The 113,976-nt window shown below is 68.6% G+C and carries 111 protein-coding genes, 2 tRNA genes, 1 pseudogene and 1 other annotated feature; of the genes and pseudogenes, 46 read left to right on the forward strand and 68 right to left on the reverse strand.

Going from position 1 to position 113,976, the window contains the following annotated elements:
* A partial coding sequence (locus FNM00_RS06485; protein WP_143912614.1) for a relaxase domain-containing protein occupies positions 1–407 on the reverse strand: 407 nt, incomplete at its 3' end.
* A gap of 1,076 nt (positions 408–1,483) precedes the next feature.
* On the opposite strand from FNM00_RS06485, the gene FNM00_RS19525 reads away from it, so the two are divergent.
* Together FNM00_RS19525 and FNM00_RS18805 are read left to right on the forward strand one after the other, a co-directional pair.
* Positions 1,484–1,786 carry an arsenate-mycothiol transferase ArsC gene (locus FNM00_RS19525; protein ID WP_143912616.1) on the forward strand — a complete coding sequence of 101 codons (303 nt, stop codon included), beginning with the start codon at positions 1,484–1,486 and terminating at the stop codon, positions 1,784–1,786.
* On the forward strand, positions 1,759–1,923 hold the full coding sequence (locus tag FNM00_RS18805; RefSeq protein WP_185973019.1) for a hypothetical protein: 165 nt from the start codon (positions 1,759–1,761) through the stop codon (positions 1,921–1,923). The genes FNM00_RS19525 and FNM00_RS18805 overlap by 28 nt, the downstream gene beginning before the upstream one ends.
* 112 nt (positions 1,924–2,035) lie before the next feature.
* Here FNM00_RS18805 and FNM00_RS06495 read toward each other — a convergent pair whose 3' ends face one another.
* The 7 genes from FNM00_RS06495 to FNM00_RS06525 all read right to left on the reverse strand — a co-directional run bounded on the left by FNM00_RS06495 (position 2,036) and on the right by FNM00_RS06525 (position 8,297).
* Positions 2,036–2,332, reverse strand: a complete 297-nt coding sequence (locus FNM00_RS06495; protein ID WP_143912618.1) for a hypothetical protein — start codon at positions 2,330–2,332, stop codon at positions 2,036–2,038.
* On the reverse strand, positions 2,320–2,604 hold the full coding sequence (locus FNM00_RS06500; protein ID WP_143912620.1) for a hypothetical protein: 285 nt from the start codon (positions 2,602–2,604) through the stop codon (positions 2,320–2,322). Before FNM00_RS06500 ends, FNM00_RS06495 begins: the two co-directional genes overlap by 13 nt.
* Positions 2,601–3,107, reverse strand: a complete 507-nt coding sequence (locus FNM00_RS06505) for a hypothetical protein (protein WP_143912622.1) — start codon at positions 3,105–3,107, stop codon at positions 2,601–2,603. Before FNM00_RS06505 ends, FNM00_RS06500 begins: the two co-directional genes overlap by 4 nt.
* A gap of 130 nt (positions 3,108–3,237) precedes the next feature.
* Positions 3,238–4,605 carry an amidohydrolase family protein gene (locus FNM00_RS06510; protein ID WP_143912624.1) on the reverse strand — a complete coding sequence of 456 codons (1,368 nt, stop codon included), beginning with the start codon at positions 4,603–4,605 and terminating at the stop codon, positions 3,238–3,240.
* 10 nt (positions 4,606–4,615) lie between these two features.
* On the reverse strand, positions 4,616–6,952 hold the full coding sequence (locus FNM00_RS06515; protein ID WP_143912626.1) for a xanthine dehydrogenase family protein molybdopterin-binding subunit: 2,337 nt from the start codon (positions 6,950–6,952) through the stop codon (positions 4,616–4,618).
* Positions 6,949–7,428, reverse strand: coding sequence for a (2Fe-2S)-binding protein (locus FNM00_RS06520; protein ID WP_143912628.1), 480 nt, complete (start codon positions 7,426–7,428; stop codon positions 6,949–6,951). The genes FNM00_RS06515 and FNM00_RS06520 overlap by 4 nt, the downstream gene beginning before the upstream one ends.
* Positions 7,425–8,297 (reverse strand): FAD binding domain-containing protein, encoded by an 873-nt coding sequence (locus FNM00_RS06525; RefSeq protein WP_143912630.1) that lies wholly within the window; start codon positions 8,295–8,297, stop codon positions 7,425–7,427. The genes FNM00_RS06520 and FNM00_RS06525 overlap by 4 nt, the downstream gene beginning before the upstream one ends.
* 100 nt (positions 8,298–8,397) lie before the next feature.
* Here FNM00_RS06525 and FNM00_RS06530 point away from each other — a divergent pair, with 100 nt between their 5' ends.
* The gene (locus tag FNM00_RS06530) at positions 8,398–9,591 is read left to right on the forward strand and encodes a PucR family transcriptional regulator (RefSeq protein WP_143912633.1); all 1,194 of its coding nucleotides are present in this window, start codon (positions 8,398–8,400) and stop codon (positions 9,589–9,591) included.
* Between the two features lie 191 nt (positions 9,592–9,782).
* A protein-coding gene (locus tag FNM00_RS06535; protein ID WP_143912635.1) for an IS3 family transposase occupies positions 9,783–11,062 on the forward strand; the annotation gives its coding sequence in 2 pieces (ribosomal slippage) (positions 9,783–10,056 and positions 10,056–11,062; 1,281 coding nt in all).
* Positions 10,052–10,186 (forward strand) — a sequence feature (AL1L pseudoknot). It overlaps the preceding gene by 135 nt.
* On the opposite strand, the gene FNM00_RS06540 is transcribed toward FNM00_RS06535, so the two are convergent.
* The 3 genes from FNM00_RS06540 to FNM00_RS06550 all read right to left on the reverse strand — a co-directional run bounded on the left by FNM00_RS06540 (position 11,026) and on the right by FNM00_RS06550 (position 12,276).
* Positions 11,026–11,769 (reverse strand): site-specific integrase, encoded by a 744-nt coding sequence (locus tag FNM00_RS06540; protein ID WP_143912637.1) that lies wholly within the window; start codon positions 11,767–11,769, stop codon positions 11,026–11,028. The two genes, FNM00_RS06535 and FNM00_RS06540, sit on opposite strands and share 37 nt — an antisense overlap.
* Positions 11,766–12,005, reverse strand: coding sequence for a helix-turn-helix transcriptional regulator (locus FNM00_RS06545; RefSeq protein ID WP_143912639.1), 240 nt, complete (start codon positions 12,003–12,005; stop codon positions 11,766–11,768). The genes FNM00_RS06540 and FNM00_RS06545 overlap by 4 nt, the downstream gene beginning before the upstream one ends.
* Positions 12,006–12,200: 195 nt before the next feature.
* Positions 12,201–12,276 (reverse strand) — tRNA-Thr (locus FNM00_RS06550).
* 92 nt (positions 12,277–12,368) lie between these two features.
* Here FNM00_RS06550 and FNM00_RS06555 point away from each other — a divergent pair.
* Positions 12,369–12,668 (forward strand): chorismate mutase, encoded by a 300-nt coding sequence (locus tag FNM00_RS06555; RefSeq protein ID WP_143912641.1) that lies wholly within the window; start codon positions 12,369–12,371, stop codon positions 12,666–12,668.
* A 124-nt stretch (positions 12,669–12,792) separates the two neighbouring features.
* Here FNM00_RS06555 and FNM00_RS06560 read toward each other — a convergent pair whose 3' ends face one another.
* The 4 genes from FNM00_RS06560 to topA all read right to left on the reverse strand — a co-directional run bounded on the left by FNM00_RS06560 (position 12,793) and on the right by topA (position 19,089).
* Complete coding sequence (locus tag FNM00_RS06560; protein ID WP_185973020.1) at positions 12,793–14,337, reverse strand: alpha/beta hydrolase; 1,545 nt, start codon at positions 14,335–14,337, stop codon at positions 12,793–12,795.
* The gene (locus FNM00_RS06565; protein ID WP_143912645.1) at positions 14,334–15,506 is read right to left on the reverse strand and encodes a DNA polymerase III subunit delta'; all 1,173 of its coding nucleotides are present in this window, start codon (positions 15,504–15,506) and stop codon (positions 14,334–14,336) included. Before FNM00_RS06565 ends, FNM00_RS06560 begins: the two co-directional genes overlap by 4 nt.
* Positions 15,503–16,159 (reverse strand): dTMP kinase, encoded by a 657-nt coding sequence (gene tmk / locus FNM00_RS06570; RefSeq protein ID WP_143912647.1) that lies wholly within the window; start codon positions 16,157–16,159, stop codon positions 15,503–15,505. Before tmk ends, FNM00_RS06565 begins: the two co-directional genes overlap by 4 nt.
* 203 nt (positions 16,160–16,362) lie before the next feature.
* Positions 16,363–19,089 (reverse strand): type I DNA topoisomerase, encoded by a 2,727-nt coding sequence (gene topA, locus FNM00_RS06575; RefSeq protein ID WP_143912649.1) that lies wholly within the window; start codon positions 19,087–19,089, stop codon positions 16,363–16,365.
* A gap of 132 nt (positions 19,090–19,221) precedes the next feature.
* Between topA and FNM00_RS06580 the strand changes: the two genes are divergently transcribed.
* On the forward strand, positions 19,222–20,403 hold the full coding sequence (locus FNM00_RS06580) for an MFS transporter (RefSeq protein ID WP_143912651.1): 1,182 nt from the start codon (positions 19,222–19,224) through the stop codon (positions 20,401–20,403).
* Positions 20,404–20,594: 191 nt separating this feature from the next.
* Here FNM00_RS06580 and FNM00_RS06585 read toward each other — a convergent pair whose 3' ends face one another.
* Entirely contained in the window at positions 20,595–22,079 is a 1,485-nt protein-coding gene (locus FNM00_RS06585; RefSeq protein ID WP_246065097.1) for a DUF7059 domain-containing protein, read from the reverse strand.
* Positions 22,076–22,420, reverse strand: coding sequence for an STAS domain-containing protein (locus FNM00_RS06590; RefSeq protein ID WP_087624060.1), 345 nt, complete (start codon positions 22,418–22,420; stop codon positions 22,076–22,078). Before FNM00_RS06590 ends, FNM00_RS06585 begins: the two co-directional genes overlap by 4 nt.
* Before the next feature lie 130 nt (positions 22,421–22,550).
* Here FNM00_RS06590 and FNM00_RS06595 point away from each other — a divergent pair, with 130 nt between their 5' ends.
* Positions 22,551–24,875, forward strand: a complete 2,325-nt coding sequence (locus FNM00_RS06595) for a DEAD/DEAH box helicase (RefSeq protein ID WP_246065098.1) — start codon at positions 22,551–22,553, stop codon at positions 24,873–24,875.
* Here the strand turns inward: FNM00_RS06595 and FNM00_RS06600 are convergent.
* The 7 genes from FNM00_RS06600 to ssd form a co-directional block, all read right to left on the reverse strand.
* Complete coding sequence (locus FNM00_RS06600) at positions 24,856–25,209, reverse strand: Rv3654c family TadE-like protein (RefSeq protein WP_143912655.1); 354 nt, start codon at positions 25,207–25,209, stop codon at positions 24,856–24,858. The two genes, FNM00_RS06595 and FNM00_RS06600, sit on opposite strands and share 20 nt — an antisense overlap.
* Positions 25,206–25,544: a TadE family type IV pilus minor pilin gene (locus tag FNM00_RS06605; RefSeq protein WP_143912656.1), complete on the reverse strand. Its 339-nt coding sequence runs from the start codon at positions 25,542–25,544 to the stop codon at positions 25,206–25,208. Before FNM00_RS06605 ends, FNM00_RS06600 begins: the two co-directional genes overlap by 4 nt.
* On the reverse strand, positions 25,538–25,774 hold the full coding sequence (locus tag FNM00_RS06610) for a DUF4244 domain-containing protein (RefSeq protein ID WP_143912658.1): 237 nt from the start codon (positions 25,772–25,774) through the stop codon (positions 25,538–25,540). Before FNM00_RS06610 ends, FNM00_RS06605 begins: the two co-directional genes overlap by 7 nt.
* A gap of 120 nt (positions 25,775–25,894) precedes the next feature.
* Positions 25,895–26,584, reverse strand: coding sequence for a type II secretion system F family protein (locus FNM00_RS06615; RefSeq protein ID WP_143912660.1), 690 nt, complete (start codon positions 26,582–26,584; stop codon positions 25,895–25,897).
* Entirely contained in the window at positions 26,581–27,366 is a 786-nt protein-coding gene (locus tag FNM00_RS06620; protein ID WP_143912662.1) for a type II secretion system F family protein, read from the reverse strand. The genes FNM00_RS06615 and FNM00_RS06620 overlap by 4 nt, the downstream gene beginning before the upstream one ends.
* Entirely contained in the window at positions 27,363–28,502 is a 1,140-nt protein-coding gene (locus FNM00_RS06625) for a TadA family conjugal transfer-associated ATPase (RefSeq protein ID WP_143912663.1), read from the reverse strand. Before FNM00_RS06625 ends, FNM00_RS06620 begins: the two co-directional genes overlap by 4 nt.
* On the reverse strand, positions 28,499–29,536 hold the full coding sequence (ssd, locus tag FNM00_RS06630) for a septum site-determining protein Ssd (protein ID WP_143912665.1): 1,038 nt from the start codon (positions 29,534–29,536) through the stop codon (positions 28,499–28,501). Before ssd ends, FNM00_RS06625 begins: the two co-directional genes overlap by 4 nt.
* 102 nt (positions 29,537–29,638) lie before the next feature.
* On the opposite strand from ssd, the gene FNM00_RS06635 reads away from it, so the two are divergent.
* Positions 29,639–30,427 (forward strand): HAD family hydrolase, encoded by a 789-nt coding sequence (locus FNM00_RS06635; RefSeq protein WP_143912667.1) that lies wholly within the window; start codon positions 29,639–29,641, stop codon positions 30,425–30,427.
* 123 nt (positions 30,428–30,550) lie between these two features.
* Here the strand turns inward: FNM00_RS06635 and FNM00_RS06640 are convergent, their stop codons facing one another.
* From FNM00_RS06640 to FNM00_RS06655, 4 genes are all read right to left on the reverse strand, one after another.
* Complete coding sequence (locus tag FNM00_RS06640) at positions 30,551–31,306, reverse strand: iron ABC transporter ATP-binding protein (protein WP_143912668.1); 756 nt, start codon at positions 31,304–31,306, stop codon at positions 30,551–30,553.
* Positions 31,303–32,340, reverse strand: a complete 1,038-nt coding sequence (locus tag FNM00_RS06645) for an iron chelate uptake ABC transporter family permease subunit (RefSeq protein ID WP_143912669.1) — start codon at positions 32,338–32,340, stop codon at positions 31,303–31,305. Before FNM00_RS06645 ends, FNM00_RS06640 begins: the two co-directional genes overlap by 4 nt.
* Positions 32,333–33,340: an ABC transporter permease gene (locus tag FNM00_RS06650; protein ID WP_143912670.1), complete on the reverse strand. Its 1,008-nt coding sequence runs from the start codon at positions 33,338–33,340 to the stop codon at positions 32,333–32,335. The genes FNM00_RS06645 and FNM00_RS06650 overlap by 8 nt, the downstream gene beginning before the upstream one ends.
* 116 nt (positions 33,341–33,456) lie before the next feature.
* A complete protein-coding gene (locus tag FNM00_RS06655) occupies positions 33,457–34,440 on the reverse strand; it encodes a siderophore ABC transporter substrate-binding protein (protein ID WP_143912671.1) in 984 nt (327 codons plus the stop codon).
* A 475-nt stretch (positions 34,441–34,915) separates the two neighbouring features.
* Here FNM00_RS06655 and FNM00_RS06660 point away from each other — a divergent pair, with 475 nt between their 5' ends.
* Positions 34,916–35,467 carry a Uma2 family endonuclease gene (locus tag FNM00_RS06660; protein WP_246065100.1) on the forward strand — a complete coding sequence of 184 codons (552 nt, stop codon included), beginning with the start codon at positions 34,916–34,918 and terminating at the stop codon, positions 35,465–35,467.
* 3 nt (positions 35,468–35,470) lie between these two features.
* On the opposite strand, the gene FNM00_RS06665 is transcribed toward FNM00_RS06660, so the two are convergent.
* Positions 35,471–36,187: a Fic family protein gene (locus tag FNM00_RS06665; protein ID WP_246065101.1), complete on the reverse strand. Its 717-nt coding sequence runs from the start codon at positions 36,185–36,187 to the stop codon at positions 35,471–35,473.
* Positions 36,188–36,316: 129 nt separating this feature from the next.
* Between FNM00_RS06665 and FNM00_RS06670 the strand changes: the two genes are divergently transcribed.
* From FNM00_RS06670 to FNM00_RS06680, 3 genes are all read left to right on the forward strand, one after another.
* Positions 36,317–37,000, forward strand: coding sequence for a class I SAM-dependent methyltransferase (locus FNM00_RS06670; protein ID WP_143912673.1), 684 nt, complete (start codon positions 36,317–36,319; stop codon positions 36,998–37,000).
* A 1-nt stretch (position 37,001) separates the two neighbouring features.
* Entirely contained in the window at positions 37,002–38,132 is a 1,131-nt protein-coding gene (locus FNM00_RS06675) for a sensor histidine kinase (RefSeq protein WP_143912674.1), read from the forward strand.
* A gap of 140 nt (positions 38,133–38,272) precedes the next feature.
* The gene (locus tag FNM00_RS06680; RefSeq protein ID WP_143912675.1) at positions 38,273–39,730 is read left to right on the forward strand and encodes a GuaB1 family IMP dehydrogenase-related protein; all 1,458 of its coding nucleotides are present in this window, start codon (positions 38,273–38,275) and stop codon (positions 39,728–39,730) included.
* 85 nt (positions 39,731–39,815) lie between these two features.
* On the opposite strand, the gene FNM00_RS06685 is transcribed toward FNM00_RS06680, so the two are convergent.
* Positions 39,816–40,742 (reverse strand): hypothetical protein, encoded by a 927-nt coding sequence (locus tag FNM00_RS06685; protein ID WP_143912676.1) that lies wholly within the window; start codon positions 40,740–40,742, stop codon positions 39,816–39,818.
* Between the two features lie 163 nt (positions 40,743–40,905).
* Positions 40,906–41,412 carry a TetR family transcriptional regulator gene (locus FNM00_RS06690; RefSeq protein ID WP_143912677.1) on the reverse strand — a complete coding sequence of 169 codons (507 nt, stop codon included), beginning with the start codon at positions 41,410–41,412 and terminating at the stop codon, positions 40,906–40,908.
* Between the two features lie 69 nt (positions 41,413–41,481).
* Between FNM00_RS06690 and FNM00_RS06695 the strand changes: the two genes are divergently transcribed.
* From FNM00_RS06695 to FNM00_RS06720, 6 genes are all read left to right on the forward strand, one after another.
* Positions 41,482–42,063 (forward strand): biotin transporter BioY, encoded by a 582-nt coding sequence (locus FNM00_RS06695; protein WP_143912678.1) that lies wholly within the window; start codon positions 41,482–41,484, stop codon positions 42,061–42,063.
* A gap of 9 nt (positions 42,064–42,072) precedes the next feature.
* On the forward strand, positions 42,073–42,768 hold the full coding sequence (locus FNM00_RS06700) for an energy-coupling factor ABC transporter ATP-binding protein (RefSeq protein WP_143912679.1): 696 nt from the start codon (positions 42,073–42,075) through the stop codon (positions 42,766–42,768).
* Positions 42,769–42,796: 28 nt separating this feature from the next.
* Positions 42,797–43,402: an energy-coupling factor transporter transmembrane component T family protein gene (locus tag FNM00_RS06705; protein WP_143912680.1), complete on the forward strand. Its 606-nt coding sequence runs from the start codon at positions 42,797–42,799 to the stop codon at positions 43,400–43,402.
* Between the two features lie 112 nt (positions 43,403–43,514).
* Positions 43,515–44,246, forward strand: coding sequence for a LytR/AlgR family response regulator transcription factor (locus FNM00_RS06710; RefSeq protein ID WP_246065102.1), 732 nt, complete (start codon positions 43,515–43,517; stop codon positions 44,244–44,246).
* Positions 44,243–44,629 carry a DUF485 domain-containing protein gene (locus tag FNM00_RS06715; protein ID WP_143912682.1) on the forward strand — a complete coding sequence of 129 codons (387 nt, stop codon included), beginning with the start codon at positions 44,243–44,245 and terminating at the stop codon, positions 44,627–44,629. Before FNM00_RS06710 ends, FNM00_RS06715 begins: the two co-directional genes overlap by 4 nt.
* A complete protein-coding gene (locus tag FNM00_RS06720) occupies positions 44,626–46,128 on the forward strand; it encodes a sodium/solute symporter (protein WP_143912683.1) in 1,503 nt (500 codons plus the stop codon). Before FNM00_RS06715 ends, FNM00_RS06720 begins: the two co-directional genes overlap by 4 nt.
* Before the next feature lie 138 nt (positions 46,129–46,266).
* Here the strand turns inward: FNM00_RS06720 and FNM00_RS06725 are convergent, their stop codons facing one another.
* The 7 genes from FNM00_RS06725 to FNM00_RS06750 are packed head-to-tail and all read right to left on the reverse strand — an operon-like array spanning position 46,267 to position 52,400.
* Positions 46,267–47,001 carry an SDR family NAD(P)-dependent oxidoreductase gene (locus FNM00_RS06725; RefSeq protein ID WP_185973022.1) on the reverse strand — a complete coding sequence of 245 codons (735 nt, stop codon included), beginning with the start codon at positions 46,999–47,001 and terminating at the stop codon, positions 46,267–46,269.
* Positions 46,998–47,516 carry a CoA transferase gene (locus tag FNM00_RS18990; protein WP_425456800.1) on the reverse strand — a complete coding sequence of 173 codons (519 nt, stop codon included), beginning with the start codon at positions 47,514–47,516 and terminating at the stop codon, positions 46,998–47,000. Before FNM00_RS18990 ends, FNM00_RS06725 begins: the two co-directional genes overlap by 4 nt.
* Positions 47,437–48,258, reverse strand: coding sequence for a CoA transferase (locus FNM00_RS19195; protein WP_425456801.1), 822 nt, complete (start codon positions 48,256–48,258; stop codon positions 47,437–47,439). The genes FNM00_RS18990 and FNM00_RS19195 overlap by 80 nt, the downstream gene beginning before the upstream one ends.
* Complete coding sequence (locus FNM00_RS06735) at positions 48,255–49,772, reverse strand: tripartite tricarboxylate transporter permease (protein ID WP_143912685.1); 1,518 nt, start codon at positions 49,770–49,772, stop codon at positions 48,255–48,257. Before FNM00_RS06735 ends, FNM00_RS19195 begins: the two co-directional genes overlap by 4 nt.
* Positions 49,772–50,275 (reverse strand): tripartite tricarboxylate transporter TctB family protein, encoded by a 504-nt coding sequence (locus FNM00_RS06740; protein WP_143912686.1) that lies wholly within the window; start codon positions 50,273–50,275, stop codon positions 49,772–49,774. The genes FNM00_RS06735 and FNM00_RS06740 overlap by 1 nt, the downstream gene beginning before the upstream one ends.
* Positions 50,275–51,270 carry a Bug family tripartite tricarboxylate transporter substrate binding protein gene (locus FNM00_RS06745; protein WP_143912687.1) on the reverse strand — a complete coding sequence of 332 codons (996 nt, stop codon included), beginning with the start codon at positions 51,268–51,270 and terminating at the stop codon, positions 50,275–50,277. The genes FNM00_RS06740 and FNM00_RS06745 overlap by 1 nt, the downstream gene beginning before the upstream one ends.
* 26 nt (positions 51,271–51,296) lie before the next feature.
* Entirely contained in the window at positions 51,297–52,400 is a 1,104-nt protein-coding gene (locus FNM00_RS06750) for a nitronate monooxygenase (protein WP_143912688.1), read from the reverse strand.
* A gap of 96 nt (positions 52,401–52,496) precedes the next feature.
* Between FNM00_RS06750 and FNM00_RS06755 the strand changes: the two genes are divergently transcribed.
* The 6 genes from FNM00_RS06755 to FNM00_RS06780 all read left to right on the forward strand — a co-directional run bounded on the left by FNM00_RS06755 (position 52,497) and on the right by FNM00_RS06780 (position 59,287).
* On the forward strand, positions 52,497–53,366 hold the full coding sequence (locus FNM00_RS06755; RefSeq protein ID WP_143912689.1) for a LysR family transcriptional regulator: 870 nt from the start codon (positions 52,497–52,499) through the stop codon (positions 53,364–53,366).
* Positions 53,363–54,316, forward strand: a complete 954-nt coding sequence (locus FNM00_RS06760; RefSeq protein WP_143912690.1) for a LysR family transcriptional regulator — start codon at positions 53,363–53,365, stop codon at positions 54,314–54,316. Before FNM00_RS06755 ends, FNM00_RS06760 begins: the two co-directional genes overlap by 4 nt.
* Positions 54,317–54,575: 259 nt before the next feature.
* Positions 54,576–54,914 carry a DUF485 domain-containing protein gene (locus FNM00_RS06765; protein WP_143912691.1) on the forward strand — a complete coding sequence of 113 codons (339 nt, stop codon included), beginning with the start codon at positions 54,576–54,578 and terminating at the stop codon, positions 54,912–54,914.
* Positions 54,914–56,563, forward strand: a complete 1,650-nt coding sequence (locus FNM00_RS06770) for a solute symporter family protein (RefSeq protein WP_221933642.1) — start codon at positions 54,914–54,916, stop codon at positions 56,561–56,563. Before FNM00_RS06765 ends, FNM00_RS06770 begins: the two co-directional genes overlap by 1 nt.
* A gap of 76 nt (positions 56,564–56,639) precedes the next feature.
* The gene (gene acs, locus FNM00_RS06775; RefSeq protein ID WP_221933623.1) at positions 56,640–58,634 is read left to right on the forward strand and encodes an acetate--CoA ligase; all 1,995 of its coding nucleotides are present in this window, start codon (positions 56,640–56,642) and stop codon (positions 58,632–58,634) included.
* Positions 58,635–58,885: 251 nt separating this feature from the next.
* Positions 58,886–59,287 carry a phage holin family protein gene (locus FNM00_RS06780; protein ID WP_143912694.1) on the forward strand — a complete coding sequence of 134 codons (402 nt, stop codon included), beginning with the start codon at positions 58,886–58,888 and terminating at the stop codon, positions 59,285–59,287.
* A gap of 76 nt (positions 59,288–59,363) precedes the next feature.
* Here FNM00_RS06780 and FNM00_RS06785 read toward each other — a convergent pair whose 3' ends face one another.
* The 4 genes from FNM00_RS06785 to nth are packed head-to-tail and all read right to left on the reverse strand — an operon-like array spanning position 59,364 to position 62,760.
* Entirely contained in the window at positions 59,364–60,197 is an 834-nt protein-coding gene (locus FNM00_RS06785; protein ID WP_143912695.1) for a hypothetical protein, read from the reverse strand.
* Positions 60,194–61,357 (reverse strand): MarP family serine protease, encoded by a 1,164-nt coding sequence (locus tag FNM00_RS06790; RefSeq protein WP_143912696.1) that lies wholly within the window; start codon positions 61,355–61,357, stop codon positions 60,194–60,196. The genes FNM00_RS06785 and FNM00_RS06790 overlap by 4 nt, the downstream gene beginning before the upstream one ends.
* Before the next feature lie 39 nt (positions 61,358–61,396).
* The gene (locus tag FNM00_RS06795; RefSeq protein ID WP_143912697.1) at positions 61,397–62,041 is read right to left on the reverse strand and encodes an NUDIX hydrolase; all 645 of its coding nucleotides are present in this window, start codon (positions 62,039–62,041) and stop codon (positions 61,397–61,399) included.
* On the reverse strand, positions 62,038–62,760 hold the full coding sequence (gene nth / locus FNM00_RS06800; RefSeq protein WP_246065104.1) for an endonuclease III: 723 nt from the start codon (positions 62,758–62,760) through the stop codon (positions 62,038–62,040). The genes FNM00_RS06795 and nth overlap by 4 nt, the downstream gene beginning before the upstream one ends.
* Positions 62,761–62,939: 179 nt before the next feature.
* On the opposite strand from nth, the gene FNM00_RS06805 reads away from it, so the two are divergent.
* On the forward strand, positions 62,940–63,617 hold the full coding sequence (locus tag FNM00_RS06805; protein WP_087623590.1) for a Crp/Fnr family transcriptional regulator: 678 nt from the start codon (positions 62,940–62,942) through the stop codon (positions 63,615–63,617).
* 156 nt (positions 63,618–63,773) lie between these two features.
* Here the strand turns inward: FNM00_RS06805 and FNM00_RS06810 are convergent, their stop codons facing one another.
* The 4 genes from FNM00_RS06810 to sp36 form a co-directional block, all read right to left on the reverse strand.
* Positions 63,774–64,550 carry an MBL fold metallo-hydrolase gene (locus tag FNM00_RS06810; RefSeq protein WP_185973024.1) on the reverse strand — a complete coding sequence of 259 codons (777 nt, stop codon included), beginning with the start codon at positions 64,548–64,550 and terminating at the stop codon, positions 63,774–63,776.
* Positions 64,551–64,706: 156 nt separating this feature from the next.
* Entirely contained in the window at positions 64,707–65,519 is an 813-nt protein-coding gene (locus tag FNM00_RS06815) for an NUDIX hydrolase (protein ID WP_143912699.1), read from the reverse strand.
* A complete protein-coding gene (locus tag FNM00_RS06820) occupies positions 65,519–65,977 on the reverse strand; it encodes a RidA family protein (protein WP_143912700.1) in 459 nt (152 codons plus the stop codon). Before FNM00_RS06820 ends, FNM00_RS06815 begins: the two co-directional genes overlap by 1 nt.
* A 1-nt stretch (position 65,978) precedes the next feature.
* Positions 65,979–66,134: a Sp36 family protein gene (gene sp36, locus FNM00_RS06825; protein WP_087623594.1), complete on the reverse strand. Its 156-nt coding sequence runs from the start codon at positions 66,132–66,134 to the stop codon at positions 65,979–65,981.
* A gap of 230 nt (positions 66,135–66,364) precedes the next feature.
* On the opposite strand from sp36, the gene bagA reads away from it, so the two are divergent.
* Entirely contained in the window at positions 66,365–67,339 is a 975-nt protein-coding gene (gene bagA / locus FNM00_RS06830; protein WP_185973025.1) for an ATPase BagA, read from the forward strand.
* Entirely contained in the window at positions 67,336–68,523 is a 1,188-nt protein-coding gene (gene bagB, locus FNM00_RS06835) for an ArsA family ATPase (protein ID WP_143912701.1), read from the forward strand. Before bagA ends, bagB begins: the two co-directional genes overlap by 4 nt.
* Before the next feature lie 16 nt (positions 68,524–68,539).
* Here bagB and FNM00_RS06840 read toward each other — a convergent pair whose 3' ends face one another.
* Positions 68,540–68,836: a WhiB family transcriptional regulator gene (locus FNM00_RS06840; RefSeq protein WP_143912702.1), complete on the reverse strand. Its 297-nt coding sequence runs from the start codon at positions 68,834–68,836 to the stop codon at positions 68,540–68,542.
* 224 nt (positions 68,837–69,060) lie between these two features.
* Here FNM00_RS06840 and FNM00_RS06845 point away from each other — a divergent pair, with 224 nt between their 5' ends.
* Complete coding sequence (locus tag FNM00_RS06845; protein ID WP_143912703.1) at positions 69,061–71,208, forward strand: transglycosylase domain-containing protein; 2,148 nt, start codon at positions 69,061–69,063, stop codon at positions 71,206–71,208.
* Positions 71,209–71,441: 233 nt separating this feature from the next.
* Here the strand turns inward: FNM00_RS06845 and FNM00_RS06850 are convergent, their stop codons facing one another.
* The 3 genes from FNM00_RS06850 to FNM00_RS06860 form a co-directional block, all read right to left on the reverse strand.
* Positions 71,442–71,903 (reverse strand): GatB/YqeY domain-containing protein, encoded by a 462-nt coding sequence (locus FNM00_RS06850; RefSeq protein WP_143912704.1) that lies wholly within the window; start codon positions 71,901–71,903, stop codon positions 71,442–71,444.
* A 65-nt stretch (positions 71,904–71,968) separates the two neighbouring features.
* Positions 71,969–72,688 carry an ABC transporter permease gene (locus FNM00_RS06855; RefSeq protein WP_143912705.1) on the reverse strand — a complete coding sequence of 240 codons (720 nt, stop codon included), beginning with the start codon at positions 72,686–72,688 and terminating at the stop codon, positions 71,969–71,971.
* Positions 72,685–73,659, reverse strand: a complete 975-nt coding sequence (locus FNM00_RS06860; RefSeq protein ID WP_143912706.1) for an ABC transporter ATP-binding protein — start codon at positions 73,657–73,659, stop codon at positions 72,685–72,687. Before FNM00_RS06860 ends, FNM00_RS06855 begins: the two co-directional genes overlap by 4 nt.
* A gap of 99 nt (positions 73,660–73,758) precedes the next feature.
* Here FNM00_RS06860 and FNM00_RS06865 point away from each other — a divergent pair, with 99 nt between their 5' ends.
* The 6 genes from FNM00_RS06865 to FNM00_RS06890 all read left to right on the forward strand — a co-directional run bounded on the left by FNM00_RS06865 (position 73,759) and on the right by FNM00_RS06890 (position 79,553).
* A complete protein-coding gene (locus FNM00_RS06865) occupies positions 73,759–74,943 on the forward strand; it encodes a sensor histidine kinase (protein WP_143912707.1) in 1,185 nt (394 codons plus the stop codon).
* The gene (locus tag FNM00_RS06870) at positions 74,940–75,542 is read left to right on the forward strand and encodes a response regulator transcription factor (protein WP_143912708.1); all 603 of its coding nucleotides are present in this window, start codon (positions 74,940–74,942) and stop codon (positions 75,540–75,542) included. The genes FNM00_RS06865 and FNM00_RS06870 overlap by 4 nt, the downstream gene beginning before the upstream one ends.
* A 182-nt stretch (positions 75,543–75,724) precedes the next feature.
* Positions 75,725–76,633, forward strand: a complete 909-nt coding sequence (locus tag FNM00_RS06875) for a metallophosphoesterase (RefSeq protein WP_143912709.1) — start codon at positions 75,725–75,727, stop codon at positions 76,631–76,633.
* Between the two features lie 32 nt (positions 76,634–76,665).
* Positions 76,666–76,739, forward strand: a tRNA-Pro gene (locus tag FNM00_RS06880).
* Between the two features lie 211 nt (positions 76,740–76,950).
* Positions 76,951–77,610 (forward strand): hypothetical protein, encoded by a 660-nt coding sequence (locus FNM00_RS06885; RefSeq protein ID WP_143912710.1) that lies wholly within the window; start codon positions 76,951–76,953, stop codon positions 77,608–77,610.
* Positions 77,607–79,553, forward strand: coding sequence for an acetoacetate--CoA ligase (locus tag FNM00_RS06890; RefSeq protein WP_221933624.1), 1,947 nt, complete (start codon positions 77,607–77,609; stop codon positions 79,551–79,553). The genes FNM00_RS06885 and FNM00_RS06890 overlap by 4 nt, the downstream gene beginning before the upstream one ends.
* 102 nt (positions 79,554–79,655) lie before the next feature.
* Here the strand turns inward: FNM00_RS06890 and FNM00_RS06895 are convergent, their stop codons facing one another.
* From FNM00_RS06895 to recR, 3 genes are all read right to left on the reverse strand, one after another.
* A complete protein-coding gene (locus tag FNM00_RS06895; protein ID WP_143912711.1) occupies positions 79,656–80,693 on the reverse strand; it encodes an aspartate-semialdehyde dehydrogenase in 1,038 nt (345 codons plus the stop codon).
* On the reverse strand, positions 80,690–81,985 hold the full coding sequence (locus FNM00_RS06900; protein WP_185973026.1) for an aspartate kinase: 1,296 nt from the start codon (positions 81,983–81,985) through the stop codon (positions 80,690–80,692). The genes FNM00_RS06895 and FNM00_RS06900 overlap by 4 nt, the downstream gene beginning before the upstream one ends.
* A gap of 273 nt (positions 81,986–82,258) precedes the next feature.
* Entirely contained in the window at positions 82,259–82,858 is a 600-nt protein-coding gene (gene recR / locus FNM00_RS06905; RefSeq protein WP_143912712.1) for a recombination mediator RecR, read from the reverse strand.
* Between the two features lie 111 nt (positions 82,859–82,969).
* On the opposite strand from recR, the gene adhP reads away from it, so the two are divergent.
* Entirely contained in the window at positions 82,970–83,983 is a 1,014-nt protein-coding gene (gene adhP, locus FNM00_RS06910) for an alcohol dehydrogenase AdhP (RefSeq protein WP_143912713.1), read from the forward strand.
* A gap of 4 nt (positions 83,984–83,987) precedes the next feature.
* Here the strand turns inward: adhP and cofC are convergent, their stop codons facing one another.
* The 13 genes and pseudogenes from cofC to FNM00_RS06975 form a co-directional block, all read right to left on the reverse strand.
* Entirely contained in the window at positions 83,988–84,554 is a 567-nt protein-coding gene (gene cofC / locus FNM00_RS06915) for a 2-phospho-L-lactate guanylyltransferase (RefSeq protein WP_185973027.1), read from the reverse strand.
* A gap of 157 nt (positions 84,555–84,711) precedes the next feature.
* Positions 84,712–87,216: pseudogene (locus FNM00_RS06920) on the reverse strand (bifunctional FO biosynthesis protein CofGH); the annotation flags it as partial.
* A gap of 18 nt (positions 87,217–87,234) precedes the next feature.
* Positions 87,235–87,894 (reverse strand): NADPH-dependent F420 reductase, encoded by a 660-nt coding sequence (gene npdG / locus FNM00_RS06925; protein WP_143912716.1) that lies wholly within the window; start codon positions 87,892–87,894, stop codon positions 87,235–87,237.
* 36 nt (positions 87,895–87,930) lie between these two features.
* Positions 87,931–91,335 carry a molybdopterin cofactor-binding domain-containing protein gene (locus FNM00_RS06930; protein ID WP_143912717.1) on the reverse strand — a complete coding sequence of 1,135 codons (3,405 nt, stop codon included), beginning with the start codon at positions 91,333–91,335 and terminating at the stop codon, positions 87,931–87,933.
* Complete coding sequence (locus tag FNM00_RS06935; RefSeq protein ID WP_143912718.1) at positions 91,332–91,832, reverse strand: (2Fe-2S)-binding protein; 501 nt, start codon at positions 91,830–91,832, stop codon at positions 91,332–91,334. The genes FNM00_RS06930 and FNM00_RS06935 overlap by 4 nt, the downstream gene beginning before the upstream one ends.
* On the reverse strand, positions 91,829–92,569 hold the full coding sequence (locus FNM00_RS06940; protein WP_185973028.1) for an ABC transporter permease: 741 nt from the start codon (positions 92,567–92,569) through the stop codon (positions 91,829–91,831). The genes FNM00_RS06935 and FNM00_RS06940 overlap by 4 nt, the downstream gene beginning before the upstream one ends.
* 8 nt (positions 92,570–92,577) lie before the next feature.
* A complete protein-coding gene (locus FNM00_RS06945; RefSeq protein ID WP_143912720.1) occupies positions 92,578–93,420 on the reverse strand; it encodes an ABC transporter permease in 843 nt (280 codons plus the stop codon).
* Between the two features lie 28 nt (positions 93,421–93,448).
* A complete protein-coding gene (locus FNM00_RS06950) occupies positions 93,449–94,429 on the reverse strand; it encodes an ABC transporter substrate-binding protein (RefSeq protein ID WP_185973029.1) in 981 nt (326 codons plus the stop codon).
* A 41-nt stretch (positions 94,430–94,470) separates the two neighbouring features.
* On the reverse strand, positions 94,471–95,325 hold the full coding sequence (locus FNM00_RS06955) for an ABC transporter ATP-binding protein (protein ID WP_143912722.1): 855 nt from the start codon (positions 95,323–95,325) through the stop codon (positions 94,471–94,473).
* A 287-nt stretch (positions 95,326–95,612) separates the two neighbouring features.
* Positions 95,613–96,890: a metal-dependent hydrolase family protein gene (locus FNM00_RS06960; protein WP_143912723.1), complete on the reverse strand. Its 1,278-nt coding sequence runs from the start codon at positions 96,888–96,890 to the stop codon at positions 95,613–95,615.
* Between the two features lie 8 nt (positions 96,891–96,898).
* Complete coding sequence (locus FNM00_RS06965; RefSeq protein WP_143912724.1) at positions 96,899–97,777, reverse strand: ABC transporter permease; 879 nt, start codon at positions 97,775–97,777, stop codon at positions 96,899–96,901.
* Positions 97,774–98,727, reverse strand: a complete 954-nt coding sequence (locus FNM00_RS06970) for an ABC transporter permease (protein ID WP_143912725.1) — start codon at positions 98,725–98,727, stop codon at positions 97,774–97,776. Before FNM00_RS06970 ends, FNM00_RS06965 begins: the two co-directional genes overlap by 4 nt.
* Before the next feature lie 32 nt (positions 98,728–98,759).
* Positions 98,760–100,343 (reverse strand): ABC transporter substrate-binding protein, encoded by a 1,584-nt coding sequence (locus FNM00_RS06975; RefSeq protein ID WP_185973030.1) that lies wholly within the window; start codon positions 100,341–100,343, stop codon positions 98,760–98,762.
* A gap of 149 nt (positions 100,344–100,492) precedes the next feature.
* Between FNM00_RS06975 and FNM00_RS06980 the strand changes: the two genes are divergently transcribed.
* On the forward strand, positions 100,493–101,542 hold the full coding sequence (locus tag FNM00_RS06980) for an AsnC family transcriptional regulator (protein WP_185973031.1): 1,050 nt from the start codon (positions 100,493–100,495) through the stop codon (positions 101,540–101,542).
* Between the two features lie 7 nt (positions 101,543–101,549).
* Here FNM00_RS06980 and FNM00_RS06985 read toward each other — a convergent pair whose 3' ends face one another.
* Both FNM00_RS06985 and FNM00_RS06990 read right to left on the reverse strand, forming a co-directional pair.
* Positions 101,550–102,347 (reverse strand): alpha/beta fold hydrolase, encoded by a 798-nt coding sequence (locus FNM00_RS06985; RefSeq protein WP_143912728.1) that lies wholly within the window; start codon positions 102,345–102,347, stop codon positions 101,550–101,552.
* The gene (locus FNM00_RS06990; RefSeq protein ID WP_342778537.1) at positions 102,344–103,678 is read right to left on the reverse strand and encodes an amidohydrolase; all 1,335 of its coding nucleotides are present in this window, start codon (positions 103,676–103,678) and stop codon (positions 102,344–102,346) included. The genes FNM00_RS06985 and FNM00_RS06990 overlap by 4 nt, the downstream gene beginning before the upstream one ends.
* A gap of 304 nt (positions 103,679–103,982) precedes the next feature.
* Here FNM00_RS06990 and FNM00_RS06995 point away from each other — a divergent pair, with 304 nt between their 5' ends.
* The 10 genes from FNM00_RS06995 to FNM00_RS07035 all read left to right on the forward strand — a co-directional run bounded on the left by FNM00_RS06995 (position 103,983) and on the right by FNM00_RS07035 (position 113,960).
* Positions 103,983–105,674, forward strand: a complete 1,692-nt coding sequence (locus tag FNM00_RS06995) for a dipeptide ABC transporter ATP-binding protein (protein ID WP_221933625.1) — start codon at positions 103,983–103,985, stop codon at positions 105,672–105,674.
* Positions 105,675–105,710: 36 nt separating this feature from the next.
* A complete protein-coding gene (locus tag FNM00_RS07000) occupies positions 105,711–106,457 on the forward strand; it encodes a maleate cis-trans isomerase family protein (protein ID WP_143912730.1) in 747 nt (248 codons plus the stop codon).
* On the forward strand, positions 106,454–107,263 hold the full coding sequence (locus tag FNM00_RS07005; RefSeq protein WP_143912731.1) for an alpha/beta fold hydrolase: 810 nt from the start codon (positions 106,454–106,456) through the stop codon (positions 107,261–107,263). Before FNM00_RS07000 ends, FNM00_RS07005 begins: the two co-directional genes overlap by 4 nt.
* Complete coding sequence (locus tag FNM00_RS07010; protein WP_143912732.1) at positions 107,260–108,234, forward strand: asparaginase; 975 nt, start codon at positions 107,260–107,262, stop codon at positions 108,232–108,234. Before FNM00_RS07005 ends, FNM00_RS07010 begins: the two co-directional genes overlap by 4 nt.
* A 74-nt stretch (positions 108,235–108,308) precedes the next feature.
* Positions 108,309–109,508, forward strand: coding sequence for an MFS transporter (locus FNM00_RS07015; protein WP_143912733.1), 1,200 nt, complete (start codon positions 108,309–108,311; stop codon positions 109,506–109,508).
* Positions 109,505–110,461 (forward strand): PDR/VanB family oxidoreductase, encoded by a 957-nt coding sequence (locus tag FNM00_RS07020; protein ID WP_143912734.1) that lies wholly within the window; start codon positions 109,505–109,507, stop codon positions 110,459–110,461. The genes FNM00_RS07015 and FNM00_RS07020 overlap by 4 nt, the downstream gene beginning before the upstream one ends.
* Before the next feature lie 23 nt (positions 110,462–110,484).
* On the forward strand, positions 110,485–111,720 hold the full coding sequence (locus FNM00_RS07025) for an aromatic ring-hydroxylating dioxygenase subunit alpha (RefSeq protein WP_143912735.1): 1,236 nt from the start codon (positions 110,485–110,487) through the stop codon (positions 111,718–111,720).
* On the forward strand, positions 111,713–112,525 hold the full coding sequence (locus FNM00_RS07030; protein ID WP_143912736.1) for an alpha/beta fold hydrolase: 813 nt from the start codon (positions 111,713–111,715) through the stop codon (positions 112,523–112,525). Before FNM00_RS07025 ends, FNM00_RS07030 begins: the two co-directional genes overlap by 8 nt.
* The gene (locus FNM00_RS19395; protein ID WP_275888656.1) at positions 112,522–112,656 is read left to right on the forward strand and encodes a hypothetical protein; all 135 of its coding nucleotides are present in this window, start codon (positions 112,522–112,524) and stop codon (positions 112,654–112,656) included. The genes FNM00_RS07030 and FNM00_RS19395 overlap by 4 nt, the downstream gene beginning before the upstream one ends.
* Positions 112,653–113,960 carry a M20 family metallopeptidase gene (locus FNM00_RS07035; RefSeq protein WP_143912737.1) on the forward strand — a complete coding sequence of 436 codons (1,308 nt, stop codon included), beginning with the start codon at positions 112,653–112,655 and terminating at the stop codon, positions 113,958–113,960. The genes FNM00_RS19395 and FNM00_RS07035 overlap by 4 nt, the downstream gene beginning before the upstream one ends.
* Positions 113,961–113,976 lie beyond the last annotated feature (16 nt).

Consider the following 113,976-nt stretch of genomic DNA (forward strand, 5'->3'; position numbering starts at 1 on the left):
GCAGATGCTCCAGCACCTGCCGCACGCACCGCTCCTTGACCTTCTGATCGATCTTCTTCGGCATGGTCTGCATCCTTCCAACTCACAAGGATGCGGCGGGAAACCTGGGGCGGTTCATCGATCTCAGCCGTCGTCGCGTCTGGCGGCAGCGCAGCCAGACGTGCATCCGCCAAGGGATGCAATCCGTAGGCGAACAACGACTTCATCTGCTCGGCAGTGACGACATCCCCGGCGCTGAGCCCATCGATTCCACCGAGCCCGGAGCCCACCCACCGGCCGGGGCTCTCGCCCTTCTCCGCATAGTACGTCGCCAGCGAGGTGTGGCCTTTGTCCGTACCGTCGACCGCAGCGACCTGCCGGGTCAGGTAGTCGTACCCTCTCCCAGCCGTGAGCTTGTGCAGCGACATTGTCACAACCCCGTAAGGCGATCCCCCACTTCTGGGAACGCCCGAGACGCTAGATATAACGTCCAAGGACGTTGTTTCGGCAACACGACCTTGGCCCGCTGAGAAGTGAAGACCTCCGGCTGTGAAGTGAAGTTGTTCAAGAACCGCTTCACGAACCAGGAGGCCTTCGTGTCCCATCGTTAACGCTGCCCTCACCCCACACGCTCGTCTGCGCTTGGCGAGTTTGATTGTCGGCGATGGTTGCCCGCCGTCAACAGCGGTCAAGATAGCCCTGCTCGCGGTAGAGCCGCTCGGTCGTACACCTGGCTACGTCGTGGCCCTTTCCACGTAAATGGAGCCGCATCTTGCGTACTTCCGAACCTAGCCCGCAGCTTCTGCCACGCACGCTAGGACTTGACCAACGCGACCAGTTCACTGTCACATACCTGCCGTTTCGAAGGCGGCCGCGATGGGGCGATCTTAATCCCGTGCTCGCCGAGCACGGGACAGACCGGCTCGACCCCGCGCCCCTCGCAGTGATCGTTGATGAAGTCGATCAGAACCTGCCGTGAAAGCTGGGGCGGTCGAGCTCCGCCTCGAAGAAAGCCGAGGCCCCTTCAAGATCTCGTTGGCCCGCCGCAGCTCGGCGACCTTCCCCTTCAGCACCTTGATCTCCGCCATCTCCTCGTTGGTCTTACCGGGCCGGACCCCAACGTCGATGTCAGCCTGCCAGATTCACTTGCGTGACGACTCGGTCGAGGTGATGCCCAGCTTCGCAGCCATCGACCGGATCGTCACAGCCTCGTTCGGATACTCCGCCCGCGGCTCCATCACCATCCGCGCCGCGCTCTCGCGCAGCTCCGGGGTGCACTTCGAGGAACGTGCCGTGAGAGTGATCCTTCCAGAAACCAGCTCTACGGACTCACCGGGACGGCTCAAACTGAGCCCCAACCACCGATTCAAGGCCGAGCCCCACAAAGCCGCGCCAACGCCCGGCCGCCGCGTGTCCCTAAACAGACGAGGCTCCGGCTCCTTCGCCCAAGCTTCGATGAGCGGTTCATTTATCTGGCCCGCCCGACACCGCCAGGTTGAGAGCCATGGGCACCCAGCCAACACTACGAGTGGTGTTCGTCTGCACGGGTAACACTTGTCGCTCGACGATGAGCGCACACGCCTTCGACGCTCAGCCCGCCGCTGCTGGCCTCGCAGACCACCTGGCAGCCTTCGCCAGAGGCACCGATGCCGCCACCGACGGGACGCGTGCTGACCAGCGGGCACGGGAGGCTCTCGGAAGCATCGGGCTAGATGACGGCGGTCATCGCGCTCGCCAGCTCCGGGCGACCGACATGCCAGAGCAGGCCTGTTCGTCGCCATGGAGCGGTACCATTCCGCAAACCTGAGGAGACTCGGGGCGAAGGAGGACCGGCTCGTTCTTCTCGGCGCCTTCGACCCCGAGCCTTCACTGGACGTCGGCCTCATCGATCCGGTGGAGTTCGGGCAGGACACCTATGCCGAGGTCTTCGCCCGGATTGAGTGATGCTGTGCCGCGCTTATCGACAGCCTCCCGGGAGCTCCGTCGAAACGAGCCGTCGAATAGCACGCCGACCGTGTGACCTTCAGCGGTCTAGATCGCGCGTCACGCCGGCGGATCAACATCGCGATCCACAGACACCGACGGGCACGTCAAAGAGTGATCCGTGCGAGAGCGGTCGCCCAGGGCTCCTGACCCGCACGTGTCGCATCGGGATCGCCGGCCACTCGGTCAGCAACCGCTCCGACGAGGCGCTGACCAGCGGGCGGACGAGCCTCGGCGCTGGGGCGAAGGGGACGTCTCCCCCGCCGGCGGCCACTTCGAAGACCGGAGCACCCAGCGTGCGCAGGAAGTCACCAAGCTCCTGCTCGCGCCCGTGATCGTCGTGCTCGGGTGTGATGATCAGCCCCGCCATAGTGGGGCGGTAACAGGCGGGTGTCCCTGGAGGGCGAGTTTCACGCCGATCGCCTCGGACCACAAGAAGGTGCTCTCCTTGTGCTTCAAAGCGATCTCTTCGGCGGTGGCCGTGTCGATACCGCTTCCGGCGATAAGCACTAGTTCGACCCCGGCGAGGCGGTCGGCGACCGATGACGCCCCAGAAAGATCCAACGTCTCCCACATCGCCTGGGGCACCAACGAGAGCGCCTTCTCGAGCTCGTCCGCGCGCGGGCCGCCCAGCGTGATCACGAGCTTACCGAGCATAGCCAGCGCCGTGGTGTAGCTGATGGTGTGCGCACACTCGCCGCGTCGTCTTGGCACGTGCGGAGCACGGTGTCGCCCAACGGCTCATCGACCTTTTCCCCCGTGACCAGAACCGTCGAGGCACCTGCCCGACTCGCCGCCACGATCAGCTCATGGGTGAAGCGTTTGTCTCCCCGGTGGGACACGACGATCAACTGTTCGCCCGCACGAGCACCACCCGCCAGGACCAGTTCGAGCGCGTCAACGACCGCCGGACGCACCCTCCCTTCGGTGATCTCGACCACCCATGCCGCGGCCGTCTGGCAAGCATGCAATGACGAGCCGACACCCGTGAAGACGATCGGGAGATGCGGATCGAGCTCAGGAGCGTCGGTCCGCTCCAGTGCGGCCGAGACGGCTGCCGGCTGACCGATGATCTGGCGGAAGTAGGCTTTGGACCCCATCAAATGATTCTCGTACAGCTGGAGAACTCTGCCTACACCCTGCAAGCCACCCCCGTCACTTGCTAGTTCGGGGAAGCTCTGAGCCCGGCGCGCCCATGCCCCGTGAGCAGCTCCCCTCCGTGGGCACATCCATCTCAACACGTCGGTGAGCCACAGCCCAGCTCGGAGTCCAGGTTCAACGAGCTGTGCCGGCTCGCTCGGCGAGAGCGAGGGCCGCGCGGCTTGAACTCTCACGAATCTTGCCCGCGTCGACAAGGAATGGTGTCCCATCCGAGACCACCTGGCGGCCGGCGACCCAGACATCTCGTACCTCGTCGCCACGATGCGAGTAGACGAGCGAAGAGACGGGATCATGCATGGGCGTGATGCTCAACGTCGAGGGGTCGAGCAAGACGATGTCAGCGGCTTTGCCTGGCTCGAGCGAGCCGATGCGATCGGCCATTCCGAGGGCTTCGGCGCCACCTCGGGTCGCCATCCGCAGAACCTGCCCCGCGGTGATGATCTGAGGATCACGATGGACACCCTTGGGGACGAGAGCGGCGAACTTGAGTGCGTGGAACATGCTCAGGTTATTGCTGCTGGCCGGGCCGTCCGTGGCCAGGCCGACCCGGAGGCCAGCGGTAAGCATGTCGGAGACAGGCGCGACGCCCGAGCCTAGATAAAGATTGCTGCAGGGGTTGTGGGAGACGGCGGCACCGGCATGCGCCAGCTGCCCGAGATCATCGTGATCGCACTGGACACAGTGGACCGCCAGTAGACGTGGACCGAGCACGTCGGTGCGCCGCAGCAGCTCAGTGTCCCGGCAACCGAATCTCCGCAACGATTCCGTGATGTCGAACGGCGACTCCGCGAGGTGCATAGTGATGAGCGCTCCAGTGTCGTCCGCGAGCCTCGCGGTCTCGCGGAGCGTGTCCTCGTCCACGGACCAGCTCATGCAAGGGGCCAAGGCGATCTCCACGAGCGAGCCCGGACGATTGTGCTGGTCGATGAGTCGATGAGCATCGTGAAGCACCGTGTCGAGCGGCTGGATCAGAGCCGGCGGCATTCCGACATCGTCTCCGGCGGTCACGTAGCCGCGCGCGAAGATGCCGCGGATGCCGGTCTCCTCCATGGCTGCGATGACCGCGTCGGAAAGGCCCCGGCGCGGGTGGACGTACATGAAGTCGAGAAGGGTGGTGGTGCCGGTCGTCAACGCCTCGGCACACCCGTGCAGGGCCGCGAGGTAGCAGTCGTCCCAGGTGAGCTCGCTCGCGCTCGGTCCAGTCATCGACGCGAACCACTCCGACAGCACCATGTCGTCGCCGAGTCCCTTCAGGAGGGTCTGGAACAGGTGCGTGTGGGTATTGATCATGCCGGGCATGATGACCGCCCCACGGCATTCGCGGACCGTGGCCCCGGGCCTCCGCGCGATCACCTTCGATGTCGGTCCGACATCCACAATCAATCCCGTCTCGTCATCGAACGCGATCGCGCCGTCTTCGATCACTCGAGATTGCTCATCGAAGGTGAGAATCGTCGCGTGCGTCAGTAGCTGGTCAGTCATCTTCGCGTCATCAACCTTCGTCGATCTGTCCGAGCAAGTTCTCCGGAGTCCACGGCCCGTCGGATTTCAAGGAGACGCCCAGTGGCGACAGGGCATCGGAGATCGCGTTCACGAGTGCACCGGGGGCGCCCGCCGCGCCTCCCTCCCCCGCGCCTTTGAATCCGTACGGGTTCAAAGGCGAAGGCGACTCGAAGTGGTCGGTACGGACCCAAGGCATGTCCGAGACGGTCGGCATCAGATAGTCGTTGAATGTTGGCGAGCACGGTCGGCCCTGCTCGTCGTAAGCGAGTTCCTCAAAGAGAGTACCGCCGATGCCCTGGGCGACGCCGCCAATGACCTGGCCCTCGACGAGCAGGGGGTTGATCACCGTGCCACAGTCATGGACAACCACGTAGTCGACAATGTCGACTACGCCCGTTTCGGCATCGACTTCGACTTTCGCAGCATGGGTGGCGTTGGCGAAGGCGATGCCCGCGGCCTGGTGGCGGTAGTCAGCCGCGAGGTCCCAGTCCATACCGTCGGGAAGCGGAGGATTCCAGGGCGTCGCCGCAGACGAGAGCGCGCCCAGCTCTACGCGCGAGGTGGGCGATCCCTTCACCTGAGCCCCGCCATCGCGCCACTCGAGGTCGTCGACGTCGACTTCCAGAAGGTGGCTGGCGATCCGCAAAGCCTTGTCTCGAACCGCCTCGCTCGCCCGTCGTGCCGCGGCTCCCCCCATCGCCGCGCTCCGGGACGCGAACGTGCCGACACCGTCGCGAACCACGTCAGTATCGCCGTAGAGGACGGTGACATCTTCGATCGGAACCTCCAACTCGTCGGCGACGAGCTGACTGAAGGTCGTCACATGGCCCTGTCCATGCGGGGAAGAGCCGGTCAGCAGGGTGACCTTCCCGGTGGAGTCGACCCTGACGGTCGCCGACTCGTACGGTCCGATGGAGGTCTCTTCGACGAAGCAGCAGAACCCGATGCCGAGATACTTCCCGCGGTTCCGGGCGTCCTGCTGTGCCGCCTTTTTATCGGCATCGCCGATCATCTCGGCAGCGCGCGTCAGAACCCGTGGATAGTCGCCGCTGTCGTACTCCACGTGGCCGGCGAGGATGATGTCGGTCCCGCGGTCGGCCGGGAGCTCCTCGGGGGTCAACATGTTCTTGAGCCTCAGCTCGAGCGGCTCTAGACCCAGATCCGCCGCCATGATGTCGAACATCCTTTCCAGCACGAGGGCCGCCTGCGGGTGTCCAGCGCCGCGATATACGGCCAAGGGCGTCTTATTCGATACCACCGAATGTGCGCGCGCCCGGTAATGAGGTATTCGATAAGGACCCCGGCCCATCGCCGACGAGATGCTCGCCGGCGTGGTCGCGAGGGTACACAGCGCCGCCCCGTTGTTGGTCCACGACTCCACGGTCATGGCCGAGATGACACCGTCGCGGCTGATGGCTATCCGCACGTCGTGGCGCTGTTCTCGCGCCTGGCTGGACGCGACCATGTGCTCGGCCCGGCTCTCGATCCATCGAATCGGCCGACGCAGGCGTCGCGCGAACAGCGGGGCCAGCACCTCTTCTGGATAGAACTCACATTTGCCACCGAATCCACCCCCGACATCGGGGGCCACCACCCGGATCTGACTTTCGGGCAAATCGAGGACGCCGCCGAGGAACTGGCGGACGAGGTGCGGAAATTGCGTTGACGTATAGAGGATTAGCCGGCCGCTGACAGAGTCGACTTGGGCGAGCACACCCCGGGTCTCCATCGGCATGGGACCGTACCTGTGAATGCGGAAGGTCTCTGAAAACACGCGATCCGCGTCCGCGAAAGCCGCCGCACAGTCACCGACGTCCTGCGCGATCGTGTTGACGATGTTCGAAGCGAACTGCGGATAGAGCAGTTCGGCGTTCTCGGACACCGCCTGATCGAGATCGACCACCGGCGGCAGGTCTGCGTACTCGACGCCGATCAGCTGAGCCGCAGCGGAGGCATGCAGGGCAGAGTCCGCGACGACGGCAGCGATCGGCTGACCCACGTATCGCACACGACCTTGGGCGAGCACCGGGTGGGTCGCCGGCTTAGTGTCCGGATACATATCGATACACGGGATGTGCCCCACATCAGGAATGTCGGTGCCCGTCAGGACATCGACGACTCCCGTCGCCTCTCGGGCGGCGGTGGCATCGACGGTCACGAGGTCTGCATGGGCATGCGTCGATCGCAGCACCGCCATATGGAGCGTGCCTCGTACCTTCAGGTCGGCGATATAACTCCCCTCACCGCGCAGCAGACGCGCATCCTCCTTCCGCCTGACCGCGCGCCCGACGTACTTGGGCCGTACCGGGCTGGGGACCGAGGTCATGATCCCTCCCCGTGGCTCAAGGCCTCTCTCCCGGCCTTGAGGATGTTCTGATAACCGGTGCAGCGACAGAGGTGCCCGTCAAGTGTTGCCCTGAGCTGTTCTTCGGTAGCCGCCGGCTCCTGTCGCGTCAGCGCGGTCAAGGAGACCACGAAGCCCGGGGTGCAGAATCCACACTGCATGGCGTGGTTAGCGTTGAACGCCCGCTGAACCTTGCTGAGTTCGCCTGCCTCGCTCAACCCCTCAACAGTGGTGACCTCGCAGCTATCGGCCTGTATAGCAAGCATGAGACAGGACCGGATCGGCTGGCCATCGACCAGGACGGTGCAGGAACCACACGTCCCGTGCTCGCAGCCCACGTGGGTCCCGGTGAGATCGAGCTCATCGCGGAGATAGTCCGCCAAGGTCAGGTTCGGTTTGAGGCTCGCTTCCACGGGCCGGCCGTTCACGGTCAGCTCGATGGGGGTGAATTGTCTCATGCGACGTGCTCCTGCTCTCGTGTCGTCTCCACCGCGGTGACCAGTGCTCGTTCGACCACCACTGGTAGCACTCGTTCCCGATACCGCGCTCCAGCACGAGCCCCGGGATACTCCTCGGCTCCCGTGGCCACGCTCGCCGCGCTCCGCAAGGCGTCCGCATCCGCGGGTTTCCCGCGCAATGCCTGCTCCACCTCGATGAGCTTCCGCGGCCTGCCGGCCAGACCGCAGGCACCGACCCAGGCGTCGTCGATGAATCCGTCGGCGTTGACCCGGACCTGGGCGCCGGCGCCGATGACCGGCCAATCCTTGGCCTTGCGAGCGATCTCATAGAAACCTGCCGCGGCTCCCGAGGGCAGCGGCACTGTGACTCGAGTCAGCAGCTCCGTCTGGTCTCCAGACGTCCTGTACGGTCCGACGATGTAGTCGGCCATCGCCACGTCGCGCTCCCCCTGTTGGCTTCGGAGGGTGGCAGTGGCGCCGAGCGCCACCATGACCGCCGGGAGCTCCGAGCACGGATCGGCCTGGCTGAGGTTTCCACCGAGGGTGGCTCTAGTACGAATCTGCACGTGTGCCACATGCCGCAGCGCCGCGTAGAGGAGCGGGGCTTCGCGTAGGAGCCTCGGTGACTCCCGGAGCTCGGCGAGCCGGACCGTCGCGCCGATGATTATGCGATCGGCAGCGTACGTGACCTCGGTCAGCTCGGGAATCTGGTTGATGTCGACGAGCCGGACGGGCGACTGCCGACCGAGGTTCATCGCCGCTACGAGGCTCTGCCCTCCGGCGAGTACCTGCCCGCGTCCATCGGCGAGCGCGTCAGCGGCGGCGTCGATGGTTTCAGGGCGGGCGTAATCGAAGGGCGCCAATACCACGGGACCTCCTTGAAGAAGCGGATGTGAGACCAGTATGCCCCCCCTGGCGGAGCATGAGGGTTGACACAGTCAACACTCTTGAGCGGTACTATGCGTCAATATGTCAACCCCGCTCACCCTCATCGACCTGCTTGAGCTCGACTCGTTCCGGCGGACCCAGCCAGAGGTGGTGTGCGGGGAGCACCTCCTGGATCGACCGGTCCGCTGGGTCCACACGAGCGAGTTGGCCGAAGCGGCCACCCTGCTCAGGGGCGAGGAGTTGCTGCTGACTTCCGGGCTGGGGCTGAGCGGGCGTGGCGCCCCCGGCTTGCGGATGTACATCGCGGCTCTTGGTGAGCGGCGCGCCGCTCTTGCGATGGAGCTCGGCTGGACGTTCACTCAGATCCCCACGGAGATGCTGCACGCAGCTCGTGAACACGATGTTCCCGTGATCGCCATCCACAACGTCGTGCCTTTCGTGGAACTCGCCGAGACAGCCCAGGAAGCGATCCTCACCCGCCGCCTCAGGGCATCCGCCGTCGGCGCCGCTAGTACCAATTCCGCCAAAGCTCGACTGCTCAACGATCTCGAAACCAGCCAGGTGAGTGGTCCAGCCCTGACTAGGCGCCTCGCCGCCGTAGGCATCACAGCCGTCGGGCAGAGCTTCTGCGGCGTCGTCATCCGTGGATTTCGTCTCGCCATGGCCGCCGCGGTCGAAGAGTCCCTCTCTCGCGTCGTCGAAACGCATTCGGTACTCTCCGCGAGCGGTTCCGGCGAGGTGGTTGCCGTGATGCCCGCCGACGCTCCCCACAACCTCGGCTCCCGGCTGCTAGCCACACTGGATGAGCTCATGCGCTCTCAAGGAGAAGCGGCCACCTGCCGAATCGCTTTGGGCCGAGCGGGACCGATGCTTGAAGCAGCGCCTCGTCTTGCGGAAGCCCGCAATGCCCTCTCGCTAGCAGCCTCCCTCGGCATCGAGGACCGGGTGCTGATGTCTCCACTGATCTCAGGGAGGATGGCGCTCAATCGGTTGGCGGGAGACGTATTGGCCGAACGCCTCGTTCACACGGAGATCGGAAAACTGATCGAGCACGATGCGCGTCACGGCACCCATCTGGTGAGGACGCTCCATACTTACCTGATCCACAGCTCACAGAAGCAAGCGGCGGCAGAAGCCCTCTCCTGTTCCCGCCAGGCGCTCTACAAGCGCCTGGCCACCATCAGCCGGCTCACAGGACCGTTCGAGCTCCCCCATCGCCACGCTGATCTCATCATCGCCCTGGAACTGCATCTTCTCCAACGGAGATCGGACTGAGACCGCCTTGCTCGTATCTGATGAGCGAGAGCGGCTGTGCAACTGACGGACGCCTATGACAGTGGGTCTTGTGCTTTCTGTTTGAGGCCTTCGCAGGGGGTTTGGGAGTCTTGTCGCGCGTCAGACTTAGTGGCAGGATGAACCGCCCCAGGTTTCCCGCCGCATCCTTGTGAGTTGGAAGGATGCAGACCATGCCGAAGAAGATCGATCAGAAGGTCAAGGAGCGGTGCGTGCGGCAGGTGCTGGAGCATCTGCCGGAGTATCCGTCGCTGACCGCAGCTGCCGAGTCCGTCGCGCGTCGCGAGGGGCTCGGGAAGGAGTCGGTGCGTCGCTGGGTTGTCCAGGCCCAGATCGACGGCGGCCAGCGCCAGGGCGCCACGTCCGAGGAGCTGGCTGAGATCAAGGAGCTCAAGGCCAGGGTCCGGCGGCTCGAGGAGGACAACGAGGTCCTGCGCAGGGCCTCGATTTTCTTCGCGGGGGAACTCGACCCCCGCAATCGATGATCGTCGCGTTCATCGACGAGCTGCGGGCCGAGGACCACGCGGTCGAGTCGATCTGCCGGGTCCTGCGTGAGCAGGGCTGCCAGGTCGCCGCGCGGACCTACCGCGACTGGGCGCGCCTCGACCGCCCTGTCGCCGCCCGGACCATCACCGACGCACAGGTCACCAACCAGGTCCGTGACCTGGCCTGGACGATCGACCACGAGGGCGTGCGCAGGATGACGCCCGAAGGGCTCTACGGGCGTCGGAAGATAACCGCGCTCGTGCAGCGCACCAGCCCGGAAGCGTCGCCTGGATCGGTGGACCGGGCGATGAGATCGCTGGGCTTGCAAGGGGTTCGACGCTCCAAGGGGATCCGGACCACGATTCCCGGCAAGGACGGCAAGAGAGCTGGCGACCTGCTCGACCGCAACTTCACGGCCGAGGCCCCGAACCGAACCTGGGTCATGGACTTCACCTATGTCAGGACGTGGGCCGGGTTCGTCTACGTCGCGTTCATCCTCGACGTCTTCGCCCAGAAGATCATCGCCTGGAACATCGGCTCGACCAAGGCCGTCGAGCTGGTCGATGTTCCGCTGCGGATGGCGCTGTGGCAGCGTGGCCGCGAAGGCCACCCCGTCATCCCCGGTGAACTGATCGGCCACGCCGACGCCGGCAGCCAGTACACGTCGATCGCGTTCACCGACCACCTCACCGACGAGGGCATCCTGCCCTCGATCGGGACGGTGGCTGATGCGTATGACAACGCGCTGATGGAGTGCGTGATCGGCCTGTTCAAGACCGAGTGCATCCGCACCACGGTCTTCCACGCCGGCCCCTACCGGACCATCGCCGACGTCGAGTACGCCACCGCCGGATGGGTCGACTGGTACAACACCAGGCGCTTGCACGGCTCTCTTGGGATGATGACACCAACAGAGTTCGAGCAAGCCCACTACGCGGCCCTCAACCGAGAGCCGCAACCCGTATAGGAGCGGCAGCGAACCTGGGGCGGTTCACTGGTGCCCAGCAGAACCTCGATGACATCGCGTACCTGCCCGTCCGGTTTGGGGCCCATCACGCCCGCCCCCGTGCGCCAAACGGACACCGCGTGCCTGACTTGATCCAGCTCCTCTAGGCTCAGTGCCTTCGGCTTCTTGTCGTTCGCTGCGGCAAGCCGCGCGGTACCGGACACCGGATTGCTGCGGATAGCGTCACGACGCAGCGCGAAGTCGAACAGCCTCTTGAGGGCGGACCTGCTGTGGCGTGCGTAGGCATCCGAGACGAGCGCCTGTCGCTTGAGGAATTGGTCGACCCGGCCAACGGTGACCTCATACAACCGGAGCTTCTTGAACGTCGGCAGGACGAGGCTGTTCAGTTCACGGCGGTAGACGTCCTTGGTGCCGTCGGCCAGGTCGGAGCGAGTCCGGACCCCCTCCAGCCAGGCCTCGGCCAGCTCGGCGACCGTGCTCTCGGAGGAGAGCTCCGCGCCGAATCCGCTCGATTCAGCACGCCGAACGAGCTTCTCACGTAGCGCCCTTTTGGCCGCACGTGCGTTACCCGCAGTCGCGGTGACCTTGCGGACTTCTCCGTCCCAGTCGCGGTAACGAGTCAGCGCGCGAACCGTCCCCGCCGAGGTTCGGGTCGTGTGAACATCGCCGTAGGTGCCGATCTGCAGCCGGTCGCGTCCCGCGCTCATCGCCGACTCCCCTCGTGGGGGCGAGCGGCGTCGTCGGACTGCTCAAGCTCGGCCAACCAGGCCTCGACCTCGGACACGCGGTAGCGCAGTTCCCGGCCGATGCGGAAGCCGCGAGGCCCGCGGCCGCCATGGCGCAGGTCGTGGATGGTCTGAACCGGGACACCCAGATGCGCCGCCAGTTCGGACGTGGTGAGCACCGGCTCCAGGCCGATGGTGGGGCGCGATAGGTCGTTCATGGTGACCATAAGGCGGCATGGACGTCTTGAGCCCGACCGCACGAGCCGTTCCAAGCGCCGACGAGGCATCACGAGGCTGTCCAGGGAACGACACCGAGAATCCCAGTGCCGGACACTCACGCGTCCAATTTTCGTCCAGTTCGTCATGTTTCTCTCCCTTATTAGGGACCGAGAACCATGTCTGACCTGCGATGATGGAGCCGCCTGTCGGAATCGAACCGACGACCTTTTCATTACGAGTGAAATGCTCTACCGACTGAGCTAAGGCGGCGCGGTCGACAGGGATCGCCCGTCGAACCACCGCAACTCTACCCGCCACCCCGACTGCACTCCACCGAGGGGGTGACTTCGTAGACTCGGGGCGTGGACGACGACATCCGCGCCGAACTCGACGAGATCCGCGCCAGCATCGACAACATCGACGCCGCCCTGGTGCACCTGCTCGCCGAGCGCTTCAAGTGCACCAAGCGGGTCGGTCGGCTCAAGGCCGCGCACCAGCTCCCGCCGGCCGATCCGGACCGCGAGGCGCGGCAGATCCGGCGCCTGCGCGAGAAGGCCCTCGAGGCCGACCTCGACCCGGCCTTCGCCGAGAAGTTCCTGAACTTCATCATCGACGAGGTCATCCACCACCACGAGGCCGCCGCCCGCGACACCACCGCCTGACCCGTCACGCAGCGATGGCGGACTTCAAGAATGCCGGTGATGATGCACCGGGGTCGCCCTAGCAGCCACAGCGCATCGTCATCGGTCACGGGCCCGTTTGCCCACGATCCTCCGCTGCCGAGGACTATTCGCCGCAGACGAGGCCGTCGTCGGGCACCGTGCCGTCGACCAGGTAGGCGTTGATCGCGTCGTCGACGCAGGCACTGCCCATGCCGTAACCGGTGTGGCCGTCACCCTCGCGCGTCACCAGCACCCCGGAGTCGAGTTCCTCGGCGAGCGACTGCGACCACTCATAGGGTGTCGCGGGATCGCGCGTGGTGCCCACGACCACGATCGGATCAGCGCCCTCGGCAGCGACCGGTTCCTGCGGGTTCGTCGACTCGATCGGCCAGTCGGCGCACGCCATGACACCCCAGCCCAGCGCCCCGCCGAAGACCGGCGACGCCTCGCGGAACTGCGGCAGCCACTCCGACTCGACCTCGTCGACCGTGACGTCGACCGGTCCGTCGAGGCAGTTGACCGCATAGATCACCTGACCGGAGTTGCTCTGGAACTCACCCCGCGCGTTGCGGTCGAAGTAGATATCGGCGAGCTGGAGGAAGACCCCCGGATCGTCGTCGCCGAGCGCCGCCTCGAAGGCCGCCGTCAGATAGCTCCACGACTCCTTCGCATAGAGCGTCACCGCCACGCCGTAGAAGGCCAGGCCCTCGGTCAGCTCACGGCCCCCGCCCGAGACCAGCGGCTCCTGCTCGAGATCGGCCATGAAGCCCGCGACCGTGTCCAGCGCCTCATCCTCGTTCGAGCCCAGCGGGCAGTTGCCATCGGCCACGCAGCTGGCGATATAGGCGTCCAGAGCGCGCTGGAATCCCTCCGCCTGCCCGAGCGAGACCTCGATCGAGCTGAGGGCCGGATCGAGGCCGCCATCGAGCACCATCCGACCCACGTGGTCCGGGAACATCTCGGCGTACTGCGCCCCGAGCTGCGTGCCGTAGGAGGCGCCGAACCAGTTGAAGGCCTCCTCACCCAGCGCGGCCCGGAGGACATCGTGGTCCTGGGCGACCTCCGCGGTGGACACGTGGGCCGCAAGGTCCCCGGAGTTCTCCCGGCACGCGTCGCCCATCGCGACGATGCCGTCGCGCGACTCCTCGATCTCCTCGGGAGTCTCCGGATCCGGATCGAGCCCGATGAAGGCATCGAAGTCAGCATCGTCGAGGCATTGCAGCGGCGTGCTCTCCCCGACACCGCGGGGATCCACGCCGACGATGTCGTAGGCCTCGCGCACCGAGGACGGGAAACGCGTACCCATCATCAGCGCGAAGTCCTGGGCCGAGCCTCCCGGACCACCGGGATTGACGAAGATCGTGCCCTGCCGCTCCCCCGTCGCCTCGACCTTGAGCAGGGCGAGATCGAGGGTCTCGCCGCTCGGGTCGTCGTAGTCGACGGGAACCTCGGCCGTGGCGCAGCGAGCATCGCCGCTGTCGCAGGACGTCCAGTCGATCTGCTGGTCGTAGAAGGCATCGAGACCCTCGGGAGCCTGCTCGCCGGTGGGCGTGGAGGGCTGGGCGGCATCGTCCTCGCCCCAGTCGCCGATGACATAGACCGCCGCGGCGACGATCAGGGCGAGGACGACCCCGGCTGCGCCCAGGGCGATAGCGGCAGAACGATTCACGGCAAGAACCTCGTCATCATGTGCTCGACGGCCAGGAGCGGGGCGGCATTGGCTTCGAGAGCCTCCCGGCACGCGCCCACGGCATCGATCGCCCCGACGATCGACTCTGGAGAACGCTCGCGCGCCATGGACACGACATCGTCGGTGACATCGGCATTGATCAGATACTGCGTCGAGCCGAGCTGCACGGCCATGACATCGCGGAAATAGGAGAGCAGGTCGAGGAGGACCCCGTCGATGCTGTCGCGGGCCATGCGCTTGCGACGCCGCTCCTGCTCCTTGGTGAGGCTCGAGAGCGCGCCCGCGTATCCCGCGGGACGTTTGCCCCGATCTTCGACGCCCCACGACGCCTTCAGATCGGCCTTCTCGCGCTCGTCCGCGGCATCGCAATAGGCATCGGCCCGGGCATTCGCCTCGGCGTCGATACGCTGTGCGGCACGCAGGCAGTCGCCGAGCGTGCGCAGACTGCGCGGAAGCGCGAGGATGTCAGCCCGGCGCTGGCGTGCCTCGGCATTGCGAGCCAGACCGCGGGCGCGTCCGATGTGGCCCTGCGACGCAGCGGCCGCCGCGTGCGCCGCCTCCGCCTCCAGGCCATCGCGCTCCACGAGCAGCCTGGTGATCGCCTCGACCGACGGAGTGCGCAACAGCACGGGCCGGCAGCGCGACCGGATCGTGGTGATGACATCCTCGACCGCCGGCGCACATAGCATCCAGATCGTGCGCGGCGAGGGCTCCTCGACCGATTTGAGCAGGGCATTGGCGGCTTGATCGGTGAGCCGGTCGGCATCCTCGACGATGAGGATCTGCCAGCGGCCGACGGCCGGATGTAGAGCCGCCGTGCGCACGATCTCCCGCGCCTCCGCGACCCCGATAGAGAGGCCGTCGGTGTTGATGACGGTGATGTCCGGGTGGCTGCCGGCGCGCGCGGTCTGGCACGAGCGACACTCGCCGCATCCACCACGATCGCACTGCAGGGCCGCCGCGAAGGCGACCGCAGCCGTGGATCGCCCGGAGCCCGGAGGTCCGGTGAACAGCCAGGCGTGGGTCATGCCGTGCGCGCTCGCGTCCGGATCGGGTGTCGCGACACTCGCCTCGACCGCACCGCGCAGCGACTCCACGACGACGTCCTGGCCCACCAACTCGGACCACACCCCCGTCAGCACCGTCATGCGGACACCTGCGACAGCCACGGGGCGATGGCCTGTTGGACGGCGATGTGCACGGCTTCAGGATCCTGATCCGCCGGCAGGACGACATAGTGTGCCGGGTCCGCACCGGCCAGCTCGAGGAAGTGCTGTCGCACCCGCTGGTGGAACTCCAGCGGCTCGCTCTCGATGCGGTCGGGCGATCCGGCGCGGCCCAGCCCGACCGATGGATCGATGTCGAGCACGATCGTCAGATGGGGACGCAGACCCGAGGTGGCCCAGCGCGCGATCGGCTCGAGCTCGGCAGCCCGTAGGGCCCGCCCGGCACCCTGGTAGGCCAAGGTCGAGTCGACATAGCGATCGGTTACCACGACCTTGCCCTCGGCGAGCGCCGGGAGCACGACATGGTCGACGTGCTCGGCCTTGTCGGCGATGTAGACCAGCGCCTCCGTACGCGGGGACAGCTCGCCGGTGGCGGGGTCCAGGAGGATGCGCCGCAGCTGTTGTCCGACCGCGGTGCCTCCCGGCTCACGGGTGACCTCCACCGAACGCCCGTGCTCGGTCAGCCATCCCGCCAGGAGCCGGGTCTGGGTGGACTTGCCGGACCCCTCACCGCCCTCGAAGGCGACGAAGACACCCGTCTCGGTATAGAGCGCCGGGGCGGTGGAAGAGTCCATGTCAGCGAGCCTAATGGCCGCCGCCCACAACCGGACGAGGCGGGGACATCCGCCGCCCGCTCCTTCGCCGGGCCCTACCCGGACCTCATGGACGGTGGCGGTACCTGGTCAACCTCATGAAAGAGCCTTGGGGTTGACCAGCTACCGCCACACGTCACGGAAGGGTTGATGACGTACCGCCACCAGCCGGGGCGACACGACCGTCAGGACTTCTTGGTGGCCTTCTTCGCCGTGCTCTTCTTGGCTGCCGACTTCTTGGCTGCCGACTTCTTGGCGGTGGTCTTCTTCGCGGCGGACTTCTTGGCGGTCGACTTCTTGGTGGTCTTCTTCGCGCCCTTCTTGGCCGGACCCTTGGCACGGCGCTCCGCGAGCAGCTCGACGGCGCGCTCATGGGTCAACGACTCGATGTCGTCGTCCTTGCGCAGGGTGGCGTTGTACTCGCCGTCGGTGACATAGGTGCCGAAGCGCCCTTCCTTGGCCACGATCGGCTTGCCGCTCGTGGGGTCCTCACCGAGCTCCTTGAGCGGCGGTTTAGCGGCCCGGCGCCCGAAGGTCTTGGGCTGCGCGTAGATCGCGCGGGCCTGCTCCTCGGTGAGGGTGAACAGCTGCTCCTCGGACTCCAACGAGCGCGAGTCCGTGCCCTTCTTCAGATACGGGCCGTACCGGCCGTTCTGCGCCGTGATCTCCGTACCGTCCTCGCCGGTGCCCACGACCCGCGGCAGGGTCAGCAGCTTCACCGCATCATCGAGGCTGATCGTGTCGAGATCCATCGACGCGAACAGGCTCGCCGTGCGCGGCTTGGCAGCCTTCGGAGCGTCCTCGGGCAGCTTCTCGGTGACGAACGGTCCGAAGCGGCCGTTCTTGGCCGTGATCATCAGACCGGTCTCGGGATGCTCACCGAGCTCGCGTTCGGCTCCCGCGGGATTGGCGAGCAACTCCCGGGCCTTCTCGATGGTCAGCTCGTCGGGCGGCAGGTCCTCGGGCACGTTGGCGCGCACCGGCTGCTCCGTGCCGTCCTTGCCGGTGGTCTTCTCCGGGCCCTCCAGATACGGCCCGTACCGGCCGACCCGCAGGTGGATGCCCTCGCCGAGGTCGAAGGTGGCGATCTCGCGCGCGTCGATCTCCGGCAGGTTCTCGACCAGGCGCTTGAGTCCCGTGTTGCCCTCACCCTCACCGGCCCAGAACGAGGTCAGCACCGCGACGCGATCCTCACGGCCGTGCGACACCTCGTCGAGGACGTCCTCCAGCTCGGCGGTGAAGTCATAGGAGATGAGTCGGCCGAAATGGCTCTCCATGAGCCGCACGACGCTGAACGCGATCCACGCGGGCACCAGGGCGGTGCCCTTCTTGTAGACGTATCCGCGGTTCTGGATCGTGTTGACGATCGACGCGTAGGTCGAGGGGCGGCCGATCTCGCGATCCTCGAGCTCCTTGATGAGACTCGCCTCGGTGTAGCGCGCAGGCGGCTTGGTCTGGTGGCCGGCGGCCTCCAGGTCGACGGCCGTCACCCGATCGCCCTCGGCGAGCACCGGCAGCTTGGTCTGCTGGTCGTCGTCGGCCGCATCGGGGTCCTCGCTGGACTCCACATAGGCCTTGAGGAAGCCGTAGAACGTGATGGTGCGGCCCGACGTCGAGAACTCGACGTCGCGACCGTCGGCAGCCTCGGTGCCGATGCGGATCGTCACCGATTCGCCCTTGGCGTCGGCCATTTGCGAGGCGACCGTGCGCTTCCAGATCAGTTCGTACAGGCGGAACTCGTCGCCGGACAGGCCGGTCTGCTTGGGGGTACGGAAGGACTCCCCCGCCGGGCGGATCGCCTCGTGCGCCTCCTGCGCGTTCTTGACCTTGCCGGTGTAGACGCGCGGCTTCTCGGGGAGATAGGAATCCCCGTACAGCTCCTTGACCTGCGCGCGAGCGGCCTTGATCGCGGTCTGCGAGAGCGTCACGGAGTCGGTGCGCATATAGGTGATGTAGCCGCCCTCGTACAGGCGCTGCGCCACCGACATCGTGCGCTGCGCGCCGAAGCCGAACTTGCGCGAGGCCTCCTGCTGGAGCGTGGTGGTGCGGAACGGGGCGTACGGACGACGCGTGTAGGGCTTGGACTCGACCGAGCGGACCGCGAAGTCGCGGCCCTCCAGCGCGGTCGCGAGCACGCCGGCGGCGGCCTCGTCGAGGTGCACCACATCGGCCTTGCCCTTGAGCTGACCGTCGGGGCCGAAGTTCGACCCGCCGGCGACCCGCTTGCCGTCGACCGAGGCGATCTTGGCGCCGAAGCGACGCGGCTCATGTCCCTCGCCGGCGTCGAAGGTGGCCTCCAGGTCCCAATAGGAGGCCGAGACGAAGGCCATCCGCTCACGTTCGCGCTCGACCACGAGGCGGGTCGCCACCGACTGCACGCGCCCGGCCGACAGGCCGCTCATGACCTTCTTCCAGAGCACCGGGCTGACCTCGTAGCCGTAGAGACGATCGAGGATGCGACGCGTCTCCTGGGCATCGACGAGATCCATGTCGACATCGCGAGGCTGGGCGATCGCGCGCTGGATCGCCTCCTTGGTGATCTCATTGAAGACGATGCGCTTGACCGGCACCTTCGGCTTCAGCTCGTCGAGCAGGTGCCAGGCGATGGCCTCTCCCTCGCGGTCCTCATCGGTCGCGAGGACGAGCTCGTCGGCATCCTTGAGCAGCTTCTTGAGCTTGGTGATCTGTGACTTCTTGTCCGCGGACACGACGTAGACGGGCTCGAAGCCATTGTCGATGTCGACGCCGAGACGCGCCCACGCCTTGCCCTTGTACTTCTCGGGCACCTGGTCGGCGCCCCGCGGGAGGTCGCGGATGTGGCCCACTGAGGAGTCCACGACGTAGTCGTCGCCGAGGTACGCCTGGATGCTGCGTACCTTATTCGGCGACTCGACGATGACGAGTTTGGTCACGAGCCACTTCCTGCCTGATCCCACGCGGATAATAGAGGGGGACGCAGCACACCGTAGCGTGCCGTGTCAACCGCCCCCGCGCAGCCTACGCCTCGACTCCGGACTGTCGGCGCCGCGTGGCAGGATCGGTCCGTGAGCCTAGGGGTGTATCGAGAGCTGTTGAGGATCCCCCGGGTGGGCGTCCTCTTCATCGCCTCGTTCTTCGCCCGTATCCCGATGCTGGCGCTGCCGCTCGTCCTCACCCTCTACATCGTCGAGGGGATCGGCGGCACCTATGCCGAGGCCGGGATCGTGGCCGCCGTCGAGACCGTGGGGGCAGCCGTGGGGTCCCCGTGGAGGGGCAAGCTGATCGACCGTTTCGGTGTACGTCGCGCGCTGATCCCCTCGCTCGTCGCGGTGCTCGTCCTCTACCCGATGGTGCCCTTCGTCGGCTTCTGGGGGTTGCTGCCGCTCGCCTTCCTGGCCGGGGTCTTCCTCATCCCGGTGCAGACGATCACCCGGCTCGCGCTGGGGATCCTCACACCGATCACCCAGCGCCGTACGGCGTTCGCGGCCGACAGTGTGGTGGCCGAGGGTGCCTTCATCGTCGGTCCGGCGGTCGGCGGAGTGCTGGTGGTCCAGGCCAGTCCACTCATCGCGCTGTTGGTCGTCGGCGGCTCGACCCTCGTGGCAGGCCTCATCTTCTTCGTCATGGATCCGCCCACCCGCACGCAGGTCGAGACGATCGATGACTCCGCGCCCGCTCCGGTGCGCTGGTTCACCCCCACGGTCGGCTATCTCTTCGCGATCTCGGCGGGCACGATGCTCGCGCTCATGGCGACCGATCTCGGCATCATCGCGGCGCTGCGCGAGTTCGATGCCGTCGGACTCGTCGGGGTGGTCTATGCCGTCTGGGGCGCCGCCTCGCTCGTCGGTGGTCTGCTCTACGGCGCGCAGAACCGTTCCATCCGGCCCACCTATCTCCTGCTCGCGATGGGTCTGCTGACGATGCCGATCGGCCTCGCCGACTCGGTGTGGCTGCTCGCCCTCGCGGCGCTGCCCGCCGGACTGATGTGTGCCCCCTCCCTGGCCGCCGCCACGGAATGGATCACGCATCTGGTCGACGAGCGCCGCCGCGGCGTGGCGATGGGCTGGCAGGGCACGGCCTTCACGATCGGCGGGGCGACCGCGGGCCCGGTCGTCGGCTGGTGCATCGACCACTACGGTGCGCTGGGCGGATTCGCCGTCGGCGGTGGGCTGGCGGCGCTGATCGCGGTCACCGCCCTCATCGGTCAGCGCCTCGGCAGCCAGGACGTCGTCCGCTCCCTCAACTGAGGCCGAGTCGCCCGGGCGGTGAGTAGGCGTCCATATCCTCGCCCGGGTCCCCGCGCCCCGCGAGTGGTGCGCGTTCGCCCCAGAAACGCGATTCAGAGGGCGAATGTGCACCACTCGCGAGGGGACGGGTGGGAGGTGAGTTCCCGGGGCGATCCAGGGGAGAGGGGTGAGTTGGGGCTGGGTGGCGAGGGTCAGTGCGCGGGGTAGAGGAAGCCGTCGGCGATGAGCTCGCGCACGACCGGCGCATAGCTAGCGCGCAACTCGGCGCGGTCCTGGCCGAGCAGTGTGGCCAACGCGTCGAGGATCTGCCCGGCGGTCAGCTCACCGTCGCACGCGCTCAGCAACCCCGCCTCGATGGTGTCGAGGCGGGCCGTGCGCCGCGGCCCGTGCTCGAGTCGCACCGTGATCGCCGCCGGGTCCTCGGCCCCCACCGCTCCGTAGGTGACCTGTGTGGCGTCATCGGCCAGCTGCCAGGGCACGGCCAGGACGTCGTCACTCACGTCGAGGGCATCCACACGGCTGCCCCATTGCACCGTCGCCGGGCCCATCGGCTGACCGACATCGCCGGCCCACTCCTCGATCCGCACGGCGGGGACGTCGCGATCGGCCTTGCGCAACGAGATCCAGCCGAAGCCCATCGCCTCGACGCCCTGATCGGCGAACCAGCGTATCCAGCGCTCGTAGCGGGACACGTAGTCAGGCGCACCCTTGTGACCGCCGTCCGCGAGCCACATCTCGGCATAGGTGGCCAGGTCGGCCCGCTCGCGCTGCACGACCCACGCGTCGAGTCCGGTCGGCTCGATCCAGCGGGCGAGCCGTTCCTCCCACGGCTCGCCTTCGGCATGGATCCACGCCGCCAGGACGTGGCACCAGCCGCCATCGCGCAGATGTGCGGCGGCCCCCTGCACCACATGTCGCACGACATCGTCGCCGGGGAAGGCGGTCTCCCGGTAGACGAGTCGATCCCCGTCCGGTGGTGAGACGACGAAGGGCGGATTGGTGGCGATCAGATCGAACCGCTCCCCCGCCACCGGCTCGAAGAGGCTGCCGTCGCGCACATCGAGTTCGATCTCGTTGAGCCGGGCGGTGAGGCGCGCCATCGCGAGCGCCCGAGGATTGACATCGGTGGCCACGACCCGCGCTGCGTGCGACGAGAGATGGAGGGACTGGACCCCGCATCCCGTGCCCAGGTCGAGGGCGCTGTCGATCTCGCCCCGGCTCGTCAGCTGAGCCAGCGACGAGGAAGCCTCGCTGATGCCCAGGACATAGGCGGGGTCCATAGGCGACAGGCGGCCGTCGAGCCCGGGGGTCAGGTTGCAGACCACCCACCAGTCGTGGTCCTCGTCGCCATAGGGGCGCACGTCCACGGCTGCCCGGATCTCGCCGGCTGAGGCAGTGAGGAGGCCCGCGCCCGTCAACGGTCCGAGCAGCTCGCCGAAGACGGTCTCGGCGGCCGCACGGCCGGTCGGGACCTGCAGTTGGAACAGTCGGATCAGGGTGGAGAGCCGTCCGCCATCGGCGGTGGCCAGCCGGCCGGGGGTCGTCTCACCGCGGGCGAGGGCATACCAGGCGTCGTCGCCCAGCACGGCGTGAACGGCATCGACGGTGAACCCGTCGAGTCGATCGCGCAGCGCAGCGACCTGCGTGTCGGTGAGCTCGTCGCCGGCGAAGGTCACGCGGAGTCGGCTTGGGCGAGCGCCTCATAGGACTCGTGCAGCCCGAAGACCTTGTCCAGGCCCGTGATGCTGAAGATCCGTAGCAGACGATCGCTCGTGCAGATGATGTCCAGCGATCCGTCCTCGGCACGGACGCGCTTGAGGGCACCGACGAGGACGCCCAGGCCGGTCGAATCGAGGAACGCGACATTCTCGATATCGACGACCAGACGTGTATGGCCCGCGTCGATGGCGGCGACCACGGCCTCCCGGAATTTCGGGGCCGTGTAGACGTCAATCTCCCCCTCCACCGCGATGATGTGGTGGGGCGGTGCGGGGCGTTCGGTGAGCGTGAGCTCCATGTCATCCCTTCTCCGACGCGAATCGATGGCTATTCAATCATGCGCCGCCGACCACCGCACCCAAGCGATGCCACGCGCCACCCGTCGGCCTCGGGCCACCGTTCACCGACGATGCGTCAGACTCGATGACGTGGAGACCCTGGCGCCGTCGATCCTGCAACGACGTGCCGACCGCATCCTGCACCGCGTCGACGACCCCGTCCGCGCCGCGGTCATCGAGCCGTGGCCAGAGTGGATCGATCCCTCCGTGCGCGAGCACTTCGTCGCCGAGGGCGCGGAAGTCCTCTGGGCGCATCAGGCCGAGGCCCTGCGCCACCTCGAACAGGGACGGCACGTGGTCGTGTCGACCGGCACCGCCTCGGGCAAGTCGCTGGTGTTCATGGCTCCCGCACTGCAGGCATTGTCCCGGGGGCGTTCCGCCGGCGCCCTCGATGGCGGCAAACGGCCGACCGTGCTGTACCTCGCCCCCACGAAGGCGCTCGCCGCCGACCAGTGGCGTCGCCTTCCCCACGACGCGGAGGGCCTGCGCCCGGCGACGGTCGACGGCGACAACTCGCGAGAGGAACGGGCGTGGGCCCGCGATCATGCGACCTACGTGCTGACCAATCCCGACACCGTGCACCACACCCTCCTGCCCGGTCACGAGCGATGGTCGCGGTTCTGGTCCGGGCTGCAGTACGTGGTGATCGACGAGTGTCACCACTACCGGGGCGTCTTCGGTGCCCACGTAGCCCAGGTGCTGCGCCGGCTGCGACGCGTCTGCGACCGTTACGGGGCATCGCCGCAGTTCATCGCGTCGTCGGCGACGGTCGCCGATCCGGCCGACTCGGCGAGCAGGCTCATCGGTCTCGACCTCAAGGCCGTCGTCGACGATGCGTCTCCTCGCGGCCCTCGTACCACCGTCTTCTGGGAGCCTCCTCTGCTGCCGGGACGCGATGACGGTCCGGCGGCCCGCCGGTCGGCCACCACGGAGGCCGCCGAGCTGGTCACCGATCTGGCGGTCGAGGAGACCCGGACGCTGTGTTTCGTGCGATCGCGGCGAGGGGCCGAGCAGTTGACCTCGATCGCCCGCGACCGGCTCGGCGAGGTCGCCCCGGAGTTGCGTGAGCGGATCGCCACCTATCGCGGCGGTTACCTGCCCGAGGAGCGCCGCGAGCTGGAGGAGCGGCTGAGGTCGGGCCAGTTGCTCGCCCTCACGAGCACCAACGCCCTGGAGATGGGGATCGACATCGCCGGGCTCGACGCGGTCGTCACCGTCGGGTTCCCGGGGACTCGCGCCGGCCTGCTCCAGCAGTTCGGCAGGGCCGGGCGCGGAGGCGTGGACGACCGAAGCCTGCACGTGCTCATCGCCCGCGACGAGCCGATCGACACCTACCTCGTGCACCATCCCGAGGCCGTACTGGGCGCTCCGGTGGAGGCGACCGTCTTCGATCCGGACAATCCGTACGTGCTCGGACCGCATCTCGCCGCGGCAGCGCAAGAGATCGCCCTCACTCCTGAGGACCTGCCGATCTTCGGTCCTCGCGCCGAGGAGGGCGTGGCCGCGTTGGAGGCAGCCGGTCTGCTGCGCCGACGCGCGAACGGCTGGTACTGGACCTCCCGCGATCGCGCCAGCGACCTTGCGGACCTGCGGTCCTCGGGCGGCTCCCCGGTGCAGATCGTCGACGCGGACACCGGCCGCCTCGTAGGCACGGTCGACGCGGCCTCCGCCGACGGCGAGGTGCACGAGGGTGCCGTCTACGTCCATCAGCAGGAGATGTTCACGGTCGAGGAGTACGACGTCGACCACGGCATCGCGGTGGTGCGACGTGGGGATGTGCCCTACTCGACCTCCGCGCGGGCAGCGACGACCGTCACGATCGTGCAGTCCCGTGGGAATCGCCGAGCGGGTGCGGCCACCCTGAGCTTCGGCGATGTGGAGGTGACCCATCAGGTGACCTCCTACGCCGTCCGCGACCGGCAGAGCGGGCGGGTGATCGGTGAAAACCCCCTCGAACTGCCGGAGCGACGGCTCGCCACCACCGCGGTCTGGTGGACCCTGGACGAGGCTGCGGTGGCCGAGGTCCTGGATCCCGAGCAGATCCCCGGTGCCGCTCACGCGGCCGAGCACGCGGCGATCGGGCTGCTGCCGCTCGTCGCGACGTGCGACCGATGGGATCTCGGCGGGCTGTCCACGGCGCTGCATCCGCAGACCGGCACCCTCACCGTCTTCGTCTACGACGGCCATGCCGGCGGGGCCGGATTCGCCGAGCGGGGTTATGCCGCGGCCGAGGAATGGCTGACGATGACGCGCGACGCCATCGCGGCGTGCGGATGCCGTGACGGATGCCCTTCCTGTGTGGTGTCGCCCAAGTGCGGCAATGGCAATCACCCCCTCGACAAGACTGGTGCGGTCCGCCTGCTCGGCGCCCTCCTCGGCGAGCTCGCTGGGGACGTCACGGCGGCAGATAGCTGACGGGCGCCGCACGAGCTCGCTGCTCGACGGCCCACTGTCCGCCCCACCAGCGTGGGCTTTCCGCTCGCGCGGTCACGGTGGCCACATCTGCGTCCATCCGACACCGGACGAGGATCGTGTCGTTGTCGCGGGCGACCTGCTCGGCACGATCACACGGCGCCGTGCCGGCCAGACTCGCCCGGCTGGCCGCCAATGCGGCGAGATCGGCCCCGGCACTCGCCTGATGTCGCAGGCCGACCAATTGCGCGATCTGCCACCCGATCACGGCGACGACCACGATCCCGGTGACGATGAAGGCCGCCCACACGGTGGCGCTCCCGTGTTCTGTCCTCATTCCAGGCTCGCCACCGCTCGTCCCGACACGGTGGTGCCGACCCCACCGAAGAGCGGGAGCCGCGCGGGAGTGGAGACGGTGACCTCCACGGCATCGTGCTGCCGGCTGATCTCGATACGGGAACCGCGAGCAGCCGCATCCGTAGCGTGCCGCTCCGCCACCTCCTGGGAGTCGCCGCGCGCGAGCGATCGGGCTGCCTCACGCGCGGCATCGGTGGCCCGGGCGTGCGTGACGCCCAAGGAGACCAGCCAGATCCCGGCGACCGCGACCGCGACGACGAAGGGCGCGACCATCATCGTCTCGGCCGTCACCATGCCCCGCTCACGGCTCACCATGGCAGGACGTCGCCCACGGCACGCATGATCAGCCGCGGCAAGGTGAGCACATCCTCGACCTCCCCGGCGACCACGATCCGGACTGCCTCGCGGAACACCGTGGTGACGAAATCGCTGATCGGGTTGTTCGACACCAGTAGCCCCGCGATCGAGACCGCGCCGAGCGTGCCGACGGTGTACTCAGCGGTGGACATGCCGCGCTCCTGGGCTCGGCGACGTAGACGGAACATGATCAACCTCCGATGGGTCGTGAACAACTGACACCGGAAGATGACGCCCGCGGCCCGCTGCCTGCGGTGTCGTCGCCGATCTGGGGACGACACTCGGCATCCGCCGAGTTGGGGATAACCTCACCACCAGGAGATCGACGACAGCGCTCCCGCCAGCATCGGCACGATGCCGACCAGGAAGAAAGCCGGCAGGAAACATGCCCCCAATGGCGCGGCCGTGCGCACCGCCACCCGCCGCGCGGCATCACGACGCTCGGCGTACCGTTCGCGGCGCAGCTCGCGGGCGCTGTCCTGCAGTACCGAGCCAGCCGGGACGCCATGACGCTCCGCGCGTATCAGGGAACGAGCGAGCGGTGCGAGCGGCCCCTGAAGGTGTTCCGCCCACACCGCGGTGTCCTCGCCGGCGACGGCGAGCCGGCGGGTGACGGCGATGAGCTGGCCGCGAAGCGGATCGGACACGGCCGCGGCCACCGACTCGAGCGCGCGACGCAGCGGCACCCCCGCGTCCATGGCGGCGACCAGCAGTTCGACGGCCAAGGGCAACTGCTCGGCCACCCGCAAGCGCTCACGACGGCGAGCCGCGGGTTCCAGCCGGGCGATCCATCGGGCCGCCAACGGCGCTGCGATCGCACCGACCACGGCGCCGAGGAGGCCGGCGACCACGAGGCCGAGCAACGGGCAGATCGCCCAGGCCAGGTGTTCGGGGTGCAGCCGTGACACCCGGCGTCCCTGACGCACCCGCGTGCGGTGTCGAGGACGTGCCGGTATGCCGCACCACATCGCCAGCGCCGCGCAGATCGCGGCGATCACGAGGTCTCCGCCCCATCGGCGATCCGATCGATCCACAACACGCCCATGCAGGCCAACCCCGCGCCCACAGCCACCGAGAAGGCCACGACCGGATGTGCTGTGATCACCACCCAGAGGGGATCGCCACCGAATCCCGAGCCGAGCAACAGCCCGAAGACCGGCAGCAATGCCATCAACGCAGCGGTCGCACGCGCCGGAGCGATGCCCGCGGCGACCTCACGACGAAGATCGCGCTCCTGGCGCTCCACCTCGCTCAGCCGGTCGAGCACCCCGGCAAGGGGCGCGCCGGTGCGGTCGGCGACCTGCCAGGCGATCGCCAACCGCTCGAGGCCGTCATCACCCGGGCCGCGACGTGCCGCGCGCAATGCCTGCGGGACATCGGCCGCGCGCTGCGCGGCCGTCGCCGCCGAACGGACGACCGGCTCGTCCTCGGCCGCATGCCCCAGAGCGGCAGGGGCAGGGAGCCCGGCGCGCAGGGACGCGGCCAGCACGAGGATCAGCTCGGTCACCTGCCCGGCCCGCGCCTGGCGTCGAGCCCGCTGGCGATTCTTGCGCCAACGCAGCGCGGCCGTGGCGACGACCGCGGCGCTCCCGACTCCGAGGAGAGCCAGCGCCGGTGTCATCACGATCGCCACCGCCAGGGTCGCCGGAGCACCCGCAAGCAGGACGAGGACCCCGGGGGGCGGCGGTTCGGGCCGCTGAACACGAGCCCGCAACGCCGAGAACCGGCACCAGACGGCTCCGGAGGCGCAGACGGCACTGACGATCGCCATGGTGGTCATCGGGCGAGCACCTGGCCGAGCACGTCCGACCCCACGGAGACACACCCTCGACGGGCGCACCACGCCGTCACGACCTCGACGAGGCCGCCCGGCGAGCGGGTCACCCCCGCTATCTCGGCGATATGACGGCGACCGGCGGCACGGCCCACGTGGACGACAGCATCCAACCCAGCGGCGAGCTGGCTGTGCACAGCATCGCGAGCCAAGCCGGCGGCCACGCCCAGCGCCTCGAACCGAGCGGGGACGACCCCCGGTGCGTTGGCGTGCACGGTGCCGCAGCCGCCCTCGTGACCGGTGTTGAGCGCCGCGAGCAGATCGACCACCTCGCCGCCGCGCACCTCCCCGACCACGAGCCGATCCGGTCGCATGCGCAGCGCCTGTCGCACGAGATCGCGCACGGATACCGCGCCGGCACCCTCGACATTGGGTGGCCTCGCCTCCAGACCCACCACGTGCGGATGGTCGGGACGCAGCTCGCTGGCATCCTCCACCACCACGAGACGCTCGTCCGCCGGGACCTCGCCCAGCAGCGCCGCCAGCACCGTGGTCTTGCCCGAGCCCGTTCCGCCGGTGACGACGAAGGCGGCCCGGGCGGCCACCAGCGCACGCAGCAGGGCGGCGCCCTCCTCGTCGATCGCGCCGGTGCGCACGAGATCGGTCAGGGAGAAGGATCGACGAGCGGGGATCCGCAGCGAGATGGTGGTGCCGGGGCGTGCGAGCGGCGCGAGCACGGCATGGACACGCGTGCCGTCCGGGAGCCGCGCGTCCACCCACGGGCTCGCTTCGTCGAGACGACGCCCGGCGTGCGCGGCCAGACGTTGCGCGAGACGGCGCACCGCCGCATCGTCGGGGAAGCCGATCCGTTGTCGTTCCAGCCCGCGCCCACGGTCGAGGTACACCTCGTCGGGGCCGTTGACCAGCACATCGGTGACACCCTCGAGCCTCAGCAGAGGCTCGAGGGGACCAGCGCCCAGGGCCTCGGCGCGCAGCAGGTCGACCACCGCCAAGAGTTGCTGCGCGCCCACCACACCGTGTCCGGCCGCGACCGCCGCCGCCACCGTGGCCGGTGTGGCCTCCTCGCCCGTGGCGGCCAGCCTGCGCCGGACCGTCTCGACCATCTGCGGGTCGGGCGTCATGACGCGTCCTCGATTCCCACCGCATCGAGGACACGACCCGCCACGCGCCGCAGCGACCGCGATCGCACCGGGCCGCGGCCGGCCTCGACGTCCTCGGCGAGACGGCGATCGCGGCGCAGGCGTGTGAGCACCGGAAGTCCGAGGGATCGCTCGACGTCACCGGGCCCCAGGCCGGCGCGCACGGCACGGGAGACCACCAGACGCCGATCGTTGAGCTCTCGCCAGCGGGCCACCGAACGGCGCGCGGCGCTGACGCCCGTCACGTTCTCGGGGACGAGCAACACGAGGGCCACGGAGCGAGCGATGATGTCGGCCCCCAGCTCCGTCGAGACCGCGTGCCTCGGCACATCGGCGATCACGACATCGAATCCGCGCTCGACCGCGGAGAGCACGGGCCCCGGAGCGACCGGAGGGCGATCCTCCGGTCCGAAGGAGAGCACGGCCGATCCCGCGGCCATCGGGAAAGCCTCCGCGAGCGCCCGCGCGGCCACATGCCCGTCGGCCCGGGCGATGTCGTGCCATCGCAGTCCGGGGGTGTTCTCGTTGCCGGCCGTGGTGTGCAGGCCCGGGCCCTCGGCATCGGCGTCGACGGCCAGGGCCCGCATGCCTCTCTGCCCGGCGAGCTGAGCGCACCCGACCGTGAGAGTGGATGCGCCGATACCTCCGGTGAGGCCGACGACGCTCAGGACACACGCCGCTCCACGACCGTCGAGCGCGGCGGTGAGCGCACCGGTGATGGCATCGTCGTCCTGCGGGGCGAACACCCCCACCGCGCCCACCGCGACCGCATCGCGCCACAGCCGCTCGGCGGGGGCCTCCTCGACGACCAGCACGTGGTCGCGTCGCGCGAGCCCCGCGGTGGCCAACGCCGCGAGCTCGTCGCCGCCGACCACGATCGCACCCGCCGTGCGCCACACCCGGCGGACCGCTGAGGCCTCCGCAACATCGACCACCTCCGCGCCGACGGCCGCGCCCCAGCGACGGCCGCGCTCGATGAGCGACGTGTTCTGGCTGATGACCCCGATGGATGACATGGCCTCAGCGTCACCGCGACCGCCGACATCGGCAAGGCCTCTCGCGCGGGGTTGTGGACAACATCGGCACCGCCGCCCGATCAGACCCCGTACCCTGGTGGCATGGGCCGCACCGCCGCCTTCTTCGACCTGGACAAGACGATCATCGCCCGGTCGAGCACGCTCGCGTTCAGCCGTCCGCTGTTCGCCGAGGGACTGCTCAGCCGCCGTGCGGTGCTGCGCAGCGCCTATGCCCAGTTCGTCTTCGCCGCGAACGGCGCCGACCATGAGCAGATGGAGGCGATGCGCGGCTATCTCACCGAGATGGTCCGCGGCTGGGATGTGCAGACCGTCCGCCAGGTGGTGGCCGAGACGCTGCACGAGACCATCGAGCCGATCGTGTACGCCGAGGCGGTAGACCTGATCGCCGAGCATCACGCCGCCGGCCGCGATGTCGTCATCGTGTCGGCATCGGGCCGCGAGGTGGTCGAGCCCATCGGGGCGATGCTGGGCGTCGACCGGGTCATCGCCACCGACCTCGTCATCGAGGACGGCCGGTACACCGGTGAGATCCTCCACTACGCCTACGGCGACGGCAAGGCGGAGCTCATCGAGGATCTCGCCGAGACCGAGGGCTATGACCTCGCCGACTGCTACGCCTACTCCGACTCCGAGACCGATATCCCGATGCTGCGCATCGTCGGCCATCCCTTCGCCGTCAATCCCGACAAGGTCCTGCGCGAGCAGGCCGAGGCGGAAGGATGGCCCGTCCTGCTCTTCGCTCGGCCCGTCGCGCTGCGCGGCCGGTTGAGCTCCCCGACAGGCAAGGCCGTGGCCGCCTTCGGAGTGGCCGCCGGCGTCTCGCTCGCGGGAGCCGCCGTCGCCTCGCTGCTCCGGCGACGCCTCGTCTGAGCCGGCCGTCGGTGGTTTCGATACGCCCGACCGAGCTCCTCCGTCGCCGGTCGGGCTACTCAACCAACGAACACCGTCCCTCGGTGGCCGAGTAGCGCCTGGGGGTACCTCCGAGGTGGCGCGTCAGTAGTAGACCGCGAGGGGGCCGTTCGGCCCGTCGATCACCCGCACGGGGGTGTCGAAGACGCGGGTGAGGACGTCATCGGTCAGGATCTCCTCGGGCGGGCCGAACTCGGCCACCCGGCCGTCCTTCATCGCGCAGATCCGGTCGGCGTAGTGCCCGGCGAAGTTGATGTCGTGCAGCACGATGACGATGGTGCGGCCGAGCTCCTCGGCCGCACGGTGCAGGTGCTGCATCATCTGCACCGAGTGCCGCATGTCCAGGTTGTTGAGCGGCTCGTCGAGCAGCACATACTCGGTGTCCTGCGACAGCACCATCGCCACATAGGCGCGCTGACGCTGGCCGCCGGACAGCTGGTCGAGATAGCGGTTCTCCAGGGCGTCGAGGTCGAGGAAGTCGATCGCCTCGCTGATGATCTTCTCGTCGGCGACGGTCAGCCGGCCCTTGGAGTACGGGAACCGTCCGAACGCGACGAGCTGACGCACCGTGAGCCGGGTGATGAAGTGGTTCTCCTGCCGCAGGATCGACACGATCTTGGCCAGGTCCTTCGAGGCCGTGCTGGCGACGTCGTAGCCGGCGATCTCGATCGTGCCGGCGTCCATGCCCATCAGCCGGCCGATCATCGTCAACAGCGTCGACTTGCCGGCACCATTGGGCCCGACGAGGGCGGTGATGCCCCCGCGCGGGATCTCCAGGTCGACCGGCCCGATGGCGACCTCGCTGCTGTACTCCTTGAGCACCTCGGCCAGAGTGATCACAGACGGCCCTTTCTGAGGATGACGAAGAGGAACACCGCTCCCCCGACCAGCTCGATGACGATCGAGACGACGCCATGGGCGTAGAAGACATTGCGGATGATGAAGTAGGCCCCGCTGAGCACGACGAAGCAGGTGAGCGCGGCGACCGGGAAGACCAGTCGGTGGTCGTAGCTGTCGGCGAACTGATAGGCCAGCGTCGCCACCAGGAAGCCGAGGAAGGTCATCGGCCCCACGAGGGCTGTTGAGACGGCCATCAGGACCGAGACGAGGAACAGCACCTTCATCAGCTCGGCGCGGTGGTTGAGTCCGAGGCCGATACTCGCTTCGCGGCCCAGCGAGACGATGTTGAGCCGCCTGGCGTTGAGCCACAGCAGCGCCGCGGGGACGAGGCACAGCGGGATCGCGACCGGCAGGTACTCGGTGTGGGCGTTGGAGATATTGCCGAACAGCCGCGCCGCGAGCACGTCGAACTCGCTGGGGGTGAGCAGGCGCTGCATGAAGGTCGCGATGGAGCCGAGGCCGCCGCCGATGATGATGCCGATCAGCAGCATGATCTGCAGATTCGCGTAGCGGCCCGAGAGCAGCCAGCCGTAGAGCGCCAGCGCGAAGGCGACCATGAGCGCGATCTGCAGGAGGAATTGGGGCAGGCCCTGCAAGGCGATGACCCCTGCGGCGCCGAGGAAGTACACCGCCGACGTCTGCACCGCCACGTACAGCGACTCGAATCCCATGATCGAGGGCGTGACGATGCGGTTGTTGGCGACGGTCTGGAAGCTCACGGTGGCCGTCGCCTGGCAGATCGCCACGATGGCCATGACCACGATATTGGTGGCACGCAGCTCGGCGATCCGCCAGAAGCCGGAGGTGCCGAAGGGCATCGGGTTGTCCCACGCGAGCAGCCCGAAGGCGAAGCCGACGGCGAGCAGGATCAGGACGCTCAGGACGGCCCAGTAGCGGCGGCGTGCTCGCCGGGTGCCGAGGGAGCGCGACGAACGATCGTCGACCGGAGGAGGGGCAGCGAGAGTCTCAGCCACGTCGACGCTGCCTCAGCAGGAGCCCGACGAAGACGACCGAGCCGACGATCCCGAGGATCAGCGACACCGGCACTTCGAAGGGCATGATGATCGTCCGACCGATGAGATCGCAGACCGTGACGATGCCGATGCCGAGCAGGCACACCCACGGCAGATTGCTGCGCAGGTCGTCGCCACGGATCATCGAGACGACATTGGGCACGATGAGCCCGAGGAACGGCAGGTTGCCGACCACCACGGTGACGACACCGGTGGCCACGGCGATCAGGGTCGTGCCCAGCAGTACGACGCGCTGGTAGTTGACGCCGATATTCGTCGAGATCTCCTCGCCGAGGCCGGCCACCGTGAACCGGTCGGCGACCACGAACACCGCGACGGCCACGAAGGCCACGATCCACAGCATCTCGTACTGGCCGCGGAGCACGGAGGTGAAGCTGCCCGCGAACCACACACCCAGGCTCTGGAGCATGTCGGTCTCGAGCGCCACGAAGGTGGAGATCGAGCTCACAACCGCACCCAGCATGATGCCGACGATCGGCACGATGAGCGAGGAGCGCAGCGACACCCGGCGCAGGAAGGCGAAGAACACCATCGTCCCGATGAACGCCGCGATGACGGCGCCGATCATCCGGGTGGTGATGCTGGCTCCCGGGATGAGGATCATGACCGCGAGCAGCCCGAGACCGGCCCACTCGGTCGTGCCCGTGGTGGTCGGCTCGACGAACCGATTCTGGGTGAGCAACTGCATCACGAGACCCGACATCGCCATGGCCGCGCCCGCGAGCACGAGGGCGATCGTCCGCGGGATGCGGGTGATCGCGAACATCTGCCCGCCGTCGTCGGCGCCGAAGATGTCATAGACGCCGGTGAACAGCGAGAGCACCAGCAGCAGGCCCACGACGAGGATGCCGACCAGCAGCTTCCAGTCGAAGAGCTTGCCCTTGGAACGAGCGGCCGACGGATCGGCGGCGACCTGCGATGTGCTCTCAGCCCCGCTCATCGTCCCTCCCCGTCACGTATCGAGACCACATCGCGTGATGTGGTCTCGATACGACACTCGTTCCTCCCCCGCAGGCGGGAGGTGCCCCAGTGGCTGCTCGACCACCGAAGAACATGTCAGCTGTTGGCGCCCTCGAGCGCGTCGGCGAAGTCGTTGAGGAACTTCGTGTACGTCTGGATGCCCTCATTGGTGTACGTGTCGGCGGGCATGTAGACGATCTGATCGTTCTGCACGGCGGTGACGCCCGCGAGCGCCTCGGAGTTCTCCAGGATGTCGGCGGCGGGCTCCACATCGCCCTCGCCGACGGCCGCGTCGCGATCCATCACGAGGATCCAGTCGGGATTGGAGTCGGCGATCGCCTCGACGGAGATGTCATCGCCCTGGTGGTCGTCGGACGCTCCTTCGACCTCCAACGCGGGCGTCAGGCCGAGGATGTCGAAGACCGGGCCGAGGGTGCGTCCCACGGTCGGGGCGAGGTAGCCGATCTCGCCCCCGGAGGTGTTGACGGCCATGACGCTCTGCGCGCCCTCGTAGGCGGACTGCGCGCGCTCGACGGCCTCGTCGAAGTCGTCGACGAGCTGCTGGGCCTCGTCCTGCTTGTCGAAGACCTCGCCGAGCACGGTGACCTGGCGCTTGAGTTCCTCGTCGAAGGGCTCGCCGTCGCGGGGATCGAGCTCGAGGATGGTCGCATCGGGCACGAGCCTGGCGATGTCGTCGTGGAACTGGGCGAAGCGCTGGCCGTTGACGACCAGGTCGGGCTCGGCCGCCACGATCTGCTCCAGGTCGGGCTCGTTGTGCGTGCCGATATCGATGATCGAGTCATCGGTGGTGTAGTCGATCGTGTCGGGCATCAACGAGACGGCCGCGGCGTTCAACTCGATTCCCCAGTCCGACAGGGTCTGGAAGGTGCGGTTGTCGAGGGCGACGACCGACTCCGGTGGCGAGGTGACCGTCTGCGCGCCGTTGTTGTCTTCCACCTCGACGGTGCTGCTCTCGTTCGATGCGGTGTCGTCATCGGAGTCGGCCGAGGAGCACCCGGCCAGGACGAGGGCGGACGCCGCGACGAATGAGAGCGTCGCGATCGGACGGCGGAAGGGCATCGATGTCTCCTTGGGTCGAGCTGACGGGCACGGCCGCGATCGAGGATCGATCGCTATAAGAGAGGCTAACCTAACTAGGTCGCCGGCCCGGACACCTCCCCCATTCGTCGAGCACCCACATCGCCTCTTGTGAACTAGATCACAGTGGTGCATGCTGGGCTTAGCAGAACAACTCCACAGCGACCCGGTTCCGGTACCCACGCGGCGATCTCCCGTCCCACAGGGCAGTCGTCTCGGGACATCCGCATAGCGGCCCCGCGGCGATGATTCGACGAAGGCACGCTTGGTAGCCGATCACCGGGTTAATGGCGGCGTCACCCTACGCGGGTGGCGCCGCCGCCTTGTGTGCGCCCGGATATCCACAGCCTGGACGGAGCCGACGACCGTCCACAGATGCCGGCGGAGCCCTGTCGTGGCGGCCTCGACCCTGTTTCGATCATGGTCATGCGCGAGGAGGCGATCTACCATGACGACTATGACCACCGAGATGCGAGGACTCCCCCGTGGGCGCGCGCTGACTCGGGCCGATCTGGCGGAGATGCCCGATGACGGGCACCGCTATGAGCTCCTCGACGGGGTGCTCGTCGTGAGTCCGGCACCGCGTTTCCGACATCAGGACGCGGTGGTGCGCCTCGCCCACCGGCTGTTCTCCGCCTGCCCTCCGGACCTGGCTGTCCTCACCGCGCCCTTCGACGTGGTCCTGGCCGAGGACACCGTGATCCAACCCGATCTGCTCGTCGCCGCGCGCTCCGAGTTCACCGAGCGCGATCTTCCGGGAGCACCGCTGCTCGCTGTCGAGGTGCTCTCACCCTCGACCCGCTCGATCGATCTGCTGCTGAAGAAGGACCGGCTCGAGCGCGCCGGATGCGCCCACTACTGGGTGGTCGACGCAGACGAGCCCTCCATCATCGTCTGGTCCCTCGCCGACGGGGCGTATCGCCAGAGCGCGCACATCGTCGGCGATGAGCTCCACACCTTCGACGCTCCCTTCCCGCTCGCCTTCGCTCCCGCCGACCTCGTCGGCTGAGGGTCAGCGCGAGAGCGGCGATGCCTCGGCGGCGCGGGTGGCGGCGTCGGCCGCGTAGAGCAGCCATTGATGCACCCCGGTGCCGTCACTGGACCGATAGGATTCCAGGGCGGCGAAATAGGCGGGAGCGTCGGCGACATGCCCCGCCTCCGGCACGGTGACCGAGGCCGGATCGATGCCCTTGGCCACCCAGACCAGGCGTTCGGCGGCTCGCGCCACGACGGCATTGTGCGACACGAACGCCCCGGCGTCGGCGATCTCGGCGTGCACCAGCGCGGCCACCACTAGGCCGGGCGCCTCCGTGGCCTGGCCGAGGAGTCTGGCGAGATTGGTCAGCCGGGCGACACCTTCGGGGTTGACCGGGCGACCCAGCTCGGCGTCGTCGACGCTGCCCGCCGCGGCGATCGCGTGGATGCGGGCAAGCGCCTGCACCGGCGAACGCTGCCAGGCGGGCAACAGCCCCAGCAACTCAGTCGACAACCGCACCGCGCCACGGGCGGTCGCATCTCCCGCACCCGCGGCGAGCTCGTCGACGGTGTAGGCCGAGCCCTCCAGGGTCGCGCTCGCCCAGGCGCCGAGCAGCAACGCCTGCGCGGTGTCCTCCGGGGCCGTCTTGCGCAGGCCGCGATCGCGCAGCACAGCGTCGATCCCGTCCCGGGCCGCGGCGACGGCGGACGGAACACCTTCCAACGAGGCGGCGGCGATGAACGGATCGGACACCACGGCAGCGTATCGCCATCTCAGCGGGCAGACGGACGCTGACCCACCGCACCGGAAGGGCACACCGGCGACCGCGACGGCGCGCGGGATCTGACCTGATCGGGTCACGGTGACGGTTACGATCGAAGGGTGAACCCCGTCGCTCCCGCAGCACGCGCCCTCAACTGGCTGGTCGGTGACCACCTGGCGCTCGTGCTGCACATCGGCGACGGCCCTCTCGCCTATGAGCTCGCGGACCAAGGGCACGATGTCACGATCGTCGGCGACGATGTCACCACCGTCCGACACCAGCACATCTCCTACGTCCGCTCCCAGGGCGATCTCCTGCCCTTCCGGTCGCGCAGCTTCGAGGCGGTCGTCGCGCCCGAGATCGACGACGAGGTCACCGCCCTCGGCGAGTACGCCCGGGTCTTGACCGACGACGGCCTGCTGTCGACCATTGCCCGCCGCTACGACGACTCGATCCCCTGGATGCGCAAGCTGCGCACGATCACCGGCGACCGTTCCGGCGCCATCACGCCGGTCGCCACGTTCACCGCCTCGGGGCTCTTCGGCGAGCCCGAGCGCCAGGAGTTCAACGCCTGGGAGGAACTGGACTTCCCCAACCTCATGCGCTTCGCGGAGACGACCAAGCATCCCTCGGTGCCCGGGTCCGCGCTCGGCGCGGTGCGCGATCTCTGGCGCGAGTACGGCGAGCAGACCGGATCCTTGAGACTGCGTCACGAGACGATCTGCCTGCGCGCGCGCGTCGACAAGTCGCAGCTCGCGGCCGAGCCCGACCCTCCCGACACCGTTCTCATCGACTTCCGGTGACATGACCGACCTGGCGCTCGCCGCCGTGCTCCTGGTCGCCGGGCTCGGAGCGGCTCTGCTGATCCGCTGGCGCTATCTCGGCCGGCGACGGGGGCTCGGGTCCCCGGAGGAGAGAGCCACCTACGCGACCCTCCACACGGCGTCCCTCGCGGCGCCGGCGCTGCGCGGTGGGCTCACCGCCGACAGCGCCAGCCGGGCGGTGCCACATCTGCGCGCCCTCATCGGTGCCCGGACCGCCGGCCTCACCGACGCGCAGGGGCCTCTGGCCTGGGCGGGCGAACCGGCCTGGGCCGAGACCGCACAGGCCGTCCACGACGTGCTCGACAGTGGACGGCCTCAGGCCGCCGGTGATGCCTTCGCCGCGCCGCTGACGGTGGAGGGGCGGGTCGTGGGCACCCTCGTCGTGGCCGACGACTCCCCCTCGGCCGGGCTGGCGCGGACGGTGACCGAGGTCGCTCGGTGGGTCTCGAGCCAACTCGAGCTCGCCGAGTTCGACGCCTCCCGCACAGCGCTCATGGAAGCGGAGCTGCGTGCGCTGCGGGCTCAGATCTCACCACATTTCATCTACAACTCGCTCGGAGCGATCGCCTCCTTCGTCCGGACCGATCCCGAACGAGCCCGCGAGCTGCTGCTGGAGTTCGCGGACTTCACGCGCTACTCCTTCCGCCAGCACGGCGAGTTCACGACCCTCGCCGAGGAGCTGCGCTCCATCGAGCGCTATCTCGTCCTGGAGAAGGCGCGGTTCGGCGATCGGCTACGGGTCGTGACCCGGGTGGCCCCGGAGGTGCTGAACGTGACGGTGCCCTTTCTGTCCGTGCAGCCGCTCGTGGAGAACGCGGTGCGGCACGGCTTGGAGAAGAAGGACGGCGTGGGGACGATCACGGTCGTCGCGGAGGACGCCGGGGCCGAGTGCCTCATCTGGATCGAGGACGACGGCGTGGGCGCCGAACCCGAGGTGGTCCGTAGCGTCCTCTCCGGGCACGGCGACTCCACGTCCGTCGGCCTCGCCAATGTGGACGAGCGACTGCGCACCGTCTACGGCAACGACCACGGCATCGTGGTCGAGACCGGTCCCGGGCTCGGCACCAAGGTCACGATGCGCGTGCCGAAGTTCGCACCGGGCGTCGACTGAGCCCGGTAGCCGGTCAACCTCACCGTCGCCCGATGAGGTTGACCACGTACCGCCCCGGGCCGGGAGAGGTTGACAGCGCACCGCCAAGCGCTGGGACGAGAGGACGGTCCCCATCAGCCGCCTGGCCGTAGACTCGCTGGGTGAAGTTCCTCAACGGGCAGCAGCCGACGCACGATCTGACGTACAACGACGTCTTCATGGTGCCGAGCCGATCGGACGTGACCAGCCGCTTCGATGTCGATCTCTCGGCGACCGACGGAACCGGCACGACTCTCCCGCTGGTGGTCTCGAACATGACGGCCATCTCCGGGCGCCGCATGGCCGAGACCGTCGCGCGCCGCGGTGGCATCGCGATCATCCCGCAGGACATTCCCGTCGACGTCGTCGCCGCGACCGTTCGCCGCGTCAAGGGCGCCCATACGGTCTTCGACACCCCCGTCACGCTGTCCCCGTCGATGACGATCGGCGAGGCGTTGAGCCTGATCCCCAAGCGCTCGCACGGCGGAGCCGTGGTCGTCGACGAGGGCAAGCTGGTCGGCGTCCTCACCCCCCGCGACGGCGCCGAGATCGACCGCTTCGCACAGGTGCGCGAGGTCATGCGCACCGACACGTTCACGGTCGCCGCCGGCCTCGACCCGCGTGAGTACTTCAACGAGCTCTCCGCCCAGCATGTGCCCTTCGCGCCGGTGCTCGACGGCGGGGACCTGCTCGGCGTCATCACTCGCAAGGGCGCTCTGCGATCGACGATCTACACCCCGGCCGTCGACGCCGAGGGACGGCTCCTCATCGGCGCCGCGGTCGGCATCAACGGTGACGTGCGCGGCAAGGCCGATGCGCTGCTGGACCTGGGTATCGACGTCCTCGTCGTCGACACGGCCCACGGGCACCAGAAGAAGATGATCGAGGCGCTGCGCGTGGTCGCCGATGCGCGGGACGCCTTCGCCGAGCGCACCGGGCGTCGGGTCCAGATCGCGGCCGGCAATATCGTCTCCGCCGACGGCACCCGCGAGCTGGCCGACGCGGGAGCCGACATCGTCAAGGTCGGCGTCGGCCCGGGCGCCATGTGCACCACCCGCATGATGACCGGCGTCGGACGCCCGCAGTTCTCGGCCGTGCTCGAGTGCGCCGAGGCCGCCGATGCCCTCGGCGCGAGCGTGTGGGCCGACGGCGGCGTGCGCTTCCCGCGCGATGTCGCCCTCGCCCTCGCCGCCGGGGCGGGAAGCGTGATGATCGGCTCGTGGTTCGCCGGCACGCACGAGAGCCCAGGCGACCTGAAGATCGCCTCGGACGGCCGCGCGTACAAGGAGTCCTTCGGCATGGCGTCGTCGCGCGCCGTCGCCAACCGCACACGTGACGCGGCGGGCTTCGAGAAGGCCCGCATGGCGCTGTTCGAGGAGGGCATCTCGACCTCACGGATGTTCCTGGACCCCGAACGACCGGGGGTCGAGGACCTCATCGACCAGATCACCGCGGGCGTCCGGTCGAGCTTCACCTACGCCGGTGCGCGCAGCCTGGCGCAGTTCCGCGAGCGCTCGATCGTCGGCATCCAGTCCACCGCCGGCTACGACGAAGGCCGTCCCCTGCACGCCAGCTGGTGACCCGCTCCCGGGCGGTGCATAGGCGTCCTTCCTTGCGACCGGGCGGTGGCTAAACGTCCTTCTGAAGCTGTGGAGGGACGCCTACTCACCGCCCGGCTCGCACAGGAGCGAACAGCGAGTCCCAGCGTCCGGCAAAGATCGGTGCGGGGCCTGAGTAACCGCGCTCGGCCAGCAACCGGTGAATCCGTGTCACCAGTGACCGCGGGTGCTTCTCCATCGCCGCGGTGACCTGCAGATACGCCAGGCCGATAGCGCGGAAGTCCGCGTACCGCTCGATATCCCTCGCGAACTGCCACGGATCCTCCGCATGCTGGCGACCTTCGTACTCGATCGCGAGCATCCACACGCGATAGAGCAGGTCGACGATCCCGATCTCCCGTGCACCGTCGTACACCGGTGCGTTGACATCGGGCACCGGCAGCCCCGAGAACACCAGATAGGCACGCACCCGCGACTCCTTCGGCGACCGGCTGAGCCCGTCCAGATGGGGCAGAACCCGCAGACTCTGCGCCGCACCCGGCCGCCACGACTGGGTGCGGGCGATCCAGGCGATCTCATCAGTCGTCGCATGCTCCCGATGGATCAGCCAGTCGCCGATGACGATGAGATCGAGCAGTCGCCCGGTGGCGCAGGCTTGAACGAAGGCCGCGGCGGGAGTGACACCGCGCTCGTCACAGGGCGGGAGCACCTCGGTCCGGTGCAAGAAGACGCCAGGAAGACGCAGGTGCAGGTCACCGCTCACCGTGAAGTGGATGGGGCGCGGATCGCCGATGAACAGGCCGAGGTCGTGGACGCGGCTGAGATGGCTCACGTGTGCGCGTTCAGGCAACGCCAGCCGCGCCGCCTGGATCCATCCGTGGACGTCCAGGTCAACCCCCGCGACGCGCCACACACGAGGGAATAGTCGAACGAATCGTCGACCGCGCAGCATCTTCTCGGTGACTCCGAACTCATGTGCCGTCGCGTGGGTGAAAGGCCCGGCCATGAGCTCGGGCGGGATGGGGCGTGTCATGCGACCAGTCATCCCAAGGAAATGCGAATCTGACCAGAGCCGTGTCGCCAGACTGTGGATAACCTCCACCGCACCCGACCGACAATGGGCGGTGCCTCAACGTCCATCGAGGTACGCAGATGGACGCCTACTCACCGCCTCCCACCACAGAACGGACGCTAACTCACCTGCAAGTCGCCCGGTGGGTGAGGCCGGTGAGGATGATCGAGAGGCCGCGGTCGAAGGAGGCGTCGAGGTCCGCGTCCTCGTCGATGGCGCCGACGGCGCTGGCCTGACGATGGGTCTGCGTGGACTGCGTGTGACCGAAGGTGAACAGCAACAGCGTGCGGGCTCCGTCATCGCCCACGAGATCGGCGAGCTGCTTCTCGACTCCCGAGACCCCGAGCCGGAACGCCGAGGCGGTGGCGACGACCTCGGCGCCGTCGCGCACCGCGAGCATCGAGCGCCGTAGAGCGTGGCACAGCGAACGTGCGTCGTCGCCGTCGACCTCGGACACCAGGTCATCGGCCATCAACGCCAGCAGCGTCTGCTTGTTCGGTACGTGGTGGTAGAGCGCGCTGGGCTGGACGTCGAGCTCGGCCGCGACCCGGCGCATCGAGCAGAACTCCAGCCCATAGGAGTCGAGCACGCGCAGGGCCGCGGCGACGACATCGGGGAGGCTGTTGGCCATGCGAGCATCCTATCGGGTAGCCTGAACACCGTTCAGGTGAACACTGTTCAGTTCTCGCGAGGAGACTCCATGACGACCCGCAGCCCGGTCCGTCGCCGCTCGTCGGCGGCCGACCTCGCCCTCATCACCACCTTCGCCGCGATCATCGGCGTCTGCGCGGTGCTCCCCGCGATCACCGGCGTGGCCGGGGTCCCCTTCACCCTGCAGATGTTCGGCATCTTCGTCGCCGGTGCACTGCTCGGACCGGTCCGCGGGTTCCTCGCCGTCGTGCTCTACCTGGCCGTCGCGACCGCAGGGGTGCCGATCTTCACGCAGGGCCAGGCCGGACCGGGCGTGTGGGCCGGCACCACCGGCGGCTATCTGCTCGCCTTCCCCTTCGCCGCGCTGCTGGTCGGTGCCGCGGCCGCCCTCGTGGCGCGCCGCAGCCCGGCGGTGTTCACGGTCACCGTGGCCGTCGTAGCGGCGATCGTGACGGTCGGCGTGGTCGGCACGCTCGGCACCCTCGGCATGGCCCGCGCCATGGACGTCCCCCTCGGCGTGGCCTGGGGCTATGCGACGCCGTTCTTCCTGGCCGACATCGTCAAGGGCGTGATCGCCGCCGTCGTAGCCGCGGCGGTGCACCGGGCCTTCCCCCAGTTGCTGCGCGGGTAACGTCGACCCGTGATCGAGCTGCAGAGCGCGAGCGTCGTGGTCGACTCCCCCCAGGGCCCGATCACCCTGCTCGAACCGACGAGCCTGAGCCTGACCGAGCACCGGATCGGCATCATCGGTCCCAACGGATCGGGCAAGTCGACACTGGCCCGCCTGCTCAACGGTCTGGTCCTCCCAGCGGCGGGCCAGGTGCTGATCAACGGACTCGATACCGGCCACGAGGGTCGTGAGGTGCGCCGCCGGGTCGGCTTCGTCTTCACCCACCCCGACGCCCAGCTCGTTATGCCGACACCGTTGGAGGACGTGACCCTCTCGCTACGCCGGAGCGTCACGGACAAGCGCGAACGGCGCGAACGAGCCCGCGAGGTGCTCGCGGGGATCGGGCTGGCCGACCGCGCGGAGGTGTCGGTGCACGCGCTATCGGGCGGCCAGAAGCAACTGCTCGCCCTCGCGGGGGTGCTCGCGACCGACCCCGAGATCGTCGTGGCCGACGAGCCCACCACCCTGCTCGATCTGCGCAATGCCCGCCTCGTCGCCGACCGGCTCTTCGGGCTCCGCCAGCGACTCGTGCTCGTGACACACGATCTCGACCTCGCCCGCCGCTGCGACCGGGTGCTGGTGGTCGACGACGCCCGTGTCGTGTTCGACGGTGCGTCCGATGCCGCGGTCGATCACTACATCGCCCTGGCCGAGGCCACCCCATGACCGCACCCAGAACCGAGATGGGGCGGGCATGAGCGAGCTGCTGGGCGTGTACCGCCCCGGGACGACGTTCCTGCACCGCATCGGCCCCGGACCGAAGCTGGCCTTCCTCGCACTCTGGTCGATCGCGGTCGTGATCCTGCGCGGGCCGACCGCCTCCCCGGCCTTCCTGGTCATCGCGATCGCGATCGCCGCGTGGTCCGGGCTCCACCTGCGACGGTCGCTGCGGACGATGCGCGGATTCCTCCTGATGCTCGCCCTGGTCGCGGCCTTCCAGACCTGGCAGCGCGGGCCCGAGGTCGCCATCGCGGTGGTCTCGAGTCTGCTGGCCCTCTTCCTCGTCGGCCTGGCCTTCACCGCGACGACGGCGGCCGATGACCTGCTGAGCACCGTCGAACGGCTCGTCGCTCCCCTGCGCTTCGTCGGCATCCGGCCGGAACGGATCGCCCTCGCCTTCGCGCTGGTCCTTCGCGCCCTCCCCGCCGTGCTCGATGTCGCGCGCGAGACCCGCGCGGCGGCGCGCGCTCGCGGGCTGGACCGCAGTCCGCGGGCCTTGCTCGTGCCCTTCGTCATCCGGGTCGTGGCACACGCCTATGCCACCGGCGACGCCCTCGCCGCCCGCGGCCTCGACGACTAGGCACGCAAGATGTGGTTTCGTGGCTGCTGGGAGAACCACGCCTGCGCATCCTTCGTCGGCCGTCCCCGCGCGGTCGAGGCGACAACGACCTCATGTGACTACCATCACGAGAGTGACCGCTCTGCGCACTCTCGTTGTCGACGACGAGCAACCGGTGCTCGACGAGCTCGTCTGGCTGCTCGAACGCGATGATCGCATCGCCGGCCCGATCGCCACGGCGCACTCGGGCACCGAGGCCCTGCGCCGGCTTGAGCACGGCGACATCGACCTCGTGTTCCTCGATATCGCGATGCCGGGGCTGAGCGGCATCGAGATCGCGCGGCTGCTGGGCCGGTTCACGCAGGCGCCGCAGATCATCTTCGTCACCGCCCACGACGCGCACGCCGTCGAGGCCTTCGAGCTGCATGCCGTGGACTATCTGCTCAAACCGCTGCGCCCCGAGCGTCTCCGTGAGAGCATCCGTCGCGCCGCGGCCGAGCGCGATGCCGGAGGCGATGCCGACGACACGATCGCCGTGGAGCTCGCCGGGGTGACCCGCTTCGTGTCCCGGTCGCATGTCACCTACGTTGAGGCGCAGGGCGACTACGTGCGCCTACATCTTCTCGACGGCACGAGCCATCTCATCCGCGCCGCTCTCACCTCGCTCGCCGACGAATGGCACGAGGCCGGGTTCCGGCGGGTCCATCGCAGCATCGTCGTCAACCGTGCGCACCTGATCGAGGCACGCTCGCAGGGTGGTGGAGCTTCGCTGGTGGTGCCGTCGGGTGAGGGAACCACCTCGGTACCGGTCTCGCGACGCCACCTCCGCGACCTCCGCGAGATGATCGGCGAGTTCAGCCCATGAGCGAGCCTCGGCGGGAGCGGATCACCAGCCCACTGACGAGCGCGCGGACCCATGTGCCACGCACGGTCCGCCAGGAGATCCACGAGTCGACTGGTGTGGGCGAGGTGTACGTGCGCAGCCTGGTCCGATCGCAGTTGCGCGCCGCGCTGACGGTCGTGGCGAGCGTGGCCCTGACGATCGGTCTGCTGCCGGTCGTCTTCGTGGTCTTCGGCGACCTGTCGGGGGTGACCGTCGGCGGCATCGGCCTGCCGTGGATCGTGCTCGGCATCGCCGTCTACCCGGCGGTCTTCGTCCTGGGATGGCTTTACGTCCGCTTCGCCGAGCGCGCCGAGGTCGACTTCGCCGCTCTCGTGGAGGCCTCCGCGACGGAGGAGGAGTCGTGAGCCCCGGCGCCGCGATCGCCGCGATCGTGGTGGTCACCGCCGCGACAGTGACCATCGGCGCCCTCGGCCTGCGGATCAGTCGCACCACCAGCGACTTCTATGTCGCCTCGCGATCGGTCTCGCCGGGCCTGAACAGCTCGGCGATCAGCGGCGAGTACCTGTCGGCCGCATCGTTCCTGGGCATCGCCGGTCTGGTGCTGACCTTCGGCGCCGACATGCTCTGGTACCCGATCGGCTGGACCACCGGCTATCTCCTGCTGCTCGTCTTCGTGGCGGCCCCGCTGCGGCGATCGGGGGCCTACACGATCCCGGACTTCGCCCAGCTGCGGCTGGGGTCGAGCGGGGTCCGGCTGACCTCGACCTGGCTGGTCGTGGGGGTCGGCTGGCTCTATCTGATGCCGCAGTTCCAGGGGGCCGGGCTGACCGTGCAGGCCACGACCGGCGCTCCGCAGTGGGTCGGCACGGCACTCGTCGCGGTCGTGGTGCTCGTCAACGTCGTCTCGGGAGGAATGCGCAGCATCACCTTCGTGCAGGCCTTCCAGTACTGGGTCAAGCTCACGGCGATGCTGGTGCCGCTCGCCTTCCTGGCGCTGGTGTGGCGGGCCGACGGCTCGCCCAGCCCGGTGGCCGCGGAGCAATGGTTCGCCCCGCTCGGCGCGGTCACCCCGCAGAGCCTCTATACGACCTATGCGGTCATCATCGCTACCTTCCTCGGGACGATGGGGCTGCCGCACGTGGTGGTGCGCTTCTACACCAATCCCGACGGCCGCGCGGCGCGCCGCACCACGCTGCTGGTCCTCGCGCTGCTCGGCATGTTCTACCTGCTGCCGACCGCGTACGGGGTGCTCGGACGGATCTACGCGCCCGATCTGGTGGACGCCGGACACGCCGACACCGTGGTGTTGGAGCTGCCGGGACGGATGATCGACGGGGTCGGCGGAGACGCGCTCGCGGCGTTGCTGATGGGTGGCGCGTTCGCCGCCTTCCTCTCAACCTCGTCGGGGGTCACGATGGCACTGGCCGGCGTGGTCGGACAGGGGCTGGGCCGGCGCGGACCATGGCGCGTGAGGCTCTCCGCGGTCGCTGCGCTGCGGTGGGCCGCCGCGGCATGTGTGACGGTGCCGCTCGCGCTCGGTCTGCTCGCGCAGCCCATCCCGGTCGCCAACTCGGTCGTTTTCGCCTTCGCCCTGGCCGCCTCGACCTTCTGTCCGCTGCTGGTCCTGGGGATCTGGTGGCGAGGCCTGACCGCGCCCGGTGCCGTCGCCGGGCTCGTGGGCGGCGGGCTCGCGGCGACGGCCGCACCTCTGCTGACCCTCACGATCGCCCCAGGGGGCTGGCTCGGAACACTCCTCGCGCAGCCCGCCGCCTGGTCGGTGCCGCTGGGCTTCGCCCTCATGATCGGCGGCTCCCTCCTGACGCGTTCGCGGGTCCCGGCCGATGTGAGCCGGACGATGGTGCGCCTGCACACCCCCGAAGGCCTCCGCCTCGATCGCAGCTGATCCGCGTTGAGCCGTGACGGTGGCGGTGGCGGTAGACCATCAACCTCACCCCTCCCGTGGCGGTAGACCATCAACCTGATCGGGCCTCGATGAGGTTGACCAGGTACCGCCAGCCGGCGCCGCACGTGAACGATCCGCTCAGAGCGGGCGGCGCGCCAGGCTGAAGATCTGGCCGGTCGGTCCCGCAGGTCCCAGACGCAACAGGTCGAGCACGAAGGACGCCACCTCCTCGGGCTCCTTGACGCGCTCGCTCGGCAGATGCTCCGGGGCCTCGCCGGGCTCGAAGAGATCCTTCGTCATCTCGGTCGCGACGGGCCCCGGCACCAGCTCGTTGACGGAGATCCCGTAGCGCCACACCTCCTGTGAGAGCGCCGCCGACAGGTAGCTCACCGCGGCCTTCGAGGCACCGTAGGCCGACATACCGGGCACGACGGAATGTCCCGCCCCTGATCCGACGAACAGGACCTGTCCTCCACCGGCATCCTTCATCGCCTGCACGACCGGGCGAGCCGTCAGGTATGCGCCGATGGTGTTGGTCCAGATCGTGCCGATCCAGGCGTCCGGATCGGAGCGCACCACGGTGCGCGAGGTCTCCACCCCCGCATTGGCGACCAGCACGTCGACACGGCCGAAGGCCTCGATCGTGGTGGCGACCAGTCGCTCACAGGCCTCGCGGTCGTCGACATCACAGCCGACCGCCGCCGCCTCATGGCCTTCCGCACGCAGCTGTTCGGCGATTCGCTCCACCGCATCGACGGAGCGCGCCGCCAGCACGACGCACATGCCGCTACGAGCGAGCACCTCCGCACAGGACCGGCCGATTCCCCGGCTCGCCCCCGTGACGATCGCCACCTGACCCTCTGGGCTGCTCACACGACCCCTCCGTTCGCGATCCGAGTGCCGGCCGTGCCGGCAGTGGGGTGATCGGCGACCACACCCTCGTCGACCAATGTCACGATGTCCGCCGGCTCGTATCCCAGTTCGGTCAGCAGCGACCGTGTGTGCTCGCCGACGGCCGGCGCAGGGACCCCGCCGAGAGTCGGCTCGAGGGTCGACATGCGGTACGGCAACCGGATATAACGGCCCGGCGTGCCGGTGGGAGCGCGGTCGAACCGGCCCACGACGCCGAGCCGCTCGACCACCTCGTCGCCGACCATCCCGTCGTAGTCGCGGACCGCGCCGGCCACCAGCCCGTTGCCGGTGAGCCGCTCCACGCACTCATCGGTCGTCATCGCCGAGAACGCATCGTCGAGGACCTCATGCAGGAGCGACCGATGCGCGACCCGGGCCTCCACCGTCGCGAGCCGCTCATCGGTGACCAGGTCGTGTCGGCCGATGAGCTCGCAGAGCCGTGCCCAGTGTGGCGGCGTGTAGGCCGAGAGCACCACGAAGCCGTCCTTGGTGCGGATCAGGTCGGCGGCCGGAGCCGCACCAGGTTGCCCGTTGCCGCTGCGGACCGGGGCGCGCCCCGTCACGAAGTACTCGGTCACATTGGGCGGCCTGGATGTTGACCGCCGTCTCGATGAGCGACAGCTCGATGTCGGCCGCGGTGCCGCCTCGTTCGCGGTCGTAGAGCGCAGCGAGGATCGCCTGAGCGGCAGCCTGCGCCGTGGCGACGTCGACGACGGCGAAGCCCACCCGCTGGGGCTCCCCCGCGGCCTCGCCGGTGATCGACATGATGCCGCTCTCAGCCTGCGCGGCGATGTCGAGACCGGCGCGGCGAGCGTCCGGACCCTCCGCGCCGAAGCCGCTGATCGACACATAGATCAACCGAGGATTGCGTTCCCGCAGCCCGGCGGCGTCCAAACCCATCGCCGCCATCGCCGAGGGACGTAGGTTCTGCACGACGACATCGGCATCGGCGATCAGCTCGGCCACCACCGCTCGGCCGCGAGCCGTCGAGAGGTCGACCGCGAGCGAGCGCTTGCGCCGGTTGTAGGCATGGAACATGCCCTGACCGAAGGACCCGAGGTGGCGCGTGGCCTCACCACGCAGCGGCTCGACCTTGACGACATCAGCGCCCAGATCGGCGAGTACCGAGGTCGCCCCCGGGCCGGCGATGTACTGCGTGACGTCGACGACGCGGACCCCCGCCAGCGGACCGCTGCCGGTTCCAGCATCGCGCGTCATTCGGGCACCACCTCCACGAGCGTGCGGCCCGCGCGACGGGCGCGCATCGAGAAGACCGCCTGGGCGACGAGTCCGAGGACCAGCAGCACCCACAGGACCGCGGCGATCGGACTCGTGACGAAATACGTCACGTCGCCCTGGCTGATGAACAGTCCTTCACGCAGATACCGTTCCGCGAAGGGGCCGAGGATGAGCCCGAGCGCGAGCGGCGCCATGTGGTAGCCGTAGTGACTGAGCACATAGCCCAGCACGCCGGCGAGCACCAGCACGATGACATCGAGCATGCTGCTGTTGAGCGCATAGGTGCCGACGATCGAGACCACGGTGATGACCGAGATCAGGATGCTGCGCGGGATCTGCAGCAGGCGCACCCACACGCCGATCAGCGGCAGGTTCAGGATCACGAGCACCACATTGCCGATGTACATCGACGCGATGACGCCCCAGAAGATCTCCGGATGCTGGACCGACAGCAACGGCCCGGGCGTGACGCCCTGGATCATCATCGCGGCCACCATCAGCGCGAGGACCGGCGTGAACGGGATGCCCAGCGACAGCAACGGCACCATGCCCGAGGTGGCTGCCGCATTGTTGGCGGCCTCCGGCGAGGCGATGCCCTCGATCGCGCCCTTGCCCAGTTGATCGCGGTTCTTGGAGAAGATCCGCTCGAACTTGTAGGCGACGAAGGTCGAGACCGTCGGCCCGGGGCCGGGCAGCAGACCGAAGATGAAGCCGGTGATCGTGCCCCGTCCCCACGGCGCCCAGGAGCGGCGCACGTCCTCGCGGGTCGGGCGCAGGTCGCGCATCCTGACCTTCTGCGGCGTCGGCAGGCGGGCGTCGTCGGCGACGAGGCGCATCACCTCGGCGATGCCGAACACGCCGACCGCCACCGCGACGACGTCGATGCCCTGCGCGAGCGCCGGGATGCCGAACTCGAGGCGATTGGTGCCCGAGACGGCGTCCATGGCGACCGTGCCGAGCGCGAGCCCGATCACCATCGGGATCAGGCCGCTCGCGAGGCTGCCGCCCATGATCCGCACCAGGAAGATCAGGCCGATGACCGCGAGGGCGAGGAACTCCGGCGGACCGAAGTTGATCGCGAACTCCGCGACCGGCGGGCCGATCCAGGTGACGAGGATGACCGCGACGGTGGCGGCGATGAACGAGCCGATCGTCATGATGAACAGCGCCGCTCCGGCACGCCCTTGTCGGGTCAGCTGATAGCCGTCGACCGTCGTCATCACCGAGCTGGTCTCGCCGGGGATGTTCAGCAGCACGGAGGTGAGGGAGCCGCCGTATTGCACGCCGTAGTAGATCGCGGCGATCATGATGAGCCCCGCTACGGGGCCGAGGGTGAAGGTCAGCGGCAGGAGCACCGCGGCACCGGCCGTCGGGCCGAGCCCGGGCAGGACGCCCACGATGGTGCCGGCCAGGCAGCCGATGAGCGCGGCGGCGAGGTTCTCCGGCGTGAGCACGACCTCGAAGCCGTAGATGAGCTGCTGCAGGATGTCCATCAGATCAGCTCATCGAGGACGGAGGCCGGCAGGTAGACGTCGAGCAGGTCACGGAAGATCAGCGACGAGACGACCGCGAGCACGGCACCGGTGAGCAGGGCCTTCCACCAGGTTCGCTGGCCCGCGGCCCAGCTGACGGCCGTGCCGGTGATGAGCGCGCTCATCAGATAGCCGAGGGTTGGCAGCGCGATGATGCCGACCAACATCGCGGCGACGAAGATCCACGGCTTCGGGTCGGCGGAGACCGGGGGACTCGCGACGGCCGTCGCGGAACGCCGTTCCTCGACGAGGCCCGTCGCTCCGGCGAGGATCGCGAGCACGCCGACCACGAGGGGGTAGAGGCCCGGGCCCGGATGGGCGAGGTCGCCGCGCTCGACACCCCAGCTGGCCGCCACGAGCCCGAACCCGCCGAGGACGGTGACCGCCGAGATGATCATGCGTCCTCGGTTGCCCCTCCCCTCGGGCGCGCTCGGGGAGGCGGTCTCCAGCGGTTCGGCCGTCATCACTGCTTCCCGCCGAACTGCTCCATGATCTGCTCGTACCGGCTCTGCAGCTCGCTCATCGCCGCGGAGCTGTCGTCGATATCGAGGTAGGAGACCGGGAAGCCGATCTTGGCCATCTGATCGCCGAAGTCGCCCTTGGTCGCCGTCTCCAGCGCCTCGCTGAGCTTGTCGGCGACCTCGTCGTCGATACCGGCGGGGGCCAGCATGACGAGCTGGGCCTTCGGGATGAGATCGGTCGGCACGTCGATGGACGCCAGGGTCTCGGCATCCTCGGCGCCCTCGGCGGGCTCGTCGCCCATCGTGCCGGCGATGACGAGCTTGCCGGCGTCCACGAATCCCTGGGCGACCGGCACGGTCGTCATCGCGAGCTCGACCTGCCCGGAGGCGACGGCCTTGTTGATCTCGGCGCCGCCGCCGGTGATCGGCACCGGCACGATGTCGATGTCCGCCGCCAGGGCGAAGGCCTGGGCAGTGAGGTCATTGGAGCCGCCGGTGCCCGGGTGGGCGATGCGGATCGTGCCGGGGTTCTGCTTGGCCGCGTCGACGATATCGGCGAGCGACTGGTACGGGCTGTCCGCGGAGGCCACGATCACGAAGCGCGAGGGCGCGACGCCCAAGGTCTCCACGCCATCGGGCCCGTAGGGCAGGTCTTCGTTGATGATCGGCTGCAGGACGATATTCGAGTCGGTCGCGACGCCGATCGAGTAACCGTCCGCCTTCGCCTTCGCGACCTCGCCGACGCCGATGGCGCCGCCACCGCCCTCCTTGTTGACCACCACGACGGAGGTGTCGAGCTCCTGCTCCAGGGCCGTGGCGAGCAGCCGGCCGGCGGTGTCGGTGCCGCCGCCCGGCGCGTAGGGGATGGTCAGCGTGATCGACTTGGTCGGATAGTCGCTCTCGGAGCCGCCGGTGCTCGTGGCACAGGCGGCCAAGGCCAGGGAGCCGATCGCGAGGGCCGAGCCGAGAGCGAGGCCGCGGCGCAGGGATGAGGTCATGTCGGTGATTCCTGTCGGTGAGGGGACTACTGGTCGATGCGCTGGAGGGCGGCGGTGGCGTCGCGCTCCAGCGAGTTGATGATCGAGCGGACATCGGTGAGCTGGTCGAAGTAGGCGACGCTCTGGCCGGCCTCGGACTTCAGGAGCGGCTCGACGTGGTGGCGTTCGACCGCGCCGAGGAAGTCGCCGACGAGGATGTCCTGGAAGGGCATCTTCAACGGCGTGGGCGCGGCTTGGGCCTCCCACTCCTCGGTCCAGGCGGTCTTGATCTGACGTAGCGTCTTGCCGCTGTCGGCCCGTGAGCGGATCGTGTCGGCCGAGCCCGCGGCCTCGAGCTTGGCCCGGACCACCGGGTCCATCCCGTGTTCGCGGGTGAACAGCCAGGCGGTTCCCATCCAGACTCCCGCGCCCCCGAGGGCCAGTGCGGCTGCGATGTGCTCGCCACCGGCGACGCCGCCGGCCACGACCACGGGGACATCACCGGCGAGCCGGACGATCTGCGGCACGAGGGCGAAGGTGCCGATGTCTCCGGTGTGGGCACCCGCCTCGTACCCCTGCGCGACGAGCATGTCCGCCCCCGCGGCGAGCGCGCGCTCGGCGTGCTTGGGCGCTCCGACCAGGCTGATGACGGTCTTGCCGTGCTCCTTGGCCTCGGTGACCTTCGCCGGCGGCGAGCCCACGCCCATCGCCAGGATCGCGACCGGTGAGGCGAGGATCTCGGCGAACTGTCGGTCGGCCATCTCCTCGGACCGCACGAACCGCGAGCGGGTGCCCGGCAGTCCGTCATCGGGCACGCCGTACTTGTCGCGCAGGCCGGTGACGAAGGCCCGATGCTCCTCGGGGATCGCGGCCTCCATCTGCGCCCGGTCATCGGTCTCGGGCATGCCCTGGGGCAGGACGAGGTCGATGCCGAAAGGCCGCCCGTCGGCCTGCTCGGCGAGCCAGGCGAGGCCGTCGCGGATCTCCTCCGGCGTGCTGCGCGTCGCTCCCCACACCCCGATGCCACCGGCCGCGGTCACCGCGGCGACGACCTCGAGGGAGTGGGAGAAACCGAAGATCGGGATCCGGGCGCCGAGACGCTCGCAGATCGTGGTGTGGAGGCTGGATGCATGGACGTGGGCTCCTTGGATGGGGTGCTCCGAGTAGCGTCCATCACACTCGTCTAGGCTTCAATCTGTTACTAGTGCCAGTAGAGATAAGTTCTTCTTATATCCCAAGGAGGGCCCGTGCGCACCCGACAGCTCGAGTTCTTCCTGGCGGTGACCACCTGCGGCACGTTCTCGGGGGCCGCCACGGAGCTCGGGGTCTCCCAGCCCGCCCTGTCGCAGGCCATCGCGTCGCTGGAGGGCCGGGTCGGGACCGCGCTCTTCGTGCGCTCGCCCCACGGGGTGCGTCTGACGAAGGCCGGCCGGGAGTTCGAGGTGCCCGCCCGTGCCGCGCTCGCAGCCCTGCGCGATGCCGCGGACGCCGCCCGGCGGGCGGACCGCATCGAGAGCGGAGCACTCGAGATCGCCTGCCATTCCACCCTCGCCATCGACCCCACCGCCACCCTGGTCGGCCGCTTCCACCGGAATTTCAGCGACGTCACGGTGCGGGTCAGGGACGTGCCCGAGCGCGACCTCACCGAGCGGGAGCTGTTCGACCTCGGCGTGGACCTGGCGATCGTGTTCGGCGAGCTCGCCGGCCCGTCCACGACCACCGTGCCGCTGCCTCCGCTGGAGCTCGCCGCCGTGCTGCCCGGACCGGCCGATCGCACCACGACCCTCGAGGAGGTCATCGCCCACGGCCTGGTCACGACCCCGGTCGACAGCGCCTCGCGGATCTTCCTGTCCCGGCATCTGGAGTCGGCGGCGGTCGACGAGGCCGTCGCGGTCGAGGTGGAGTACACCGAGGCGATCCTGCCGCTGGTGATCAACGGCGCGGGGGCAGCCATCGTGCCCGCACGGCATGCTGCCGCGGCCGCATCGCTGCCGGGCCTGACTGTCTGCGAGCTGGTCCCGCGCGCCGAGCTGGACGTCGCGATCGCGATGCCGACGGGTACACCGACGGCGGCGGCCGCGGAGTTCATCTCCCTGGCGGAGGGGGCGAGCCGATGAGCACGATCGCCGGCCAGCTTCCCGAACGCCGCCACCTCGAGGCCTTCCTGGCAGTGGTCGACCACGGAGGCTTCACCGCCGCCGCCCACCGGCTCGGCAAGACCCCCTCGGCGGTTGCGCAGGCGCTGCGGCAGCTGGAACGGGTCGTCGGGGCCGAGCTGTTCATCCGCTCGGCCCGCCCCTTCCGGCTCACGGTCGCGGGGCGTGCGGCCGAGCCGATCGCCCGCCGGGCGCTGCGCGATCTCGGCATGTTCTCCTCCGTGGCCTCCACCGACCCCGACTCCCTCACCGGGCGGCTCACCATCTGCACGCTGTCCACGATGTCGGCCCAACCGGTGGCGCAGCTCGTCGGCGCCTACCGGGCCCGGTACCGCGGCGTGCGCGTGGACATCACCGCGCCGCACACCCATTCGGTCACCGAGGTGCTCAACGCCGTCCGCACCCGACACGCCGATATCGGCATCACGGAGTTCCCGGTGGAGACTCGCGGCCTACGCGCGATCGAGTTCGACCGGCAGGAGTTCGTCGCCGCCCTCCCACCCGGGACAGGGCGGGAGGGCCGCCCCATCACGGCGGCGGAGTTCGCCGCCATCGGGCTGGTCGTCGGACCCTTCTTCAAGACGTCGACCGCCTATCCGCTGCTGGAGAGCGCCTTCCGCGGGATCTCCGATCACATCACCGTGCTCGCTGACCACCGTCCGTCGCTCATCCACCTCGTCGCCGAGGGCATCGGTGCGACCCTCGTCCACGGACAACAGGCGCTCGTCGCCCGTCAGCTCGGCTGCGAGACCGTGCACTTCGATCCCGCGCTCTACCGGCGGGCCGGGCTGGTCCATCCGGGTGAGGACCTCTCGCCCACCGCCGCCGCCTTCGTGCGGCTGTGCCAGGAGCCGCCGTTCCGTGCGGCCAGTGCTCCGCCTCCCGTCCGCCCAGCCCACCGGCAGCGGTAGACCACCAACCCCATCGTCACGTCATCAGGTTGACCAACTACCTCCCCCGGCGACGAAAGGTTGCTGAGGTACCGCCACGAGACGGTGCCGTTCGTCGTCTCCAGCGCACCGCTCATCGCGTGATCCACGCCACACATCGGCCTCGATCGGCCCTTGGGCGACCCGCTCGCGAACGACCTGGCACGCCCCCGCGCGACGGCCCTAGCGTCGGCTCACGGCGCCATCGCCGCGCGCCGAGCCGACAACGGAAGGGGGAGCCATGGCCGAACCGATCTCACCTGAGACCCACGCCGCCTACGAGCGCATCCACGCGACCGCGGAGTTCGCCGAGCTCAAGAACAACTACCGCAGCTTCGTGCTGCCGATGACCGTGGCCTTCATGGTCTGGTACCTGTTCTACGTCATCGCATCGAACTGGATGCCCGGATTCATGAACACCCAGGTCTTCGGCACGATCAACATCGCGCTGCTCTTCGGCCTGCTGCAGTTCATCACCACCTTCGGCATCGCGTGGTGGTACGCCCGGTACTCCGCCCGCAAGATGGACCCGCTGGCGGACGACCTGCGTGAGGGCTTCGAGCAGGAGGTCGGCCAGTGATCGCCACCGACGCCCTCCTCGCCGCGAGCGAGGAATCGAATCAGGCCCTGACCGCGTCGCTGTTCGGCCTGGTCGTGGTGCTCACCGTGGGCATCACCTTCTGGGCGAGCCGCAACACCAAGACCGCCGCGGACTACTACGCCGGCGGACGCTCCTTCTCCGGCGTGCAGAACGGCTTCGCGATCGGCGGCGACTACATGTCGGCCGCCTCCTTCCTCGGCATCTCCGGGGCGATCGCGCTGTCCGGCTACGACGGCTTCCTCTACTCCATCGGCTTCCTCGTCGCCTGGCTGGTCGCCCTGCTGCTGATCGCCGAGCTGCTCCGCAACTCCGGTCGCTTCACGATGGCCGACCAGCTCGCCTATCGGATGCGGCAGCGGCCGATCCGCCAGGCCGCGGCGATCTCGACCGTCGTGGTCTCGATCTTCTATCTGCTGGCTCAGATGGTCGGCGCCGGTGCCCTCGTCTCGCTGCTGTTGGGCGTGGACTCGCAGGCCGCCAAGAACATCACCATCGTGTCGGTCGGCGTGCTGATGATCTTCTATGTCGTCGTCGGCGGCATGAAGGGCACCACCTGGGTGCAGATCGTCAAGGCCGTCCTGCTGATGTTCGGCACCCTGCTGATCAGCGTCCTGGTGCTCGCCAAGTTCGGCTTCAACCTCTCCGATCTGCTCGGCACGGCCGCCGAGGCCAGCGGCAAGGGGCAGGCCTTCCTCGAGCCCGGCCTGAAGTACGGCGTGTCGACCACCAGCAAGATCGACTTCCTGTCGCTCGGGATCGCGCTCGTGCTCGGCACGGCCGGCCTGCCGCATATCCTCGTGCGCTTCTACACGGTGCCCACCGCCAAACAGGCGCGTGTCTCGGTGCTGTGGGCGATCGGCCTGATCGGCACCTTCTACCTGATGACCCTCGTCCTCGGCTTCGGCGCCGCGGCCCTGGTCACCGGCGATGCGAAGGACCAGATCGCCGCCTCGGGCGGCAACCTCGCCTCGCCGTTGCTGGCCGAGGCGATCGGCGGTGGTCCCGGTTCCCTGGGCGGCGCCGTGCTGCTGGCCCTCATCTCAGCGGTCGCCTTCGCGACGATCCTCGCGGTGGTCGCCGGGCTCACCCTGACCTCCGCCTCCTCGGTGGCCCACGATCTGTACGCCAATGTCTGGCGCAAGGGCAAGGCGACGGAGAAGGACGAGGTCAGGGTGGCGCGGATCTCCGCGTTCATCATCGGCGGTGTCGCGATCGCCCTGGCCATCCCCGGTCAGAGCCTCAACGTGGCCTTCCTCGTGGCCCTCGCCTTCGCGGTGGCGGCGTCGGCCAATCTCCCGGCCCTGCTCTACAACCTGTTCTGGAAGCGCTTCAACACCCGCGGCGCGTTGTGGAGCATCTACGGCGGCCTGATCTCGGCGGTCGGCCTGGTGTTCTTCAGCCCGGTCGTCTCCGGCAAGGTCGATCCAGACACGGGCGCCAGCCTCTCGCTCTTCCCTGCGAGCGTCGACTTCAGCTGGTTCCCGCTGGAGAACCCGGGCATCGTGTCGATCCCGCTCGGCTTCTTCCTCGGCTGGCTGGGCACCGTCACCTCCTCGGACAAGGGCTCGGTCGAGCGGTTCTCCGAGCTGGAGGTGCGCTCCCTCACCGGAGCGGGCGCGGAGAAGTGAGACCCCGGGGAGCGCCCCGTCGGGGGTGGGCGCTCCCCGGCCCCCCTCGCCCCGCGGCGTGGTGTGCGACACAATCATGAACAGGAACCCATCCAAGGAGAGACATCCCGTGACCGAGACAGGCATCGACAACCTCGCCCGCGAAGATCGCGTCTTCGAGCCGCCGGCGGCGATCGCCGAGCACGCGAACGTCACGGCGGCCGCGTACGAGGAAGCCGCCGCGGACCGGCTGGGCTTCTGGCGCACGCAGGCTGAGCGGCTCGACTGGCAGACCCCGTTCACCGAGGTGCTGGACTGGAGCAACCCGCCCTTCGCGAAGTGGTTCGCCGACGGCAAGCTCAATGTCGCCTACAACTGCGTGGACCGCCACGTGGAGGCGGGCCGCGGCGACAAGGTCGCCTTCCACTTCGTGGGAGAGCCCGGCGATACCCGCACGCTCACCTATGCCGATCTGAAGGACGAGGTGAGCAAGGCGGCCAACGCGCTCACCGACCTCGGTGTGCGCGCCGGGGACCGCGTCGCGATCTACCTGCCGATGATCCCCGAGGCCGTCATCGCGATGCTCGCCTGCGCACGACTCGGCGCACCGCACACGGTCGTGTTCGGCGGCTTCAGCTCCGACGCCCTCTCCAGCCGGATCACCGACTGCGAGGCGAAGGTCGTCATCACCGCGGACGGCGGCTACCGGCGCGGCAAGCCCTCGAGCCTCAAGCCGGCGGTCGACGAGGCGCTCGGCAAGGTCGACGGCATCGTGGAGCATGTGCTGGTCGTCCGCCGCACCGGTCAGGAGACCTCTATGACCGAGGGCCGCGACGTGTGGTGGGACGAGGTCGTCGACTCGGCATCACCCGAGCACACGCCCGAGGCCTTCGACGCCGAGCACCCGCTGTACGTCATGTACACCTCGGGCACCACCGGCAAGCCGAAGGGCATCCTGCACACCTCGGGCGGCTATCTGACCCAGGCCTCGTACACCTTCCACGCGGTCTTCGATCACAAGCCCGACACCGATGTGTACTGGTGTACCGCCGATATCGGCTGGGTCACCGGACACTCGTACATCGTCTACGGGCCGACCGCCGAGGGTGCCACGCAGGTGCTCTACGAGGGCACACCCGACACCCCGCACAAGGGTCGCTGGTGGGAGATCGTCGCCGAGTACGGCGTGACGCTCTTCTATACGGCCCCGACGGCGATCCGCACCTGCATGAAGTGGGGTGCCGAGATCCCCGCGGAGTTCGACCTGTCGAGCCTGCGCATCCTCGGCACCGTGGGTGAGTCGATCAATCCCGAGGCCTATGTCTGGTATCGCGAGAACATCGGCGGCAGCCGCACCCCGATCGTCGACACCTGGTGGCAGACCGAGACGGGTGCTCACATGCTCAGCCCGCTGCCGGGTGTCACCGCCGCCAAGCCGGGCTCCGCGATGGGCCCGTTGCCGGGGATCAGCGCCGAGGTGGTCGACGATGCCGGCCATCCCGTCGGCAACGGCCAGGGCGGCTATCTCGTGCTCACCGAGCCGTGGCCGGCGATGCTCCGGACGATCTGGGGCGACGACCAGCGCTTCATCGACACCTACTGGTCGCGTTTCAGCGACGTGTACTTCGCCGGTGACGGCGCCAAGAAGGACGAGGACGGCGCGATCTGGCTGCTCGGCCGGGTCGACGATGTGATGAACGTGTCGGGACACCGGCTGTCTACCACCGAGATCGAGTCCGCGCTGGTCTCGCACCCGAGTGTCGCCGAGGCGGCCGTGGTCGGGGCGACCGACGACACCACGGGTCAGGCGGTCGTGGCCTTCGTGATCCTGCGGGAGTCGGCCGTGGACAGCGGCGAGGAGACGGTCGCGGAGTTGCGCAACCACGTCGGCACGCAGATCGGGCCGATCGCCAAGCCGCGACAGATCATGGTCGTGGCCGAGCTGCCCAAGACCCGCTCGGGCAAGATCATGCGCCGGCTGCTGCGCGACGTGGCCGAGAACCGCGAGGTCGGCGACGCCACCACGCTCGCGGACTCCTCGGTCATGGACCAGATCACCGCCGGCATGAAGAAGGGCTCCGACGACGACTGATCCGCGCGGTGGCGGTGAGTTACGCACCCCTCACCCAGCCGGGCGGTGGGTGAGGCACCTCCCGCAACCTCGGACAGGTGCGTTACCCACCGCTCTGGCGTGGGACAGGTGTGTAACCCACCGCTCTGGCGTGGGACCGGTGCGTAACTCACCGCTCCGCGAGGCGGGGTGCCGATCCGAACGGGACCGATCCGGTGAGGCAGACGGAGTGCTGTGCTGTCGTCACGGCCTGTTCTCGGTAGGCTCGCTCTATGAGTGAGCAGCAGCCCGTCTCGGAGGAACCCACCATCGGCCACCTCGTCGCCGATGTCACGCGCGATCTCTCCTCGCTGATCCAGCATGAGATCCAGCTGGCGAAGTCGGAGATGAAGGTCAGCGTCCGCGCCGGCGGGATGGGTGCGGCGCTGCTCGCGGTCGCCGCGTTCATCCTGCTGCTCGTGGTGATCCTCGCGTCGATCACCATCGGCTTCTTCCTGACGATGACCGGACTCCACCCCGCGTGGGCATTCCTCATCGTCACGGGCGGCTACCTGCTCCTGGCGCTGTTACTGGCCTTCGTCGGCATCCGCCGCTTCAAGAAGGTCACCATCCCGCAGAAGACGATCGACACCACCAAGCAGATCCCCACCGCCCTCAAGGGCAAGGTCGCCTGACCCGGCCCCAGCTCCAGCACCACTCGCGGGCAGATATGCACCACTCGGCGAGACCCACGACCGAGCCGAGGGAGAGTCAGGCGGACCGGCGACGGCGCCGCCAGAGCGCCAGGATGCCCCGGCACACCAGGCCGAGCACGATCGCCGCGCCGCCCGCCAACGCGAGCTGCTCGACCCATCCGTCGAGTGAGGCGGTGAAACGGTCGCCCACCGCATCGGTCAACACCTGGCCGAACTGCGAGGACCCCGACGCGGCACCGTCGAGCACGGCCGGCACCGTGACCCGCGTGCCGACGTAGGTCACGCCCGCGATCACGAGAGCCCCCACCCCGATCCAGGCGAGCCCGGTCGAACGATGCCGCGCGAACACGAAGCACAGCACCGCGGCGGCGCCCGCAGCCAGCAGCGTGATCGACTTCCAGGTCGGCGTGGTCTCCACGAAGCGGAGTCCCGGCGGAGCCGTGGCGACCGGCACCCGGACCTCCTCGGGAGACTCGATCGCGATGGGCAGCGCCGTCGTCACCTGCTGCAGCGCGAGGTCGACCAGCGGTGTGACATCGACCTGCAGCTGCTCGGGGATGTACCGGCCGCCGAACCAGAGCTGATGACTGCGACGCTGAGAGTCGTCCCATGCCTCGTCGAAGCCGGGCACCTCCTCGAGGGCGCCGAGTGCCTGGCTCAACTGAGCGGCCACCTGATCGCGGACCGCCTCGGGAAGATCGCCGGCGACACGCGAGGCCGCCGTGTCGGCGACCGCCTCCACGACTCGTGGATCATCGCGCAGATCGCGCACGAGCTCGACGTAACCGGTCTCCTCGGCGACATTGTCGGCGATCCAGGTCACCGGCAGGGCCACGATCCCGGCCAGCACGGCGATCACCCAGCAGATCACCGAGGTCAGGGTTCTCATCGGACACATCCTCCTGTGGACACGCGGTCGGTCGCCTCTGCACCCGCCCGGGCGTTGCCCGCAGCCTGTTCGGCGGTGACGGCATAGCCCGTCGACGAGTCACTGATGGAGGCGGCGAACACGATGCCATAGACCTCGCCGGCCGCCGAGACCAGCGGTCCCCCGGAGTTGCCCGAACGCACGAGCGAGCGCACGGAGAAGGCGTCCCGCGGATGCTCTCCCTGGCCGTAGATGTCCGGCGCGCGCATCGTCGTGAGGTCGCGGATGCGCGCCGCGCGAGCGTCGAAGGGGCCGTTCTCCGGATAGCCCAGCACCGCCGCCTCGCTGCCTGCCTCTCCGGAGAGGTCGAATCGAAGATTCGGCACGTCCAGGCGCTGTGTGCGCAGCACCGCGATGTCCATCTCGGCATCGAAGAGCACGGGTACGGCATCCACCGACCGGCCGCCGATCTGGACCACCGGATCACTGACCCCCGCGACGACGTGGGCATTGGTCATGACCCTCCCGTCGGCGTAGACGAAGCCCGATCCCTCGATGCCCCGACCGCATTCGGCCGAGCCGATGATCTTGACGACGCTGCCCGCCGCCGACCTGACCCCGGGCTGCGCGAGGGTCGCCTCGTCCGGGGGCTCCACCGAGGCGATCACCTCGGGTTCGAAGGGCTCGAGGTACCGCGGGAAGACGTCCTCGGTCAGCGACCGGCTGAAGGCCGCCAGCACATCGGAGGCTTGGGACGGCATTACCCGATCGACGCGCTCGAGGATCACCGAGGTGCGGACCGCCTGGCTCAGATACGGCAGCGAGGCTCCGCTCGCGGCGAACCCGAGTGCCCACGCCGCGCCGAGGACGGCCACGACGCCGAGGGCGGCGCCCGCGACGGCGTCGACGGACCGCCATGGCCCCTCGGTGACCCGCAGATCGCGGCCGACCAGACGCCCGAGGAACTGCCCCAGCAGCAGGAAGGCGACGACCAGCAGCAACGAGAGCAGCGGATGCGCGGCATCGCCCCCGCCGAAGATCAGCGGGGCGACGATGATGCCGATCACGCCGCCGGCGACCAGTCCGATGCCCTCGATCAGGTTGACGACGAATCCGTGCACGAAGCCCGAGGCGGCGTAGAGCGCCACGAGTGCCAGCAGGATCAGGTCGAGGCTGTTCACGCCGCCGCCTCGTGGAGGATCGGTCGGTGCCGGCTCATGTCAGCGGATCTCCGGAAGCGGCCGCACCCGGGACTCGTCCCAGGGCTTCGACCAGCCGACCCGCTCGAACACCCGCGAGACGATCCCCGCGGTGAATCCCCACAGCGGGGTCTCGGTGCCGATGTCGAAGGCGGGACCCTTCCATCCCGAGGGATGCACGACGCTGAAGCGCCGTTCCGGGTCGATCAGCTCCTCAATCGGCGTCCAGAGCACCTCGGCGACCTCCGCGAGGCTCACCGGACGCAAGGTCGGGCTCCAGGAGCGCCAGTAGCCGAGCACCGGGGTCACCGCATGATTGCTCGGCGGGATCCACAAGGTCGGCAGCTCGCCGAAGACCTGCACGGCCAACGGGTCGAGGCCGACCTCCTCCTGCGCCTCGCGAAGAGCCGTGGCCGGCGGGTCGACATCGCCGGGATCGGCGCGACCTCCGGGGAAGGAGATCTGCCCCGCGTGGTTGCGCAGCGTGCTCGCCCGCTCGGTCAACAGCAGCTCGTGGCCCCGCGGGCTCTCCGCGAACAGCATGAGCACCGCCGATGGCCGGGCGTCGGCGGGCGGATGCGGGAATCTCGGGGCGAGCTGTTCGGCCTCGACGGAGCCGGCGAGGTCGGCCAGTGGCTGGAGCCAACCGGGCAGGGTCGTGGTCATGCGCGTCCTTGGGTCGTCACGAGCTTCTCGGCCTCGACCGGGTCGGTCGGTCCGAGGCCGTACGAGGGGCACCAGCGCGACACGGGGCAGGCGCCGCAGGCGGGGGTGCGCGCATGGCACCGGCGCCGTCCGTGCCAGATCAGCCGCTGGCACATGTCGGTCCAGTCGCGGCGGGGGAACAGGGCGCCGAGGGCGTGTTCGGCCTTGACCGGCTGCCGCGCGGTGGCCTCGTCCAGCCAGCCCAGCCGATGGGTCAGGCGCGCCACGTGCGTGTCGACGGTGATCCCGGGGATGCCGAAGGCATTGCCCAGCACGACATTGGCCGTCTTGCGACCGACACCCGGCAACGTGACGAGGTCGTCGAGACGCGGGGGCACCTCGCCGTCGAACCGCTCGACGAGCGCCGCTGCGAGACCGAGCAGGCTGTCGGTCTTCGCCCGGAAGAACCCGGTGGGACGGATGATCTCCTCGAGCTCCGTGCGGTCGGCTGCGGCGAGCGCTGCGGCGTCCGGGCAGGCGGCGAAGAGCGCCGGGCTGACCGCGTTGACGCGGCGGTCGGTGGTCTGTGCCGACAGCACCGTGACCACCAGCAGCTCGAAGGGCGAGGAGAAGTCGAGCTCCGGGCGGGCATCGGGATAGGTCTCGGCGAGGACCCGATCGACTTTGCGGGCGCGGCGCACCAGCGCGGTGTCGCGGCGGCCCGTGTCGGTCGTGGTCACACCGATAGCGTAGAGGTTCCGCGAAGAGGCAGCGCCCCCGAGACGAGGACCCGTGAGGATCGGCGTGGCTGTTATCCCCTGCAACCCCTGTACTGCGGGCGTTGCGTCCCCCGTCATGTGGTGGAGTGTGAAAAACTGTGACACGGACCCCACTGGGCCGTGACCGAGAAGGAAGAACCGTGACCGACGACGTACTGCGCCAAGCGCCCCTGTTCAACGGACTCGACGATGCCGCGTCGAGCGCCTTGGAGTCCTCGATGGAGTCGCTGTCGCTGAGGCGCGGCGAGATCCTCTTCAATGAGGGCGATGACGGCGACAAGCTGTACGTCGTCGTCGATGGCAAGCTCAAGCTCGGGCGCACCTCGCCCGATGGCCGCGAGAACCTGCTCGCGATCCTCGGCCCGGGTCAGATGTTCGGCGAGCTCTCCTTCTTCGACCCCGGTCCGCGTTCGGCGACTGCCACCGCGGTCACGGATGTCGAGCTGCGCAGCCTCGGTCACGATGCTCTCGGTCCGGTGCTCAACGATCACGCGGATGTCGCCAAGGCGCTGCTCCACCAGCTCGCCGGACGCCTGCGCCGCACCAACGAGGTCGTCGGCGACCTGGTCTTCTCCGATGTCCCGGGCCGCGTCTCGAAGGCCCTGCTCGACCTGGCCGACCGCTTCGGTCGCGAGGACGAGGACGGCATCCACGTCAACCACGACCTCACGCAGGAGGAGCTCGCCCAGCTCGTCGGCGCCTCCCGCGAGACGGTCAACAAGGCCCTCGCCGACTTCGCCTCCCGCGGCTGGGTGCGCCTCGAGCCGCGCAGCGTCGTCATCCTCGATCTCGAGCGCCTCCAGAAGCGCGCCCGCTGATCCTGCCCCCAAGGGAGCGGTGACGTACGCACCCCTCAACCTCGCGAGCGGTGACGTACGAACCTCTCAATAGCGCTGACACGTGCGCAGCCCACCGCCCAGGGCGCTGAGGGGTGCGTACGTCACCGCCCCAGGGATGGCCCAGGGCAGAGCAGGTCAGTCGCGCAGGTAGGCGAGCTGAGCCTCGACGCTGCGTTCGGCGGCGGGCCACAGCACGGGGTCCACGTCGGCGTAGACCCGCTCCACGACCTCGCGCGCCGTGGTGTCACCCTCGTCGAGCGCCGCACGTACCTGGTCGAGCCGCTCCTGGCGATGCACGATGTAGAAGTCCAGCACCGCGGCGGGATCCTCGATGACCGCACCGTGCCCAGGCAGGATCCGCCGGACCAGCCCCTCCTCGGTCATCTCGCGCAGGCGGGCGAGAGAGTCGAGGTACGGGCCGAGCGCGCCGTCGGGCCACGCCACCACGGTGGTGCCTCGCCCGAGGATCGTGTCGCCGCTGAGCAGCGAGCCTTCCGCGGGGAGCGCGAGGCACAGCGAGTCCGTCGTATGGCCGGGAGTCGCGACGGCCTCGATGCGCAGCCCGTCGACCTCGATGACCTCCATGTCGGTGATCGGCTCGGCATCGGAGCAGAACTGCTCGCCGATCGCGCGCGCCGGTGCACCCGTCAGCTCCCGCATCCGGTCGAAGGCCTCGGTGTGATCCCCGTGATGATGCGTGTAGAGCACCAGCCCGACCTCACCGGCTGCCTCCAGCACCGCCGCCAGATGCTGCTCATCGGCCGGACCCGGGTCGACGACGACCGAACGCTCCGCACCGGGCTCGCGCAGGATCCACGTATTGGTGCCGTCCAGGGTCATGATGCCCGGATTGTCGGCTCGCACGACCGAGGCCCGCGCGGTCACCATCGTTCGCTCACTCCGCTCACTCATGCCGCCACCTGCCAGAAAGAACAACGATAGGCAGGCCCCGGCATGAGAAACCCCATCGTTCGCTCGCTCCGCTCACTCATGCCGCCACCTGCCAGAAAGAACAACGATAGGCAGGCCCCGGCATGAGAAACCCCATCGTTCGCTCGCTCCGCTCACTCACAGGTGCTCCTGACTGTCGGTCTGCAAGTACAGCTCCCCGTCGACCTCGACGATACGCGGCTCGATCGGCGTGACCATCCGCTTCGTGGACGCGGTGAGGATCTCATCGGCGCGGTGCTCCGCGAGCTCGCGGCAGGTGGTCACGGTCGGCGGCATCATCGCCGCGCCACCCGCGTCGACGCGTTCGAGCACCCGCGTCAGCGGCGCCCACAGGGAGCGGTCGGCCTCCCGGCTGACGCTGTCGATCCGCTGGCCCTCGGGCAGCGCCGCCACGAAGAAACGGGTGTCGTAACGACGCGACTCGAAGGCGGGGGTGATCCAGTGTGCCCAGACTCCCAGCAGATCGGCCCGCAGCACGAGGCGGTCGCGCCGCAGGAACTCCGCGAAGCCGAGCCGGTGCTCCTCCAGGTCCTCGCGGGCCCGGGTCATCTCCGGGATCGTCGTGTCCCCGAACACCGTGTCGGCATCGGGGCCCGCCAGCAGGACACCGGTCTCCTCGAAGGTCTCGCGCACGGCCGCGACCACGAGCGCATGGGCCAGATCCCGCGCGCAGCCGAGCCGCTCGCCGAACTCCTCGGGCGTGGGTCCCACCCAGTCGACCGACCCGAAGTCATCGTCGTGGACACCGCCGCCGGGGAACACGTACATGCCCGCCGCGAAGGCCATCGACGACTGGCGCCGCATGAGGAAGGCCTCGATCCCCTCCGCTCCGTCGCGCACCACGGCGATCGTGGCAGCATCCTTCGCCGGGACGGGCGATGCCGCCCTTGCGACGTGCTCGCGCAGACGCTCCGGCAGCGGGATCAGCATCAGCCCACCTCGACCACGATCTCGATCTCGACCGGGGAGCCCAGCGGCAGCGCCGCGACCCCGACGGCGCTGCGGACGTGGCGGCCGGCCTCGCCGAAGGCCTGGCCGATCAGCTCGCTGGCACCGTTGGCGACCTTCGGCTGATCGGTGAAAGCCGGGTCGCTCGCCACGAACACCACGACCTTGACGACACGCACGACCTCATCGAGATCGACCTGCGATGCCACCGCGGCGATGGCGTTCAGCGCGCACTGACGGGCGGCCGAGGCGGCCTCGTCGAGTGAGACGCCCGCGCCGACCGTGCCCGTCACGGCGAGCTCGCCGTCCACGAAGGGCAGCTGGCCCGAGGTGTACACGTAGGCACCCGTGCGGAGCGCCGGGACATAGTCGGCCACCGGCGCCGCGACGGCGGGCACCGTCAGGCCCAGCTCGGCCAGGCGCTGCTCAACCGCGGCCACGTCAGGCCACCGGGCGCTTGAAATAGGCGACGAGGTTCTCAGGATTGGGTCCCGGCACGATCTGAACGAGCTCCCATCCGTCCTGGCCGAAATTGTCGAGGATCTGCTTCGTGGCGTGCACGAGCACCGGCGCGGTCAGGTATTCCCACTTGGTCATGTGCCGACTCTAGATGATCGAGACCTGGCGCGGCCCGCGGTTTCGGCGGCTGTCGTCGGACGGGACGTGCGCGCGCCGGCAAGGGAGCGGTGGGTCACGCACCTCTCGGATGGGTGGAGACGTGCGTAACCCACCGCCCAAGCTGAGGAGAGGTGCGTAGGTCGCCGCCAACCGAGGGGCGCCTACCGGTCCCGCAGCGGGACGACCTCAGAGCGCCTACGCTCGGGGACGTGGCTCTCTCGACCCCTCTGCACATCGTGACCGGCAAGGGCGGCACCGGCAAGACCACCGTGGCGGCTGCCCTCGCGATCGCCCTGTCCTCCCAGGGAGGCCGAGTGCTCCTCTGCGAGGTCGAGGGACGGCAGCAGATCGCCCAGCTCTTCGATATCGCCCCGCTGCCCTATGAGGAGCGCCCGATCGCCGGCACCGGGAGAGGAGGAGGCGAGGTCTATGCGCTCGCGGTCGACGCCGAGGCGGCCCTCCTGGAGTACCTCGCCATGTACTACCGCCTCGGCCGCGCGGGCAAGGCCCTCGATCGCTTCGGGGTCATCGACTTCGCGACCACCATCGCGCCGGGCGTCCGCGACGTGCTACTGACCGGCAAGGTCTACGAGGCGGCTCGCCGACGGACCGACGGCCCCGACAGCGACTTCGTGTACGACGCGATCGTCGTGGACGCGCCGCCGACCGGTCGGATCGCCCGCTTCCTGGGGGTGAACGACGATGTCGCCGGACTCGCGAAGGTCGGACCGGTCAAGAACCAAGCCACGTCGATCATGACGATGCTGCGTTCGGAGCAGACCCGGGTCCACCTGGTGACGGTGCTGGAGGAGATGCCCGTCCAGGAGACCGTCGACGGGATCGAGGAGCTCAGCGCCGCGTCCCTCCCCATCGGGCACATCGTCGTCAACATGGTGCGCCCGAGCCTGCTCAGCGAGGAGTCGGTCGAGGCGCTGGACTCCGCGGACGTGGACGTCGACGAGGTGGCGGTCTCCCTGGCTCGCGTGAGCCTCCCCTCCGCGGCGGCACAGGACCTTCTCGACGAGGGCAGCGCGCACCTCGAGCGTCAACGACTGCAGGACGAGCAGGACTCCCTGCTGGCTGCGACCGGACGCGACATCGTGCACCTGCCGCGGCTCGCCGATGGCATCGACCTCGGTGCCCTCTACGATCTCGCCGACGACCTCGAGGAGATGACGCGATGACCCGGCCCGCTCAGACCCGGCCGCGACCCGCCGCGCGCCGCGCACGACAGGCACGCCGCGGCACGGCACCCGCCCTCGACGTCGACCGGCTCATCGACGATGAGCGCACGCAGATCGTGGTCTGCTGCGGCTCAGGGGGCGTCGGCAAGACCACCTCGGCCGCCGCGATCGCGCTGCGCGCCGCCGAGCGCGGGCGCCGCGTCTGCGTGCTCACGATCGATCCCGCCCGCCGGCTCGCCCAGTCGATGGGACTGACCGAGCTGGACAACACGCCACGGCCCGTCGACGGCATCGACGCGAGCGCAGGCGGTTCCCTCGACGCGATGATGCTCGACATGAAGCGCACCTTCGACGACGTCGTCGAAGCCCACGCGTCGCCGGAGAAGGCGCAGCAGATCCTGCAGAATCCGTTCTACGTGGCGCTCTCGAGCTCCTTCGCCGGCACCCAGGAGTACATGGCGATGGAGCGACTCGGACAGCTGCACGCCGAGGGGCGCTGGGATCTCATCGTCGTCGACACGCCGCCCTCGCGGTCCGCGCTGGACTTCCTCGACGCCCCGGAGCGGCTCTCGTCCATGCTGGACGGCCGCTTCATCCGGCTGATGCTCGCTCCGGCCAAGGGCCCGGCCCGATTCCTGACCGCGGGCTTCGGCGTCGTGACGGCGGCGCTCAATAAGGTGATCGGCGCCCAGATCCTCACCGACATGCAGACCTTCATCGCCGCCTTCGACACGCTCTTCGGCGGCTTCCGTCAGCGCGCCGAGGCCACCTACGCCCTCTTGCAGGCCGAGGAGACCGCCTTTCTGGTGGTCGCGGTGCCCGATGACGCGCCCATGCGCGAGGCCGCGTACTTCGTGGAGCGGTTGGAGGCCGATGAGATGCCCTTGGCCGGGCTCGTCGTCAACCGCTGCCACGACGAACGGGCAGCGGGCATCACCGCCGCCGACGCCGAGTCGGCGTCGCCCCGGCTGGCCTCAGGCTCCGCGACCGACCGATTGACCTCGGATCTGCTGGCCGTGCACGCCGATCGTGTCCGGCTCGCGGCTCGCGAGGGCCGGGTACGGCGTCGCTTCGCCGCCGCTCACGGCGATGTCGCCACGGCGATCGTTCCCGCCCTCTCCACCGATGTCCACGATCTCGACGGCCTACGGACGATCGCGGAGCACCTCACCGCGGCGCGCTGAGCGCCCGCCGGATCGGTCAGCGGGCCACTTGCCGGCTCGTGCCGCGCTCGCGCTCCGCAGCGGCGGGCTTCAGCACCTCGTGCCATCGGGTCACGTGGGGCTTGCGGCGCAGGAGGGCGCGGCGCTCCCGTTCGGTCATGCCGCCCCAGACGCCCCACTCGATCCGGTGATCGAGCGCCTCGGCAAGGCACTCGGCGGTGACCTCGCAGGTATTGCACAACTGCTTGGCGCGGTTCTGCTCCGCACCCTGGACGAAGAGATCGTCCGGACGACCGAGGCACGCGGCCTCCTGGGCCCACTGGGCATTCCACATGGTCGAACCCTTCCCGAGAGATCGGTCACCAGCGACCGAAGTGATTCGTCCGGATCAGCCTAAGGGGAGAACGCTGTCCAGTTGAGATGCGGGGGGATGGTTCGTCATAGTCCGAATGGGCCATCTTCGATGTTCCATCGGCGGCGATCCGCTGCGAACACGGGAAGACGACCTGCCCGCCACGGTGCCGCCGACACATTGGCGACGTCGCTTATCCTCGATGCATGGCATGGCGAGATATCGAGTCGACGATGAAGAAGGCCGCGCAGACGCAGCCCAAGGCCGGCTCCACCTCGTCCGCGCTGTTCTCCATCGCGCGACTCTCCGCCCTCGCCGGCCTGATCGTGGCAGCGGTGGCGGTCCCCGCGGCGACCGCCGCGACCATGACCACGCGCGAGGTCACCAAGGACGTCATGGAGCTCCCCCTCACCCTCGAGGACGTCCCCAATCCGCAGACCACCGAGCTGTTCGCCTCCAATGGCGACCGACTGGCGTACTTCTACGAGGAGAACCGTCAGGACATCCCCCTCGACGAGATCGCGCCGGTGATGCAGGACGCCATCATCTCGATCGAGGACTACCGGTTCTATGAGCACGGCGCCCTCGACCTCCAGGGCACCCTGCGCGCGCTCGTCAACAACGCGGGAGGAGGCGGGACTCAGGGCGGCTCGACGCTGACCCAGCAGCTCGTCAAGCTCACCACGCTCCAACAGGCGACCACCGCCGAGCAGCGCGCGGCCGCGGTGGAGACGACGGCAGCCCGCAAGGTCCGCGAGCTCAAGCTCGCGATCAACTTCGAGGAGAAGTACACCAAGGACGAGATCCTCGAGCGCTATCTCAACATCGCCTACTTCGGCAGCGGCGCCTACGGCGTCAACGCGGCGGCACAGCGGTACTTCTCCGTCTCACCGGCCGAGCTCACGGCCGGACAGGCCGCGTTGATCGCCGGCCTGGTCCAGAACCCGGTCCAGTTCGACCCCCGGGTCTATCCCGAGCGGGCCCTCCAACGCCGCAACACCGTCTTGGCCGTCATGGCCCAGCGAGGCAAGATCAGCCCCGACGAGGCCACACAGCTCAGCGAGGAGCCGCTCGGGCTCAATGAGACGGAGTTCGCCAACGGCTGCTACGGCTCGGTGGCGGCCTTCTCCTGCGATTACATCCAGCGGCTCCTGCTGGAGGAGCCCGCCCTCGGCGACACCCGCGACGAACGGCTGCGGCAGCTTCAGCGCGGTGGCCTCACGATCAAGTCCAATATCGACATCGGCATGCAGAACGCGGCCAACGCGGCCGCTTCCGATCACGTCGACCCCACCGATCAGGCGATCGGCGCGCTGGCGATGATCGAGCCGGGCACCGGCAAGGTCCGTGCCCTCGCCCAGTCGCGGCCGATGGGCGACAATGCCGAGGCCGGCCAGTCCTATCTGAACTACACCGTCCCCAAGCAGTGGGGCGATGCCAACGGCTTCCAGGCCGGATCGACCTTCAAGATGTTCACCGTGGCAGCGGCGCTCCGCAAGGGCATCCCGGTCACCAAGAGCTACAACTCGCCGCAGAACATGACGATGCCGGCGGGCAGCTACTTCACCTGCGAGGGCAACGGCGTCGGCCCGTGGCCGCTGGCCAACTCGACCGGCGCGGGCACCTTCAACATGTACACCGGGACGCGGCAGTCGGTGAACACCTACTTCTCGCAACTCGAGCGCGACGCCGGCCTGTGCGAGACGGTCTCCATGGCCGAGGCGATGGGCATCCAGGTGCCCGATCAGGACAAGGTCGGCCCGTTCACGCTCGGCGCCACCGATGTCAGCCCGCTCGACCTGGCCGCCGCCTATGCGGTGCCGGCCTCCGGCGGCATGTACTGCAAGCCGCAGCCGATCGACGAGATCCTCGACCGTCAGGGCAATGTCGTCAAGAAGTACGAGCCCGAGTGCGATCGCGTGCTGACCGATGAGGAGGCCGCGCAGATCAATGACATCCTGCGCGGCGTGCAGGAGCCGGGCGGCTTCGGTTATCAGACCGCCGGTCTGTCGATCCCCTCGGCGGCCAAGACCGGTACCACCAACGACACCATGAGCGTCACCTACGCTGGCTACACCCCCGAGCTCGCCACGGCGGCGATAATCGCCGGCGCCAACCAGCAGGGACAGCCGCACGATCTGCGCGGGGTCGTCATCAAGGGGCGCGTGCCGGGCGGGATCGCCTCGGGCTCCGGCCTCGCCGGACCGATGTGGGGCCAGGCGATGCGCGCGATCCAGGGGCAGCTCGCTCCGGTGGACTTCGCTCCGCCGCCGCGACGTCAGCCGGCCAACCGGCCTCCGCCGCGTCCGGCCGAGGAGGCCCCGCAGCCCGATGACGGCGGCGACGACGACTGACTCCCAGGGTGCCCCCGCCAGCGGGCGGTGAGCTGTCACCCACTCCGACCGATCTGGTGGGTGATAGCTCACCGATAACGCACGTGACCCGATCGCGGTGCGCCATCACCCACCAGATGGCACCGGCGACCCGTCCCGCTCTCGCGGCGGTGGATAGGCGTCCATCCCCGCGAGGCGACGGACGCTGCCGCACCGCTCACCAGCGTGAACGGACGCCTATCCACCGCCCGGCGTCAGCTGGTGAGCTGGCGGCGCACCTCGGCGGCGACCTGCGCACCGTCGGCGCGGCCCTTGGTCTGCGGTGTCACGACGCCCATGACCTTGCCCATCGCCTTCATGCCCTCACCCGCGGCACCGGTCTGCTCGACCGCCGCGGCGACCAGGTCGCGAATCTCGTCCTCACTCAGCTGAGCGGGCAGGAAGTCCGCGATCACGGCGGCCTCGTCGCGCTCCTTCTGCGCCAGCTCAGGACGGTTGCCATCATCGAAGGCCTCCGCCGCCTCCCGGCGCTTCTTGCTCTCGGTAGCCAGCACGGCGATGACATCCTCGTCACTCAGCTCACGCGCCTCGGACCCGGCGACCTCGGCATTGGTGATGGCCGTGAGCACCATGCGGATGGTGGAGGAACGCAGGGAATCGCGAGCCTTCATGGCCGTGGTGAGTTCCGCGCGCAGGCGGTCCTTGAGAGCTGACATGGCTCCAGTATGACGGCACGGCCCCGTCCCGGGATCGGGACGGAGCCGTGCGGACGGAGCGTGCGTCAGGAGCGCGGCTCCCAGCGGAAGAACCGGCGCGCCAGCTCGATGCCGATGACGGTCCAGATCACGAGTCCGGCTGCCGCGGTCAGGGCCGACCCCGGGGTCGGCACGTCGAATGCCATGCGCGCGAAGGTGACGATCGCGCCACCGGGCGTGAGATCCATCAGCTGGCTGTCCGCGAACGGGGTCGCGAAGACCGAGCCGATGACGAACAGGAAGTACGGGACCGTCGTCATCTGCGCGGCCGAGGCATTCGGGGTCACCGATGCGGTACCGAGGCCCATCGCGAGACAGGAGATGATCGATCCGAGGGCCGCGGTCACGATCCACCAGGGCTCCGAGGGGACCTCGAAGCCGATGATCGCGAGCACCACCACGACCACGATCATCTGTGCCACGCAGAGCAGCGCCGTCGGCAGTGTGATCCCCGCGAAGATCGCCACATCGCTGCTCTCGCCCGAACGCAACCGCTTGAGGTAGAGGTCCTGTCGCCGCGAGACGGCGGTCAGCGTGACGGTCATGTACACCGTCATGCTGGAGAAGATCGCCACCATGATCGAGGTCAGACCCGCAGCCGCCAGCGGCCCCTCGGCGTCCTGAATGAGATAGAGCGCGGTCAGCGCTAACGGAAAGAGCGTGGCGCTGAACAGCACCGTCTTGTTGCGGGCGATCAGTTTCCCCTCGGTACGGGCGATCACCTTGGTCTGCTGTGCGGTACTCATGCCGCCACCTCCTGCTTCTGCTCACCGGCCGCGATCTGCGCGAACACATCGCTCAGCGAGGCCTGGCTGACCGTGATGTTGTCGAGGCGGTGGCCATGGGACTCGGCCCACCCGAGGAGACGCACGAGCGCCTGTTGCGCATCGACGACATCGAGCACGAGCCCGTCGCGCCCCACCGTCTCCAGATGCCGCGGTCCGATGACGGTGCGCAGTGCGCGGTCGATGTCGGCACTGGAGACGCCCTCGGGTCGCCGGAAGGAGATCTGCGTCGGCCGGTCGTCGACCAGTTCGGCGAGGGTGCCCTCGACGGCGATCCGGCCGGCGTGCATGATCGCGATGCGATCGGCGAGGCGTTCGGCCTCCTCGAGGTAGTGGGTCGTCAGGACGATCGTCGTGCCCGACCCGCGCAGCGTCTCGATGAGGTCCCAGGTGCGACGACGCGACTCCGGGTCGAGGCCGGTCGTCGGCTCGTCGAGGAAGACCAGATCGGGCCGTGTGACGGTCGCCAGCACCAGATCGAGGCGGCGCTTCTGTCCGCCGGAGAGCTGCACCACGCGGGTGTCGGCCCGGTCGGCCAGGTCGAGACGATCCATCGCCTCGGCCACGGTGTCGGCGCGCCGGTGCTTCTCCCCCAGCGGCGAGGAGGACAGCGCGAGCCACATGTCGACGGTCTCGACGACGGTCAGTTCCCCGGCGAAACCGCTCTCCTGGAGCATGATCCCCAGGCGCGGGCGCACACGGGGACGCTCGGTGTAGGGATCGTGACCGAGGACGCTCAGCGAGCCGCCGCTGGCGCGTCGGTGACCCTCCAAGGTCTCCATCGTCGTGGTCTTGCCTGCGCCGTTCGTGCCGAGCAGGGCGAACATCTCGCCGGAGCGGATCTCCAGGTCGATCCCCCGCACAGCCTCGAAGTCGCCGTACGCGCAGCGCAGGTCGTGTGCCTGGATCGCGAGGTCGGTTGTCGTGGTCATGTCTCCAGCCTCACCGCTCAGAGCACCCGGCCGTAGTGTGCGGCCGTCACCGCTTCCGATGACATATGTCATCGCCGATCTGCACTACGGTTGAGGGCGATGACCGACCCGCTGCCCGTCTCCGACGATCTCGACCGCCCGCCCCGCCGCGACAGCTTCCAGCAGACGTGGCGGTACAACTACTGGTCGCTGTGGATCTACCTCGGGTTCGGCTCCTTCGGGGCGCTCGCCAATGCGCTCAGCCTCGCGCCCTTCGGCACGACGCGACGCGTTCTGGTCGTCGCGCTGATGGCGGCGATCATCGGCTGGGCAGGATGGTGGGTGCGCTCGCTGATCGTCGGCCGCGGACGGCAGGTGATCCCGCGGATCGCCTTCCTCGGCGCTGCGGTGCTGGCAATCGTCTTCGTCGTCGTCAGCGGTTGGGACCCTTCATCGCCGATCGGCTACCTGCTGGTCCCCTGGGCCGCCGCCACTGTGCTGGGCCTCGACTTCGACCGCGCGCGATATGTGTTGTGGCTGATCGTGTGGGCGGTGGCGCTCGCCGCGCTGCGGTGGGGCGTGTTCGTGGTCAGCGGCGGGGACCTGCACGACTACCTGCCCGACGACTTCGCCGCCTGGTATCTGCTCGGATTCTTCTGCCTCTTCCTCCCAGCCGCGGCGTGGATCCAGATGTGGGTCTGGGAGCTGACGATCGACGTCCGCGATGCCGGCAACACCCGCGCCGAGCTCGCGCGGGTGCGCGAGCGGCTGCGCTTCGCGGCGGACCTCCACGACATCCAGGGCCACCACCTGCAGGTCCTCGCGCTCAAGACCGAGCTGGCCGAGCGCCTCATCGACCGCGACCCCGAGGAGGCCCGCCGCACCATCCACGAGGCGCAGCAGATCGCCCGCACCGCGCTGGAGGAGACCCGCACCCTCGCCCAGGGGTACCGGCAGGTCTCGTTGCGCGACGAGATCGTGAACGCGGCCTCGGTGCTGGAGGCCGCCGGTGCTGTCGTCGATGTGGACATTCCCGATGGCCTCGACGATCCGTTGCTCGCCACGGCCTTGCGCGAGGCGACCACCAATATCCTGCGACACAGCAACGCCGTCCGGGTCGGCATCACCGGCTCGGTCGATCCGCCGACGCTGCGGGTGGTCAACGACGGCGTCACAGGCACAGCCACCAACCCCGGCTCAGGTCTCGCCTCCCTCGCCGAACGTTTCGCCGCCGCCGGGGGCGATCTGCGCACCGCGCACACCGAGGACCAGTTCGAGCTCGTCGCGATCGGCAGTGACACGTGATCCGACTGGTGGTCGCCGATGACGAGGAGATGATCCGCACCGCCATCGTCTCTCTGCTGGCGATGGAGGACGATCTCGACATCGTCGCGCAGAGCGACAACGGCGCCGACGCGGTCGCGCTCGCCCGCACACATGGACCCGACGTGGTGCTGCTCGACCTGGAGATGCCTCCGACGGACGGGATCGAGGCCGCTCGTCAGATCCTCGGCTCAGTGGACACGCACATCGTGTTGATGACACGGCACGCTCGCCCCGGTGTGCTGCGGCGGGCGATGGCGGCCGGCATCACCGGCTTCGTGCCGAAGTCGACACCGGTCGAGCGGCTGGCCGTCGTCGTACGCGACATCGCGGCCGGCCGACGCTATGTCGATCCCGACCTCGCCGCGCAAGCCCTCAACAGCGAGGCGTGTCCGCTGACCGATCGCGAGCTGGACGCCCTCCGGCTCACCCGCACCCACCTGCCGGTCCAGCAGATCGCCGCGACACTGCATCTGGCGGAGGGCACCGTGCGCAACTACCTGTCATCGGCGATGACCAAGACCGGCACGGACTCCCGTCACGCCGCCGCCGACATCGCCTGGCAGCACGGGTGGATCTGAGCGGCCGGGTCTGGCGGTACGTCATCAACCTCACCTCCCGTGTGGCGGTACCTGATCAACCTCATCCTTCCCGGATAACGTTGCTGACCTACCGCCGCGAGATCGGAAGGGTTGAAGGTCTACCGTCACCGGGTGAGACGATGAGGCCAGCCGGACCTCCAGCCGATCAGTAGGCTGAACGGGTGCCGACCGCCCGCTCTCTCGCCCTCGCCGCGCCCTTCGTCGCCGGTGCCGCGACCCTCGCCTACGGCGCGTTGTACGAGGTCCGGGCGTTCACGCTGCGGCGATTCACGGTCCCGGTCCTCGAACCGGGCTCCCGTCCCTTGCGCGTCCTGCACCTGTCCGATGCGCACATGCTCCCCGGCCAGCATCGCAAGGCCAAGTGGCTGCGCGGGCTCGCCGCGCTCGAGCCTGACCTGGTCGTCAACACCGGCGACAACATCGCCCATCTCGATGCCGCGCCGGCCGTCCTCGACGCCTACGGCGATCTGCTCGACCTACCCGGCGTGTTCGTCTTCGGCTCGAACGACTACTTCTCCCCCCGGCGGAAGAGCCCGCTCGCCTATCTGCGGGGAGGGAGCGGAACCCAGGCCGGGGGCGACTGGGAGCGTCCCCGGGACATGCCCTTCGAGGAGCTCCGTTCCGCCTTTACGAACCGCGGCTGGCTCGACCTGTCGAATCGCCACGACGATCTCACCGTCGACGGCCGGCGGCTCGCCTTCGTCGGGGTCGACGATCCGCACCTGGAGTACGACGAGCTCGACGATCTGCCCGCCGACCCCTCCGCCGATCTGGCCATCGGCGTCGCCCATGCGCCGTACCTGCGCGTCCTGGACCGCTGGAACCGTTCGGGTTACCCGCTGATCCTCGCCGGCCACACCCACGGCGGCCAACTGTGCCTGCCGGGCTGGGGGGCGCTGGTCACCAACTGCGATCTCGACACCCGCCGCGCCAAAGGCCTCCACCAGCACCGGACACCCGGTCACCACGCCTCGTGGATGCACGTCTCCGCCGGCCTCGGCACCTCGCCCTACGCCCCGATCCGCGTCGCGTGCCGACCCGAGGCAACGCTCTTGACCCTCACTGGGTAGACTCGATGAGGTTCGAGCAATCGAATCGGCCACGGGGTGTGGCGCAGCTTGGTAGCGCGCGTCGTTCGGGACGACGAGGCCGCAGGTTCAAATCCTGTCACCCCGACGCTTTGTCTCAGGACATAGAAGCCTCCGAACCCTCAGGGTTCGGAGGCTTCGTCGTTCTCTGGGCGGCGGACGAGCGGGGACGACGACACCTCCGGTGAGCGGCGCACCCCTCACGCGGTCTGAGACGTGTGTACATCACCGCTACTCCATGCGCTCCCCACGCGGATTCCTCGGACCCCGCGGCTCGTGCGATATGCCACACTGCTGATATGGCCGAGAAGGATGACGCCCCTCGCGTGAAGAAGGTCGTCGTCCGTCGTGTCACCCGCGAACAGCCCAGCCCGGAGAAGCCGGCACCGGAACAGACCCGCACCCTCACACGACCTCGTGTTCCACGCCGCGAGCGCGAGGAACCACCGCGGCCGCCACGCGTCCCCTTGCGTCAACGCGCTGCCGCCGTCACCCGCCGGAGCGCTGCGGGCGCCAGACTCGGAATCGATCTGCTGATCGGCGAGGTTCGTGCGCTGCGCTGGCCGGCCTGGCCGCCGAGCGTCACTGCCGCGGTCGTCGGCGCCGCGGCCGGGCTCCTCCTGGCAGCGCTCGGCGCGGTCACCACCTGGGGCATCTCCGGTGTCCGCGGCGTCGCGGGAGGAGCAGGAGGAGCCGGACTCCTTCTCATCGTCCTTCTGCTCGTCCTCGTCGTGACCGCCAGTGCCGTCTTCCTGCGCTGGATCGGGTTCCGGCGGCCGTGGACCGTGCCCGCCCTCGGCATGATCGCCCTCCTGACACTGGTGCTCGCCTTCTTCCTCGGGCCGGCCGGGTCCGCCTGGGCCCTCCTACTCCTCCCCCTCCTCGGTGCCGGATGCTTCGCCGCCGCCGACCGAGTCCTGTCCATGGCCGCCGACGCCCCTGGAGATGATGACGAGTGACCGCACCCGTGCTCTGGCAGCCGCCATTGGATGGATCGAGCCGGCTGGAGGGCTTCCAGCGTTGGCTGCGGGAGACCGGCATCGTCGACACCGGCGACTACGAGGCGCTGTGGCACTGGTCCACCACCGATCTCGACGGCTTCTGGTCGGCGGTGTGGCGCTACCTGGAGATCCCCGCCGATGGCGACCCCGCCGTGGCCCTCGCCGATGACTCGATGCCCGGCGCCCGCTGGTTCCCGGATATCACCGTGAACTACGCCGAGGCGATGCTGCGCCTGCCCGGACGCGCCGACGACGACGTGGTGGTGCTGGCCCGTTCGCAGTCGCGCGGGGACGTGGCGCTCATCGCCGCCGAGCTCCGCGATCAGGTGGCCCGGGCACGGGCGGGACTCCTTCGTGCGGGTGTGCGGCGTGGTGATCGGGTGGCAGCGTACGCCCCTAATATCCCTGAGACCCTCGTGCTGCTGCTCGCCGCGGCGAGCATCGGGGCGATCTTCTCCTCCTGTGCCCCGGAGTTCGGCACCCAGAGTGTCATCGACCGCTGGCGGCAGACCGAACCGGTGCTGCTGCTCACCGTGGACGGCTATCGGTACGGCGCCAAGGCCATCGATCGCCGCGCCGAGGTCGAGACCATCCGCGAGGCATTGCCGAGCATCCGCACGACCGTCTGGTTGCCCTATCTCGACGCCGCGGCCACACCCCCGGATCAGTCCATCAGCTGGGCCGAGTTCACGTCGGAGACCGGACCGTTGGAGTTCGAGCGGCTGTCCTTCGACGCACCGTTGTACGTCCTGTTCTCCTCGGGCACCACCGGCCTGCCGAAGCCCATCGTGCACGGCCATGGCGGCATCACGGTCGAGCACCTGAAGGCGCTGGCGCTGCAGAACGATCTCGGCCCGGAGGACCGCTTCTTCTGGTTCTCCACGACCGGGTGGATGATGTGGAATCTCCTCGTCTCGGGGCTGGGTGCCGGTGCCACGATCGTGATGTTCGACGGCAACCCGGGCGCTCCCGATCTCGGGGAGCTCTGGCGCATGGCCGATGATCTCGACGTCACCTATTTCGGCACCAGCGCGCCCTATCTCCTCGAATGCCGCAAGCAGGGGCTCCACCCGGCGCGCGACCACGATCTGTCGGCGCTACGGACGATCGGGTCGACCGGTGCGCCGCTGCCGGCCGAGGGATTCTGGTGGGCGCACGAGGAGTTCGGGTCCGAGGTCCAGGTGTGCTCGTTGTCGGGCGGCACGGACACGTGCGCGGCCTTCGTCGGCTCCGCACCCACCGTGCCGGTCTACGCGGGCGAGATCTCCTGTCGCTGCCTCGGGGCGGCGGTCGAGGCCTACGACGAGGACGGCCGGCCGGTGATCGGACAGCTCGGCGAGCTCGTCATCACCCGACCGATGCCGTCCTTCCCGATCGGCTTCTGGGGAGATGACGACGGATCGCGCTACCGCGCCGCCTATTTCGAGGACATCCCGGGCGTGTGGCGTCACGGCGACTGGATCTCGATCACCGACTACGGCAGCAGTGTCATCACCGGCCGCAGCGATGCGACGCTGAACCGGGGTGGCGTGCGCCTGGGAACCTCGGAGTTCTACGTCGTCGTCGAATCACTGCCGGAGATCGCCGACAGTCTCGTGGTACACCTGGAGGACGCCGAGGGCGGCGCCGGGCGGCTGCTGCTCTTCGTGACACTCAGCGAGGGGGCCGTGCTCGACGAGGAACTCCGCCGGCGCATCGGATCGGAGCTACGCAGCCGGCTCTCACCGCGCCACGTTCCCGATGAGATCCACCAGGTCCGGGGCACGCCGCGCACGCTGTCGGGCAAGAAGCTCGAGGTGCCGGTCAAGAAGATCCTGCGCGGCGCCCCCGTCGACAACGCCGCGGCCAAGGGCGCTCTCCAGAACCCCGAGGTCCTCGACGACTACACCGCCTTCACCTGATCCCACCAACTGAAACAACTGCCGGACCCAGCCCAGATTTGGCCAGTTGTGGCCCGTTTTCGGTGATGAAAACGGGCCACAACTGGCCAAATTTGGGACTCGTCAGACGAGGAGTTCTGCGATCTGGATGGTGTTGAGGGCGGCACCCTTGCGGAGATTGTCGCCAGCCACGAAGAGCACGAGACCGCGCTGTCCGGGGACCGACTGATCCTGACGGATGCGGCCGACGAGGCTCTCATCGCGGCCGGCGGCCTCCAACGGGGTCGGCACATCGGTGAGCGTGACACCGGGGGCCGCGGCCAGGATCTCCTCGGCCCGCTCCGGCGAGATGTCCCGAGAGAACTCCGCATTGATCGACAGCGAGTGACCGGTGAAGACCGGCACGCGCACGCACGTCCCTGCCACCAGGAGCTCGGGGATGCCGAGGATCTTGCGGCTCTCGTTGCGGAGCTTCTGCTCCTCGTCGGTCTCGTTCGAGCCGTCGTCGACGACCGAACCGGCCATCGGCAGCACGTTGAACGCGATCGGCGCGACGTACTTGACCGGATCGGGGAAGGCGACGGCACGGCCGTCGTGGGTCAGCGCATCGGCCTTCTCGACCACCGCGAGCGCCTGGCCATGCAGCTCCTCGACACCGGCCAGACCCGATCCCGACACCGCCTGGTAGCTGCTGACGACGAGCCGCTCGAGACCCGCCTCCTCGTGCAGCGGCCTGAGCACGGGCATCGCGGCCATCGTGGTGCAGTTGGGGTTGGCGATGATGCCCCGTCCACCGGGCCCGTCGGCGGACGGGATGTCGCCGGGGTTGACCTCGCTGACGACCAGCGGGATCGACGGATCCTTGCGCCAGGCGGAGCTATTGTCGATGACCGTGACACCCGCCTCCGCGAAGCGCGGTGCCTGCACCTTGCTCATCGTGGCACCGGCGGAGAACAGCGCGATGTCGAGCCCGGACGGATCGGCGGTAGCCGCATCCTCGACGACGATCTCACCGCCCTTCCACGGCAGCGTGGTTCCGGCCGATCGACTGGACGCGAAGAAACGCACCTCATCGGCCGGGAAATCGCGATCCTCCAGCAGCTGGCGCATGACGGCGCCGACCTGCCCGGTCGCGCCGACGACTCCGATCGAGAGGCTCATCGTCCGCTCCCTCCGTACACCACGGCCTCGACCTCGCCGGTCCCGAGCCCGAAGGCCTCGTGGGCGGCGCGTACGGCCGTGTCGACATGGGTCTCGGATACCGTCACCGAGATCCGGATCTCCGAGGTGGAGATCATGGCGATGTTGACACCGGCTGCCGCGAGCGCCTCGAAGAAGGTGGCGGTGATGCCCGGCTGCGAGCGCATGCCGGCACCGATGATCGACACCTTGCCGACGCTGTCGTCGTAGAGCAACCGCTCGAAGCCGACCTGGTCCTTCAGCCGCGCGAGCGCGGTCATCGCCGTCTGCCCGTCGGCCCGCGGCAGCGTGAAGGAGATATCGGTGAGCGCGGTGGCCGAGGCCGACACGTTCTGCACGATCATGTCGATATTGATCTCAGCATCGCCGAGGGCACGCAGGATCGCGGCCGCCTCGCCCGGTCGGTCCGGGACGCCGACCACGGTGATCTTGGCCTCGCTGCGATCGTGCGCGACGCCGGAGATGATGGCCTGCTCCATATCGGAGTCACCTTCCTGCTCGAGGTGCCGCGCGACCTGATCGGCGGCGACGACCCACGTGCCGGTCTTCTCCGAGAAGGAGGAGCGCACGTGGATGGGCATATCATTGCGGCGGGCGTACTCGACGCACCGCAGGTGGAGGATCTTGGCCCCGTTGGCGGCCATCTCGAGCGTCTCCTCATAGGAGATCGCCCGGATGCGCCGGGCCTTCGGCTCGATCCGCGGATCGGCGGTGAAGATGCCGTCGACATCGGTGTAGATCTCGCAGACATCAGCCTTCAGCGCCGCGGCGAGCGCCACCGCCGTGGTGTCGGAGCCTCCGCGGCCGAGCGTGGTGATGTCCTTGGTGGTCTGCGAGACGCCCTGGAAGCCGGCCACGATGACCACGGCGCCCTCGTCCAGCGCATTCTGCAGACGCCCAGGGGTGACGTCGATGATCTTGGCGCGGCCGTGGGAGTCGTCGGTGATGACGCCGGCCTGCGAGCCGGTGAACGAGCGCGCCTCCTGGCCAAGGTTGCCGATCGCCATCGCGAGGAGCGCCATCGAGATGCGCTCACCGGCTGTGAGCAGCATGTCGAGCTCACGAGCGGGAGGGATCGGGGAGACCTCGTTGGCGAGGTCGATCAGCTCATCGGTGGAGTCGCCCATGGCCGAGACCACGACGACGACATCGTGGCCGGCCTTCTTGGCCGCCACGATTCTCCCGGCGACTCGCTTGATACTCGTGGCGTCGGCCACGGACGAGCCGCCGTACTTCTGCACGACAATGCCCACGGAGGTTCCTTCGGATCGTTGAGGAAACTGAACGCCACGCTGCGCCGCCCCTAGTCTACGCATCCGAGCGACGGGCATGATATCCGTCCCACCTCGTACGCGCGACGGGCGGCGCTGGACGGAGGATGTGACTCCGCGGCTGCCCTGGCGACCACCGAGTCACATCGTTCGTCCGAGAGCGACGGAGCGAGCTCCTGAACGGCTCACCCGGCGAGAAGAGGTTCAGCTTCCGACGGAGCGAGCTCCTGAACACCTCACCTGGCGAGGCCGGGTTCAGCTTCCGACGGAGGTGCGGTGTTCGAAGGCGCGGCCGAGGGTCACCTCGTCCGCATACTCGAGATCGCCGCCGACCGGCAGACCGCTCGCGAGCTTGGTGACCCGCAGGCCGAGCGGCATGAGCATGCGCATGAGATAGGTGGCCGTGGCCTCGCCCTCGAGATTGGGATCGGTGGCGATGATGACCTCGGTGACGGTGCCGTCCTGCAGTCGCCCCAGCAGTTCCTTGATGCGCAGCTGATCGGGGCCGATCCCGGCGAGAGGGCTGATCGCACCGCCGAGCACGTGATAGCGCCCCCGGAACTCGCGGGTGCGCTCGATCGCGATGACGTCCTTGCTCTCCTCGACCACGCACAGGATCGCGGGGTCGCGGCGCGGATCGGCGCAGATCCGGCACTCGGTCTCGACCGTCACGTTGAAACAGATCGCGCAGAAGTGCACCCGCGTCTTAGCGTCCACGAGCGTGGCCGCGAGCCGCTTGACATCCTCGGGATCGGCGTCGAGCAGATGGAAGGCGATGCGCTGAGCGCTCTTGGGACCGATGCCCGGCAACTGGCCGAGCTCTTCGATGAGGTCCTGGATCACGCTCTCGTACACTCCGCCAGCCTAGTCGGCCGGGCCTTCGACAACAGGAGCCACGCGGCTGACCCCCCTCAGGTCGTACCGTCGGAGTATCACCGAAGGAGTCATCATGAGCATCCCCTCCGCATGCGCGCAGCCGTCAGCGGCGAGGCCGGGGAGCCGCTGACGATCGACGAGATCGACGTCCCCACCCCAGGCCCTCACGAGGCCCTCGTCCGCGTGCTCACGACCGGTGTGTGCCACACCGACCTCCATGCCGTCGAGGGAGACTGGCCCGTCCCTCCCAAACGACCGCTGGTGCCCGGCCACGAGGGCTTCGGCGAGGTGGTGGCTGTCGGAGACGAGGTCACCGACCTCGCGGTAGGCGACCGCGTCGGCAACGCCTGGCTGTGGTCGGCCTGCGGTCGATGCGAGTACTGCCGTAAAGGCTGGGAGACGCTCTGCGAGCAGCAGGAGAACGGCGGCTATTCCGTCGACGGGTCGTTCGCGGAGTACATGCTGGTCGACGAGCGGTACGCAGCGCGCATCCCCGACGGCGTCGACCCGGTCGAGGTCGCCCCGATCCTCTGCGCGGGAGTGACGGTCTACAAGGCGCTGAAGGAGACCGAGGTGATGCCGGGCGAATGGGTCGTGATCTCCGGCATCGGCGGTCTCGGCCATGTCGCCGTGCAATACGCCATCGCGATGGGCATGCGGGTGGTCGCGGTCGACATCGACGACGAGAAGCTCGAGCTCGCACGGCGCCACGGAGCCGAGCTCGTGGTCAACGCCCGCGAAGCCGACCCGGGCCAGGCGGTGCAGGACGAGATCGGTGGGGCTCACGGCGTGCTCGTCACCGCGGTCCACCCCTCCGCCTTCGGTCAGGCAGCGGCCATGTCGCGGCGCGGTGGCACGATCGTCTTCGTCGGCCTGCCACCCGGCGACTTCCCGGCGGACATCTTCGACACCGTGCTCCGCGGGCTCACGATCCGCGGCTCGATCGTCGGCACGCGACAGGACATGGTCGAAGCGCTGGAGTTCTTCGCCGCCGGCAAGATCCGCCCCACCGTGCACACGCGGCGGCTCGATGACATCAACGAGATCTTCGAGGAGATGAAGGCCGGGCAGATCGAGGGCAGGGTCGTCCTGGAACTCGCCTGAGTCGTCACGAGGCGATCAGACGGTCGATCTCCCGGGCCGGCCCCTGACGGGCGATGCGCTCCAGGTCCGCGAGGGTGTCGACATCGTCGCGCACACCCGGCCAGTCGCCGGCGATCTCGACGATGCCGAGATCGCGATGCGCACGAGCCGATCCCGGGCCGTAGGAGGCGATCAGCTCGGCCGGCGATGACGAGGTGAGCAGGGTGGTGCCCTCGCCGCTGCGGTCGGGCATGAAGGCGCGACGGTGGTCGCCCGCCATGTCCAGGGCCGCGCCCAGGGTGGTTGCGGTGAGAGCGGGAAGGTCAGCGGGGATCACCGCGATAGGGTGCTCCGCGCGATGCTCGGCCGCCCACGATCGGCCCCGGTCGACCGCTGCGGCCATGGTCCCCGGGTCGGCGAGTCCGATATCCGCGGCCGGATGAGCGACGCCCACGACGACGATGGTCTCCACCGTCGGGATCCGCCTCAACTCGCCGAGGACGTGGTCGGCGAACACGCGTGCGGCGCGCTCGCGGTGTGCTGGTTCCAGGGCGAGGCGGGTTTTGGCGTGGTGGAAGGGTTTGATGGGCACGATGACTGTCCACCCCGGGCCCGTTGCGGCCCGGGTCATCGGACGGTCCCCAGGGGTAGCTGGTCGACGCTATCGGTGGCCGACGGGGTTGATGGTTTACCGCGGACGGGACGGAAGGGTTGATGGCCTACCGCGTGGGGTGTCCTCGATGCCGGACTCATGCGGGCGCTGGGGTGTAGAGGGTGGTGCGTTGGCGGGCGGGGCGGCCGGCGAGGGCCGCCATCTGCTCCAGCTCGGCGACCGACTTGCGTGAGCCATTGGTCGAGCCGGCCATCCGGCTGATGGTCTCCTCCATCAACGTGCCGCCCAGATCATTCACACCACCATCAAGGACCTGCGCGCACAACGGCGGTCCCAGCTTGACCCAGGAACACTGAATGTTGTCGATCAGCCCATGCAACAGGATCCGCGACAACGCATGCACCGCCCGGTTGTCGCGCGCGGTCGGTCCCGGCCGGGCGACGCCGGCAAGATAGATGGGGCTGGACTGGTGCACGAACGGCAGCGGCACGAACTCGGTGAACCCACCGGTGTCACGTTGCAGATCGGCGATGAGACGCAGGTGCGCGACCCAGTGATGCGGCTGATCGACGTGCCCGTACATCATCGTCGCGGTGGTCGGCAGCCCCAACCGGTGGGCGGTGGTGACGACCTCGATCCACTGGGCAGTGGGGAGCTTGCCCTTCGTGAGGATCCAGCGGACCTCATCGTCGAGGATCTCCGCCGCAGTCCCGGGCAGCGAGTCGACCCCCGCCTCACGCACCGAGGTCAGGAAGTCGGTGATGGACAGGCCGGTGCGCGCGACCCCGTTCATGATCTCCATCGGACTGAACGCGTGCAGATGCAGCGACGGTGCCGCGGCCTTGACGGCCCGGGCGATCTGCTCATAGGAGGTGGCCGGCATCGCCGGATCGATCCCACCCTGCAGACACACCTCCGTGGCGCCCACCGAGACGGCCTCGACCGCCCGCGCGCCGACCTCGTCCAGGGACAGGGTGTAGGCATCGGCATCGGAGGCGCGCTGCGCGAAGGCGCAGAACCGGCAGCCGGTGTAGCAGACATTGGTGAAGTTGATGTTCCGGTTGACCACATAGGTCACGTCATCGCCGACCGCCTCGCGCCGCAGGTCGTCCGCCAGCGAGCACACGGCGTCGAGCGCGGCGCCGTCGGCAGTCATCAACGCCAACGCCTGCCCAGCACTGAGCCCGGCAGGGTCGGCCTCGGCCGCCCGCAACGCCGCAGCCACCTCAACCGAGCCCAGATGCTCGCCCGCGAGGGAGGGAGCGGAGCGCACCTGCTCGCGCAGCGCGGACCAGTCGCCGTAGACCTCGTCGAAATCACCGCGGCGGTCCTCGGTCCGGCCGGTGGTGTCGATCGTGGTGTGCAGATCGGTACGGCCGGAGTCCGCCCATCCGCCATCGGGCTCCTGCCACGGCCGGCCCACCACCGGCGCGTCGGCGGCCGCGAGGCCGTCCGGTCCGGCGAGGGCATCGACGTGCCCCCGCAGCCGCGGATCGAGCCACGGCTCGCGCAGATAACCCGGATGTGCCGTCAGCCGCTCGCGGAGCGTGAACCCCTCAGACTTGCAGAGTCCGGCGAGCCGGTCGATCTGCGGCCACGGGCGCTCGGGATTCACATGATCGGGGGTCAGCGGACTGATGCCGCCGAAATCATCGACCCCCGCATCCAGCAGCCCGCGGCACTCGTCCAACTCGACGAGATTCGGGGGCGCCTGCAACCGCACCGACGGTCCCAGCACGAGGCGGCAGGTGGCGATCGCCGCCAGATACTCCTCGACACCCAGATCATCGGCATGACGCATCGCGGTATCGGGCTTGGCGCGGAAGTTCTGCACGATCACCTCCTGGATCGCGCCGTGCTCCCGGCTGATCCGCCGCAACTCCAGGATGCTGTCGGCCCTCTCGGTCTCATCCTCGCCGATCCCGATCAGCAGCCCGGTCGTGAACGGCACCGCCAGCCGGCCCGCGTCCTCCAGGACCCGCAGGCGCACCGCCGGATCCTTATCCGGACTCTTGTAATGCGGCTGTCCCTTCTCAGTGAGCCGGGTGCTCGTGGTCTCCAACATCATGCCCATGGACGGTGCGACCGGCTTGAGACGAGCCAGCTCCGCCCAGCTCATCACCCCGGGGTTCAGATGCGGCAGCAGCCCGGTCTCCTCCAACACCCGGATCGCCATCGCCCGCACGTACTCCAGCGTCGAGTCGTATCCCGCCTCCTCGAGCCACTGCTGCGCCTCCGGCCAGCGGTCCTCGGGGCGGTCACCCAGAGTGAACAGCGCCTCCTTACAGCCCAGCTCAGCACCCCGGCGCGCGATCTCCACGACCTCATCAGGCGACAGGAAGACCGACTCGCCCTTGGCGGCGAGCACGGCCGGCGACTCCACGAAGGTGCAATAGTGGCATCGATCGCGGCAGAGCTTGGTCAGCGGGATGAACACCTTGCGCGAGTAGGTGACGATGCCCGCGCGACCGGCATCAGCCAGACCCGCATCACGCACCCGGCGCGCCGCGGCCATCAACCGCTCCAGCTCCGTGCCCCGCGCCCCGAACAACGCCGCAATCTCATCGCGGCTCAGGGTCTTGGCCGCCTCGGCACGCGCGACCGCTCGCGTGACCTCCCGCTGCGTGGGCATCGCCGCCTCCTCCTCGAAATCGGGTGTTTAGACCTGGATGCCGGTGATGGCGATGCCCGAGCGGGTCTTGTAGCGCTTATTCATCGAGATCAGCACCGCGGTCAACGGCTCCAGCTGACGCGCCAACCGCAGAGCACCGGCATCGATCCCCGGCTTACCCGTCACCGCGGTCGCCAGACCCGCCACCAACTCCTTCGCCTCCACATCATCACCACACACCAGCACATCCTCATGGCTCAGCGCATCCGGCGTCTTCCACAACGAGAGCGCCGCGACATGATGGAACGCTCCCACCACCCACGCCGAGGGCACCAGCCGCTGCGCCTCCTGCGCCGCCGACTCCTCCAACACCAGCCCATACGGACCGCCACCATCGAAGCCCAGCGGATTGACGCAGCTGATCACCACCTTGCCCGCCAACGCGTCCGCCAGACCCGTCACCAACTCACCATGGCCATCCCACGGCACCGCCAACAACACCACATCAGCAGCAGCCGCTACCGCAGCATTCTCACCACCCGCCACCGCCACCCCGGCCCGCTCGGCGATCTCATCGGCCTTCTCCTTCGCCCGACCCGCATCACGCGACCCGACCACCACCTCATGACCCGCCAACGCGAACCGATACGCCAGCCCACGCCCCTGCGGACCCGTACCACCCACCACAGCAATGCGATATTTCGTCATGTACTCCCACTCACCTTTCACGTCGTCGCCGCGAGCTCAGCAGAGCGCGGCATCCTCAGAGCCTCGCCACCCGGGCGGCCAGCCCTGCTCGAGTGCCTGTTCGGCGAGCCCGGCGACCGCATCGAGTTTCCAGCCGTTGCGCGGAAGCGGGTGGGCGATCCGGTCCAGCTCCGCATCCAGCTCCGCTCGCAACCTCAACCTCGAGACGACCGTTCCCTCCAGTGCTCTCTCGGTCTCCCGCGCCCGCCACGGCGTGGGCGCGACAGCGCCCAGCACGATCCGCACATCACGGAGTCGACCCTCCTTTCCGAGGGCTGTGATCGTGGCCGAGGCCGTGGCGAAATCGCCGTGGTAAAGCGAGAGCTTGGCGAACCCTCCCTGCCTGTCCAGATCCTCCGCGCCAATCACGATCTCGAGGATCACCTCGCCCGGCTCCAGGCTGAGCTCACCCGGTCCCGAGTAGAGTTCGCCGATCCGGAGGGTACGTCGGCCGCCGGTGCGTCCCACGACCACCTCGGCATCGACGGAGGCGAGCACAGTCCCCAGGTCGGACGGGGTGACCGCCTGACAGCGGTGACCGTCGATGACAGCGTGCTGGAATCTATGATCACCTTCCACAGCGTAACAGGGGCTCGTCGCCCCGTTGCGCTTGTAACAGGCGAAGCCATTGCGGAAGAACCAGCATCGCTTCTCCTGAGCCAGATTCCCGCCCACCGTGGCGGTGTTCCTGATCTGCGGCGAGGCGATCGAGTCGATCGCCTCGGACACGAAGGGTAGTCGGTCTCGCAGGTGGTCGGCGAGCTCCGCCAGTGTGACCGCGGCGCCGATCCGCAACGCTCCGCGCTCGTCGACCGTGATCACTCGGCGGGCCGGAATGCCGATGGTCGAGATCAGCACGGGGGCCGGGCGCGCCTCGCTGCGGCGCGCCACCAGCGCATCGGTCATGCCGCCCACCGGGCGAGCGTCCCGTCCCAGCTGCGAGGTCAACTCATCGTCCGTCCGGGCGCGGATGATCCGCGGCTCCTCCGCAGGAGTGGAACCTCGATGACCGACGCCGCGTCCGAGCTTGGTGCCGTAGCGATGCAGGATCGTGTGCAGGCCGAGCGGATAGAGGGCTCGAATGCCGGAGACCCACCATCGCGAAGGACGGCGCCAGAGTCGATGACGTCGCCGGCGACCCTCCTGCTGCGCGAGCGCGGTCAGGATCTTGTCGGGCGTGATCGGCAGATCGGTGATCCGCACGCCCACCGCGTCGTAGACGGCATTGGCGATCGCGGCACCGGGCGGGATGATGGACATCTCGCCGACGCTCTTCGCCCCATAGGGACCGGCAGGATCGCTGCCGTTGACGATGACCGGCCGTACCGACGGCAGATCAGCCGATCTCGGCATCGCATAGTGCAGGTACGACGTGTTGACGATCCGACCGCCCTCGCGGATCAGTTCCTCGCCCAATGCAGCACCCAGGCCCATCACCGCGCCGCCGACGATCTGCCCCTCGGTCGCCGTCGGGTTGATCGCCGTGCCGACATCATGGGCCGCCACATAGTCGATCACCGACACCTTGCCGGTGCGCCGGTCGACGTCGACCACGGCACCGTGGGCGGCGAAGGCATAGGAGGGAGAGAGATTGAACCGGTCCTTACCCGGTGTGATCATCTCCGTGCCTTCCAGGAGATAGCTCGTCTCATGGCTGAGACAGCCATCCACTGCGTCATCGCTCAACTCGACCAGATCGCCGAGATCCACGGCGTCGTTCTCGGACACCGCGCGCCCGTCGCGGAGCTCTACCGCATCGGTACCGAGCTTCTGCGCGGCCACCGCTCGCAGCATGTCCGCCATCTCGCGTGCCGCCTTGCCGACCGACGAACCCGTCATATGGGTCCCCCGGGACGACCACGCGCCCAACTCGAACGGTGTCCTCTCGCTGTCCATCGAGACCACGTCGACATCGCTCACTGCGATGCCGAGCTCGCTGGCGGCCACCTGAGCGAGGATCGTGTTCTGGCCGGTGCCCGCGTCCGCACTGCCATGACGCACGCGCACCCGGCCGTCGCTGAACACGTCGATGGCCGCATCGCTGCGATTGGCCTGCTCATAGGCGAACGCCCCGCTGCCGTGCATGCCGGCAGCCACACCGACTCCCCGGTCCGGTATCCGCTCGGCCTTCCGCTCGTCCCAGCGCAGTTCCATGCGCACCGACTCCAGGCAGTCACCCAGTCTCGATGTCGTCACCTCGTATCCGCACAAGGTCGGCGCGAACTCGGGCCCGGTATTGCGGAGTCGCAGGTCGAGCGGATCGACGCCGAGGCGCTCGGCCAGCTCGTCGACCTGGGACTCCACCGCCAAGGAGACCTGCGGCGTGCCGTAGCCGCGGAACTGTCCCCCCGGCTGGGTGGCCGTGTCGACGAGCCGCGATGTCAAGGACACCCCGTCGGGACGGTACATCGACCCGAGCGTGATCAGGCCGACCCGCATCACCGAGGAGCCCATGTGATTGTAGGAGCCGTTGTCGACGAGCAGGTCTGCCTCGAACAGTCGGATGATCCCGTCACGATCAGCCGAGGTCGTCAGAGTCGTCTCGAAGCGATGCCGCGGCTTGTTCGCTCCGAACTCCTCGTCTCGGGTGAGCTCGACGAGGACCGGTCGGCCCGCCTTCCGCGAGAGGGCCGCCGCCAGCACCTCGTGCTCGGAGGCCTTGGATTTGGATCCGAAACCGCCGCCCACCGCCACCTCGCGGCAGATCACCTGTTCGTGGGCGATACCGAGCAGATGGGAGACCTCCTTGGCGATGAACCACGGTGCCTGCGTCGAGGTCCACAGTTCGACGCAGCCGCGCTCGGCATTCCAGCTCGCCAGCGTGGTGTTGGTCTCCATACACGCATGCGAGACGCTCGGGTACACATAGCGGCCGTGCACGCTGACGACACCGGCCCGACGTCCGGCCTCCACGTCGCCCCAGTCGATCGCCGACAACACGGAGACATTGGGTTCGCCGCTCGTGCGCTCGTGCAATCGACGTGCCCGCGCCCGCAGCGAGTCCCCTGGAGTCAGCGGTGCTCGACGTACTCGGTAGCGGACGCGGATCGCGTTGATCGCCGCCGCGGCGATCGCCGCGGAATCGGCGGCGACGGCGGCGACCTCCTGTCCGACGTGGCGCACCACGCCATCGGCGAGCGGCGGTCGATCCGAGAGCGGATGACCACGGTGGATATACCGTGCACCCGGCTCGAAGTCGGCCATCGTGATGACCGCTCGCACGCCGGGCAGCCGTTCCGCCGCGCTCACATCGAGGTCGATGATCTCGGCATAGGGATGCGGTGATCGGAGGATCTTGCCGATGAGCGTTCCAGGGAGGTCGAGATCGGCCGTGTACTGCACGCCGCCCGCGGTGCGTGCCTCCCAGTCGATCGGGCGGACCCGTTCACCGATCCAGGTCACCGTGACTCCATTTCGTCTGCCTCACGTCGCCACACCACCGCGCAGACGGCGGCGGTGATCGCCTGATAGCCGGTGCACCGACAGATGTTGCCGGACAGCTGGGCCCTGATGCTCTCGGCGAGGTCCTCATCGGACAACGTCTCGGATGATCGGGACAGCAGGGCGGCGATGTGGACCAGCTGGCCGGGCGTGCAGAAACCGCATTGGAAGGCGCCCCGGTCCGCGAACTCCGCACGCACATCGGCGATCTCCTCAGCGAGCCCCTCGAGGGTCGTCACGGGTTGGTCGACCAGCGCCACCGGCGTCACACAGGACATCACGGGGCGCTCGCCGACCAAGACCGTGCAGGCACCGCATTCTCCTCGTCGGCAGGCGAGCTTCGTCGCCCGCAGACCCAGAGCATCGCGCAACACCTCCGCCAACGGCGTGGCACCGCCGAGGTCCACCTCGACCTGATCGCCGTTGACCCGCAGGGAGCGGGTGCCGTCAGCTGTCACAGGTTCTTCGCCCAGTGCAGCTGGCGCGCCTCGATCCGGGTGTACACGGTGTTGATGACATTGCCCACGACACCCAGGATGATCAGCGCCGTGAACATGCCGGCGATATTGAAGACCGACTGCGCCTGCGTCAGATAGAAGCCGATCCCGTTCTGGCCGCCGATCAGCTCCGAGACGACCATCATGATCAGGGCGATGGGCAATCCGATCCGCAGTCCCGCGGAGATCATCGGGACGGCCGACGGCAGGATCACCCGCCGGATGATGGCGGGACGGCTCAGTCCATAGGACCGGGCCACGTCGATCCGTTCCTGGCTGCAGCTGCGGACCCCGGACACCGTGTTCACGAGCACCGGGAACAGCACGCCGAAGGCGATGATGGAGATGCGCATCCCGTCACCGAGACCGAAGAGCAGCACCGCCACCGGCATCACGGCGACCGCCGGCAGTGATCGCATGAACTCCAAGGTCGGACCCGTGTACTCGGCGACTCGACGTGAGGTGCCGATCGACAGCCCGATGACGATGCCGAGCAGCGCCCCCACCAGATAGCCGATGGCGAACCGCTGGAGGCTCGGCAGAAGATCGCTCACCGTGTGGTCGAACAACCAATCCTGCGCGAACACCGTCATCACCTTGCTCAACGGCGGTAGGTAGATCGACGAACTGACCCGGCCACCGACCTCCCACAGCACCAGGATGAGCACCGGCAGCGCCCAGGGCACGACCCTGTGCATCGTGGACCTCATCGGGATCCTCCGTTCGTCCTGATATCGCCGTTCCAGAAGACCAGCCGACGTTCGAGCCCGGCCATCGCGAGATTGATGACGTAGCCGATGATGCCGACCAGCAAGATGCCCGCGTACATGTCCTCGGTCCTGATCGCGACCTGCATGCGGATGATGTAGTAGCCGAGGCCACCACTGCGCGTGAGGATCTCGACCGTGATCACCAGGATGAGCGCAATCGCCGCGCTGATCCTGATGCCGGCGGCGATGTTGACCGCCGCGCTCGGGATCTGCACCCGGAAGAACACCGCCAGCCGGCTCAGCCCGAAGATCCGGGCCGTGTCGACCGCGACATCGTTCACATCGCGGACCCCGTAGTAGGTGTTGAACAGGATCGGCCAGAAGGAGGCGTAGACGATCATCGCGACGGTCGTCGTGGGTCCGACGCCCAGCAGCAGGATCGAGAACGGGATCAGCGCGACCGAGGGCAGTGGTCGCAGGAACTCGATCACGATCCTGAAGGTGTTGTAGGCGGGCTGGAAGGCACCCAGCGCGGCGCCCAGGATCACACCGAGGACGGTCGCGATGGCCAAGCCCTGGGCATAGGCCAGCAGCGTGCCGCCGATCCCCGACAACATCTCCCCGCGACCGATCTCGGCCACGAAGGCCTCGGCGATCTGGCTCGGACGCGGGACGTAGATCGAGTTCACGACTGTCATCGTCAGCAGCTCGATGAGCGCCACGAGGGCGACCACGAACACCAGACCCCGCCAGTTGAAGCTCGCGGAGGAGAACCGCCGTCGCACCACCGCGGTGCCATCATCGGCCGTGTCGGCGACCGGCGCTGAAGTCACGGTCATGACCTCTCCTTTCGGACGGTGCGGAGCGTCACTCGGCGATGACGGAGGCGGCTTCCACCGGCTCGGGGATCACTCCGAAGCGCTCCATGATGTCGATCGTGGGCTGGACCATGTCCTCGGTGACCTCGTCACCGAACTGCAGCAGCTGCATGGTCGCCAGGGTCTCGTCGGTCAGCGACGTGTACTCCTGCAGGATGCTCTTGCGTTCTTCCTCATTGGCCGGATCGTTGGCCCAGGCATTGGCCGCCTTCAGCGCCGCCCGGAACTTCTCCACCGCCTCGGGATTGGCGTCGACGACCTCCTCGCTGCCGAACCAGATCGTGTTGTAGAAGTCCTCCCCGGCGTTCACCGCGTCATAGGGGGCCAGCAAGGTGCTGCCGAGTCCGTCGGCCTCGATCTGGTAGTTGAACGGCGCCGTCACGGTGGCCGCGTCGACCTGACCGCTCTCGAAGGCCTGCCCCACCTGGGTGAAGTCCAAGGTGACGACATTGACCTTCGAGATGTCCGCACCCGCGTCCTCGAGCGTGGCGAGGGTGGAGAGGTGCGGCATGGTGTTGAGCGCGTTGACCGCCAATGAGCGTCCCTCGAGCTGCTCGATCGAGGTGACATCGCTGTCCTCGGGGAGCATGACCCAGACTCCCGGGTTGTCCTGGGTGTAGATCGCCCCGCCGGCCACGATCTGGAAGTCGATACCGGCCACGGAGGCCGAGGTAACCGAGGTCGGCGAGGTCAACGCGAACTCCGCATCGCCGGACTCGACCGCGGCCGCGAGCTCGGGCACATTGGCCACGATCTTGACCTCCACATCGAGCCCCTCGTCCTCGAAGAAGCCCTGCTTGTCGGCGTAGAACGCCTGTGACCCCGAGTCCGAGCCGACCGTGGCGATGGTGATCTTGGTCGTGCCGTCCTCACTCTCCTCGATACCCCCGCCTCCCCCGGACCCGCCCCCGCAGGCCGCGAGAACCAGCAGCCCCGCGACACCCGCGACCGCCGTCGCACCACGCCTCATAGCAATGAACATGTCTGACCCAATCTTTCGAAGTGTTGTTTTCAGTGGGAGCCGTGGCGCTGGTCCGTGAGCCCCATGATGTCGTGGACGAGCGCGCGGATCCGGAGGAATTCTGGATGGCTGCGGGTCTCCACCTGCGATCGCGGCCGGTCGATGTCGACGATCAGTTCCTCGGCCACGACGCACGGAGGCTTGCTGAGCACGACGATGCGGTCGGCCAGGTAGATGGCCTCGTCGATATCGTGCGTGACCATCAACATGGTGTTGCCGGAGTCGCCGAGCCGGTCGCGGATGCCCAGTAGGGTGTCCTCGAGGCCCTCCTTGGTGAGGGCGTCGACTGATGCGAAGGGCTCATCGAGGAGCAGGATCTCCGGCTGGAAGGCCAGCGCGCGGGCGATGGCCACCCGCTGCTGCATCCCGCCGGACAACTGCCCGGGGTGGTACTTCTCGAAACCGCTGAGCCCGACCGTCGCGATCGCCTCGGCGACCCGCGAGGTCTTGTCGGCCGCGGCGATGTCGCGCCTCCGTGCGAGCGGGAAACGCACGTTCTTCTCGACCGTGAGCCACGGGTACAGCGAGCGCGTGTAGTCCTGGAAGACGAGCGCCATCTCCGGTGGCGGGCTGTTCACCAGCTGACCCCGCAGGCGGACCTGGCCGCTCGTCGGCGCCAGGATCCCCGACAGCATCCGCAGCAGCGTGGACTTGCCGCAGCCGGACGGGCCGATGATGGCGACGAACTCGCCTTCCTTGACATCGAACTCCAGCCCATCACACACGAGCGGCGCATCGGGGGCGTAGCGCTTACGAAGCCCGTCGACCTGCAGGATCCTCTCTCCGTCTGTCACGCTGTGTCCCTTTCCGCGCTCGACATCGCGATCGATCGCTGTTGCCTTCATCGACACCACTTCCTTCGGTTCCTCACGTGAACTGGACCATCGGAGAAGAGGCTCCCAGGTCCGAGGACACCGACGCAGACCGCCGCGGCTCCTCTGTTGTCGCCACACCGCGGATGGCCCGCGCTGAGAAGTGCCCCCGATGTAACCGGGCGCGGGCGCAGATAGAAAGACCACATCCCGCGCCACGGAACGGTTCCATCGCGCGCACATCGGGGAATGCGGGATCGCCTGTGTGGCCGATGACCCCATCCGGGCTCGGCGAGAACCGTTGTGGTGTCCCGCTCGGTCTAGATCGACAGGACGCGTGGACGGTAGGTGCCGGCGTCCTTGACCAGACGCCCGGAGGTCGCCACGTGACTGATGCGCTCAGCATCGCCGAGGCCACGGATATCGGCGATCGCGTCGCCGTCGTAGACCACGACATCGGCGAGCTTGCCGGCTTCCAGGGTGCCGATGGAGTCATCCAGTTCCAGCAGTTCCGCGCCGACTCTGGTGCCGGACTGGATGGCCGCGTGCGGTGTCATTCCGAGATCGCACAGGTACCCGAGTTCGCGCAGGTTGAGCCCGTGCGGGCCGGCACCCGCATCGGTTCCGAGCGCCACCGAGGCGCCTTGATCGATGGCATTGGCGATGTTCTCTCGCCCGCGCTCGATCCATCCGAGCTTCTTGCGGACATAGTCGGCCGGCATGCGCTGCTGGTCCTCTGGGTCGAAGACCATGGTCGACAGGGTCGGCACGAGGAAGGCGCCCGAGTCGATCAGCAGCTGGCACTCCTCCTCGCCGATCCCGTATCCGTGCTCGATACTGCGCACGCCGCTGATCAGGGCATTGTGGATGCCCCGGCGGCCCTGTGCGTGCGCGGCGATCGGCAGCCTCCTGCCGTGGTAGCGGCCCAGCTCCGCGTGGATCGCCCGCATCTCCTCGACCGTGAGCCCCTGATCGTCCGGGTCATCGGACACACTCCCCATGCCGCCCGTCGCGCACACCTTGATGACGTCGACACCCGATCTCACCAGCTGTCGTGTCGCCACGACCGCCTCCTGCGGCGAGTCCACGATGTGGTTGAGGGCGCTGATGGCGTAGTCGGACCGCTCCACCGCCTGGCCGTTGGGGAAGGTCCAGTCCACATGTCCGCCGGTATGGCTGAGGATGCCATGGGAGACCAGCAGGCGCGGACCGTCGATGAGTCCGTCGGCGACGGCCCGGCGCATGCCGGGAGTGGTGCCGCCGAGGTCGCGGACCGTCGTCACACCGGCCAGGAGCGTCTGCCGCAGCCGCACCGCTGCCTCCAGGTGGCGGTAGTCGTCGAATTTCGCCATGGCGACCGCCAGCGGCTCCCACCGGCCCGAGGCGAAGACGTGGACGTGGCAGTCGATGAACCCGGGCAGGATCGTCCCCCCGGCCGCGTCGACCCGCCGCGCGTCACCGGCATCGGGCGCACCGTCCGCGGGGCCCGCGTAGGTGATGTGTCCGTCCGTGTCGGTGAGGACGACACCATCGGGCACCGGCTCTCGCCCGGTGCCGTCGATGAGCTGGCCGTGGTGGAAGCACAGGGACTCGGGCATCTTCGTTCCTATCGACGCTGATGGAGCCGGCGGTTGCGGGCATCGCTGTACTGATTGCCGGCCAGTGAGACACCCAAGGTGGTGAGCAGCAGCGCCAGCGAGGGGAAGAGCGTCATCCACCAGGCGAAGGACAGCACATTGGATCGTTGGGCGTTCTGCATGATCCGCCCCCACGACCAGGCGCTGGGATCGCCGAGCCCCAGGAAGGAGAGCGCTGCCTCCGTGATGATGGCGCGTGAGGCGATCATCAGGACCGCGACGATGATCAGCGGCACCACGGAGGGCACGATCTCGCGCATGATGATCGTCCATGCCCGCTCGCCGACGATGCGGGCCGCGTCGACGAAGGGCATCGACACCACCTGCTGGGCGCCGCTGCGGATCAGGCGGGCCACCTCGGGCCAGGCGGTCAGGCCGATGACGAGGATCGTGGTCCGCAGGTTCGCCCCGAGGGATGCCGCGACGACGATCATCAACGGCAGCGGAGGCAAGGAGAGCATCACATCGACGATGACGCCGAAGATCGTGTCGAGGCGGGGGAAGAAGGCCGAGAGCAGACCCACCGCGGCACCGACCACGGTCGCGATCACCGAGGCCACCACGGCAACGAGGAGGGACGTCCTCGCACCCCATGCCACCTGCGAGAACACGCTACGGCCGAGGTCATCGGTGCCGAAGGGGTCGCTTCCGCTCGGGCCGGCCAACAGGGGGCCTTGGTCCGAGCGTGGCGCGTCGACGAGCCACGGTCCCAGGATGCCGAGGAGGACGAAGCCGACGACGAGCACGGCACCGACCCACCACAGGGGTCGCCTCACCAGCTCGTGCCGGATGCCGGGGCGGGCGACCGGGGCCTCAGCGGGCTCAGCGGATTGAATGGCGTCGGTCATGTCGTCACCCTCGGATCCAGGACGCGGGACATCACGTCGGTGAGTAGGTTCGCCAGCACGACGGAGGCGGCCAGGGCCACGAAGGCCGCCTGCAACACCGGGTAGTCGCGCTGCATCACCGCGGCATGGGTGAGCTGGCCGATGCCCGGGTAGGCGAAGACCGTCTCAGTGAGAACCGATCCGCCGGCCAGCGCTCCGAGCTGCAGACCCATGAGCGCCAGCGCGGGCAGCATCCCGTTGCGCAGTGCGTAGCGCCAGATGATGCGACGTTCCGCGATGCCCCGGGCCCGGGCGGCACGGACATGCTCCTGCTGGAGCACGTCGACCATATTGGTGCGGAGCGTGAGCGCGTAGGGGCCGACATTGATGATCACCAGGGTCAGCACCGGAAGCACCAGCCGATTGGCCACGCTGCCCAGCCAGGCGAGTCCGCTGGCATTCGGATCCTGGGTGGACCCGATCGCGAACCAGCCGAGGTCGGCGGCGAAGACGATGAGGAGCAGCACGGCCACGCTGGGGACGAACAGCGCCGAGCTCGCGATACCGAAGCTCTTCAGGCCTCGATCGAGGAACCCGTCACGGCGCACCGCCGCCATGGTCCCGAGGGGGATCCCGACGAGGATGGTCAGGATGAAGGCGCTGCCGGTGAGCAGCAGCGTCCACGGCAGCCGGTCGACGATCAGGGAGGCCACCTCGACGTTCTGCACATAGGACATGCCGAAGTCGCCCTGCAGCAGCCCGCCGAGGAAGTCGACGTACTGGGTCAGCAGCGGCCGGTCGAGGCCGTAGGAGCTGCGCAGGTTCTCGATCAGCGCCTCCGAGGCCCCCTCCCCGGCGATCAGCTCGGCTGGATCGCCGGGGAGGAGACGCAGCATCAGGAAGGTGATCGTGACGGCGGCCCAGATCGTCGCGACCGCGCGCAGCACGCGCATCAGGATGAACCTACGCATCTGCTGTCAACCTCCTGCCGCTCGGTACGCCATCAGTCAGCACGTGTCACGTTCGCCAGCGACCACGCATTGGTGATGGAGAAGGACTCGAAATTGGCCGTCTCCCAGCCGCTGTAGTCACTCGAGACCGCGAACGCCATCTCGGGACTGTAGATCCCCCGCGCGTAACCCTGCTCGTAGACGCGCTCGACGATCGTCTTCGCGGCCTTTTCACCGGCTTCGGAGGTGCCGGAGGCCCTGGCCTCGTCGGCAGCCTGCTGGATCACCGGATCCTCGTAGTGACCGCCGTAGAACACCCCGAGATCGGCCTGTCGGGGGTCCCAGCTGATCGTGGTGAAGGTCAACGGGCTCAGGTAACCGGCTCCGAGCGGATTGATGAAGAGGTCGAAATTGCCCTCCTTGCTGGCACTGCGCGCGGAGTTCCGCTCCTGGCAGTCGTTGACCAGCGTGATGCCGACCTCGGCGGCCTTCTCCGTCATGAGGTCCAGGATCTTGACGAAGTTCGCGACGCCGGAGTCGCACAGCACCCTGAACTCCCGGGCATCGGCTCCGGTCTCCGCGACGATCCGCTCCGCCTCGGCCGTGGAGAACTCACGTTCGTCGACATCGGGGGTGAGACCGCCGGAGACCAGCGGAGTCACGAGCGGCTCTCCGGTGTCCAACAGCACGCTCTTCACCACCTGCTCGGGATCGACGAAGCTGAGCAGCAGGCTGCGCAGCTCCTGTTCGGGGACCCGGTCGGTGTTGACGGTGAGCTTGGCGTAGCTGGTGCCCGGTGCCACCGTCTTCAGCTCCACGCCCCCGGACCCCTCGAGGGTCCGCCGAGCCGACTCCGAGACGGCCGGGGCGATCGCCGCGACCTCCCCACTCGTCAGCGCCACCTGCGCGGTGTTGGCATCGGGGAAGAAGCGGTAGACGACCGAGGACGCCTTCACCTCGCCGTGCTCCGTGGGCCAGTGCTCGTTCCGCTCGAAGGTGTAGCGATCCCCCTTGCGCTCCTCGGCGAGCACGTAGGGTCCGTTGCCGACCCACAGGGCGTCCTTCTCCGAGAGCGTGAAGGTGCCCATCTGGTCGGCGCCCTGCTCCTCGACGACATCGCCCCAGACATGCTGCGGGACCACGAGCACCTGGGAGGAGTCCTCGCAGGCGGTGGTCGCGGGGGTCAGCAGGTTCGCCGAGACGGTCGACTCGTCGAGGGCTTCGACGGACTCGACGTTGCCCTGCCAGAGACCGTACATGTCGCTCGCGATACCGGTCTGCATCGTGAAGACGACGTCATCGGCGGTCACCGGTTCGCCATCGCTCCACTGGTAGCCGTCGTCGATCGTCCACTCCACTCGCTGATTGCCGTCCTCATAGGTGCACGAGCTCATCAGCCCCGGCTCGAGGCCACCGCCCTCCTTCAGGCGCATCAGGGGGAGGTACATCGTGTTCATCACCTGGATGTCCGTCGCATTCGTGACCGACAACGGGTTGAATGCCTGCAGGTCGGTGGTGATGGCGATGTCGAGCGTGAAGTCCTCGTCGTCATCGGCGCCGGAGTCGCCGCAACCGGCGAGGATCACCATCGCCGCCGCGCCTACGGCTATCGTCTTGAGCGTTCGATGTGCACGCATGACCGCTTCCTCCTCATCAGGTCCCGGAATGGTCCGCCGGGGGATGTCCATGATTCTGCGGTGGGTGACGTGCACCACTGGTGGGATCCGCGCCAATCGTCATGAACGACGACACCTCACGCAGGAAATCTCAACGTAGGAGGCTGACGTTGCCGGAAAACAGCGTAGTCCTGAAAGAGTCCGACCTGACGCTCATCGATGCACTCGCGGCGGATCCGCGAGCCACCTGGAAGGAGATCGGGCGAGCGGTCGACTCCGATGCCACCACCTGCGCACGACGCTGGAAGCGCCTCGAGGAGACCCGTCTGGCCTGGCTGGTCGCCCAGCCCTTCAGCGCCACGGGCGTGTCATCGTCCTTCATCGACCTGTCCTGTCAGCCTGGACATGCCGCGACAGTCGGCGAGCAGCTGTCCGCGCTGCCGTCGGTGACCAGCGCCGAGATGGTGCTCGGCGACTACGACCTGCACCTGACCGTGCTCCAATCGGCCGAGCCGTCGACCGTGGAGGTGCTCGATCGCGAGCTCGCGGCGATCACCGGCGTGCGCAGGCAGCGCAAACAGCTGATCCTGCGCACCTTTAAGGACGGATCGCGCTGGCGGGTGGGTGCGCTGGAGAAGGCCGCCTACCGCCGGATCGACTACGACCGCACCACGCGGCCGATCGTGAGCCGATACCGGCCCCACCCGCTGGATCGCCGGATCATCGCACTGCTGCTCCACGATGTGCGCACCCCGGTACGGACGATGGCCGAACGCCTCGACGGCAACCCGACGTTGATCAAACGGCGTATCGACATCCTGCGCCAGTGCGGCCAGATCGCTCTGCGCGTCGACTGCGCGCGACCGTACCTGCCGCTCTCACAGAGCATCACGCTCTGGGCATCGGTGCCGGCGCCTCAGCTGTCGGACGTCGGCACGATGCTCGCCGCCGAACCGCAGACCCGGATCGTGGCGGAGACCCTCGGCACGGAGGCCAACCTGGTCTTCAGCCTGCTGGTGAACCAGCCTTCGGAGGCCAGCGCGGTGGAGAGCCATCTGCTGTCTCAGTTCCCCCAGGTAAGGGTGGTCGATCGCGCTGTGGGCATCCGCTATTTCAAGCGCGTGATGCACCTGTTAGGGCCCGATGGGCGCAATGCCGGGACCACGGATTTGCCGGACACCGTCACCTCGTCCTGGCAGCTCGACCAACCGGTGGGCTGATGACCCCCTAGCCCGCCGTGGCGCGCTCGAGGGCGTCGAGCACCGCGCGGGCGAATCCCTCCGGGTTCTGCTCCGGCAGCGGGACGTGCCCGTCGAGCAGGTGGAACTCCACCCCGAAGGCCTCCGCCATCGGCGCCAGCGAGGGCTCGGCGAACCGATCGTCGCGGCCGGAGACGACGGTGACCGGGGCGGTGATCTCCAGCAGCCGAGGTTCCATCACATAACGCCGGCAGGCGTGATGGCCCTCCTCCACCTCGTCCAGGACCCGCAGGGCGTCGGCGACGAAGGTGTTCAAGAAGCGCTCCTCGCCGGGTCGGTAGAAGTCGCGGCGGCGCTGCCAGAGATCCACGAGATGGCCTCCGTCCGCGCGGGGGTCCACCCAGTCGACGAGCGGTCGCTCATGGGCACGCGCGCGCTTCTCGGCGGTCATGAACGAGGTACCCGAGAGCACGAGTGCCTCCACCTGCGATCCGAGTCGTGCTGCCAGCTCGACCGCGACCACTCCCCCCGTGTGGTGGCCGGCCAGCGCGAGGCGTTCCAATCCCAGGCTGTCGATCAGACCGGCGATCCCGTCGGCGAACCGCTCGATCGTCACCGGTCCTTCGAGAGTTGATTCCCCGAAACCAGGGGTGTCCACCGCGATGGCGCGGACGTGCTGCCCCAGCAGCGGCAGCACGTCCACGAACTCGCGCCAGGAACGAGGGGTCTGATGCAGCAGCAGCACCGGGAACCCGGTGCCGCACTCGGCGTAGTGGACCTGTCCCGTCGGCGCGTCGGCGTACCCCTTGCGCGGTGTCGTGTTCATCGGTCTCCACCCTTCGGGCCCTCGGTGTCACCCCGTCCACGGACGACCGCCTCGAGGACGTCGACGGCATCGAGCATGAATCTCTCCTCGAGATCGAAGGTCGGACTGTGGTGTGGCCCGGGGCTGGCGCCCCCGATGTTGATATAGGCTCCCCGGCCACCATGATCCTGGACCTCTCGCACCATCAGGTGCATGTCATCGCTGGCAGGCTGGAAATGCGTCGGGAGACGATCCTGCAGGGCTTCGACGTGCTGCGCCGCACGGAGCACCTCCTCGACGAGGCTCGGTGTCGGTGAGATCGTGCACGAGGCTCCCACGACCGCGATGTCGTGGTCGACCTCCTGCGTGTGGGCGACGCCCTCCACGACTCGGCGGACTCGGCGGATGAGCTCGGTCAGGACGTCGTCGTCCGCGGCTCGCGCCTCGCAGGTGAGCTCGGCGGTCTCGGGGACGATGTTGACATTGTCTCCCGCGTGCAGGGTGCCGACATTGAGCCGGGTGTCGGCGGCGCTGAACCGCGGGAGCGACATGATGCCGAGCGAGGCCATCGCCGCCGCGATCAGCGCGTTCCGCCCGTCCTCCGGCGAGACGGCCGCGTGCGACGCCCGGCCACGGAATCGGATCCTCAGCTTCTCGGTCGCCATCGCCCCGGTAACACTGCCGATCAGGGTCCCGAGCGGCCGGTCACCGAGGACGTGCACGGCGAGCATCGCATCGACGCCTTTGAGCACTCCGGCGGCGATCATCCCCCGCGCTCCCCGCACCCCTTCCTCCGCCGGCTGGAAGAGGACGCGCACGGTGCCCGGGAAGTCTCGGTCCGCGGCGAGGCGATGCAGCAGACCGATGCCGATGGCCGTGTGGGCGTCGTGACCACAGGCGTGCATGGCCGGCGTCCGTGAGCGGAAGTCCAGCTGCTGCGGGCGATGCTCCGGCTGCGCCGATTCGGCGATCGGCAATGCGTCCATGTCCGAGCGGACGGCCCAGATCGGACCATCTCGGGTCCCCTCGATCTCGGCCACGAGTGCCGTGCCATGCCGCCGGAAGTAGTCGACACGATCACGCGAGACGCCCGCATCGATCGCGGCCTGTGCCCAGAAGTCCTGTTCAGCCTCCTCAGGCAGCACGGCGATCTGCGAGAGATCGATGGCCTCGGCTCCCCGCCGCCAGGTCAACGGCAGACCGGCCAGGTGATCCTCCACACGCGATGCGGTGCGGAACTCCATGAATCCGAGCTCCGCATGGCGATGCAGATCCCGACGAATCTCCGTCAATGGGCCGAGTTCCATAAGAGCGGACCGTCTCCTCGATCGAGCGTGCTGGTGTCGATCCATAGAACCCGAATCGGAGGCCCGGCGGACACAGATGACGGCACTTCCGCCAACATCCCTCCGGTCGTGCAGGATCCTGGACTTTCGGCCCGTTCATATGCCCGAAACATGTCAAACCGGAACGACCTTTGCCGCTGTCGGCTCACTAGTATCGACCCACAACACCCCTGGACAGTGCCCGGCGGCACGCACCTCGCCCCGGCGCGCAGAGGTCGGCCACCGGCGGGGACAGCGCGGTCCCTCGATGCCGATGACGTGGCCCCTTGTCCGACTCCGCCCCGGAGACCAGCCTCCCGGAAGGACCACCATGACCACCTCACCCGAGCACCACCCCGATTCCCCCACCGTCCTGCACATCGACGACCTCAGCGTCCGATTCCGCGCCGCGGGCATCGATGTCACCGCGGTGCGCGGGTTGAACCTGTCTCTGCGACGTGGTGAGGTCCTGGCCCTGGTCGGGGAGTCGGGGTCGGGGAAGTCCATGACCGCGTGGTCCACACTGGGGCTTCTGCCACCGGCGGCGGAACGAGAGGGACGCGTCCTGCTCGGCGCGGACGATGTCGCGACGATGACCGAGGAGCAGCTGCGCGCGCTGCGGGGCGATCGGGTGGCGATGATCTTCCAGGATCCCTCCCGGGCCCTGAACCCCGTCTTCACGGTGGGCGCGCAGCTGATCGACACCCTGCGTGCTCATACGGATATCTCGGCGAAGGGCGCTCGACGACGCGCGGGCGAGCTGCTCGCCCTCGTCGGCCTCCCCGACCCGGAGGCGCGGGTGGACTACTACCCGCATCAGCTGTCCGGGGGGCAGAAGCAGCGGGTCGCCATCGCCCTCGCCCTCTGCTGCGACCCTGAGGTGTTGGTCGCCGATGAGCCCACCACGGCATTGGATGTCACGGTGCAGGCGGAGATCCTGGAACTCCTGCGTGAGTTGAAGGACCGCTTCACGATGTCGATCCTGCTCATCACCCACAACATGGGCGTCGTGGCCGATATCGCGGACCGGGTCGCCGTCATGTACCGCGGGGAGCTCGTCGAGACCGGCACGGTGGACCAGATCTTCTCCGCGCCCCGGGCCGACTACACGCGTCATCTGCTGCGCGATGTCCCGCACGTCACCGAGGAGGCCATCAGCGAGAGGCCCGCCACCGCGGTCGGTGCCGGTGACCCGGTCGTGGCGGTCGATCGGCTGACGGTGATGTTCGGCGGCGGGGCGCTCTCCCCCGGGGGCGTCACTGCCGTCGACGAGGTCTCCTTCCAGGTCCTGCCCGGTGAGACCCTCGCGCTGGTGGGGGAGTCCGGCTCGGGCAAGTCCACGACCGGCCGGGCGATCGCCGGACTGCAGCCGGCCGACTCGGGTCGTGTGGAGATCCTGGGCCGCCCGGTGATCGGCGCCTCCGGTCGGGACCTGCGCGCGATCCGCCGAGAGGTCGGCATGGTGTTCCAGGACCCGGCGGGGTCGCTCAATCCGTATCACTCCGTGATCGAATCGGTGGCCGCTCCCTTGCGCCACACCCCCGGCCTGTCCCGCGCGGACATGCACACCCGCGCGCAGGAGATGCTGGACGCCGTCGAGATCCCCCGCTCCTTCGCCGAGCGCATGCCCTATGAGCTGTCAGGCGGACAGTGCCAACGGGTCAGCCTGGCCCGTGCGCTGGTCCGGCGACCCCGGCTGCTGATCGCCGACGAACCCACGAGCGCCTTGGACGTCAGCGTGCAGGCGACCGTCCTCGAGGTCTACCGGGACCTGCAACATGAGTTGGGCTTCGCCTCGTTGTTCATCACCCATGACCTGGCGGTGGTGGCGATGCTCGCCGATCGCGTCGCGGTGATGCGACGGGGCGCGCTGGTCGAGGTGGGTGAGACGCGGCAGATCCTCTTCTCGCCTCAGGAGGACTACACGCGGGAGCTGATCTCGGCGGTGCCCTTCGCCGATCCCGAACAGCAGCGCGAGCGCCGGGAACTCTGGCGCCGGCAGCGGGCCGCGGCGAGGGCCTAGGCAAGCGGGGCACCCGGCCGTACACTGCTCGGTACTATGTACGGAGAGGTGAAGACCCCGGCATCCCGGGTCGCACGGGTGGGCCACCTGTATCCATCGGGTGGGCTCTGCGATGGCGAGATCCAGCTGATGGCCCCCAACCGGGTGCAGTTCCTCACCACCCGGCTGCCCTTCCGCGCCACCGGAGTGGCCGATGACCTCGCGTTGGCCGATGACCTGGAACTCCACGCGGGTCTGCTCGCCGACGCCGCGGTCGACCTCATCGCCTTCAACTGCACCGCCGCGAGCATGCTGCTCGGTCCGGAAACCCTGCGGCGTCGCATCGCCGCGGAGACCTCGCTGCCGGTCGTCACGACGATCGAGGCGGTGGTCGAGGCGCTCCGGCACCTGCGCGCCGAACGGATCCTGCTGCTCGACCCCTACCCACCCGAGGTGGAGGAACGGGAGATCGACCACCTCGAAAGGCTCGGGTTCACCGTGCTGGACGCCCGCGGCCCCAGCTGCCTCACCCCCGTCGAACAGGGCCTCATCCCGCCGGAGTACTGGCTCACCGCGGCCCTCGAATTCGACCGCCGCGAGGCCGACGCGATCCTGCTCAGCTGCGCCGGCACCCGGGTCGCGGAGGCGCATCACTGGATCGAGGCTGCCACCGGGCTACCGCTGATCACCAGCAACCAGGCCTTGCTCTGGGACGTGCTGCGAACCCTGCGCATCGACGACCCCATCCCCCGCTTCGGCCGCTTGCTGACGGCCGGCCGCTCAGGAACAGAGGAGACAGCATGATCAAGGGCTACGCGCCCTCGCGTTTCGGGCCGCTGCACTACGTCGAGCACGGCGACGGCGTCCCTGTGCTCCTGCTCCACCAGACTCCGCGATCGAGCGATGAATATCGCGATGTCCTCCCCCTGGTCGGCTCCTCCGCACGCGCCATCGCCATGGACACCCTCGGCTTCGGTGCTTCGGCGCGCACCGACGAGCCCTTCAGTATCGAGCTCTTCGCCGATGCCGTCGATGATCTGCTCGACGCTCTGTCGATCGATCGGCCGGTGATCGTGGGCCACCACACCGGCGGAGTCATCGCCCTGGAGGTCGCCGCTCGGCATCCCGATCGGGTTCGCGGCCTGGTCCTGTCCGGCGTGCCCTATGTCGACGCGGCACGGCGGGACCGTGTCAGCCTCGCGCCACCGATCGACCATGTCGAGGTCCACGACGACGGCAGCCACCTCGCCGCGCTATGGGCCCGGCGAGCCGACTTCTACCCTCCGGGCCGGCCCGACCTGGTCAATCGCTTCGTCGCGGACGCGCTGCGCGTCATCGACCGGGTCGAGGAGGGCCATCAGGCCGTGAACCGTTATCGGATGGAGGAGCGGATCACCTCGGTGACGGCGCAGGCCCTCGTGGTCTGTGGCGAACTCGACTCCTACTCGCTCCCCGACATCCCCCGGTTCCTCGAACACCTCGACGGCGCCCGTACCGCGATCATCGAGGGCACCGGAGTACCCGCAGTGGATCACCGGCCCGAGGAGTTCGGTCGTCTGGTCTCGGAGTTCGTGGCCGAGATCGCCGGCGCCGCCCGGTCGCGACCATGAGCGCGGATCTCGTCCGGTGGATCGCACTGGGCGGCACGATCCAGTCGGTCGGCCACGATCCACTCGACGCCGAGCGGTACTTCCTCACCGGACAGACCCTCAGTCCCGAGGAGCTGCTCGCTCCCGTGGCCGAGTACGCCGGACCCGTCGACGTGCAGGCCTGGGCGTCCCGCCCGAGTCACCTGCTCGGGTGGGATGAGGTGAGGGATCTGGTGACCCATCTGCGGGCGATCGCGGATCACCCGGCGCCTCCGGCCGGCATCGTCGTGAGCTGCGGATCGAATGGGCTGGAGGAGATCGCCTATCTGCTCTGGCTGCTCTATCCGGGACCCGTGCCAGTCGTGGTCACCGCCGCCATGCGACCCCCGAGCGCCATCGGCAGCGATGCTCTGCCCAATCTGCTGGACTCCTTCGCCGTCGCACGCGATGGGTCGGCGTCGTCCCCCGTGACCGTGGTCTCGGACGGCACCGTGCTGCATCCGGCCGAAGCCTTCAAGGCGCACACCACCGGGGTCGACACCTTCAGCCGGTCGGCGCCGCCGATGGGCATCATCGAGGCACATCGCCGGGTCCGGATCACCGGACGAGCGACCCCCACTTCACCGCTCGCACGGCGCGAGCTGCCCTCGACGCTGCCGCGTGTCTCACTCCTGGAGTCGCACCTCGACAGCGACGGCTCGAGCGTACGGGCGCTCGCCGCGCTCTCGGAGGGTCTCGTCATCGCGGGGATGGGCGCCGGCTTCGTGACCGGAGCCGAACAGCAGGCCCTCGACGAGGCGAGCGAGGCAGGCGTGGTGGTCTGCCGGGCCGCGCGCACGCCCTTCGGCTCGGTGGCACCGGTCGACGGCGATGCGCTGCGGGCGAATGGCCTGACCCCGCAGAAGGCGAGGATCGGCCTCAGCCTGGGATTGGCCCTGTCCCTGGCGCGACCCGAGCTGGAAGAGCTCCTCGATTCCACCACACGGGACTGAGCTGCGGGACGCCTTTACCGTGCGGGTGATGTGACGTACCGTACGTTGTACGTCGTCGCGAGAGGAGGTGCGATATGGCAACGTCCGCGCTTCGGCAGCAGAACGGCACGAGGGCCGTCACCGGCGTCGTCTGGACGATGGTGGCCGCATCATTGCCTCCCTTCCTCATCGGCACGATCGCCATCCAGATCGGTCGGAGCTTCTCGTTCACGCCCGCCCAACTCGGGCTCTCGGTCGCGGCCTACTACATCGTGTCGGCCGCGTTATCTCCGATCGGCGGCCATCTGGTGGCACTGCTCGGACCACAGAACTCGCTGCGCCTGGCCGCCGCCGGCAGCTCGGTCGGCCTCGCGGCCGTCGCGCTCGCCTCATCGGCCGAAGCGGTGATCATCGCGCTGGCCTTCCTCGGCCTCCCCAACTGCCTGGTGCAGCCATCATCGAACCACGTGCTCTCCACCATCGACCAACCCCGACGAGGTCTTGCCTTCGGACTCGTCCAGTCGGCCATCCCGCTGGCGACGCTCACCTCAGGCCTGCTGCTGGCGGTCTTCGGGAACGCGGCCTCCTGGCGACCGGCGATCTGGATCGTCGTCGCGCTGACGCTGGTCGCACAGCTGGTCATCCCCGCCGGGCCGCGGCGGCCGGCCCGGGTGACTCGGCCTGGCGCGGGCCCGGCGCCCGCACAGATCCAGGCCGGCGGTTCGCTGCTGATGATCGGTCTCGTACTCGGGGCCTTCCTCGCGTCCTTCGCCGCCACCACATTGCCTTCCTTCGTGGCTGTGACAGGCGAGGAACTGGTGCTGTCGCCGACCACGATCGCCGCCGCGCAGATCACCGGCAGCCTCGCCTGCATCTCGGTGCGCATCGTCGTCGCCTGGCGAGGCGGACGCCGCGACGGACCTGGGGCACTGTCACTCGTGGCCTGGCTCTTGGCGCTCGGCTCCGTCGGCTACCTGTTGATCGCCTGGGGAGTCGCGTGGACCTATGTCGCCGGGGTCGTGCTGGCCTACGCGCTCGGCTGGGGCTGGAACGGGCTCTTCAATCTGAGCGTCACCTATGCCCGTCCCGACCGCATCGCCGCAGCGACCGGGATGACCCAGGGCGGCGTGTTCTTCGGCGGCGTCTGCGGACCTCTGGTCTTCGCCGCGATCGCCGGCGAGGGTCCCTTCGGACCCTCGTGGACCGCGATCGCCGGTGCCGCCCTTCTCGCCGCGGCCACTCTGTGGCTCGCGCAACGACATTGGACCCGAACCGAAGGGGAGACAACACGATGACCGACTGGGACGAGGAGACCGGCGTTCTGGATCTCATGATCCGGGGCATGCGCCTGGAGGCGGACGGCGTGATGAGCATCGAGCTCGTCGACCCCGACGGAGCCTGGCTGCCGGAGTGGACACCCGGCGCCCATATCGACCTGGGACTGCCCGATGTGGTGCGCCAGTACTCGCTCTGCGGGGACCCGGCCGATCGGGAACGGTACCTGATCGCCGTGCTCCTCGAGGAGGAGTCGCGCGGTGGATCCTCCTATATCCACGACGTGGCCCACCCCGGCGAGGTCGTCGAGGTCGGAGGCCCCCGCAATCACTTCGCTTTGGCGCCCGCGAAGGAGTACCTCTTCCTCGCCGGCGGCATCGGCATCACGCCGATCCTCACGATGCTGCGTCAGGCCGAGAACGACGGTGTGCCCTGGCGCCTCGTCTACGGCGGGCGACGCAGGTCATCGATGGCCTTCGTCGACGAGCTGGGACAGTACGGCGACCGGGTTCTCCTGCAGCCGGAGGACGAGGTAGGTCGACTGGACGTGGCATCGCTCCTGGGAGATCCCCAGGAGGACGCGCTCATCTACTGCTGCGGCCCCTCCGGCCTGATCAATGCCGTCGAGGACCACAGCGGCCACTGGCCGACGGGCTCGCTGAATGTCGAGCGCTTCGTCGCCAAGGACCTCTCCGACCTGGTCTCCACGCCCGTGCACGTCACCTGCGAGCGCTCCGGCATCGAGCTCGACGTCTCAGCGGCGGAGAGCATCCTCGACGCGCTGGAGGGAGCTGGGCTCGGGGTACCGAACGCCTGCCGCGAGGGCGTATGCGGCTCCTGTGATGTCGCCGTCCTCTCCGGGACACCGGACCACCGCGACTCCTACCGCTCACCCGCCGAGCTCGAGGACACCACCAGCCTGGCGGTCTGCGTCTCGCGCGCCCGCACCCCCGAACTCGTCCTCGACATCTGACACCTGAGGAAGGAAGATCCCCGATGACCACGAACGATGTATCCGCCGCACCGGCACCCAAGGTCGCCCAGCGACGCGCCCCACGCTCGCGCCCCAGCAGCAAGAAGAAGGTCAATCCGCACGGCAACGACTGGACCTCCTGGCCCCGCTACGACCAGGCCGAACTCGGCTTCCGGAACTACTGGTACCCGATCATGTGGGCCGAGCAGGTCGGCAAGAAGCCGGTGCCGATCGAACTGCTCGGCGAGAAGATCGTGCTCGTCCGAGACAACGACGAGATCTTCGCCCTGCATGACCGCTGCCCCCACCGCGGGGTCCCCCTGTCCCTCGGCCGACGCCAGTACGAAGGAACGATCAGCTGCCCGTATCACGGGTGGACCTACCGCCTCGACAGCGGCAAGATGTGCGCGGCCCTCACCGACGGCCCCGACTCCCCCATCAACAATCGGGTCTCGGTGTCCACCTATCCGGTGGCACAGCGGCTGGGCCTGGTCTGGGTCTACGTCGGCGACGACACCGAGGACCCGCCACCGGTAGAGCGTGACATCCCGCGCGAACTGGTCGATCACGACTTCGCGATGGGCGGTCGCTGGGACATCCGCGACGGGAACTGGCGCTTCGCGGCGGAGAACGGCTTCGACGAGGGCCACGCGAAGTACCTGCACAACACCGCACTCTGGCGACTGTTCAAGGTGATGCCCGCCTGGAACGAGACTCGCGTGGTCGAGGAGGACGGCTGGCTGATCCGCGTCCAGGACGCCGTGCACTGGGAGGCCGACTTCCCCGGGCTCGGCCGCTGGACCAACAAGCGCTGGTGGAAGCGGATGCCGTTGCCGGATGCGCCCGGCAAGGGCAAGGACGTCAACCCGGTGATCAAATCGCTGAACATCCCGGGCTTCGTCTCCTTCCGGCTCCCCGGGCTGCTTCGCGTCGCCTACCCGCAGTTCATCCACTACGAGTGGTACGTGCCGGTGGACGAGGATCACGTGCGCTATGTCCAGATCATGGTGAGATTCGAGGACGGCGTGAAGGCCGGCTTCTTCAAGGCCAAGTACCTGGCGGCGATCCGCTGGCTGTTCCATGGCCAGTTCACCGGACAAGACGCGTGGATGGTCGATGTCATGAACGCCCCGCCGGAGAAGCTCTACCGCCCCGACCTCTCGCTCACGGCGATCCGCCGCCACATCGAGCAGATCGAGCCCACCGTGCAGGTCGACACGACACCGGGTTCGAAGCGTCCTCTCCCGGCCGATGCCTGACCCCATCGAGCTCCACGTCCGGTTGGAGGGATCCGGGCCACCCGTCGTGTTCCTACACGGCGGAGGGCCCGGATGCTCCAGCTGGGCCGACTTCCGTCAGAGCGCTGAGATCGCCGCCCCGCAGCGCCGACGGCTCTTCGTCGATCTCGCGCAGTACGGGGACTCGGCGCACGGGCCGATCACCGGTCCCGGCTGGGACCATCAGGCGGCCTGCCTGCTCCACACCCTCGACCTTCAGGGCCTCGGGCAGGTCGACATCGTCGCCCAGTCGCTGGGCGGCTCAGTCGCCCTCACTCTCGCCGCCCAGCATCCCGATCGGGTCGGACGGCTCGTGGTCACCGGGAGCCAGCCCGTGCCCGCGCCGGACTCCGCGGCGACCGCCAGGGCGCTGGTCCGGGAGGCCCGCAGCCGCTACTACGGCGGTGAGGGCCCGACGCCGGAGAAGATGCGCGCGCTGATCGCCCGGCTCGAATGGTTCCACCCCGAGCGACTGCCCTCCTCGACGGTGATGCTGCGCTACGAGCACAGCATCACCCCCTGGGCGATGGCCGGAGCCGACGGTTCCGGCCGCGGGGAACCCCAGGACCTCTCGGACCTGCTCGCCGGGATCGAGCATCCGACCCTCTGGCTCTGGGGATCGCACGATCCCTTCGCCGGACCGGACTACGCCGTGGCGCTGGCCGCCTCGATGCCGCACGCCGACGTGTCCGTGCTCGCACGCACCTCGCACCATCCGCAGGAGGAACGACCCCACGCCTACGGACGCATCGTCCGTGAGTTCTTGGAACGAAAGGAAGACCAATGAAGCCGACCCCCAGGGATGCCGTCCTCGGTGCCGCGGCGATCGGAGGAGCGCTGCTCGCGATCCGCCTCGTACGTGTCGCGCTGTTGCGCCTGACCAGCACCGTCGTCCGCCAAGAGACGCACGATCGATGAGCATCGCACCCGATCTCGACGACCTCACCCACGCGGCGTTGTCCCAGATCCGCCCCAAGCGGCTGCGCGAGCTGGCCGTCGGCGTCGTGGACATCCCGAGCCCCACCGGCGAGGAGCTACCACTCGCCCGATGGGCCGTGCAGGAGCTCGACATCCAGGGGATCCCCGCGCGCCTACAGCCCCTCGACGATCGGCAGGCGAATGCCGTCGCGAAGCTCGAGGGCACCGGCGGCGGACGCAGCCTCCTGCTCTACGCACCGATCGACACGCTGACGACGGGCAACCCCGACGAGGACGAACCGTGGGCGGCCGCAACGCTCAGACCCGACATGCGCCCCGCGGCGACGGTCGACGGCGACTTCGTCATCGGCCTCGGCGCCAGCAACCCCAAGGGACATGCCGCCTGTGTGCTGGCGGCCGTCGAGGCCATCCACCGCAGCGGCATCGCACTGCCCGGCGATCTGTGGCTCGGTCTCGGCGCCGGCGGCATGCCGACGAACCGTCGTCTCGGCTCGGACCTCGTCCGTGAGAACACGGGGCAGGGAGCCGGCTGCTCGTTCATGATCGAGCAGGGTGTCTACCCCGACCACGCGCTCATCGCCAAGCCGGGATGGACCGTCGCCTGGGAGGAGGTGGGCCTCTGCTGGTTCGAGGTGACCGTCGGCGGAACCTTCAACTATGTGGGCAGCCGGCATCGGATGCCCTATGCCAATCCCATCGTCGAGGCCGGCAAGGTCATCGATGGCCTGGAGGAGTGGTTCCCCGAGTATTCGGCTCGCCACACCCGTGGCCTGGTGGCGCCCCAGGGCAATATCGGGGCTATCCGCAGCGGCTGGATGCACATGCCGGCGGTCTCTGCCTCACAGGCCCGTTTCATGGTCGACCTGCGCACCAGCCCAGGGGTGACACCCGCTGAGGTGGCCCGTGAGTTCGGCCAGGCCGTCGACGGCATCCGTCGACGCCATGAGGGGCTGGAGGTGTCCTGGGAGATGGTCCTGGCCATCCCCGGGACGAGCACCTCCGTCGACGATCCCGTCGTGCAGGCAGCGATCAGCGCGTGGGAAGCCGAGGACGGACGACCGCATCAGACCATCGTGGCCAATAGCGGTGCCACGGACGCTAATATCCTGCGTGGGCGTGGCATCCCCACCGCACGCATCGGCATGGACAGGATCGGTGCCGACGCTCCGATGCCGCTGGACTTCCCGGCAGGCATGAACGTGGTGGATGTGCGCGAGATGACCCGCCTGACCCGGCACCTCGTTCGCACCGCGATCGACGTCTGCTCGCGTCCGACCGATTGATCCCCGTCCGGTCGGC

Origin of the sequence: Aeromicrobium piscarium (assembly GCF_007421815.1) — a bacterium.
GTDB classification, from domain to species: Bacteria; Actinomycetota; Actinomycetes; order Propionibacteriales; family Nocardioidaceae; genus Aeromicrobium; species Aeromicrobium piscarium.

Bases quoted from the DNA above. Each gene is read 5' to 3' on its own strand.
- FNM00_RS19525 (WP_143912616.1), top strand. From the start codon at position 1,484: ATGGGCACCCAGCCAACACTACGAGTGGTGTTCGTCTGCACGGGTAAC.
- FNM00_RS18805 (WP_185973019.1), top strand. From the start codon at position 1,759: ATGGAGCGGTACCATTCCGCAAACCTGAGGAGACTCGGGGCGAAGGAG.
- FNM00_RS06495 (WP_143912618.1), bottom strand. From the start codon at position 2,332: ATGGCGGGGCTGATCATCACACCCGAGCACGACGATCACGGGCGCGAG.
- FNM00_RS06510 (WP_143912624.1), bottom strand. From the start codon at position 4,605: ATGACTGACCAGCTACTGACGCACGCGACGATTCTCACCTTCGATGAG.
- FNM00_RS06515 (WP_143912626.1), bottom strand. From the start codon at position 6,952: ATGACCTCGGTCCCCAGCCCGGTACGGCCCAAGTACGTCGGGCGCGCG.
- FNM00_RS06520 (WP_143912628.1), bottom strand. From the start codon at position 7,428: ATGAGACAATTCACCCCCATCGAGCTGACCGTGAACGGCCGGCCCGTG.
- FNM00_RS06530 (WP_143912633.1), top strand. From the start codon at position 8,398: ATGTCAACCCCGCTCACCCTCATCGACCTGCTTGAGCTCGACTCGTTC.
- FNM00_RS06540 (WP_143912637.1), bottom strand. From the start codon at position 11,769: ATGAGCGCGGGACGCGACCGGCTGCAGATCGGCACCTACGGCGATGTT.
- FNM00_RS06545 (WP_143912639.1), bottom strand. From the start codon at position 12,005: ATGAACGACCTATCGCGCCCCACCATCGGCCTGGAGCCGGTGCTCACC.
- FNM00_RS06565 (WP_143912645.1), bottom strand. From the start codon at position 15,506: ATGACGGTGCTGACGGGGGTGTGGTCCGAGTTGGTGGGCCAGGACGTC.
- tmk (WP_143912647.1), bottom strand. From the start codon at position 16,159: ATGGACTCTTCCACCGCCCCGGCGCTCTATACCGAGACGGGTGTCTTC.
- FNM00_RS06590 (WP_087624060.1), bottom strand. From the start codon at position 22,420: ATGGAGCTCACGCTCACCGAACGCCCCGCACCGCCCCACCACATCATC.
- FNM00_RS06600 (WP_143912655.1), bottom strand. From the start codon at position 25,209: ATGAGGACAGAACACGGGAGCGCCACCGTGTGGGCGGCCTTCATCGTC.
- FNM00_RS06605 (WP_143912656.1), bottom strand. From the start codon at position 25,544: ATGGTGAGCCGTGAGCGGGGCATGGTGACGGCCGAGACGATGATGGTC.
- FNM00_RS06610 (WP_143912658.1), bottom strand. From the start codon at position 25,774: ATGTTCCGTCTACGTCGCCGAGCCCAGGAGCGCGGCATGTCCACCGCT.
- FNM00_RS06620 (WP_143912662.1), bottom strand. From the start codon at position 27,366: ATGACCACCATGGCGATCGTCAGTGCCGTCTGCGCCTCCGGAGCCGTC.
- FNM00_RS06625 (WP_143912663.1), bottom strand. From the start codon at position 28,502: ATGACGCCCGACCCGCAGATGGTCGAGACGGTCCGGCGCAGGCTGGCC.
- ssd (WP_143912665.1), bottom strand. From the start codon at position 29,536: ATGTCATCCATCGGGGTCATCAGCCAGAACACGTCGCTCATCGAGCGC.
- FNM00_RS06635 (WP_143912667.1), top strand. From the start codon at position 29,639: ATGGGCCGCACCGCCGCCTTCTTCGACCTGGACAAGACGATCATCGCC.
- FNM00_RS06650 (WP_143912670.1), bottom strand. From the start codon at position 33,340: ATGAGCGGGGCTGAGAGCACATCGCAGGTCGCCGCCGATCCGTCGGCC.
- FNM00_RS06655 (WP_143912671.1), bottom strand. From the start codon at position 34,440: ATGCCCTTCCGCCGTCCGATCGCGACGCTCTCATTCGTCGCGGCGTCC.
- FNM00_RS06660 (WP_246065100.1), top strand. From the start codon at position 34,916: ATGACCACCGAGATGCGAGGACTCCCCCGTGGGCGCGCGCTGACTCGG.
- FNM00_RS06675 (WP_143912674.1), top strand. From the start codon at position 37,002: ATGACCGACCTGGCGCTCGCCGCCGTGCTCCTGGTCGCCGGGCTCGGA.
- FNM00_RS06685 (WP_143912676.1), bottom strand. From the start codon at position 40,742: ATGACACGCCCCATCCCGCCCGAGCTCATGGCCGGGCCTTTCACCCAC.
- FNM00_RS06690 (WP_143912677.1), bottom strand. From the start codon at position 41,412: ATGGCCAACAGCCTCCCCGATGTCGTCGCCGCGGCCCTGCGCGTGCTC.
- FNM00_RS06695 (WP_143912678.1), top strand. From the start codon at position 41,482: ATGACGACCCGCAGCCCGGTCCGTCGCCGCTCGTCGGCGGCCGACCTC.
- FNM00_RS06705 (WP_143912680.1), top strand. From the start codon at position 42,797: ATGAGCGAGCTGCTGGGCGTGTACCGCCCCGGGACGACGTTCCTGCAC.
- FNM00_RS06715 (WP_143912682.1), top strand. From the start codon at position 44,243: ATGAGCGAGCCTCGGCGGGAGCGGATCACCAGCCCACTGACGAGCGCG.
- FNM00_RS19195 (WP_425456801.1), bottom strand. From the start codon at position 48,258: ATGACGCGCGATGCTGGAACCGGCAGCGGTCCGCTGGCGGGGGTCCGC.
- FNM00_RS06735 (WP_143912685.1), bottom strand. From the start codon at position 49,772: ATGGACATCCTGCAGCAGCTCATCTACGGCTTCGAGGTCGTGCTCACG.
- FNM00_RS06740 (WP_143912686.1), bottom strand. From the start codon at position 50,275: ATGACGGCCGAACCGCTGGAGACCGCCTCCCCGAGCGCGCCCGAGGGG.
- FNM00_RS06745 (WP_143912687.1), bottom strand. From the start codon at position 51,270: ATGACCTCATCCCTGCGCCGCGGCCTCGCTCTCGGCTCGGCCCTCGCG.
- FNM00_RS06760 (WP_143912690.1), top strand. From the start codon at position 53,363: ATGAGCACGATCGCCGGCCAGCTTCCCGAACGCCGCCACCTCGAGGCC.
- FNM00_RS06765 (WP_143912691.1), top strand. From the start codon at position 54,576: ATGGCCGAACCGATCTCACCTGAGACCCACGCCGCCTACGAGCGCATC.
- acs (WP_221933623.1), top strand. From the start codon at position 56,640: ATGAACAGGAACCCATCCAAGGAGAGACATCCCGTGACCGAGACAGGC.
- FNM00_RS06780 (WP_143912694.1), top strand. From the start codon at position 58,886: ATGAGTGAGCAGCAGCCCGTCTCGGAGGAACCCACCATCGGCCACCTC.
- FNM00_RS06785 (WP_143912695.1), bottom strand. From the start codon at position 60,197: ATGAGAACCCTGACCTCGGTGATCTGCTGGGTGATCGCCGTGCTGGCC.
- FNM00_RS06795 (WP_143912697.1), bottom strand. From the start codon at position 62,041: ATGACCACGACCCTGCCCGGTTGGCTCCAGCCACTGGCCGACCTCGCC.
- FNM00_RS06810 (WP_185973024.1), bottom strand. From the start codon at position 64,550: ATGAGTGAGCGGAGTGAGCGAACGATGGTGACCGCGCGGGCCTCGGTC.
- FNM00_RS06815 (WP_143912699.1), bottom strand. From the start codon at position 65,519: ATGCTGATCCCGCTGCCGGAGCGTCTGCGCGAGCACGTCGCAAGGGCG.
- sp36 (WP_087623594.1), bottom strand. From the start codon at position 66,134: ATGACCAAGTGGGAATACCTGACCGCGCCGGTGCTCGTGCACGCCACG.
- bagB (WP_143912701.1), top strand. From the start codon at position 67,336: ATGACCCGGCCCGCTCAGACCCGGCCGCGACCCGCCGCGCGCCGCGCA.
- FNM00_RS06840 (WP_143912702.1), bottom strand. From the start codon at position 68,836: ATGTGGAATGCCCAGTGGGCCCAGGAGGCCGCGTGCCTCGGTCGTCCG.
- FNM00_RS06845 (WP_143912703.1), top strand. From the start codon at position 69,061: ATGGCATGGCGAGATATCGAGTCGACGATGAAGAAGGCCGCGCAGACG.
- FNM00_RS06850 (WP_143912704.1), bottom strand. From the start codon at position 71,903: ATGTCAGCTCTCAAGGACCGCCTGCGCGCGGAACTCACCACGGCCATG.
- FNM00_RS06855 (WP_143912705.1), bottom strand. From the start codon at position 72,688: ATGAGTACCGCACAGCAGACCAAGGTGATCGCCCGTACCGAGGGGAAA.
- FNM00_RS06860 (WP_143912706.1), bottom strand. From the start codon at position 73,659: ATGACCACGACAACCGACCTCGCGATCCAGGCACACGACCTGCGCTGC.
- FNM00_RS06865 (WP_143912707.1), top strand. From the start codon at position 73,759: ATGACCGACCCGCTGCCCGTCTCCGACGATCTCGACCGCCCGCCCCGC.
- FNM00_RS06885 (WP_143912710.1), top strand. From the start codon at position 76,951: ATGGCCGAGAAGGATGACGCCCCTCGCGTGAAGAAGGTCGTCGTCCGT.
- FNM00_RS06895 (WP_143912711.1), bottom strand. From the start codon at position 80,693: ATGAGCCTCTCGATCGGAGTCGTCGGCGCGACCGGGCAGGTCGGCGCC.
- adhP (WP_143912713.1), top strand. From the start codon at position 82,970: ATGCGCGCAGCCGTCAGCGGCGAGGCCGGGGAGCCGCTGACGATCGAC.
- npdG (WP_143912716.1), bottom strand. From the start codon at position 87,894: ATGACGAAATATCGCATTGCTGTGGTGGGTGGTACGGGTCCGCAGGGG.
- FNM00_RS06940 (WP_185973028.1), bottom strand. From the start codon at position 92,569: ATGCACAGGGTCGTGCCCTGGGCGCTGCCGGTGCTCATCCTGGTGCTG.
- FNM00_RS06945 (WP_143912720.1), bottom strand. From the start codon at position 93,420: ATGACCGTGACTTCAGCGCCGGTCGCCGACACGGCCGATGATGGCACC.
- FNM00_RS06950 (WP_185973029.1), bottom strand. From the start codon at position 94,429: ATGAGGCGTGGTGCGACGGCGGTCGCGGGTGTCGCGGGGCTGCTGGTT.
- FNM00_RS06955 (WP_143912722.1), bottom strand. From the start codon at position 95,325: ATGAAGGCAACAGCGATCGATCGCGATGTCGAGCGCGGAAAGGGACAC.
- FNM00_RS06960 (WP_143912723.1), bottom strand. From the start codon at position 96,890: ATGCCCGAGTCCCTGTGCTTCCACCACGGCCAGCTCATCGACGGCACC.
- FNM00_RS06965 (WP_143912724.1), bottom strand. From the start codon at position 97,777: ATGACCGACGCCATTCAATCCGCTGAGCCCGCTGAGGCCCCGGTCGCC.
- FNM00_RS06970 (WP_143912725.1), bottom strand. From the start codon at position 98,727: ATGCGTAGGTTCATCCTGATGCGCGTGCTGCGCGCGGTCGCGACGATC.
- FNM00_RS06975 (WP_185973030.1), bottom strand. From the start codon at position 100,343: ATGCGTGCACATCGAACGCTCAAGACGATAGCCGTAGGCGCGGCGGCG.
- FNM00_RS06985 (WP_143912728.1), bottom strand. From the start codon at position 102,347: ATGAACACGACACCGCGCAAGGGGTACGCCGACGCGCCGACGGGACAG.
- FNM00_RS06990 (WP_342778537.1), bottom strand. From the start codon at position 103,678: ATGGATCGACACCAGCACGCTCGATCGAGGAGACGGTCCGCTCTTATG.
- FNM00_RS06995 (WP_221933625.1), top strand. From the start codon at position 103,983: ATGACCACCTCACCCGAGCACCACCCCGATTCCCCCACCGTCCTGCAC.
- FNM00_RS07000 (WP_143912730.1), top strand. From the start codon at position 105,711: ATGTACGGAGAGGTGAAGACCCCGGCATCCCGGGTCGCACGGGTGGGC.
- FNM00_RS07005 (WP_143912731.1), top strand. From the start codon at position 106,454: ATGATCAAGGGCTACGCGCCCTCGCGTTTCGGGCCGCTGCACTACGTC.
- FNM00_RS07010 (WP_143912732.1), top strand. From the start codon at position 107,260: ATGAGCGCGGATCTCGTCCGGTGGATCGCACTGGGCGGCACGATCCAG.
- FNM00_RS07015 (WP_143912733.1), top strand. From the start codon at position 108,309: ATGGCAACGTCCGCGCTTCGGCAGCAGAACGGCACGAGGGCCGTCACC.
- FNM00_RS07020 (WP_143912734.1), top strand. From the start codon at position 109,505: ATGACCGACTGGGACGAGGAGACCGGCGTTCTGGATCTCATGATCCGG.
- FNM00_RS07025 (WP_143912735.1), top strand. From the start codon at position 110,485: ATGACCACGAACGATGTATCCGCCGCACCGGCACCCAAGGTCGCCCAG.
- FNM00_RS07030 (WP_143912736.1), top strand. From the start codon at position 111,713: ATGCCTGACCCCATCGAGCTCCACGTCCGGTTGGAGGGATCCGGGCCA.
- FNM00_RS19395 (WP_275888656.1), top strand. From the start codon at position 112,522: ATGAAGCCGACCCCCAGGGATGCCGTCCTCGGTGCCGCGGCGATCGGA.
- FNM00_RS07035 (WP_143912737.1), top strand. From the start codon at position 112,653: ATGAGCATCGCACCCGATCTCGACGACCTCACCCACGCGGCGTTGTCC.